This is a genomic window from Candidatus Thiodiazotropha endoloripes (assembly GCF_001708965.1).
GTDB lineage: Bacteria > Pseudomonadota > Gammaproteobacteria > Chromatiales > Chromatiaceae > Thiodiazotropha > Thiodiazotropha endoloripes.
Window position 1 is genome coordinate 1 of sequence record NZ_LVJW01000007.1, and the last position, 115,343, is coordinate 115,343.

General features: G+C 50.4%; 110 protein-coding genes and 2 tRNA genes (1 of these 112 running past the window's edge). 69 read left to right on the forward strand and 43 right to left on the reverse strand.

The genetic code is table 11. The features are described from left to right. Positions 1–59: 59 nt before the first annotated feature. The gene (locus A3193_RS20485; protein WP_139116863.1) at positions 60–305 is read left to right on the forward strand and encodes a hypothetical protein; all 246 of its coding nucleotides are present in this window, start codon (positions 60–62) and stop codon (positions 303–305) included. 329 nt (positions 306–634) lie between these two features. On the opposite strand, the gene A3193_RS18410 is transcribed toward A3193_RS20485, so the two are convergent. The 4 genes from A3193_RS18410 to A3193_RS18425 form a co-directional block, all read right to left on the reverse strand. Continuing rightward, the gene (locus A3193_RS18410) at positions 635–940 is read right to left on the reverse strand and encodes a hypothetical protein (protein ID WP_069015532.1); all 306 of its coding nucleotides are present in this window, start codon (positions 938–940) and stop codon (positions 635–637) included. Positions 941–1,074: 134 nt separating this feature from the next. Next, a complete protein-coding gene (locus A3193_RS18415; RefSeq protein ID WP_069015533.1) occupies positions 1,075–2,130 on the reverse strand; it encodes an FkbM family methyltransferase in 1,056 nt (351 codons plus the stop codon). Between the two features lie 208 nt (positions 2,131–2,338). After that, on the reverse strand, positions 2,339–5,512 hold the full coding sequence (locus A3193_RS18420; RefSeq protein WP_069015534.1) for an efflux RND transporter permease subunit: 3,174 nt from the start codon (positions 5,510–5,512) through the stop codon (positions 2,339–2,341). Between the two features lie 16 nt (positions 5,513–5,528). Next, positions 5,529–6,602: an efflux RND transporter periplasmic adaptor subunit gene (locus tag A3193_RS18425; protein WP_069015535.1), complete on the reverse strand. Its 1,074-nt coding sequence runs from the start codon at positions 6,600–6,602 to the stop codon at positions 5,529–5,531. A 928-nt stretch (positions 6,603–7,530) separates the two neighbouring features. Here A3193_RS18425 and A3193_RS18430 point away from each other — a divergent pair. Next, complete coding sequence (locus tag A3193_RS18430; RefSeq protein WP_162272517.1) at positions 7,531–9,981, forward strand: beta-propeller domain-containing protein; 2,451 nt, start codon at positions 7,531–7,533, stop codon at positions 9,979–9,981. A 221-nt stretch (positions 9,982–10,202) separates the two neighbouring features. On the opposite strand, the gene A3193_RS18435 is transcribed toward A3193_RS18430, so the two are convergent. Then, a complete protein-coding gene (locus tag A3193_RS18435; protein ID WP_083218468.1) occupies positions 10,203–10,958 on the reverse strand; it encodes a slipin family protein in 756 nt (251 codons plus the stop codon). A 2-nt stretch (positions 10,959–10,960) separates the two neighbouring features. Then, on the reverse strand, positions 10,961–12,316 hold the full coding sequence (locus A3193_RS18440) for an NfeD family protein (RefSeq protein WP_235615048.1): 1,356 nt from the start codon (positions 12,314–12,316) through the stop codon (positions 10,961–10,963). 283 nt (positions 12,317–12,599) lie between these two features. Here A3193_RS18440 and A3193_RS18445 point away from each other — a divergent pair, with 283 nt between their 5' ends. Continuing rightward, entirely contained in the window at positions 12,600–13,115 is a 516-nt protein-coding gene (locus A3193_RS18445) for an NUDIX hydrolase (RefSeq protein ID WP_069015537.1), read from the forward strand. Positions 13,116–13,200: 85 nt separating this feature from the next. Here A3193_RS18445 and A3193_RS18450 read toward each other — a convergent pair whose 3' ends face one another. Then, positions 13,201–14,010, reverse strand: a complete 810-nt coding sequence (locus tag A3193_RS18450; RefSeq protein WP_069006505.1) for a pseudouridine synthase family protein — start codon at positions 14,008–14,010, stop codon at positions 13,201–13,203. A gap of 361 nt (positions 14,011–14,371) precedes the next feature. After that, on the reverse strand, positions 14,372–14,665 hold the full coding sequence (locus A3193_RS18455; protein ID WP_069015538.1) for a hypothetical protein: 294 nt from the start codon (positions 14,663–14,665) through the stop codon (positions 14,372–14,374). Between the two features lie 892 nt (positions 14,666–15,557). Between A3193_RS18455 and A3193_RS18460 the strand changes: the two genes are divergently transcribed. Beyond that, positions 15,558–16,394, forward strand: coding sequence for a VPLPA-CTERM sorting domain-containing protein (locus tag A3193_RS18460; protein WP_069015539.1), 837 nt, complete (start codon positions 15,558–15,560; stop codon positions 16,392–16,394). Positions 16,395–16,606: 212 nt separating this feature from the next. On the opposite strand, the gene A3193_RS18465 is transcribed toward A3193_RS18460, so the two are convergent. Then, positions 16,607–16,837, reverse strand: coding sequence for a hypothetical protein (locus tag A3193_RS18465; protein ID WP_069015540.1), 231 nt, complete (start codon positions 16,835–16,837; stop codon positions 16,607–16,609). A gap of 532 nt (positions 16,838–17,369) precedes the next feature. Between A3193_RS18465 and A3193_RS18470 the strand changes: the two genes are divergently transcribed. The 8 genes from A3193_RS18470 to A3193_RS18505 all read left to right on the forward strand — a co-directional run bounded on the left by A3193_RS18470 (position 17,370) and on the right by A3193_RS18505 (position 25,797). Then, positions 17,370–17,642, forward strand: coding sequence for a hypothetical protein (locus A3193_RS18470; RefSeq protein ID WP_069006502.1), 273 nt, complete (start codon positions 17,370–17,372; stop codon positions 17,640–17,642). 214 nt (positions 17,643–17,856) lie between these two features. Then, on the forward strand, positions 17,857–19,611 hold the full coding sequence (locus A3193_RS18475; RefSeq protein ID WP_235615049.1) for a serine hydrolase domain-containing protein: 1,755 nt from the start codon (positions 17,857–17,859) through the stop codon (positions 19,609–19,611). A gap of 289 nt (positions 19,612–19,900) precedes the next feature. Continuing rightward, on the forward strand, positions 19,901–20,491 hold the full coding sequence (locus A3193_RS18480) for a sigma-70 family RNA polymerase sigma factor (RefSeq protein ID WP_069006501.1): 591 nt from the start codon (positions 19,901–19,903) through the stop codon (positions 20,489–20,491). Further along, entirely contained in the window at positions 20,481–21,179 is a 699-nt protein-coding gene (locus A3193_RS18485) for an anti-sigma factor (RefSeq protein ID WP_069006500.1), read from the forward strand. The genes A3193_RS18480 and A3193_RS18485 overlap by 11 nt, the downstream gene beginning before the upstream one ends. Before the next feature lie 463 nt (positions 21,180–21,642). Continuing rightward, a complete protein-coding gene (locus tag A3193_RS18490; RefSeq protein ID WP_069015541.1) occupies positions 21,643–24,189 on the forward strand; it encodes a putative bifunctional diguanylate cyclase/phosphodiesterase in 2,547 nt (848 codons plus the stop codon). A 255-nt stretch (positions 24,190–24,444) separates the two neighbouring features. Then, positions 24,445–24,520 (forward strand) — tRNA-Glu (locus tag A3193_RS18495). A 117-nt stretch (positions 24,521–24,637) separates the two neighbouring features. After that, the gene (locus A3193_RS18500; protein ID WP_069015542.1) at positions 24,638–25,351 is read left to right on the forward strand and encodes a hypothetical protein; all 714 of its coding nucleotides are present in this window, start codon (positions 24,638–24,640) and stop codon (positions 25,349–25,351) included. 62 nt (positions 25,352–25,413) lie between these two features. After that, entirely contained in the window at positions 25,414–25,797 is a 384-nt protein-coding gene (locus A3193_RS18505; RefSeq protein WP_069015543.1) for a hypothetical protein, read from the forward strand. Positions 25,798–26,131: 334 nt separating this feature from the next. Here A3193_RS18505 and A3193_RS18510 read toward each other — a convergent pair whose 3' ends face one another. From A3193_RS18510 to A3193_RS18595, 16 genes are all read right to left on the reverse strand, one after another. Then, entirely contained in the window at positions 26,132–26,443 is a 312-nt protein-coding gene (locus A3193_RS18510) for a hypothetical protein (protein WP_069015544.1), read from the reverse strand. Beyond that, a complete protein-coding gene (locus tag A3193_RS18515) occupies positions 26,440–26,661 on the reverse strand; it encodes a hypothetical protein (RefSeq protein WP_069015545.1) in 222 nt (73 codons plus the stop codon). Before A3193_RS18515 ends, A3193_RS18510 begins: the two co-directional genes overlap by 4 nt. 236 nt (positions 26,662–26,897) lie before the next feature. Then, on the reverse strand, positions 26,898–27,896 hold the full coding sequence (locus tag A3193_RS18520) for a hypothetical protein (protein ID WP_069015546.1): 999 nt from the start codon (positions 27,894–27,896) through the stop codon (positions 26,898–26,900). Between the two features lie 895 nt (positions 27,897–28,791). Next, positions 28,792–29,358 carry a hypothetical protein gene (locus tag A3193_RS18525; protein WP_069015547.1) on the reverse strand — a complete coding sequence of 189 codons (567 nt, stop codon included), beginning with the start codon at positions 29,356–29,358 and terminating at the stop codon, positions 28,792–28,794. A 2-nt stretch (positions 29,359–29,360) separates the two neighbouring features. Beyond that, on the reverse strand, positions 29,361–31,250 hold the full coding sequence (locus tag A3193_RS18530; protein ID WP_069015548.1) for a hypothetical protein: 1,890 nt from the start codon (positions 31,248–31,250) through the stop codon (positions 29,361–29,363). Further along, positions 31,250–32,215, reverse strand: a complete 966-nt coding sequence (locus tag A3193_RS18535; protein ID WP_069015549.1) for a hypothetical protein — start codon at positions 32,213–32,215, stop codon at positions 31,250–31,252. Before A3193_RS18535 ends, A3193_RS18530 begins: the two co-directional genes overlap by 1 nt. Before the next feature lie 13 nt (positions 32,216–32,228). Then, a complete protein-coding gene (locus tag A3193_RS18540) occupies positions 32,229–33,608 on the reverse strand; it encodes a phage terminase large subunit (protein ID WP_069015550.1) in 1,380 nt (459 codons plus the stop codon). Then, entirely contained in the window at positions 33,601–33,870 is a 270-nt protein-coding gene (locus A3193_RS18545; protein WP_069015551.1) for a hypothetical protein, read from the reverse strand. The genes A3193_RS18540 and A3193_RS18545 overlap by 8 nt, the downstream gene beginning before the upstream one ends. 20 nt (positions 33,871–33,890) lie before the next feature. Beyond that, positions 33,891–34,706, reverse strand: coding sequence for a hypothetical protein (locus tag A3193_RS18550; RefSeq protein ID WP_069015552.1), 816 nt, complete (start codon positions 34,704–34,706; stop codon positions 33,891–33,893). A 70-nt stretch (positions 34,707–34,776) separates the two neighbouring features. Continuing rightward, positions 34,777–35,199 carry a hypothetical protein gene (locus tag A3193_RS18555; RefSeq protein WP_069015553.1) on the reverse strand — a complete coding sequence of 141 codons (423 nt, stop codon included), beginning with the start codon at positions 35,197–35,199 and terminating at the stop codon, positions 34,777–34,779. Further along, on the reverse strand, positions 35,196–35,480 hold the full coding sequence (locus A3193_RS18560; RefSeq protein ID WP_141694802.1) for a hypothetical protein: 285 nt from the start codon (positions 35,478–35,480) through the stop codon (positions 35,196–35,198). The genes A3193_RS18555 and A3193_RS18560 overlap by 4 nt, the downstream gene beginning before the upstream one ends. Before the next feature lie 106 nt (positions 35,481–35,586). Next, a complete protein-coding gene (locus A3193_RS18565) occupies positions 35,587–36,045 on the reverse strand; it encodes a hypothetical protein (RefSeq protein WP_069015555.1) in 459 nt (152 codons plus the stop codon). Positions 36,046–36,238: 193 nt separating this feature from the next. After that, positions 36,239–36,577, reverse strand: coding sequence for a hypothetical protein (locus A3193_RS18575; RefSeq protein WP_083218862.1), 339 nt, complete (start codon positions 36,575–36,577; stop codon positions 36,239–36,241). 9 nt (positions 36,578–36,586) lie between these two features. Beyond that, entirely contained in the window at positions 36,587–36,775 is a 189-nt protein-coding gene (locus tag A3193_RS18580; RefSeq protein ID WP_069015557.1) for a helix-turn-helix transcriptional regulator, read from the reverse strand. A 328-nt stretch (positions 36,776–37,103) separates the two neighbouring features. Next, complete coding sequence (locus tag A3193_RS18590; RefSeq protein WP_069015559.1) at positions 37,104–37,634, reverse strand: hypothetical protein; 531 nt, start codon at positions 37,632–37,634, stop codon at positions 37,104–37,106. Beyond that, positions 37,631–38,764, reverse strand: a complete 1,134-nt coding sequence (locus A3193_RS18595) for a tyrosine-type recombinase/integrase (RefSeq protein WP_069015560.1) — start codon at positions 38,762–38,764, stop codon at positions 37,631–37,633. Before A3193_RS18595 ends, A3193_RS18590 begins: the two co-directional genes overlap by 4 nt. Positions 38,765–39,195: 431 nt before the next feature. Between A3193_RS18595 and A3193_RS18600 the strand changes: the two genes are divergently transcribed. From A3193_RS18600 to A3193_RS20855, 9 genes are all read left to right on the forward strand, one after another. Continuing rightward, positions 39,196–39,510, forward strand: a complete 315-nt coding sequence (locus tag A3193_RS18600) for a hypothetical protein (protein ID WP_069006498.1) — start codon at positions 39,196–39,198, stop codon at positions 39,508–39,510. Positions 39,511–39,595: 85 nt separating this feature from the next. Then, on the forward strand, positions 39,596–42,532 hold the full coding sequence (locus A3193_RS18605) for a bifunctional diguanylate cyclase/phosphodiesterase (protein ID WP_069015561.1): 2,937 nt from the start codon (positions 39,596–39,598) through the stop codon (positions 42,530–42,532). Positions 42,533–42,691: 159 nt separating this feature from the next. Beyond that, positions 42,692–43,204 (forward strand): hypothetical protein, encoded by a 513-nt coding sequence (locus A3193_RS18610; protein WP_069006496.1) that lies wholly within the window; start codon positions 42,692–42,694, stop codon positions 43,202–43,204. 487 nt (positions 43,205–43,691) lie between these two features. Next, positions 43,692–44,672, forward strand: coding sequence for an HpcH/HpaI aldolase/citrate lyase family protein (locus A3193_RS18615; protein ID WP_069006495.1), 981 nt, complete (start codon positions 43,692–43,694; stop codon positions 44,670–44,672). Beyond that, complete coding sequence (gene sucC / locus A3193_RS18620; RefSeq protein WP_069006494.1) at positions 44,669–45,841, forward strand: ADP-forming succinate--CoA ligase subunit beta; 1,173 nt, start codon at positions 44,669–44,671, stop codon at positions 45,839–45,841. Before A3193_RS18615 ends, sucC begins: the two co-directional genes overlap by 4 nt. Further along, complete coding sequence (sucD, locus tag A3193_RS18625; protein WP_069006493.1) at positions 45,838–46,725, forward strand: succinate--CoA ligase subunit alpha; 888 nt, start codon at positions 45,838–45,840, stop codon at positions 46,723–46,725. Before sucC ends, sucD begins: the two co-directional genes overlap by 4 nt. A 331-nt stretch (positions 46,726–47,056) precedes the next feature. Next, positions 47,057–47,761, forward strand: coding sequence for a ParA family protein (locus A3193_RS18630; RefSeq protein ID WP_069006492.1), 705 nt, complete (start codon positions 47,057–47,059; stop codon positions 47,759–47,761). 101 nt (positions 47,762–47,862) lie between these two features. Then, entirely contained in the window at positions 47,863–49,044 is a 1,182-nt protein-coding gene (gene purT, locus A3193_RS18635; protein ID WP_069006491.1) for a formate-dependent phosphoribosylglycinamide formyltransferase, read from the forward strand. A 311-nt stretch (positions 49,045–49,355) separates the two neighbouring features. Further along, positions 49,356–50,801: an OmpA family protein gene (locus A3193_RS20855; RefSeq protein WP_069015562.1), complete on the forward strand. Its 1,446-nt coding sequence runs from the start codon at positions 49,356–49,358 to the stop codon at positions 50,799–50,801. Between the two features lie 65 nt (positions 50,802–50,866). Here A3193_RS20855 and A3193_RS20200 read toward each other — a convergent pair whose 3' ends face one another. Beyond that, a complete protein-coding gene (locus A3193_RS20200; RefSeq protein ID WP_071933810.1) occupies positions 50,867–51,010 on the reverse strand; it encodes a helix-turn-helix domain-containing protein in 144 nt (47 codons plus the stop codon). 311 nt (positions 51,011–51,321) lie between these two features. Here A3193_RS20200 and A3193_RS18645 point away from each other — a divergent pair, with 311 nt between their 5' ends. From A3193_RS18645 to A3193_RS18655, 4 genes are all read left to right on the forward strand, one after another. Continuing rightward, complete coding sequence (locus A3193_RS18645) at positions 51,322–51,942, forward strand: Cj0371 family chemotaxis-regulating polar lipoprotein (protein WP_069015563.1); 621 nt, start codon at positions 51,322–51,324, stop codon at positions 51,940–51,942. A gap of 3 nt (positions 51,943–51,945) precedes the next feature. Continuing rightward, positions 51,946–53,160 carry a glutathionylspermidine synthase family protein gene (locus tag A3193_RS18650; RefSeq protein ID WP_069015564.1) on the forward strand — a complete coding sequence of 405 codons (1,215 nt, stop codon included), beginning with the start codon at positions 51,946–51,948 and terminating at the stop codon, positions 53,158–53,160. A gap of 40 nt (positions 53,161–53,200) precedes the next feature. Then, entirely contained in the window at positions 53,201–53,326 is a 126-nt protein-coding gene (locus A3193_RS20940) for a hypothetical protein (protein ID WP_268804483.1), read from the forward strand. Between the two features lie 315 nt (positions 53,327–53,641). Next, the gene (locus A3193_RS18655) at positions 53,642–53,983 is read left to right on the forward strand and encodes a TusE/DsrC/DsvC family sulfur relay protein (RefSeq protein WP_069006487.1); all 342 of its coding nucleotides are present in this window, start codon (positions 53,642–53,644) and stop codon (positions 53,981–53,983) included. Between the two features lie 273 nt (positions 53,984–54,256). Here the strand turns inward: A3193_RS18655 and A3193_RS18660 are convergent, their stop codons facing one another. Next, positions 54,257–55,012 carry an SDR family NAD(P)-dependent oxidoreductase gene (locus tag A3193_RS18660; RefSeq protein WP_069015565.1) on the reverse strand — a complete coding sequence of 252 codons (756 nt, stop codon included), beginning with the start codon at positions 55,010–55,012 and terminating at the stop codon, positions 54,257–54,259. 215 nt (positions 55,013–55,227) lie between these two features. Between A3193_RS18660 and A3193_RS18665 the strand changes: the two genes are divergently transcribed. After that, positions 55,228–56,016 (forward strand): PDZ domain-containing protein, encoded by a 789-nt coding sequence (locus A3193_RS18665; RefSeq protein WP_069015566.1) that lies wholly within the window; start codon positions 55,228–55,230, stop codon positions 56,014–56,016. A gap of 78 nt (positions 56,017–56,094) precedes the next feature. Here the strand turns inward: A3193_RS18665 and A3193_RS18670 are convergent, their stop codons facing one another. Next, positions 56,095–57,954: an ATP-binding protein gene (locus A3193_RS18670; protein ID WP_083218864.1), complete on the reverse strand. Its 1,860-nt coding sequence runs from the start codon at positions 57,952–57,954 to the stop codon at positions 56,095–56,097. Positions 57,955–58,282: 328 nt separating this feature from the next. On the opposite strand from A3193_RS18670, the gene nfsA reads away from it, so the two are divergent. Both nfsA and A3193_RS18680 read left to right on the forward strand, forming a co-directional pair. Then, a complete protein-coding gene (gene nfsA / locus A3193_RS18675) occupies positions 58,283–59,023 on the forward strand; it encodes an oxygen-insensitive NADPH nitroreductase (RefSeq protein WP_069006483.1) in 741 nt (246 codons plus the stop codon). A gap of 509 nt (positions 59,024–59,532) precedes the next feature. After that, complete coding sequence (locus A3193_RS18680; RefSeq protein ID WP_162273757.1) at positions 59,533–60,048, forward strand: DUF2202 domain-containing protein; 516 nt, start codon at positions 59,533–59,535, stop codon at positions 60,046–60,048. 92 nt (positions 60,049–60,140) lie between these two features. On the opposite strand, the gene ettA is transcribed toward A3193_RS18680, so the two are convergent. The 4 genes from ettA to A3193_RS18700 all read right to left on the reverse strand — a co-directional run bounded on the left by ettA (position 60,141) and on the right by A3193_RS18700 (position 67,369). Next, entirely contained in the window at positions 60,141–61,805 is a 1,665-nt protein-coding gene (gene ettA / locus A3193_RS18685; RefSeq protein WP_069015568.1) for an energy-dependent translational throttle protein EttA, read from the reverse strand. A 564-nt stretch (positions 61,806–62,369) separates the two neighbouring features. Further along, a complete protein-coding gene (locus A3193_RS18690; protein ID WP_069015569.1) occupies positions 62,370–62,819 on the reverse strand; it encodes a hypothetical protein in 450 nt (149 codons plus the stop codon). A gap of 230 nt (positions 62,820–63,049) precedes the next feature. Then, positions 63,050–65,263 carry an EAL domain-containing protein gene (locus A3193_RS18695; RefSeq protein WP_069015570.1) on the reverse strand — a complete coding sequence of 738 codons (2,214 nt, stop codon included), beginning with the start codon at positions 65,261–65,263 and terminating at the stop codon, positions 63,050–63,052. A gap of 3 nt (positions 65,264–65,266) precedes the next feature. Beyond that, positions 65,267–67,369 carry an HDOD domain-containing protein gene (locus A3193_RS18700; protein ID WP_141694804.1) on the reverse strand — a complete coding sequence of 701 codons (2,103 nt, stop codon included), beginning with the start codon at positions 67,367–67,369 and terminating at the stop codon, positions 65,267–65,269. Positions 67,370–67,807: 438 nt separating this feature from the next. Between A3193_RS18700 and A3193_RS18710 the strand changes: the two genes are divergently transcribed. The 34 genes from A3193_RS18710 (at position 67,808) to mobB (ending at position 97,910) form a co-directional block, all read left to right on the forward strand. Further along, a complete protein-coding gene (locus A3193_RS18710) occupies positions 67,808–68,314 on the forward strand; it encodes a flagellar basal body-associated FliL family protein (protein ID WP_069006478.1) in 507 nt (168 codons plus the stop codon). Between the two features lie 22 nt (positions 68,315–68,336). Beyond that, the gene (gene fliM / locus A3193_RS18715; RefSeq protein WP_069006477.1) at positions 68,337–69,356 is read left to right on the forward strand and encodes a flagellar motor switch protein FliM; all 1,020 of its coding nucleotides are present in this window, start codon (positions 68,337–68,339) and stop codon (positions 69,354–69,356) included. A gap of 86 nt (positions 69,357–69,442) precedes the next feature. Then, positions 69,443–69,850: a flagellar motor switch protein FliN gene (fliN, locus tag A3193_RS18720; RefSeq protein WP_069006476.1), complete on the forward strand. Its 408-nt coding sequence runs from the start codon at positions 69,443–69,445 to the stop codon at positions 69,848–69,850. Then, a complete protein-coding gene (fliO, locus tag A3193_RS18725; protein ID WP_069006475.1) occupies positions 69,850–70,272 on the forward strand; it encodes a flagellar biosynthetic protein FliO in 423 nt (140 codons plus the stop codon). The genes fliN and fliO overlap by 1 nt, the downstream gene beginning before the upstream one ends. After that, on the forward strand, positions 70,269–71,003 hold the full coding sequence (gene fliP, locus A3193_RS18730) for a flagellar type III secretion system pore protein FliP (protein WP_069006474.1): 735 nt from the start codon (positions 70,269–70,271) through the stop codon (positions 71,001–71,003). Before fliO ends, fliP begins: the two co-directional genes overlap by 4 nt. Before the next feature lie 15 nt (positions 71,004–71,018). After that, a complete protein-coding gene (gene fliQ / locus A3193_RS18735; RefSeq protein ID WP_069006473.1) occupies positions 71,019–71,288 on the forward strand; it encodes a flagellar biosynthesis protein FliQ in 270 nt (89 codons plus the stop codon). Positions 71,289–71,324: 36 nt separating this feature from the next. Further along, positions 71,325–72,104 (forward strand): flagellar biosynthetic protein FliR, encoded by a 780-nt coding sequence (gene fliR, locus A3193_RS18740; RefSeq protein ID WP_069015573.1) that lies wholly within the window; start codon positions 71,325–71,327, stop codon positions 72,102–72,104. A 3-nt stretch (positions 72,105–72,107) separates the two neighbouring features. Then, positions 72,108–73,244: a flagellar biosynthesis protein FlhB gene (gene flhB / locus A3193_RS18745; protein ID WP_069015574.1), complete on the forward strand. Its 1,137-nt coding sequence runs from the start codon at positions 72,108–72,110 to the stop codon at positions 73,242–73,244. A gap of 36 nt (positions 73,245–73,280) precedes the next feature. Then, positions 73,281–75,377, forward strand: a complete 2,097-nt coding sequence (gene flhA, locus A3193_RS18750) for a flagellar biosynthesis protein FlhA (protein ID WP_069015575.1) — start codon at positions 73,281–73,283, stop codon at positions 75,375–75,377. 510 nt (positions 75,378–75,887) lie between these two features. Then, complete coding sequence (locus A3193_RS18755; protein WP_069015576.1) at positions 75,888–76,589, forward strand: hypothetical protein; 702 nt, start codon at positions 75,888–75,890, stop codon at positions 76,587–76,589. Beyond that, positions 76,586–76,924, forward strand: a complete 339-nt coding sequence (locus A3193_RS18760; RefSeq protein ID WP_069015577.1) for a hypothetical protein — start codon at positions 76,586–76,588, stop codon at positions 76,922–76,924. Before A3193_RS18755 ends, A3193_RS18760 begins: the two co-directional genes overlap by 4 nt. A 927-nt stretch (positions 76,925–77,851) precedes the next feature. Further along, positions 77,852–78,595, forward strand: a complete 744-nt coding sequence (locus A3193_RS18765) for a hypothetical protein (RefSeq protein ID WP_069015578.1) — start codon at positions 77,852–77,854, stop codon at positions 78,593–78,595. A gap of 79 nt (positions 78,596–78,674) precedes the next feature. Further along, entirely contained in the window at positions 78,675–79,793 is a 1,119-nt protein-coding gene (locus tag A3193_RS18770; RefSeq protein ID WP_069015579.1) for a PD40 domain-containing protein, read from the forward strand. A 349-nt stretch (positions 79,794–80,142) separates the two neighbouring features. Next, a complete protein-coding gene (locus A3193_RS18775) occupies positions 80,143–80,346 on the forward strand; it encodes a hypothetical protein (protein ID WP_069015580.1) in 204 nt (67 codons plus the stop codon). Positions 80,347–80,421: 75 nt separating this feature from the next. Next, the gene (locus A3193_RS18780) at positions 80,422–81,534 is read left to right on the forward strand and encodes a TolB family protein (protein WP_141694634.1); all 1,113 of its coding nucleotides are present in this window, start codon (positions 80,422–80,424) and stop codon (positions 81,532–81,534) included. A gap of 197 nt (positions 81,535–81,731) precedes the next feature. Next, complete coding sequence (locus A3193_RS18785; RefSeq protein WP_069015582.1) at positions 81,732–82,001, forward strand: hypothetical protein; 270 nt, start codon at positions 81,732–81,734, stop codon at positions 81,999–82,001. A 116-nt stretch (positions 82,002–82,117) separates the two neighbouring features. Beyond that, a complete protein-coding gene (locus A3193_RS18790; protein ID WP_069015583.1) occupies positions 82,118–83,263 on the forward strand; it encodes a TolB-like translocation protein in 1,146 nt (381 codons plus the stop codon). A 240-nt stretch (positions 83,264–83,503) separates the two neighbouring features. After that, positions 83,504–83,881, forward strand: a complete 378-nt coding sequence (locus tag A3193_RS18795) for a hypothetical protein (protein WP_069015584.1) — start codon at positions 83,504–83,506, stop codon at positions 83,879–83,881. A 211-nt stretch (positions 83,882–84,092) separates the two neighbouring features. Further along, positions 84,093–84,608 (forward strand): DsrE family protein, encoded by a 516-nt coding sequence (locus A3193_RS18800; RefSeq protein WP_235615050.1) that lies wholly within the window; start codon positions 84,093–84,095, stop codon positions 84,606–84,608. A 504-nt stretch (positions 84,609–85,112) separates the two neighbouring features. After that, entirely contained in the window at positions 85,113–86,399 is a 1,287-nt protein-coding gene (flhF, locus tag A3193_RS18805; RefSeq protein WP_069015586.1) for a flagellar biosynthesis GTPase FlhF, read from the forward strand. Beyond that, positions 86,386–87,264: a MinD/ParA family protein gene (locus A3193_RS18810; protein ID WP_275531607.1), complete on the forward strand. Its 879-nt coding sequence runs from the start codon at positions 86,386–86,388 to the stop codon at positions 87,262–87,264. The genes flhF and A3193_RS18810 overlap by 14 nt, the downstream gene beginning before the upstream one ends. A 4-nt stretch (positions 87,265–87,268) precedes the next feature. Further along, on the forward strand, positions 87,269–88,015 hold the full coding sequence (locus A3193_RS18815; protein WP_069006521.1) for an RNA polymerase sigma factor FliA: 747 nt from the start codon (positions 87,269–87,271) through the stop codon (positions 88,013–88,015). A 76-nt stretch (positions 88,016–88,091) separates the two neighbouring features. Then, positions 88,092–88,463 (forward strand): chemotaxis response regulator CheY, encoded by a 372-nt coding sequence (cheY, locus tag A3193_RS18820; protein WP_479686389.1) that lies wholly within the window; start codon positions 88,092–88,094, stop codon positions 88,461–88,463. 26 nt (positions 88,464–88,489) lie between these two features. Then, positions 88,490–89,224 (forward strand): protein phosphatase CheZ, encoded by a 735-nt coding sequence (locus tag A3193_RS18825; protein ID WP_069006520.1) that lies wholly within the window; start codon positions 88,490–88,492, stop codon positions 89,222–89,224. A 71-nt stretch (positions 89,225–89,295) separates the two neighbouring features. Next, entirely contained in the window at positions 89,296–91,575 is a 2,280-nt protein-coding gene (locus A3193_RS18830; protein WP_069015587.1) for a chemotaxis protein CheA, read from the forward strand. 91 nt (positions 91,576–91,666) lie between these two features. After that, positions 91,667–92,731, forward strand: a complete 1,065-nt coding sequence (locus A3193_RS18835) for a protein-glutamate methylesterase/protein-glutamine glutaminase (RefSeq protein WP_069006461.1) — start codon at positions 91,667–91,669, stop codon at positions 92,729–92,731. Continuing rightward, positions 92,728–93,474 (forward strand): flagellar motor protein, encoded by a 747-nt coding sequence (locus A3193_RS18840; protein ID WP_069006460.1) that lies wholly within the window; start codon positions 92,728–92,730, stop codon positions 93,472–93,474. Before A3193_RS18835 ends, A3193_RS18840 begins: the two co-directional genes overlap by 4 nt. A gap of 45 nt (positions 93,475–93,519) precedes the next feature. Beyond that, the gene (gene motD, locus A3193_RS18845; protein WP_069006459.1) at positions 93,520–94,377 is read left to right on the forward strand and encodes a flagellar motor protein MotD; all 858 of its coding nucleotides are present in this window, start codon (positions 93,520–93,522) and stop codon (positions 94,375–94,377) included. Then, a complete protein-coding gene (locus tag A3193_RS18850; protein WP_069006458.1) occupies positions 94,374–95,174 on the forward strand; it encodes a ParA family protein in 801 nt (266 codons plus the stop codon). The genes motD and A3193_RS18850 overlap by 4 nt, the downstream gene beginning before the upstream one ends. Then, positions 95,171–95,845 carry a chemotaxis protein CheW gene (locus A3193_RS18855; protein ID WP_069015588.1) on the forward strand — a complete coding sequence of 225 codons (675 nt, stop codon included), beginning with the start codon at positions 95,171–95,173 and terminating at the stop codon, positions 95,843–95,845. The genes A3193_RS18850 and A3193_RS18855 overlap by 4 nt, the downstream gene beginning before the upstream one ends. A gap of 118 nt (positions 95,846–95,963) precedes the next feature. Then, positions 95,964–96,443 (forward strand): chemotaxis protein CheW, encoded by a 480-nt coding sequence (locus A3193_RS18860; RefSeq protein ID WP_069006456.1) that lies wholly within the window; start codon positions 95,964–95,966, stop codon positions 96,441–96,443. A gap of 140 nt (positions 96,444–96,583) precedes the next feature. Then, positions 96,584–96,757: a hypothetical protein gene (locus A3193_RS20615; RefSeq protein WP_155523038.1), complete on the forward strand. Its 174-nt coding sequence runs from the start codon at positions 96,584–96,586 to the stop codon at positions 96,755–96,757. Between the two features lie 215 nt (positions 96,758–96,972). Continuing rightward, on the forward strand, positions 96,973–97,377 hold the full coding sequence (locus A3193_RS18865; RefSeq protein ID WP_083218466.1) for a DUF2802 domain-containing protein: 405 nt from the start codon (positions 96,973–96,975) through the stop codon (positions 97,375–97,377). Then, positions 97,374–97,910 (forward strand): molybdopterin-guanine dinucleotide biosynthesis protein B, encoded by a 537-nt coding sequence (gene mobB / locus A3193_RS18870; protein WP_069015589.1) that lies wholly within the window; start codon positions 97,374–97,376, stop codon positions 97,908–97,910. The genes A3193_RS18865 and mobB overlap by 4 nt, the downstream gene beginning before the upstream one ends. Before the next feature lie 678 nt (positions 97,911–98,588). On the opposite strand, the gene A3193_RS18875 is transcribed toward mobB, so the two are convergent. Further along, positions 98,589–99,458 (reverse strand): class I SAM-dependent methyltransferase, encoded by an 870-nt coding sequence (locus A3193_RS18875; RefSeq protein ID WP_235615051.1) that lies wholly within the window; start codon positions 99,456–99,458, stop codon positions 98,589–98,591. A gap of 125 nt (positions 99,459–99,583) precedes the next feature. Beyond that, entirely contained in the window at positions 99,584–100,519 is a 936-nt protein-coding gene (locus A3193_RS18880; protein WP_069015590.1) for a LysR family transcriptional regulator, read from the reverse strand. 106 nt (positions 100,520–100,625) lie between these two features. Between A3193_RS18880 and A3193_RS18885 the strand changes: the two genes are divergently transcribed. From A3193_RS18885 to A3193_RS18910, 6 genes are all read left to right on the forward strand, one after another. Next, positions 100,626–101,651, forward strand: a complete 1,026-nt coding sequence (locus tag A3193_RS18885) for a zinc-binding alcohol dehydrogenase family protein (protein WP_069015591.1) — start codon at positions 100,626–100,628, stop codon at positions 101,649–101,651. 65 nt (positions 101,652–101,716) lie between these two features. Continuing rightward, entirely contained in the window at positions 101,717–102,019 is a 303-nt protein-coding gene (locus A3193_RS18890) for a DUF1330 domain-containing protein (RefSeq protein WP_069015592.1), read from the forward strand. Between the two features lie 71 nt (positions 102,020–102,090). Then, on the forward strand, positions 102,091–103,059 hold the full coding sequence (locus A3193_RS18895; RefSeq protein ID WP_069015593.1) for an LLM class oxidoreductase: 969 nt from the start codon (positions 102,091–102,093) through the stop codon (positions 103,057–103,059). 44 nt (positions 103,060–103,103) lie between these two features. Beyond that, a complete protein-coding gene (locus tag A3193_RS18900) occupies positions 103,104–103,916 on the forward strand; it encodes an SDR family NAD(P)-dependent oxidoreductase (protein WP_069015594.1) in 813 nt (270 codons plus the stop codon). 229 nt (positions 103,917–104,145) lie between these two features. Then, complete coding sequence (locus tag A3193_RS18905; protein WP_069006449.1) at positions 104,146–104,616, forward strand: aminoacyl-tRNA deacylase; 471 nt, start codon at positions 104,146–104,148, stop codon at positions 104,614–104,616. 204 nt (positions 104,617–104,820) lie between these two features. Then, positions 104,821–104,911: transfer RNA gene (locus A3193_RS18910), tRNA-Ser, on the forward strand. Here the strand turns inward: A3193_RS18910 and A3193_RS20495 are convergent. From A3193_RS20495 to A3193_RS20620, 6 genes are all read right to left on the reverse strand, one after another. Beyond that, the gene (locus tag A3193_RS20495) at positions 104,871–105,470 is read right to left on the reverse strand and encodes a hypothetical protein (protein WP_141694805.1); all 600 of its coding nucleotides are present in this window, start codon (positions 105,468–105,470) and stop codon (positions 104,871–104,873) included. The two genes, A3193_RS18910 and A3193_RS20495, sit on opposite strands and share 41 nt — an antisense overlap. A 636-nt stretch (positions 105,471–106,106) precedes the next feature. Continuing rightward, a complete protein-coding gene (locus tag A3193_RS18915; protein WP_069015595.1) occupies positions 106,107–106,748 on the reverse strand; it encodes a LutC/YkgG family protein in 642 nt (213 codons plus the stop codon). Continuing rightward, on the reverse strand, positions 106,741–108,162 hold the full coding sequence (locus tag A3193_RS18920) for a LutB/LldF family L-lactate oxidation iron-sulfur protein (protein ID WP_069015596.1): 1,422 nt from the start codon (positions 108,160–108,162) through the stop codon (positions 106,741–106,743). Before A3193_RS18920 ends, A3193_RS18915 begins: the two co-directional genes overlap by 8 nt. Next, complete coding sequence (locus tag A3193_RS18925) at positions 108,159–108,905, reverse strand: (Fe-S)-binding protein (RefSeq protein ID WP_069015597.1); 747 nt, start codon at positions 108,903–108,905, stop codon at positions 108,159–108,161. Before A3193_RS18925 ends, A3193_RS18920 begins: the two co-directional genes overlap by 4 nt. A 2-nt stretch (positions 108,906–108,907) precedes the next feature. Beyond that, positions 108,908–109,663, reverse strand: a complete 756-nt coding sequence (locus A3193_RS18930; RefSeq protein ID WP_069015598.1) for a GntR family transcriptional regulator — start codon at positions 109,661–109,663, stop codon at positions 108,908–108,910. A 318-nt stretch (positions 109,664–109,981) separates the two neighbouring features. Beyond that, positions 109,982–110,125 (reverse strand): hypothetical protein, encoded by a 144-nt coding sequence (locus A3193_RS20620; RefSeq protein WP_155523037.1) that lies wholly within the window; start codon positions 110,123–110,125, stop codon positions 109,982–109,984. A gap of 331 nt (positions 110,126–110,456) precedes the next feature. Between A3193_RS20620 and A3193_RS18935 the strand changes: the two genes are divergently transcribed. After that, positions 110,457–111,572: a GGDEF domain-containing protein gene (locus A3193_RS18935; RefSeq protein ID WP_069015599.1), complete on the forward strand. Its 1,116-nt coding sequence runs from the start codon at positions 110,457–110,459 to the stop codon at positions 111,570–111,572. A gap of 67 nt (positions 111,573–111,639) precedes the next feature. Here A3193_RS18935 and A3193_RS18940 read toward each other — a convergent pair whose 3' ends face one another. The 3 genes in view from A3193_RS18940 to A3193_RS18950 are tightly spaced (at most 27 nt apart) and all read right to left on the reverse strand, a layout consistent with a single transcriptional unit that may run on beyond the window. Then, positions 111,640–112,926, reverse strand: a complete 1,287-nt coding sequence (locus A3193_RS18940) for an FCSD flavin-binding domain-containing protein (RefSeq protein WP_069006443.1) — start codon at positions 112,924–112,926, stop codon at positions 111,640–111,642. A 21-nt stretch (positions 112,927–112,947) separates the two neighbouring features. Further along, positions 112,948–113,529 (reverse strand): c-type cytochrome, encoded by a 582-nt coding sequence (locus tag A3193_RS18945; protein WP_069015600.1) that lies wholly within the window; start codon positions 113,527–113,529, stop codon positions 112,948–112,950. Between the two features lie 27 nt (positions 113,530–113,556). Next, on the reverse strand, positions 113,557–115,343 hold the 3' portion of the coding sequence (locus tag A3193_RS18950; protein ID WP_069006441.1) for a cytochrome C. The gene runs 196 nt beyond the window's last position; the window shows 1,787 of its 1,983 coding nt (coding positions 197–1,983); its start codon lies off the right edge, out of view; its stop codon occupies positions 113,557–113,559.

A 115,343-nucleotide genomic window follows, 5' to 3' on the forward strand; every position in this document is an offset into this window, starting at 1 on the left:
GGGCCACATACAGGAATACCTGGCCCAAGCTTTGGTGTAGGTTTAGGAGGGTTGTTTGAGTGATTGCTGCAAATCTAATATTTGTCATTGTTTTTGTTCTTGGGTTTATTTATGTGTTGATGGGGTTGGCAGCATACTCACATACTCTTAAAGAAGACAAATCTGCGAAGTCACTGGCAATTTCTCCATGGTGGGCTGTAAATACATCAATATATGATAATTTTGGCCGAAAATTAGCTTGGTATGGAAAGGTTATACTTGCTGTTAATGGTATTTTGTGTGCTATTTGGTTATATATTAAATAATAGGATGACCTAACAAACAATCGGTCAATTGGAGTGGCTTATAGCCCCTTTTTATAGTCTGCGGAAGAAGTTTTTTGTGGTCAATAGCAGCAGGCAGGTCAGTCCTTTCCTGTTTGAATGGTCAGTTCTTAGTAGCAGGGTGGTCATTTGGGTGCAGCACCTGCAAATGCTGATTCCACCTAAACTGAACACATTCGCTGTTTTAATCTGACCACTGAATCCAGAAAAATCTGACCAATTATGGATGGCTGTCCAATTAAATATTAATTCGGTTAATTCGCATTGGTCTTTGAGTGCCTGCTTGGCTATCTCGAATCGATAACTCTGGTTCAGGGAGTCGCTTGACCAGCGGTTTCCTGCCACAAAGTAAGCCCCAAGATGAAAAAGGCTAGTGCCAGGGCGCCACAAACCACTGTCAATACTATTTGCGACCAGCGTCGTTCGGATTCCATGGAAGACTTTCCTGAAAAGAAAGCACCAGCAGCGGTTACCAGAAATCCAAATTCAGTGATGAACAGGGTCGTCAACAGGGGGAGTCCGCGCTCAGCGGGTTCTGTGAAAACCCCCGAGCTGATCAGGACCATGGCCAGGGTCAGGCCGAGTCCAGCCGATATCCAGGGGAAGTTTGCTTTCATTGCGAGTGTCCGTCGATTTCTGAGTGTCTGTCAATACTAACCCAAAAAAGGAAATAATTGACACCCGGAGTTTGCTGGTAAGAAGTGTTAAACCAGAAATTATGGATGGGTGTCCAACTGCACTGCGAGAAAATTTATGGAGCGCAGTAAAGGACCGTCTCTTCGTTATGTATCGTGTAATGACCGATGTGCAGATGATAGAAAGGGTAGGTATCACGTATATAAGTTATCAACTCAAAGATATCATTTGGTTTATGGTATAGAGAAATGGCCAGCTTTGGTTGAAACTTCTGAATAGACTGGGCAGCACCCAGTAGAACGTCCATTTCATAACCTTCCACATCAAGTTTGATGAAATCCACTTTCTCAATCTCTCCGCTGTCAACCAGAGAGTCTATGGTTCGCAAGGGGGCTGTTATGTTGTTGGGGCTGAATCCGGGGGCATAACCGTTGAGGGTAATAGGCTCTGCATCAACATTTTCATTCGACAGGCCATACGGCATGATAATGACGTTTTTTAACGGAAACTGGTTGATATTATATTGAAGGATATCTAGATGGTCTTTGACGGGATCAAAAGCATAGACTTTCCCTTTTTCACCAACAGCATTTGAAAAGACTGCTGCTGAATCGCCCAGACAGGCGCCACCATCAATGACAACATCATCTGCCTCAGGCTTGATCGACACGCCATCCCGATCATAGAAGTACTGTTTTCTTTGCAGATAATAGGAAAGACCGAGGCAATCAATGACGTAGCTTTTATTGTCATAAACAAAATCAAAGTGCTTCAGTTTTCCGAATGCGCCTGTGAACTCGAGCTCACTCTCGGTAGATACTTCAATTTTATGATATTCAGCAATCGATTCCTCATCGAGGAAATCAACCGGTAGTTTTACTGAGAAATGGCTTGCCAGACGATAAGCGATGATGTGAAGGTAGAGGCTCTTCGATTTGTCATCTTCCAATAGTGAGTAAGCATTGGCCAGATTAACTGCATTCTTATAAAACCAATCAAAGTAGACAACTCGCTCATGAGCCATCCACTCCATGGAGCGATCAACACCATCATAGTTAAACCGCTGCGCATCAAAATTATCATAAAAGGTATTGACCTTGATTGCAGTCAGCGTCTCACCGATGATGTCCTGGTAGAAATCATCCGGTGTGGCCGGTAGTTTCTCAAACATAATGAATGCTCTTTTTTACCTCCTGTAATAGGAGAATATGCAGAATAACCGCTATCGCCCCTGTATATCAAGGCTAAAAAACTGCAGCCGGAGTATGTGTAAATTATCGGTCTTTGCGGCCTTATTCTATTAACTATTTGGCTTATTAATTTAGAACTTCTCTTTGATTGTACAAATTGGACGTCTGGTATCCATGCTGGGTTTCATATCAATCAGGCAGAGGTTTTGGTTGTTTTGAAAACAGTCTGTCTGACACCCTGAATACCAACGCCAGCAGAGCCGGCATAAAGGTCAAAGTCACGATCATGGAGAAGAGCAGTCCAAACAGTACGATGGCGCCGAGTCCCCGGTAGAGCTCGGTGCCGGCCCCAGGGTTGAATACCAGTGGTGATAAACCGGCCACCGTGGTGACTGTCGACATAAGGATTGGTCGCAGTCGGATACGCACCGCTTCCGTCACCGCCTCAACGATGTTCATCCCCTTTTTCTTCAGGTTGGAAGCGGTGAGCTCAACGATCAAAATCGGGTTGTTGACCACGGTGCCGATCAATACCAGAAAGCCGAGCATGGTGATCATGTCGAAAGGTTGGTTGATCGGATTGAGACCAAGCTGATCCAGGTTGGCGCCGGCCAGGTTGATCAGATAGAGACCGGCGATACCGCCGCTGATGCCGACCGGCAGGTTGGTCATGATCAGCAGTGGATATCCCCAATGTGAGAAGACTGCCACCATCAGCAGGTAGGCAATCAGTATCGCCACGATAAAATTGCTGAAAAGGGCTTCCCGTGTTGCGCTCAGTTGATCACTTGCACCACTGATCTCCAGGCGGATATCGGCAGGCAGTTCACCGGAGGCTTTCATCCCTTTGAGGATCTCTTCAGTCACTTTCTCCACCCCGGCTTCCAGCGGAATGTCTCTGGGCGGTATGACGCTCAGGGTGATGGTTCGATCACCGTCGACACGGCGGATGGTCTCGGTATTGACGCTCTCCTCAAGCCGGGCGATTGCACTCAGCGGAACGATCTCCCCCCGCGAGGAGTAGAGCATCAGGGATTCGAGATCCTGAGGCTGTTCGATGTTGCCTTGAGTGGAGTAGAGGAACATGTCGATCTGGTCGTCATCCAGGAAGAACTCGTCCACATAGGCGCCGTCCGAATAGGCCCAGATGGCGTATCCCAGATCCTGGGTGTCGATGCCGAGTTCGGCCGCCCGCTCCCAGTCCGGCTGGACTTCGAGCATGGGTTGCCCCATGGTCAGGTTCGAGGGTTCGGGCCGTACCCGTGGGTTTTCAAAGATCTGCTTCGATTTGAGAAAGACCTTCAGCCCGGCATCAAACAGCGACTGGAGTTCCGGGCCGCTGATGTCGATATTGATACTGCGCGTACCACCGAAATTGCCCGAAAAGATCGACCCCTTGGAGGAGAACGATCGCAAGCCGGGCAGTTCGCCGGCCATGGCGCTGGCGATCTCCATAAACTCATCGGTCTGCTGCCGGTCCGCCACGCCGCGAACCGAGAAGACCCGGGTATTGTTGACGAAACTCACCGAGAAGGTCATCGCCGGTATGTCGGTTTCACCCTTCGCGAACTGTTCGGGATTCGCACCCAGTTGCGGTAGAAATTGCTCTTCCACCGAATGATAGTGCTCCTTCATGGTGTCGATGTTATAGCCGGGTGGGGCGAACATGATGGTGAAGACCTTGGCCTCTTCACCTTCCGGCAGGTACTCGGTTTGCGGCGTCAGGTAGTAGAGGATGGCGCCGGCCCCCGCCAGCACGATCACAATAACCGCCAGTGGGCGTACATAGCCCTGCACCAGCCAGTGGATCAGTGATAACACCCAGCGCGATACACTGGCGCCAAGCCTGTCGAGGGATGAGTTCTTGGACTCTTTATGGATCGAGAGGAAGCGACTGCTGGCTGCCGGCACCAGGGTCACCGCCACCAGCATCGACATCAGGATCGAGGCGGCAATCGCGATGGCGATATCGGAGTAGAGTTGCCCGGCCTCTTCGTGGATGAACAGAATCGGCAGAAATACACAGACCGTGGTCAGAGTCGAGGCCAGTACCGCCGGCCAGACCTCGGTGATGCCGTTGAGGGCGGCCTGCAGGCGATTGGTGCCCTTACTCAGATGTCGGTAGATGTTCTCCGCCACCACAATGTTGTTGTCCAGCGTCATGCCGATGGCGAAGGCGACACCGGAGAGTGAGATGACGTTGATGGTGCGTCCGGCGATCAGCAGTCCGAGAAACGCGGCGATGGCGCAGATCGGAATCGCCATGGCGCCGATCAGGGTGCCCGAAACCGAACGCAGAAACAGGAACAGCACCAGCAGGGCGAGAATCGCACCGATCGCCAGATTGTGCTTCACCACCTCGACCGCATCGGTTACGTAGATCACGTCATCGGAGTTCAATACCAGTTCCAGGCCTTTCTCCTGCAGAACACCGGCATTGAGTTCTGCCACCTTCGTCATCATCGCCTGTTTTATCTCGATTACGTTGGTGCCGATCTGTCGGTTCACCGCGAAGGCCAGCTGGGGTTTTCCGGCACCGTAGGCGTAGTGACGGACTTCGGCGAAGCCAAGCTCTGCATGGCCCAGATCTTTCAATCGAACGAAGGTGCCGTCCCGTTCACTGATGACCAATTCATTCAGCTCCTCGACGGACTGGAAGCGGCCGATGGTGCGCAGCAGATATCGTCGTTTGCCGCTGTCCAGATCACCGCCGGAGACATCCCGGTTTCTGGCTCGAATGGCGTTTCTCACATCCAGCAGGCTGATGTTGCGCTCGGCAAGCTTAAGCGGGTCGACATGGATTTTGATCTGGCGTTCCGCACCGCCCCAGAGGCGCACGCTGGAGACACCGGGTACCCGTTCCATCGGGCGTTTGACATACTCTTCCGCCCAGTCGTAGAGAGCGATGACTTCGTCTTCGGAAAAGTTGCCGCTGACCGGTGTCAGACGGAAATACATGAAGGAGTTGGATGAGAACGACTCGGCGCGGATACTCGGCTGACGGACGTTCTCCGGATAGTTATCGACCTGCGACAGGGCGTTGTTGACGTCCAGTAACGCTTCATCGATAGAGACGGTGTAGGGGAACTCCAGTTCGATCCTGGCGTTGCCGGTGGTTGCTGTGGAGATGACCCGCTCCAGTCCCGGGATGCGGGTCAGGTACTGCTCCTGCTCGATGATGATCTCCTTCTCCACATCCTGTGGCGAGGCACCGGGCCAGGTGGTGCTGACCTTGATCAGGCGGGCATCCAGATCGGGAATCATCTGTACCGGTACGCTGAAGATGGCGAGCAGGCCGAACAGGGTCAGGATCAGGATCGCGACAGTGAGAATGACCGGTTTTTCGATGCAGAAGCGAAACATGGTGAGATGCCAACCCCTATTCGGTTTGTCCGATCTTGACGGTTTGTCCAGGGCGTAAGTTCTCGTTGCCCAGCAATACGATGCGATCACCGGCATTCAGGCTGCTCTCAAGGATCTCCACAAGATTGCCCTGGGTGCGCCCGGTGGTCACGCTGATCTGTTTTACCTTGAATGGACTCTCCGTGCCGGTGACACGCCAGACGATCCGGCTGCCATCCGCCTTGAGAACAATCGCGTCTCTTGGCAGCATGATCGAGGCTTGCTGCTCCCCGCTCAGTTCAATGAATATGCGCGCCGACATGCCGGGTGCAATTCGGCTTTTCGGGTTGTCGAGCAGCAACAGAAGGGGAAAGGTACGGGTGCTTCGGTTACCTGCCGCGACCATGGAAGCGACCTTGCCGGTAAACTCCTCCCCGGGTAAGGAATCGAAGCGGATTCGCGCCTTCAGGTCGGGTTCGATGCGTGAGAAGAATCGCTGCGGTATCGATGCCCGTATGCGGATACGATCCAGCGCTACCAGTTTGACCACACCCGATTCTGCCTTTACCCACTGCCCGGTTTCCACGTTCTTCTCGGCAACGATGCCGGAGAAAGGGGCAGTAAGCAGATGCCGGGACAATAGCTCTTCCAGCCGTCTCACCTCCGCACGCTGCTTGGCGATCGATGCCTGGGCAATCTCTTCATCGGCCACAGCCGAGGCCAACTGACTGGCGGCGACCGCCTTGTTGCGGCGCAGTGACTGATACTCGTTTTTCTGGCGCACCGCCTCCCGGTGGCGGGCGATCGCCTCATCGAGCCCGGCCTTTGCCGATACCACCTCCAGTGTGGCGATAACCGAATCGAGGGAGAGAATTTTTTCGCCGGCTTCGACCCGTTCGCCTTCCTCAACGAAGACCTCATTCACCACCCCTGATAATCGGGGTGAGAGGGGTGATTCCTGGAGCGCCTCCGCCGTGCCGGAGAAGGGGATCTCCTCACGCAGGTTCTGCTCCACGACCTCGGTGACGGTAACCAGACTGGGTTTCTTTGGAGGCGCTGCAACCGCATTGGCTATACACAGAAGACCAATGATCAGTACGCTGAGCTTCATCACGCTCAAACCTCCTTTTCGGGTGTGGTGGACGAGTCATTCTGCGGAATCATTGCTGTCCCATTTTTTTGCAATAAGGCGGTTTGGGTTATGCGCATTCCGAAATCATAAGAGTGCAAACAACTTATTGAATCAAAAGGGATAACCAAGCCATGGCTCATAATATACGGTATTTTCACAACGGCTCAAACTGATTTTGAGTGGTGAATTCGAAAGCCTGGGAAAACAATCTCATCGTGGTTGGGTATTTGCCGCAATGTTTCAAGCTGTTGGTAATTCATGGTTATGATGGTGGGACAGCTATCGTAAGAAAGAGTTTGCGGGATATATTAAGGATTTTATGATGAATTCACTGCTGTAATGTTAACTCACCATTAGCCAAGGAGAGGCATAAAAGCCCCTCTCCCTTGATGGGAGAGGGTGTACGCGAAGCGTTTTGCCTGGCAAAAAAGATAAAAACTCATGGATCCTCTATTTTTTCTGCATTGATCCCTTATGAAGAGAGAGGTGCTCAATCTTCCCCTCTCCCCCGGCCCCTCTCCCGCAAGGGGAGAGGGGAGCTACTCTCTCTGTCTGTTTGGTACACTGATGATTGGTGCTTTTTCTAAGCTTCATCTTTTGCTTGGTTATCATTTTTCAAGTTACGGATCTCGATAGGCTAGAGAAGCCAACTGACAGTAACCCGTTAGTATCCGATCGATCAAAGTTAAGGGCACAGCAGTGTTATGAATTACATTGGATGGTATGTATCGATCGGTTTCGGTTACATGGGTTTGAGCAAATGAAATACCGAAATGAAATGGGTATGTTTCGATATACTTTCTTTAGCTCGTTATAACGGCTCCCAGGTTGTTGATCTTTCAGGTTCTGGAAATAGGAGGTTGGGGGGGTTATGATGGCCCTATTGTTGAAATTCGAGGGATCGATCATGGAAAACAGACTTTCTTCAACGCTGCGCCGCCTTTTATTTTTTGGGCTGGTATTCGCATATTCCCCGTTCATCACAGCTGCCGTTCCCTCCAATCAGCCTTCAGTCACCACCTCGGGTGAGCCGGCCGATGCGACCATGTCATGGTCTCTCTCTACGGCAGATACGGATCAATACACCCCGTTATACGATACCGAGGATGCCATTTCGGTTGAGCTGAGCATCAGTGTGGATGCGGCCTCTGTGGGGGCTGAACGTAATCTCTACCTGGTTGTCCGTGCACAGGATAATTGGCATATGCGGGATAGCGAGGGGCGCTGGTTGAACTGGAACGGCCAGGTTGACGCGTTGGTTCCGTTTACCCGCAAGACACTCTCCGAGACCGAGACCGTCGAGGTGCACAGTGGCGGACCCTTGCCGCCGGCGGAGTTTGCCGTCTATGGTGGTTATGAGGCGGAAGATGGTTCTGTTATCTATAATCAAGATCCCTTAACCTTCATCGTCTTCGATACCGACAATCCCACCCTGCATCGCTTTCGGCACAATGTCATGTTGGAAGGCTATCTGTCCGAAGCGATGATCGCAGCCTATGCAACGGATCGTCCGCTGCCCGATACAAGTGTTGATGATTTCAGCCCGGCGCCGATTAGCAACAGCCCAATCTCTTTGACCAATACGCAGGAGCAGGGGGTGGATGAAGCGGATTTGATCAAATCCGATGGCGTCCACTTCTATCGATTTGGTTACTGTGGCTCAAGCACCAATACCTATTTCCGAAGTTGTCTCTTCACTTATGCCATTGAGGAGCAACCCGCCTCAAATCGGTTGTTGAATGAGGTCGGGATACCCGGTGAGAGCACGGTTGAAGGCATCTATCTGCTCAACCAACTCGGTGAAGGGCTCTCCGATATGGTTGTGACCGTAGGCGGGGATACCATCAATGACTATGTGGCCTTTGGCTTCTTGGGGCCGGTCCCGATCTGGGAGGAGCCCAGATACTGGTCGAATGGCACCAGTGAGGTGAACCTGTTTCGGTTGGACTCTGCGGATGCACCCAGCCATGAACGTACATTGAGCTTTGATGGAGCAATGATCTCCAGTCGTGTCATCGGCAATACACTCTATCTGGTTACCCGTTATACCCCCTATATTGACGGTCTGGATCAATACGCCGATTACACAGGACAATTTCAACACAATCGTACTCTGTTAGAGAATGCTACTTTAAGTCAGTTGACTCCGACCTCTACCTTAGGTGATGAACCGGAACCTCTTATCGACACGGAGAGTTGTTATCTGGCACCAAGCGCTACCGTCGGTATGTTGGATCCGACCATCATCAATATCATCGCCGTTCCACTGGCGGATCCTGACAGCTACCAAACCAGCTGTTTCATCGGCACCTCGGAAGTGCTCTATGCCTCACAAGAGGCGATCTATCTGGTTGCTCAGGGTGCCGGTCAGACCTTGCTTGACAACGGTGAATACACGTCAACAAACGAGGTCCACAAACTGGCGCTGGTTGGAGATTCGCAGAGCGGTATGGCTGCCGAATATCGTGGTTCGGCTCAGGTGGTTGGTCATCTGGGTTATGAACCTGAGTACAAGTCCTACCGCATGGGCGAGTATCAGGGTGTATTCCGTATCGCGACATCCCTTGGCTATCTGGGTTCGGTGAATAGCTCCACCAGCGTGACCCTGTTGCGTGAAGTGGCGGATGGCGGTCGACTGGAAGTGGCCGGTAGGCTCGATGGACTGGGGCGGCCGGGAGAAGTACTCTACGCCAGCCGCTTCATTGGTAACCGGGGCTACCTGATTACGTTCAAAAAAGTTGATCCCCTCTATGTACTGGATCTCTCCGATCCGGAGAATCCCGTATCATTAGGCGAATTGGAGGTGTCGGGTTACTCGGAATATCTCCATCCCGTGGGGGAGAACTATCTTCTCGGTATCGGTAAGGAGGCTGTTGATGCGGTGGACTCGGGTGACCGGGGTGGATTGGGCTTTGCCTGGTACCAGGGGGTGAAGGTCTCCCTGTTCGATGTCTCTGATCCCACCATGCCAACAGAAGTCAACTCACTTATATTGGGCGGAAGAGGAACCCACGCAACGATCCTGAACCAGCCTCACGGATTTGCATCACTGCCCCAGACAGATACGCTGCCGATGCGCTTTTCCATCCCGGTGGATCTGTATGATGAGCCTCCTACCTCAAGTAATCCGCCACCCTATGTCAGCTGGGGATGGACCCATACCGGTCTCTACACTTTCGATATCCAGTTGGGTGATACCCCTGGTGTCGAGCTCGTAGACAGGTTCGTGGTTAGAGATAGTGGTTTGAGTGGTTACTCACATGGTGTTTGGAATGACAGGTCTGTCATCCTGGGGGATAGTGTTCACTATCTGCATGGGGGTTCCCTCTATTCATCGAATCTGCCGGCGCGGGAGTAACAGATCCAACCACCGTGCTTCACTGTTGCACACGGAGGTGCAGCGAGTTCAAGGCGCATTGGCGGATCTATCGGATACCCATCCCAATCCAAGGGCAGAGTGCGATCAATCAGTTTTCTCAGGATCAATAACAGACTCCGGTGGGATTTGTTTAAACTGAGCTGGATGCAATTTCTGCCCTGTAAGTCTGCAAAAGATGACTTTAGTAATTGAATTGCCAATCAATCTCTCTCCTTCCGCTTCAGAAGTGGTTCCAGCAGATCCATTGGCAGAGGAAAGACCAGTGTGTGGCTCTTGTCACCAGCCACCTCGGTGAGGGTCTCCAGGTATCTGAGCTGAATCGCCTGAGGTTGTTCGGAGAGGATTCTTGCCGCCTCGACCAGTTTCTCAGCCGCCTGCTGTTCGCCTTGCGCATGGATCACCTTGGCACGTCTGGCCCGTTCCGCCTCGGCCTGCCGGGCGATTGCACGAATCATGCTGTCATCCAGATCGACATGCTTGATCTCCACATTGGAGACCTTGATTCCCCAGGTGTCGGTCTGTTGATCGAGGATATTCCTTACGTCGTTGTTGAGCCGTTCACGCTCTGCCAGCATCTCATCCAACTCGTGCTGGCCAAGTACGGAGCGCAGGGTAGTCTGGGCAAGCTGACTGGTAGCTGCCATATAGTCCTCAACCTGGATGATGGCCCGCTCCGGATCGAGTACGCGGAAGTAGACCACCGCATTGACCTTGACCGAGACATTATCCCGGGAGATCACATCCTGGGAGGGTACGTCCAAGACGATGGTTCTCAGGTCGACCCTGACGAACTGCTGAATGACCGGAATGATGATGATCAAACCAGGTCCCTTTACCCGCCAGAAGCGACCCAACATGAAGACCACCCCTCGCTCATACTCTCGCAGAATCTTCAGCGCAGAGGCCAGGAAGGCAATCAGCAAAAATAGAATAACCGCATAGAAGTAGAGCGTCATGATCACTTCTCCTTATCAGTCGGCATAACTTTCAGTATCAGTCCCTCTCTGCCGGTAATCTCTACCAGCTGATCTTTTTTCAGGGGTTGTGCAGAATGGGCCTGCCAAATCTCGCCATGGACTCTGATTTCACCTTCACCACTGAAGTCTTCAACCACCACACCTTCACTGGTCAGCATCTCCTCACGACCGCTTACCACCGGGCGGTTGCGTGATTTGATCGCCATGCCGATGACGAAGATCATGATGAAGGCGCTGCTGGCGGCGACGGCCAATATCAGTGGGAGTGATAGGCCATAACCAGCCTGGTCGGTATCGATAAGAATCAGTGAGCCGATGATGAAGGCAGCCACGCCACCAATACCCAGGGCGCCGAAACTGGGTACGAAGGCTTCCGCTGCCATCAGTGAGAGTCCGAGCAGGATCAATGCGACACCGGCATAATTGATCGGCAGCAGATGAAAGCCATAGAGGGCCAACAGCAGGGTGATAGCACCCACGGTACCGGGTACGATGGAACCGGGATTGGCAAATTCATAGATCAGACCATAGATACCCACCAGCATCAGGATATAGGCCAGGTTTGGATTGCTGATAATGCTCAACAACTGGCTTTGCCAATCAGGTAGATGTTTCTCCAGGATAATGTTTTGGGTATTCAGGCTCTTTTTGCCCAGCGGCAGCTGCACCTCTTTGCCATTCAGCTCAGCGAGCAGGGCATTGATGTCTGTCGCAACCAGATCAATCACACCCAGCTTCACGGCTTCCTCTGCCGAGAGACTGGCGGCCTCACGCACCGCCTTTTCCGCCCATTCGGCATTTCTGTTGCGCAGCTTGGCCAGGCTGCGTATGTAGGCGGCGGCATCGTTGATCGCTTTGCTGTTCTTGGCATCCATAGCAGGGGGTGGGGCACTCTCCTGCTCATCCTTTGGTTTGGATTTGTCAGGGCTGGTGTTCGGTGTGCCACCCAGGGTCACCGGTGTGGCGGCTCCCAGGTTGGTTGCCGGTGCCATAGCGGCGATATGGCTGGCGTAGAGTATGTAGGTGCCGGCACTGGCGGCCCGAGCCCCACTGGGGGCCACATAGGTGACCACGGGAACCCGGGAGGCGATAATGCGTTTGATGATGGCGCGCATCGAGGTGTCCAGCCCACCCGGAGTATCCATCTGCAGCAGCACCAGCTCTGTGGCCTCACTTTCCGCCTTGCTCAGTGATCTGTCCAGGTAGTCAGCCGTGGCGGGCCCGATGGTGCCGGAGACCTCAAGCAGGAGGGCCTTTGGGCTTTGGGTTTCAGCATACAGTGGGCCTGCACTACAGAAACAGAGGAAGAGAAACAATGACACAGCGTATTGAGCCACAATCCACTCCATGATGTTTGGAGACCTCTGACTCATCGTTATACCGGCGAATGTGTAATCCATCGACTTGATCAGTCTGGACCCCGATACCTTCAGAGGATGAAGCATGATTAAATCAAAGAGGCCTTTCTTATTATATTTTAGACCCATAGCCGGCTTTGGGTGTTCCCTAACACCGGTCAGCTTTGGACGAATAGATTTATACTTATGTTTATTAACTGTTTTTTTGTGAAGACAAATTCCATGCAGGGATGCAGATGCGTGGTATTGAACAGGTCAGGCTATGAAGCAATTTAATTTTTGTCCTCATTGTGGCAACGAGGGGTTGGATTGGCGTGAGGGAAAACAGTGGTTTTGTAACAATTGTGAGTTTACCTACTACCACAATTCTGCCGCTGCGGTCGGTGCAGTGCTGAGTTGTCAGGATGAGATCCTGTTGACCGTGAGAAAGCATAATCCCTGTCAGGGTAAGCTCGATCTGCCAGGCGGTTTTGTTGACTATCATGAATCTCTGGAAGTGGCCCTGAGTCGGGAGATCCGTGAAGAGTTGAATCTGCTTGTCAGCACCCAGAGTTGGCGTTACTTGTTCTCTTATGGCAATCGCTATCCCTATGCGGATATTCAATACTACACCACAGATTCATTTTTTCATTTGCAACTGGAGGATAAGCCGGAGATTGTTGTTGGTGATGATGTGGCTGAAATAAGATGGATGAAAACCAATCAGATTGCACTGGAGGATATTGGCCTTGACTCGGTACGGAATGCTGTAGAGCACTTTATAAAAACTGACTCTTAGATCAACAGAATGGGGAATTACGGTCCGAAATGGTTTGAATAAAGAGCTGAAATGTCATTGCCCACGAGCAGATGCCAATGGCAAATCAGGCCCGATAGTTTCCAGCCACATTTTCAGCGCTCTCGGGAATCCCCAGATGGACGCAGGTCAATTGCAGATCCTCATCGAAGCTGATATCGCAATAGAGGCGGTCGCCCACTACAGGGTGTCCGATACCGCTCAAATGTCTGCGTATCTGGTGTTTGCGTCCGGTATCAATCTCAATCTGGAGTAGTGAGCGGTCCTGTTGCGGGTTGTATTGAAGCAGTTTTACACGACTTATCGCCGGGCGGCCATCGATCGGTTCCTCGATCAGGCTTCTGTTTTCATCAGCCACGTAGTGTCCCACTACCCAAGCCTGATAACGTTTCACGATTTTTCGTTCACGAAACAGTCGGGCCAGTTCAGTGGCAGTCCGTTTCTTGTGTGCCAGAACCATCAGACCATCTGTAGCCCGATCGAGTCGATGCACCAGATAGACCGGCCGTTCAGGTTTCAGGTGTGTTTGCACCCATCGATCGATGGCACAGTGATCACCCCATTTGGAGCCATGGGAGAGCATCCCTTTGGGTTTGAACCAGACACTGAAGTTACCTTCATCCGCCACCAGTCGGGCCTCGGCCGGTTCTTCGGCCAGCACCTGTTGATTGTGATAAAGGTGTAAGCGGTCACCTTGCTGTAGCCGGCCCTTGGCGCGCCGTATGCGCCGCACACCCCCATCCCGTTCCAACCAGACGGCTCCCTTCCACATGATCTTTTTGATGGATTGACGGGAAAGGCCGCTGGCTTCGGCCAGTAATTCAACCGGACTTGCAGATGGTTGATCTACGCTGATGTGAAATTCGGATACCGACATAGAGTGCGTCCAGTTACCCTGGTGGGGCTTCTGGATGAGCTGATAAGGTAGTTACAGGATCGTTATTCTACGGATTGAGGATTTTAGCATGCCTTAGGCTGGAGATGGTGAGCAATTAAGCGAAATGCCTGAACTCAACTTAAGAGCAATCTCTCTACAGGATATGAGTTGCTATAAGGCTGTGCTTGCTTGAAGAGAATCCGATTGTAGGTGAGTTCGATATTCAATTGCCCGGATTCTCTTTGTAGAAATTGTTGTCTGTAGGTCCGCTAGCCTGTCCGATTGGTTTGGCGTGAGGTTTGGTTGTTGCGAATGTTGAGACTCAATCTCCAGATTGAAACATAGATAGATTGAATGGCGATTAACTGAAGGCCAACTCTGAATTTTCATCGAGCAGGGATCTGAATTCATCCAGGTCCAATGACGATGAACACTCTGTAGTTGACTTCGGCTTGGAATCCAAATGCATGGTCTGTTTGATTTTTAACAGTTCCAGGTTATGTAAGTAGTGACGATCCCTGATCAGCAGGCGTTTATAGATGCGAATCATCTTCTCATCATTCGCGTTTTTGGGCGGTGTATGACTGGCAATTTTCAATTTCAGATCAGCACACTGCTTTAATGTGGAGATTGAGTAGGATTCCAAGTTGCTCATGGTTTCATCCCGTATTGGCTTGGTCGTTAGTTGGCAAACCTAAACAAGCATCAACGATTGTTTCAGGAAGTAGGGTAGTAATAACCGGTTCATGGTAAAAAAAGCAGAAATTATGCCAACTAAATAAAAACAAACAGTTACTACTCAATGGTGTTGAGAATGTAAAAGGATCCGACAAAATCGGATTTATTTTCTGATTGATTGAGTAACGACTTTTTTCGGGTTCGATCAAGTCGCATTCCATCAGGATTGTGGGCGGTCTTACAACGCCATCTCCAACGGCTTGATGCTAAAACACCATCTGAAGAGATGATTCTTAAATAGAGTAACTAGAGCGCGGTTAAGTTAATCGCAGTTGCAGGAGATGAAAAAGATGGATCTGGCTATTTGATCTAAACTGGTTTCGACAGCTGATTCGACATCATGCTGTGTCATTAAGTTGTAATCCAACTTGTTGATTTGGTGTCGGAATATTTTACAGATTTTCAAATGATGTTCAGTAGAAGCCATTTAACTATTTGATCGTTCGAGGATATGTGAGGCGGCATAAGATTTGCTTATGAGTGGGGAGTGATTTGATGCTGTTGAATTAGCAACACTCACTGAATGGATCGTTTGGTTTTTTAATTTTAAATCCTACTATAAGGTTCTATCTTTTTTCCGTAATGGGCTGTCATCGGGCTCAATCCAAGGGATAGTGCCACAAAGCGGCATGCGCCGGTTTGAGAAAGAAGAGGGGTCTGTTTGCCGTTGGTTGTGGCAAGCAACCCTGCCTGTTAGTTATGGAAATTGGCGGATTTCACAGATGCTTCCGCCTGGATGTTTTGGATATAAGTCTATTTACAAAGTTTGTAATTACATGTTTTGGATTCTTACCCATTGGAGATGAGTCATGGAATTGAGATTTGTTGCACCCAGTTTGCTTGCCTTGAGTCTTGTAGCCGGCAGTAGTGCCTATGCCAGCTCAACCTCTTACATTTCAGCCAATATCGATTTTACCCTGAATGGTATCTATTACATCAATGGCGATGGTACGACCGGTAGTGCTGCGGTTGATCTGTTCGACTATGAAGCGGACGGTGCTGCTGGTGGTGGTGTTTACGGCAGTGACAATTTTGCACTTGGCGGTACTGGTACAACATCCGGTTCGGGTTCTGTGTTTCAAGTAGGAAATCCGGCAACCAATCCTGGCGCCTACAATCTAGAGTTTGGTGGTGCGCCCATGCAAATCGGCGACACCATATCGATGTCACTGGAGGCTTCTGCCACGGCGGACAGCGGTTTTGTCGATCGTACTCAAGTAGGTAGTGCTGATTTCAGCTTTTTGAACTATACCGAGGATGGTCAGGGCGGGAGCAATCCGTTGCGCTTTGAGTTTACTCAACAGGGTGAGTATTTCGTCTCGCTGCAAAATGATGTTTTCGGGGATCAGGCGATTGCTGAAATCACAACCAATATCATACTCGATGATAATGGTGATGTAACAACGACCGTTCTGCCTCCTATCGGCGAATATCTGTTTTCCGATGGTTTGTATGAAACACCGGGTGGATTTTCGCAAGCCGTTTTCATTGATCTCTATAGTGCTTACGGTTCATTCAGTATCGATAATATCTTAAGCACACCAACCTACCTTCAGCCTGTACCTGTACCCGCTGCAGTCTGGCTGTTTGGCACAGGTCTTATCGGATTGGTGGGATTCAGTCGTAAAAACAGTGCACGGGTTTAAACGATAAACCTGCTTGGAGTTCTTTTTCGAAGTGGTGGATAGCAGAAGGAATTGCTGTTCATCCGGAGTTGATTTACCCATGGATGGGCAGTCTGTTCAACCTGGAAACTTCAAACCGTGTGAGTGACTGATACACAGCGCTGATCTGTACGAAGCAGGCGTTGTGTCTATCGTCAGAAGCGGGTAATCGCTGGATTGCTGAGGATCAGCTCTTATAAAAACCAGGCGTCAGCCACAAAAAAAGCAATCAACAGGGGGAACAGGATTGAGATGAATATACTACCGATCCCTGAGGCGATTTCCGTACCGGTCAGAAACCAGGGCTGATCGGTCCAGCGCTCCCTGACATAATCCCGGTAATCTTTGTTGAAGAGGAATTTCCAGCCCACCAGGTAATCGATATAGCTGGTGTTGCGATAGGGGCGTACAGCGTTAGAGTTCATGGTCTCGTCTCTCATTTCAGCTGTTGCGACTCAATGTCGGCAGAGGAACAGTGCGGCTGGTTAGTGGCAGGCCTGCGGAGCTGTGAGGCAGGCGGCTTCAACCAGTCGGTTTGATACAACTATATGGTCGCAAATTAATATTGCAGGATTATGACTCTAATGTTACGAAAGGGGGGTATGTGCTTGTATTTCAACACCTTAATCCTACTGCGGATAAGCGGTACAGAATGGATTTATGCTGAAATTTCAGGTTGATATCCGAATATCTTTATTAGCTTAGTTCGATACTGAGGATTGCCTCCGATCGGTTTAAGTTTCACGTCCAGGCCCAGACTGGCTTTTCCCGCTTATTCCATCCTGCAGTTCCGGTTCTGGTGATTGTCATCAGGTTTCTGCCTGAATCATCCCTGTCGGTTCTGAAGGCTGGCTGAAAAAAACTGGAACCAATGTGAATCCAATTGCCGACACCCCCCGTATAGGTTAGTGAAAGCTGAAACAACAGTTCTCAATATTCAAAACGAGGAGATATAAGATGAAAACATTAATCGTCACTGCAGCAATGATTCTTTCAACCAACCTGTATGCCAGTCCCTTTGATGTGACCGGCCAGAACCCCGATCTGTATGACGGCCATGCAAATTCCACCATGCTGCCGACCGCAGTTCAGCCTGGAATCGGCGACTCATATGGCAGCTCCATTCTTTACTCCGGTGGCTATGCCAAGACCAGCCATACTCTTCAGGGTGGTGTTGACGAGGGTTATGGCAGCATTCTGATCGATGTGGGCACTCCGCTGAATTGGTAATGTCTAAGCCTGAGAGCCCTGGGGTACGGCCATTCTGCACCCCAGGGAGAAGTGAGTTGGATGGGCAAAGGATAGAGGTATTGTGTCTGTCATGCGGTGGCGAGTCTGGTGATTCTCGCTGCCAATTGACAGGCAGGATACCCCTTGCTCATGCTGTGGTTTGTGGTGAATCCGGATGTTAAATAGACACCCTGTGTGTTTCGAGAGGTCTATTGTGCAGCCTCAGATACCTGTCTTACTGGTCACACTGACCATCATGTTGTCGTCCTGCGCGGTCGTCGATAACAAGGCATCCAAACAGAATCGTCTTATCCCGGAAGCCAACATGGCCCAGGTGCGATCCGAGACGATGAAGCTGATCGAACGGATGCTCGAGGAGGAGTTTGTTCCCGGGTTGAGTGTTGCCCTGGTCAACCGGGAGGGGGCTGTGTGGCTGGAGGGATTTGGCGAGGCAAACAGTCGTTCAGGGAGTTTGGTAACTGCTGATACGGTATTCAGGGCAGGTTCACTGAGTAAACCGGTAACAGCACTGGGGGTAATGCAGCTGGTGGCGCAGCAGCGCGTCGATCTGGATGCGCCCCTGAGTGAACAGCTTACCCAGTTCTCCATCCAGCGGCATGAGACCTCAGTGATGCCGGTTACCCCGCGTCAACTGCTGAGCCATCGCAGTGGACTGCCCAGTGACCTGCGTAAAGGGATGTATACCGACACCTACTTTACCCAGGTCACAGGACTGCTGAGTAATGAGTACGCCGCTTATCATCCAAACAAAGTCTACAGCTATTCAAATCTCGGTTATGACCTGCTGGGTCATCTGATCGAGATAGAGTCTGGTACACAGTTTGCCGAGCAGATTCAGGAAAATCTGTTGAAACCCATGGGGATCAACCAGAGCGGCTTCCAGCTAACCGCCAACATGCAGCAGCAACTCTCGGCCGGGCATCTGGATGGCCAGGTCAGGCCGTTACCGCCGCTTCGTGACATGCCCGCATTGGGACTCTATTTGTCTGCCCGTGATGCAGGCCAATTGATGTCGGCGCTGCTGCGCCGGGAGGTGCCGGGTGTACCGGCGGACCTGCTGGATCAGATGTGGATACCACAAACGGTCGATGGCCAGATCTCACTGGGCGTCTCTCCAGGGCTGGGCTGGTTTCTTCAGGAGTATCCGAAAACCGGCCGGCAGGTACGTCATGGTGGCAGTACCCTGTTGTTTGGCGCTGAGATGGTGATCCTGCCCAAGCATGATTTGGGGGTGGTCGTGTTGGCCAATGGCGCCGGCAGCAATCGTATGGTACGCGAACTGGCGGCAACCATCCTGGGACTTGCCCTGACTGCCCAGGGCGGAAGTGGTTCTGTAGAGATGACACAGCTGGATGAGCAGAATGCCAACAGCTATGAAACCCCTTCAGGCGGCTATGCGACCGATCTTGGTCTGTTGATGGTTGATCCGGAACGGCCCAGGCTCTGCGCCTGCATTATTGAGCGCATCCTCGACCTGGTTCGATTCGACGATGGCAGCCTTGGGCTGACCCAGCAGAGTATCGACAGTCTTCCGGATGGCTATCAGGTGCTGGGGGATCTACGTTTCAGGTCGCGTCAGATGAATGGCATGGATGTGCTGGTGGCCGATCGGCAGGGGGAAGAGATTCTGCTGGGGAATAAGATTGAATCGGATCCCTGGGAGTCGGTCTGGCGTCAACGTCTTGGAAGTTATCGGACCATCAATCCCGACGGGGACTTTTCCATCCAGGACCTGCAGCTGAGTGAAGAGAGTGGTGTGTTGTGTCTGCACTATCGGGCACCCCACCTGAGTCAGAGTCTGGTGCGCTTGCCACTGCAGCCCGTTTCGGAGAATGAGGCGGTGATTCAGGGCTTTGGAAGGGGGCGAGGAGAGACGGTGCAGATTGTCACAGTGAACGGCAAACAGTGTCTGAAGTTCTCGGGTTTCATGGGAGAGCCGGTTGAATAGCTTGAAGCTGCAAATCGATACAACAAATGGTGATGTGGATATGGATTATTTTCAGATTAATCATATTGTTGTAGTTTTTAGGGGATCCTTGCCGGGGTCTACGAAAGTTGAGGAATGGTGATTCCACCAGAGGCGTCATACTTTTTCGAGGTATGCAGCAAACAACCGATCGAGCAGCCACTGCACAGATTGGTGAAAGGGATTTAGCCTGATGACCCGTTGTTGAGCTTGCTGTGCAGGCTTCTGGTCAGTACCCTTGAGGATTGGTTTCAATCCCTCGGAGGGGGCAATGGCGAATGGGGATATAGATCAACAGGATGCAATTAAGCAGCGCAACCAGGAACTCGAAGCGCTGCTGGCAGCTTGTGCGCTGAACGATCGTAAGGCTTTTGCCCGCTTATATCGGATGACATCGGCGAAACTGTATGGCGTGGTTCTGCGTATATTAGTTAGGGACGAGTGGGCTCAAGACTGTTTACAGGATGCCTACATCAAGATCTGGAACAATGCTGACAGCTATCGTGCTTATCTGGCTGCACCGCTGACCTGGATGTCCACGATTGCGAGAAATCAGGCCCTGGACCTGTTACGCAAACGTAAAAGGGAAGTCATGGAGAGCGACGATAAGGGCTTCCCGGAGCAGGTGGATGATGCACCCTTACCCTTGGATGGGCTGACCAACAGCGATGAAGGCAGGCGGCTGGAAAAGTGTCTGGGTGAGTTGAAGGAGCAGCAGAGGCAGGTGGTTGTTTTGGCCTATTTCAAGGGATTGACCCACGATGAACTGGCGTCCCATACGGATACACCGCTTGGTACGGTTAAGACATGGATACGTCGTGGTTTGAATCAACTTAGGAGGTGTCTGGAAAATGATGCCTGAAAACGAACATTACGATAGCACGACACAGGCCGGTGAATATGTGCTCGGAACCCTTGAGGGTGAAGAGCGGGCAGAGTTCGAGCGCCGGCTGCGTGACGATATCAGGCTCCAGGAAGAGGTCGATGCCTGGCAGCAGCGTTTGGCGCCGATGCTGGAGGGTATTGAGCCGGTCTCGCCGCCGGATGCCGTCTGGCAGGCGGTGGAATCCCGCCTCACTGATCACGGGCAGCCTGACGCTCAGACAACAACCAGAACAAGCTTCTGGGACAGCCTCAGTATCTGGCGCAACATTGGTATGGTGGCGGCCACCCTGGTATTGGCTTTCGGTGTCATGCTGATGACCCAGCAGCCGGAAACCGGCATGAACAATGTGCTGGTGGTGATGAACGACCAGGATCGCACCGGCTGGGTGGTTGCCGCCAAGCCTGATCACGGGTTTGTCAATGTCAGTGCGGTGGAGCCGACCCAATTACCGGCCGGTAAGGCCTGTCAATTGTGGATGGAGGATCAGCATGGGAATCTACATCCTGTCGGCGTGCTGCCCCACGATGGTCGCCATGAAATGCCCCTGCCGATGATGCCGAAATCGGAGAATGTGTTTAAGGTTTCCGTCGAGGAGATGGACGACATGCCTACAGAAAAACCAACCGGTGAAATCGTCTTTGAAGGAAAACTGACTGAGATATAAGCCTTTAACAGATCTTTGTCTCTAGATATGCCAATGCACTGAAACCCGGATTTAAATCCGGGTTTTTTGTTTATCTGTCAATCAATTGCTCAGCGTCAATTGGTTCCCGACCACATCTTGTATACTTCTGCGCTGCTTAGTGGCGCCTGTAATGGGCGTGCCGTTTGCTGCGAGTCGGGTCTTGTTCAGGTTTGATGTGGCAGCTCTGAATGGAACAGACCCCATGATGAGGTGCACTGGATATTACGTCGTACAGGTTTCGTACACCCCTGACAGAGACAAACTCTCAAGTAAGCAGGCTTTAAGTCATGGCTTGAGGAATTGGCAAATTGAGTAGATATCAATTTATCGACTGAATTTTCCTCTCCGTACTTCAGTCAGATTAATTAATGGACAAACCAAACTCCTACGCAGTGTTCTGGGATTAGGTTGCTGGGATTGGTAACAACATGAGTTTTTCTGCATGCGCCTGAACAGAGAGAGGCCCATCTTACCTGGACTTGATTCCTACCGGGGGCGCTATACCTATTTGGCTGTACTGGTTGGCGCTGCGCTGATCGCGTTTGCTTTAGTGGGTTGGAGTCTGGTCAAGTCCTCCACCCAGACCCAGATATCAAATATCACATCCCGTACGCTGGCCTCCGGCGTCCTCGCCGATGCCCAGACGCAACTGAATTTAATTGAAAACCATCTGCAGCGAATTCTGATCGATCCAGTCGAGGAGGAACCGGAGGATATCAATCATGGTTTAACTCAGCTGGAGCAGGTTATTACCGACCTGACGGAGTCATTGAAACGTCTGCCAGCCGGAAACTCCGATGTCGCTCTGGCCCTGCAGACAGACCATCAGCATCTAAAGCGGCAAGTCAAACAGCTGATCAATGTACGGCGGGATGTGCAGGCCTGGTTTCCCGCCATGCAACTGATGCTCGATGAGATGTACCCCTACAATCAGAGGGTGCTGGGTAATCTGCAACTGCTGCAGCATGAAATTCAGTCTGATGAGGAAGCAGGGATGGATCTGAGTATGCAGCTCTCATCGATGCAGCGGCTTTGGTTGGGAATGACTGGAGAATTCCGGTTGGTCATTGCGAATCGTTTTGGCATCTTTCTCGCCAAATCCAACCCGGCGCCTGAAGAGCGGTACGATAAGATTATCAACTACTCTGTACGTTTCAGTGAACGTCTAAAGGTCCTGCAGGACCATTTTCATCAACAGAATAGTGATTTTCTTGTAGTTGAACCCCTGCATGGTATTGAAGTGGATTATCTCGCCTGGATGGCTGACTTCAATCAGGTCAGGGAGGTTATGCGGAAGCCGACCTGGCGCCAGGATCTGAACTTCATGCAGGAGCAGGTCACTCCGGTGTTCAATGAGATGCGGCAGAAATTATCGGTTGTTAATCTGAGCCTGGACACCCAATCCGCAGAGGACATTACCCAGCTTACACAGACGGCAAAACGGCTCTCAATCTCAATTCTGGTGATGGCGGTGATGGGCCTGTTGATGTTGGTGCTTGCCTATCTGTTCATCAAACGCAATCTGTTGCAGCCGATCGCGGATACGGCCCATGCCTTGAAAATGGAAGCCAGCGGTTCACTTGATGCGGCAAGTCATCCAAGTTCCAATCTCAGAGAGACCCGGGATCTGGTGGAGGCATTCAGTGAGATGCGTCGACAGGTACACAACCGGCAGAGTCATCTGGATCATATGGTGCATCATGATGCACTGACACAACTGCCAAATCGGATTCTGTTTCGGGATCGTCTCTCCCATGCCCTTGAGATTGCGCTCAGAGGGGAGTTGATGGTGGGCTTGATGTTCCTTGATCTGGATCGATTCAAGCAGGTCAATGACAGCCTCGGGCATCTGGTCGGGGATGAGTTGTTGAAGGTGGTGGCCGATCGATTGACGTCATTGATGCGCAGTTCCGATACGGTGGCCAGATTGAGTGGTGATGAGTTTGCGATTCTGATTGAAGGTATCAGTTGCCGGGAGGATATGGAGCCTCTGGCGTTGAAAATACTCAACGCCATCAAGCAGCCGATCGATATAGCCGATAATGAGCTTCGTGTCTCGGCTTCCATCGGCATAGCCATTGCACCACACGACGATATCTCTGTTGAGCATCTGTTGAGAGACGCGGATACCGCGATGTATGAGGCAAAACGCCAAGGCCGTTCAGCGTACCGTTTTTTCAGCGGTGAGATGACCAAGCGGGCCTCGGAGAGCCTGTTGCTCGAAAATGAAATCCGTCAGGCGGTGGAATCAGAGCAGTTTATCTACCATTTTCAGCCAATCGTTGAGACCCAGACCGGGCGACTGTTCTGTTTTGAGGCGCTGTTGCGCTGGGATCATCCTGATCGGGGTTTACTGGATCCAGAGGTGTTTCTCGATGTTTTGGATGAGACGGGCATGATCAATACACTGTTTGAACCCATGCTGGCCCATGCAATCACCTTCCAGCAGGAGCAGAGCAAGGAGCGAAATGAGACGGTTGCGGTCTCGATCAACCTCTCCGCACGTCTGCTCAACGACCCAACCTTTTGTCGAGGTCTGCTTGAGAGCCTGGTCTCCGGAGAGGTACCGCTGGGCAGCCTGATCCTGGAAATAACTGAAGATACACTCACCCAAGAGCTGGCGGAAGCCGATGTCTTTCTGCAGCAGGCGAAAGCACTTGGCGCTCGAATCGCACTGGACGATTTTGGTACCGGACAGGCATCCCTGAGTCATCTGCGACAGTTTCCCTTCGATATACTGAAGATCGATCGTGATTTTGTGAAAAATGTTAATGTGGATAACTACGATGCCAGCCTGGTAACTGCCATGATCCAGTTGGCGCATGCATTCCAGATCGATGTGGTGGCTGAGGGTGTGGAGAGTCAAGCTCAGCTGGCGTTTCTGCAACAGCAGGGGTGTGACTATATCCAGGGTTATCTGATTGGCATACCGCAACATGCCGAGGAGCCTTTGGAGTCGATCAGTGACATCCCACTGTTTCAGACCTGAAAGTGGTGGCACGCCTCTGGGGCGGGTCGAGAAAGTATGGGATCTGTTTCTAAGTCGCTGAATATCTGGCAACTTTGATTGGATCACTGTTTTCAGTCGAAGGATTCCATCGACTAGACTGGCCACAGAATGGATTAATTCCTTGTTCAGGTTCAGCTAGCAACAGATAAACCTTGACAGCGTCATCAAAGTGCCGTAGATTTCGCGCTCCACTTTACGAGTGATTGCCCATTTAGGGTGTCTTAGTAAAGACCTGTCCCCATCGTCTAGAGGCCTAGGACACTGGCCTTTCACGCCGGTAACAGGGGTTCGACTCCCCTTGGGGACGCCATAAATATCAATGACTTAGGGTATTTACTGGCTCCTTCTTAGTTTCTTCTGAAGAATTTCTGAACATTTGATTTTGGGTGGTAGTTATTGCTTACCCTCCTTTCAAGATAGGGATTTTATGAAGGCAGATCAATCTATAATCTTATCTCTCATTACCTTCTTTGTCGGTATATTATTCGGAAGCATCTTTCTTACTGGTTATCTTGAAATCACACCAGAAGCATTTTATCCAGCTTTAACAACTCTGGTGGCGGCCTTTTTGGGTGCCTATACAGCCTACTCACTACAAAATGAAAAAGAGAAGAGAAAAGAAGAGAGGCATAATCTCACGCAAGCGAATGAAGTCTTACAGGCTATAAAAGATCATATTGCAATACTCAGTATATTTAATGAACAAAGTATTGCTCCTTTCCGTAAGCATCCCTATAGGTATTTGGCTATATTGCCACTTGGATTCGAATTAAAGCCAAATCTAGAAATAGATGTATCAAAACTAAGTTTTTTATGGCAAAAAGGCGATGTTGTAGCTACAGATAAAGTATGTAGTGCGAAATTTGGTTTTACTATGGCTCTGGATCATATAAACAGGCGATCTCAATTTTATAATAGCGATATTCAGCCAGCTTTCGACTCATCTGATCTCCGTCATGATGGAAAGATAGATGCTACTAAGGCCAAAGAAACCCTAGGTGAACGCAGATACAAAAAAATTGTCGATCATACTAATAACATGATTGATGCTGTTGATACTACTATCCAATCGCTTTTTGATGCTAGAGATGAGCTACGTACAGAAATAAATAAAATGTATCCACATGGAACAGCGCTTTAACAGAATTACAGTGGATTTGTTTTTTGTTATAATTACATCAGTAACAGGGAAGAGGGATTGGAATGTTTAAAGCTATCATTATCGCATCACTCATTTTTCTTTTCGGTTGTACTCCCACTAGTTCTACTGTCGTTATGCTAGATGATTCAGTTATTTATCCAGTATCTGCCAAAACTGAAATTCTCTTCGAACCACCGGATCGTAAATATAAGCAGATAGCCATGATTGAGACTAAAGGAGGAGGCAATACTGACTTACCTACTATTTTGGAAGGTATGAGAAGTGAGGCGATGAAAGTTGGTGCTGATGCTGTGATGCCTACAGAAGATGCTAGTCGAACCACACCAAAATCCGTTATTTATAATCCTTGGCTTGGCGGCTACCAGACATTAGGCGGGATCAATATACCGAAACTCCGAGGAATAGCGATCAAGTATACCGATTAATGGGAAGTACCATGGACCTCAAGAAAGACCTACCCGTAGCCATTTGTACAAGATGTAATGCTGTAACAACAAATATTACTCTTGCTAATCAGCGATGTGGGCAAAGGTATGATGGGAAGCGCTGTAAAGGTGTCTATCAAAGTGCCATATGCGAAAATGATTGGGATGAGTGCCCTATCTGTAATGCAACAGGTCGAGTAAATGGTGAAAAATGTCATCGATGTAATGGAGAGGGATGGATCTTTGTAAGAAAAAGTCCCTGAGTAGATAACATTATATGGGCACATATAAGGCCCCACGAAGGGGCCTATTTTCTCTCAGCAAGGGGTAGGTATTACTCTGAGGTGATCTCGTCTAATTCACCCGTTTTATGGGCCTTCCCGGCCTGTTTCTGGGCCTTCATTAACTTCCTATGAAGCCTTAGTAGTTCCTGAAAAGCCTCATTACACTTATCGGCTTGTTCTCTACATTGGTACATCATTGAATTAAGGCTATTACCATCAAGCTGATCAAGGCTGTCGTCAGTGTTCATGGTCATGGTAAAAAGCAGATCAGCTAGACCGTGAATGAATCCATCAGCGATGCTGAATTGGCCCTCAAGTTCTCTAATTTTGCTGAATTCTTCAGAAATGGCCTGTGTATTCATGACTCCACCTCATCAGTTTCCTTGATATTAATAGCTATCTCTGCGAGCTCCCCTATCTCTTGGGCTAAGCTACTAACAAATTGAGGAGCTAGAAGCTTTTCATTTCCATAGTCAACATTAGTGCTCATTGAAAGCAAGGCACTCATATCTTTGATTGCGAACAGAAGCTGTTCACGTAGATCTGCTGGGCTGGTTTTAATAATGGTTGCAGTGGCCATGATGACCTCCTATCGTTTAGTAGTCGCCACCAGATAAGGGTGACGGGACTCAACTACCGCGATAAGGCGGCTGGACTTATTTCCCGAAGGTCTTGTATTCGGTCCTATCATCCCGTCATAGGAAATCGTAACGCCTGAGAAACAGGCACAAAAAAACCGCAGGTCTGACGGGTGCGGAATCCGCTTATCGTTTAGTAGTACCTCGAATACTACACCATAACTTGGTAAACTGCTATCTAATCTTCACTCAATAACAGCCCCGCAATTGCACCAATTGCTGCTCCCAAATAACCACCAGTCTGACCGCCCATAGCCGCCCCAGCAGACGCTCCAGACATTGCGCCGCCTGCCATGCTTCCTATAGCTGAAGTGGTACCTGTGGTCATGGTTTCAGAATTAGTCCCACCTGGCGCACCCCATACTAGCTGAGCATATCGATTCAGATTGTTCCACGGTTGCTGTGTTTGGTAATTGTAACGGTTGACTGCGTCTTGAATCTCAGTCTGTTGCTCATTCCTATAGAAGTCACCTGCCTCTAGGGGAACACCTGCAAAACCTAATTGAGATTGACCAAATGCCGGAACCTGGCCGAATAGTGAAGAAGCCGTATTCATACGGGAAGCATCCGCAATAGCGCCTTGAGAATAAAGATCCACAGCTTGATCTACACCCTGTGAGGCTCTGTTCTGAGCATTGGTATAGGCCCCTAGATACATATTCGACAGATTGTCTTGTAGCTGAGCATTTGCATTACTTCTTAAAATACCCTCAGCGACACCGTGACGACTTGATCCACTCTGCCCCATTAACGCCGCTGCCTGATCATTTTGCCCAACCTGAGAGTCAACCGACCTGTTGGTTTGATTAATCATGGCTTCTGCTGCCTGATTATACGGCACTAAGTTAACCTCGCCAGATAGTGCTTGTCTGAGGCTATTCGATGGATCTACTGTGGGTGATTGACTATGGGCTGCTTGTAGCCCCGCCATGGTCGCCAGATTATAAACATTCTGCCCCGCCGCATTTGTCATCTGTCCGTATTGATCAGACACATTCATGCGATCTGAAAAGCCCCTGTCATGGAGTGCGTTACTCCTTGCAAAAGTTTCACCAGGATAATAGGGAATGTCTTCCTGTGCTAACGCTTGTGATTGGGCAAATATGTCCTCAATGTAGGGCATTTGTTCGTCATAAGGTTCTGCGCTCTGAATTGTGTTTCTGCCGCCGCTTCCCATGTCTTTCTCCTAATATCCGAAATATGAATCATCAACGCCAGAACCTGGATTGAACCCGGCTTGTCTGCGCGATCTTTGCCAATCACTCAAGTTGTACATCCTTCTTAAGTAAGTATCGTTACCTATGGCATTGAGGAATTGATCAATAGACATTTGTGAAATGTCTGGCGCTCCAGCATCCCCCCAAGGGTTCAACGCCGTTCCTTCCCCTGGTGGTAATGGTAGAAGGCTATTTGATTCACCCTCTGTTGGTGGAACGGCTGGTACTGGCGTAGGTTGCACTAGCTGATCCCTGAGCGGGGTTGGTCCTGATGGAAGACCAGCACCAGAGCCATTCAATCCGCCAAATTCCGCTGACGGTGCCCCGATTGTCATATTAGGATTATGGCTGGTTGTAACCGTACCAGGGGGCCGCCATCTGTTTTGTAGGTCGTCTTCTTCATATGATCCATAGCCGCCACCATGACCACCAATTAATGATGCCAATGCTCCAGTTATTTGCTGAAGTGTTGGCCTGGGCCTTGGTTGTGATAAAGGCCCTTGTGTCCGATTAATGGGAGGGCCAAAATCGTTGTTAGGCGCAGGAATATACCCAGGCTGGACAGTAGCATGGTGGATGCCCTGCGCTCTGCCCGATGTAGAGCTTAATGGCCCTACTGCAGGACTAGGACCAAAGCCCGCATCATGATTTACCTGGATAGTTGGATTATAGGTCGGGTTGTATGTACTCGCCGCAATCCCGTGTTGTGTTGATCCGCCCATAGTTGTTACCTTTAGCTTTTGTCCTTCAGATATACGTATCTTGTTTTTTTAGAGTTAATACTTGGCTTATAAACAAGGATTTTCTCTTCCTTGTTCGCCCGCAATCTCTTAACAATGACACCCACAAGAATCACTAGGCTGCCTGTGATTCGTTTGCTCTGTCTAGTTTGGCCTCAATCAGCGCCTTTTCTCTCTCTGCCTGGCGTTCAATGTCTGTCATGTCAACATCGAATCGTTTGCACCCTTTCACAACTTTATCAATACTGAGCAAGTATTTCTTGAGATTTCTTATGTAATCATTCATAACCTGAGTTTTGACATAAGATTTATGGAATAAAAGCTCATTCTTTTCTTGCTTTCTCATCCGTTCATCATAATCATTCAAGCGCTTAACAGTGTTGGTAGCAAAATGCATGATCTCCTCACTCATTCGAGTGGCATGATCGTACGCTACCCGTGCGTTTTTATGTTGTGCTTCCAGGTTATCGAGTGCCTTTTTTTCTTTGGGATCTGTGAACACACAAGATAGATCCTCTTTATTCCTCTCAATTGCCTGAGAAGCTATGATTTGTTTAGCATTCAAATCCCAGTTTTGCTTCGCTTCTAAGTACTTGTTTATGATGTCCTCGGCATCTGATTCCATCGCTCGGTAATCATATAGCGACTTCATGAGCTCATCTTTGATTACTTGGTCTAACATATTTACTCCACATTCCCGATTAATACGCCAACAGCCGCACCTAGAGCGTTATAAAACTGCTTTTCTCTTGGGCTGATGTCTTTAAGTAGTTTTACTTGCGTCCTCAATTTCATCATGCCTTGAGGATCTGTCATGATTCTGGCGAGGTTTTCCGAGTACTTGCCTAGCTTCATGTCTTGATACCATTCCGCCACCTTAGAGGGGATTCTGTGCGGTGATATTGCATTACTCATCGCAGGAGTTGCCTCACGCCTTAACTCCTTGATCATCTCAGTACGTTGTGCTGTCATGGATTGACCTTTCATTGCTCGGCCTGTGGCTTCAAGTACGTCTGATAGATCCATTAAAGCTTGGTACTGCTGTTTATTTAGGGCGTTCTTCAGCATTCGCTGTTTAGACTGTGTTCCCATCAGTCGCTTACGGAATACACCACCTAAATTGGCGGCTTCACCCACTGAGCTCTCTGCCATTTCCTCTAGTGTGTTTTGAATATGCCCCCTGACGACCCCATTCCATGCCTTGGGGTCGTGAGCTGTAATAATCCTTTTGGCTTGTTTTATAGCAGCCGGGCTTGAACGTCTGCCAAATAGGATCTTGCCTAGATTTGGTGCGGCCTGGCTGCCTTCTCGGATCATGTCACCGACTAAGGAGTTATCCAGTTCATTAATGGGTAAACTGCGCTCCTCGAATATCTGCCTACCTGTTCGATAGGTAGGCGAAGCCTGATCCATTGCGGAAACAAGTTCCTGCTTGAATGCGGTCAATTCCCTTAAACGGGTTTTTCTACCATCTCGTTTTGCCTTAGCTATCAGATCGTCCAAGTCACCCTTTACAGCATCTATCTGCCCAATCAGGTTCTTAGGCTGCTCTCCATTCTTCAAGGCTTTCTCAATCTGGGTTAATGTTTTACCGACCTTAGTACCTGAAAACTTGTTGATCGATACTTTGAGACTGTCTAATACATGACTGATGTCCACCTGATCATTTGCCGCATCCTGATAATAAGGGCTTGAGGCTTTCATTCTTGACTGCTCTAGCGCCTCTCTGGCTCCTTCTGCCGCATTTACGCCCTTCTTGTAGGCAAAGTGCGGGGTCTGTTCAGGAGAGAGCTTTTCTAGATACTGATAGACGCCCCTCTGTACCTGCTTATTTCTCAGTTTCAGGAAATCCTCAACAATGTCGGCACTGTCCGGTAAATCCCTCAAGAGTGCTTGTCGGTTAATGAGTGATCGTAGGTTAGTGATCTCAGCAGGGGTTAGCGTGATTCCAGCCTCATTTGCTTTTCGGCTCAACTGGTTCGCTGCAACTTCATCAAACCTCGATATATCCTTAACCGCTTTCCGGCTTAGTGCTCGACCTAACAATTGACCGGCCCCTTCACCTGCCGCTGCTAATCCGCCCTCAATCGCCATAGACTTGAGGTTTCCTGTTGGGGTTTGAGGTTCATCATAAGCTAGATTGGCGTGTATCTTCCTTGAACTCTCTCCTGAAGCACCACCTAACGCAGCGCCTAACAAGCCACCAACTGGCCCACCTGTAACAGTACCCAGAATTGCACCACCAGCCGATCCAAGCAGACTTTCACCATGCGCAAGCGTACTGGCCCCAAACTGCTTTGCGCCTTGCCAGAATCCGTTAGGTTCCTCTAGATACCATTTGCCATCATTACCTAGATACGCAATGCCCTCAGGAGTCTGTCTGTATCTCTGTGTGCGTTGCTGCTCACTTAAGTTAGGGAAACGGTTTTCAGCGAGAATACGCATTCTCGTACCAGGATCATCAGCTCGGTAAGCTTCTGCTAGGTCAAGAAACTCTGCCCCTCGATCAGAGTCCGATACCGGCTTGATCTGTTGGGGTGCGGTGCCAAGTACCGCTGATGCAAATTTACCCATTACAACCCAAACTCCCTTCTTACCTGCTCTATAGCCCGTCTTTCAGCTTCTTTCGCGCTCATCCCTTGTTTAAGGAATTGAGCCTCTATTTCAGCTCCACGTTTATCAATCAGACCTCCCATGTTGTTCAATGGAATGTTCTGCCACTTCAATCCGTGTGTTTGCGCGTACTGATAGCGCATAGCGGCCTTCCTTAATTCGGAAGTAACCGCTTCGAGTTTTGCCTGAAACTCAGTAGGGGAGTCTCCATCGAATACACCCAAACCAGGGTTAGGCATGGCGGCTGTGAGTCGCTTGCTTTCCTGTTCGGTAACCGTTGCCCCACTGGCCTCCTTGATTGTGGCATTTAGATTAGTAATTGCGTGTGTCTTGAAGGTCGCCATTTCGGAAAGCTCTTTTTGCTCCTGTGGGGTAGTACCAAAACCAGCCTTCTCTTTGGTCGATGTCCAGGCTGCTCCAGCCCTGGTTGAGAACCTCTGAAAATCAGGTTTAAACGCTTGCTCTATGGCGTTTAAACGCTCTAATTGTTCCATGACATTAAACTGTTTTTCCTGTACCTTGTTTCTATTGGTATTGGTCAGTTCCAGGGGCCTACCTTGCGCAAACTGTACCCCACCATCAGGACCGACATTCAATTGCATACCAGCATTAGGATTCCATCTCGGACCCTCTGAAATGGTTACCCATTCCCCTCTGAGCGTGTCCCACTGCTTCATTACTCGCTTGTCGCCCTCAATGAACTCACGTACCAAGGGTTTAGAGGTACTGGGTTGATTCATGCGGTGTTTTGACTCATTAATCTTTGCTTGAGCCAATTGCCGATTAATATCGTTGTTTTGGAATCGTGCTGCCAGATTCAATCCGGTTAGCAGTCCGTCCCGATTGCCTCCTGAACCCAGTAAGCCCATTCCCATCAGGAACATGGGATTTGACAATAGACCATTAATTTTTGAATTGTCTGTCATTATCTGTACTCATTTAACTTAAACCAATACCTGGATATATAAGAGGTTCACTCCAGTTTGTCCGTCTTTTACTCTTGATCAAAGCTCGACCTTCACCGGCACCGACCATGAGATACTGTCCCGCCTCACAGATATGGGAGAACATGCCTTTATCGGGTACATCCCTGTATCGCTCATCCCCTGATACCTGAATGCGTTTATAACAGTAACCACCTGACATCCCCTTGCGGGCATTGATACAACCCGGAGACATCAATAGACCTGGCTTACCATCAACCATGGTAGTCAGTGCCTTAGCAACAGACTCTCGCCTCAATATGAAATCATTGGTCGGGGCTGGCTCTGCTGGAATACCGTTCGCGTTCAATATCTCGAATGGGGTTGTTTCATCGGTTTGCGCTCTCTGATCACCCGCTGGATCACCATATATTCTGAACTCATACCCTTGGTACTTATCTCTTAGTACGCGCCCTAACTCTTCAGAAAACCTCAAGGCCCCCATGTCCTTTGAAACTACTTCTTCTAACCAAATCCAGCGGCCATCACCCAGACGTTGAGCAATCATGGCCGCTGGCGTTAGACCAAAATCAATCCCGATATAAATTGGCTCATCTTCTACCGGACTGAGGTCTTCAGTGGCTATATGAACCTGATCATTGAATTCGGGATAGACTGCCTTACCATCTGAGATAAAGCCGTATTTCCCTTTAACATAGACATCTATCCATTGCTGGTTTTTGCCTTGCATCAATCGGCCATAATAACTGGTTGGGAGGTTTGCAATATTCTCCGCATCCTTGCCGATACCTGATGGTTGTTTGTAGATACTCCAGCCTTTTGGCCGCTCTTCCTCAAAAAGCTTGTACCACCAGTGGTCTACATCAGGTGGGTTTGTATCCAGTATTACTCCCGACCAAGTAGCGCCGCCGTTTTTCATTGCAGGGTATCTGCCTACGCGACCCTGGAGCATGTCTATAACAGCCCTAGGGATCTCCTTAGCCTCATTCACCCAAGCCCCTGTTAACTCCAGCGACAACAGCTTTTTTGCATCTTCAGGGCGGTCTAAGGCTCTAAATAAGAACTCAGCATCCATAGTCCTGGTCTTAATATGAAAGGACATGTTTTGTTGATTCCAGTCACCAATTCTATCGTCTATCCAGTCAAAAAATGTCCTTACAGAAGTATCATTAAGCTCTCTATAGACGTTACGGATAATCGCCCATCGTGTCCTTCTTACACCATCCTCTCCTGGTTTCTGTTCGTTCGCTCTCCTGAATAGCTCACTCACCATCGCTGAGCTCTTGCCACTCCCAATTGGCCCCATAACCCCACGCATGAAGTCATCAGACTTATGGAACTGGCTTAGCGTTGGAGTAGCGATATAGTCAACCATCAAAACCCATCCTGAAGATAAACGGCTCACCACTACCCTGTGACAGTTCCACAGCTTTCTTCTTAGGCTCAATGTATTGCGCTACTTCCTTGTGTGCCTGAAATCTAAGTTCTTTCGGTAGTTTCTCATCATTAGCAATTTCCGCCATAGCTATTACAGGATGATATCCAGGCCACTTACCCTCCAAGGCATCCAATAAGGGCTGCTTGTCCTTATTCGGAGTACCTTTCTGCCTACCACCGGTTTTAACGCCTTTTGCCATCTACTTTATGTACCTTAGATTCAGTTAATGATCTCTCGAATTCGCAAAGCAGCCGCTCGCCGCGAGGTCGGATAGTCTTTCATCCATCTCTTTTCCTCATTTGTATAGTTTACTTTTGGTCCCTGCTTCTTGCGTTTCACCTTGACCTTGTTTGCCTTACTAAGCTTCTGCTCAGCCAACATCGCATCCCTCACCAGTTTGATTTGACGATGATCCAGGGTGCTATCAATCTCACCATCGGTGAAGCCGCTGTCTTTAAGGTACTTGCGCATAGCCCTGGCTTCCTTCTCACGGACCTTGTCATTTCTCCACGCAGGAATGACATTCATGAGTTTGGCTTGTTCATTCTGGATATATTCATTCAACTCCGTTTGCTGCTTTTGCATGGTGCCGTTATTCATTTCACCTGCAATCTGGGAGAGATAGTCTTTCTGTTGTTTCAACTGGCTAAATTGGTCTTTGTACTGCAACCTCAAGGCTGCGAACTCAGCCGGATCATCCTCTCTGAGTTCATTCCAATTGATTTGGTTGTACTGATGTTGAAGTACTGCCTCTGCCCGTAATGCCTGAGACATTGCTGTGTGTAGATCTTCACGAGCAGGCGATTTGCTGTATTCAGGGGCAGAGGAGGATTGATCCCAATCCGGTTCGTCTTCAATGAGTTCTACCTCATGATCCTCACCAGGGATCGAGATAGCCTCACTGATCATTTTTGTAACATCTTCCTTGGACTTTTGCTCAGTATCGAAGGCTTGCACCTGCTCCCGATTTGGTGTGGGATTACTTTCTTCTGCGCTATTTATTGAGTTTTCAATCTGGTCTGCGAGTTCGCCCATGTGTCGTCTCCTGTTTGCCTACAATAATTAGACAACAGGTTTTTTTTAGGCCGCACATGGGATAGCCGTCTTAAGTCACGATCCGTAAGTAAAAACGTTTGCCTTTGGGTAGCTGACCGCCACCGGCCTTTATCGCAGCCGCAATTCGAAGTTCATACTCATCAGCATTTTCATCTACGGCATAACCCTCTAACTTCGTCTTCATGAATTCTTCTATATCGTACATGAGAATAGCGACACGCTCTTGAATTTCATAATGTGGTGATAACATCGCAAACGCATCACGAAGGTATCGATCTCTCAGAGCTAATTGAGCTTTAGTTCGGGCATTCCGGCCTTTTCCACCAGCCAGACCTAATAACTCATCGAGTCTCTCACCTGTCTCTAGATGAACCAGAAACGCATCAGATACCCACTCCTCAACCTCGTCGGGTAATGGGTAACCCGACAGGTTGGCCTCTCTTGCTAGTAGCAGTAGGTCTTCAGGACTCAATGCTTATCCTCCTGAAATTCAGTCTCCAAAAGCCTCTGTCCTTCTATAATTATTGCCTGGCGTACCTTACGTATGCCTGTAATAGCATCCGCGAAATACGCGAGTATTCGCTCAGTCTCCTGTAGCTGGTCTTCAGGGTAATCCCTGCCTGTCTTCTCTATCGCGCCTTCCATCACCCGGTAAACTTGCTCAAGTTGCTGCAAGTGGTGTCCCAGTGGCTGAGTTGTCCAAATGAAACTCTGGGCCAGTTCTTCTTTGCTGTATTCATTAACATCAGACATCTTTAAAAACCTCCTACCTGTGGTAGATATATAAAGCAGTACACATACGGACCTCAAAACAACGAAAAATGGTGCTGATTGGTACTCATACGGGGTAATCATTCAGCTAGCCTGTTGAAATATCCGATAATTGGTACTCATTGGGGGCACATTGGTACTTATTGGGGGTAGCGAATCTGTTTTTCTTCCAGCTATTGAGCGCTGTAACGGTTGGTTGTACGTCTAACTTGCCTTTGCACTCATCAATAGCTCTGAAGGTGATCGCGTAAAGCGAAGGCTTATGTTTACCGCCCTGCCGGGTTAGTACGAGGAATCCTCTTTCAAGAAGACCTTTTATGGCTCTGTAGAGTGTTCCCTTAGACTTCCAGCCCTTGGTTTTCATCATGCTCCACGCAACGCATAGATCACCGTTATTACTGCCGTTGTATTGAACAGTAAGATCTATTAACAGTTTCACTTCATGAGCGGTAAGCACAGCATATGCCGAGGATTCGAGAACCTGTTTTGGTATGGCAACGAACGGACCGCTTTCTTTACGACCCCTTGCCTTTTGGCGTGAAGGCATTAGTAACCCTCACTAGTTTGCCTAACCTCATAGAGGGGACAGGCCGGGGAGGTGCAATTCTCCACCTGTTTTCGCCATGTTCCGGGCTGGTAAGGGTCATATATACACTCAGCACATTTAGCGTTTATTTTGCCACTTAAACCGGCCTTACCGGCCTCTCTGGCAATGACTGCTGAACTGTGGTCTGTTTCCATTAGACACCCCCCAGCATCCGATTAACTTTCGGATGCTCTGAAGTGTCAATCCAGTAACGGCAAACCCGAACAGGTTTTCCCTGATAACCAGGCACCTTTTCAAAAGCCCTGTTGACAATAATGCCTTTGCCCTGAAGGGCGGCGGCGGTCGTGTGCAAACACCAGTCATGGAGTTCGCGAGCCGCTTCAAAACGATTGTATGAGCGCCTCATCAGAGCAATGGCTACTTTGCCTTCTTTCGTCTTATGGGAAAGTTTGCTATCTTTACTCTCGATTGCTGCCACGCAATTTACGCCCTGGATGCCCCGTTGCTCCGGGGCGTTTACTTTTGTATTCATGTGAACCCCCTAAGCCGTCTTATCCATGACAGGCTGACTTTCCAGCCATTTCTGAAGGGTAGACTCCAGCCAGCCAGGACGGCCTAAGATATTTTGTGGGGACGGGAATTCACCAGCGCGTACCTTGCGCCAGATTGTGGTACGGTCTCCGAAACCTTTTTCTTTAAGGTCTGAGTAACGATTAATTGAATCAACCATGTTGCACTCTCTGTTTGTTACGTGATTACGACGATTCGCAACCTTCTGAGAGCTAGTTAATCATCACAGATTTGGATATGAGAGGGTATTTACTAGGGCCTAAAAATCCCCCCTCCCGTTGCCTGAAAGTCTCGGAAAGGGTGGCGATTCTGGATGCGATAGATAAAAAGTCTCTTGGTGACAATCAACACAATGGGTCGGAAAAAATTCCGACCCTCTCTCAAGCCGCTCAAAAAGCCGGATTCGGAAACGAAAAGACAGCCCGCCAAGCCACAAAAGTAGTCCATGAAGGAGCGCCGGAACTCATAGAAGCGGGTAACGATTCTTTCTATAAAATATGACGACCAGTAACTTCTCTGTATTGTGGGATTAATATCTCTAGTTTTTCTTTGGTAGATTCTTTTATCTTCCAAAACGATTTTCTTTTAGAGAATATTTTTCTAACAGTATCTACATCATTGTAGCCATACATATCCGCAACATGCTCATATGCTCCTTTGTCTTTAGTAGAGGATTTATACCTACCTAATTGCAAAAAAGCATACTGAATCTCTAAGCACAATAAGTGCTTCTTGAGTAACTCTTTGTACTTATTCTTTGGCATCAAGTTTTTTATATTAAAGGCTCGATCAATGTCCTTGCCGCCGTGATTCTTTCCGTATGATGATACTATTAATGCTTTACCTATATAACTATTTAAGGGCTCTGGAATTAGTTGTTTATGTTGAAGATAAATAGCTGCTTCAGCCATCAGTACCTTTGCAGCCTCTACGCTCCCATCCTGTGCCAATTCAATCCAATATTGATGGTTTTCAGGACTGGCCTCATCCAGTTCTAAAGAAGTAAATCTAGTAGTCATGATTTAACATTCCCCAATAAAACCCGGTTCATCATCCTGCGACGGTCAGTCGCCATAAACTTGCCATAGTGCTTTTCCAGCATCCTGATACTGGTTCCACAATTCTCTGCGACCACCTGGGCAGGGATTCCGGCCAACAGCGCTTTTGATATGTGGTAGTGCCGGATTGAGTAGAAAACGGTCTCCTTGGGTAGCTTTGCAGCCTTGACGGCCTCTTTCATGGGGCGGTGTTGGTGAGACTTTCCCCATGGCATACCATCATCCCTAACCAATAGATAGGCATCTGGTAATCGTTCTTTACTGATTTTCTTAAGAAAGGCTATAGCTTCATCCGATAGGTAGCTATCCCTTTTTCCTGTCTTACCCACTAGCCGTAGGGTGCCATGGGCTGTGTCAAAGTCGCGAACTTTAACAGAGGCTAACTCCCCGTACCTAGCTCCGGTGAGGATTGCTGCCCTGATCAGGTTGTGGAATCCGTCTTTTGTATGAGTGAGGAGGTTATTTATCTGTTTGTCCGTCAGGAACAGTTTTCGGCTCTCTCCTACATCACGGAAAGATTGGACGATTTTCCATGCCCGGTCAGAATCCACCAACCCGTTTCTATAGGCTAGATTGAAGGCAGCTTTAGCAACAGAAAGGATACGATTTGTATTGTCTTTTGATCGCCTGACATCTTCCTCATCATCGGAAACTCGGACTAGCCCGTCTCTCCACTGCTTGAGCTGGGCCGGAGTGAGTTTGCCCAACTCATATTTCTTGAACTTTGGAATAAGATGCTTGTATAGGCGCTGTTTGACAGACGTAGAAGATTTCTCTCCATTTTCAACTTTCAAATGAGAAACATAATCATCTACGGCTTGCTGGACGGTATAGCTGGTATCTTTGACTAGATTCTTCTTTTTGAACCAAGCAAGGGCTAGTTTGAGCATCTCCTCATATTCTGAGTCGATCTCACCTCCGAGTTTCTCATAGTCCTGGGTGCCAGTAATCGAGATCCGGGCATGCCAGGTTCCACCATTTGGGCCTCGATAGAACCCGATGAACTGACCTTTAACTATCCGCTCCCAGTACGGCCATGTCCTAGGAGCAAGTTTCCTGCGTTTGGTGAGTGTGTCTATTTTGCTAGCCATAAAACTTCAGATCTGAAAAAATTCTGAAAAATCGAACTGAAACCGCCTGTAATATAATGAAACATTATACTACTAAAATAGAATAAAAACAGTTAGTTAATGAAATAGAGTGCAACAGGCTGAAACGGTAAATATTGGCCTTTCACGCCGGTAACAGGGGTTCGACTCCCCTTGGGGACGCCATCTAAAATCGACACTCCGGTTATTTGGTCGTTTCACGATTCTCTCTCAAACAACACTCCAATGGCTTTGGTCGTTGCTGTCAAACCGGTTTGCACTCTTACTACCAACTCTCTCCTAAGCCGTTCCAAATACCCGACTGGCCGGCTCACAAATAGTTTACATTTGAACTATATCTTTAATACGCAAACTGCTTTAAATCCTCTGCTCACTACAAGTAATTATGTTGATTTATTCCGGGTAATCTATCAGTGAAATTGACCGATCCATTCGGCCGTATGGAAAGACGGCATCAGCTGGGCTATGAAATGATGCGCAACGCCCTTCGTGAGGCGGGTGTTGAAACCCCGGATGAGGCGAGGGATGCCATCAGTCAGGTGTGGAAGCGGGGATTTAAAATCATGGGTGTGGGAATGCTGTTACTTTTGGGAGTACTGGCAATCATACCTAATGCAGCACCACTGATTCTGGTATTGGCGATTATCATGGTGGCCTGGGTGGTCAGTTCTAACATCAATGGTCAAAAGTATATCAATCGCTATATTAAAGAGGAGATGAAGCCGTAGTCTGGTCCTCTGCCAGTTAGAGTAGGCCCTCTGTTGGAAGCGACAGGATTGCCCGTGCTGCCTTTAACATCCAAACCCGGAGCCTATGGTGTTGCCATTCAGTAGCCGAGATTTAAAAACGATCCTATTGATCGTGGCAGGTCAATTGCTACTGACTGCTTGGGCACTCTCACTGGTGGTTTCACCTGATGGCATCTCTTTGATGTGGCTGCCTGACGGTTATTTGCTGGGTGTGCTGTTACTACTACCCAGGCGTCTCTGGTTGCCGCTTCTACTGGCCAGCGCTCTGGCTGTATTTACTTTTGAAAGCCTTACTACCGACAGGCCTGCCAGTATGATACTGCTTTTCATGATGGCCAATATCATAGAAAGCTGGGGAGCTGCGTGGCTCTATTCAAGTTTTGCTTCCAACCATCGGAAACTTGAAGAGTTCAGGGATCTGGTGCTTTTTGTACTGGTCTGTGTGGTTATACTGCCGGTTATTAGCGCATCGATCGGTGCCTGGGGAGTAGTGTCACACGGCTACAGTGAAAGTTTCTGGAGTGTCTATCGGATCTGGCTGATGTCAGCCGGGCTTGGAATACTGTTTGTCGCACCGTTGATTTTATATGTCGCTCATTGGTTTAAGCAGTTGAATAGGGAACTGCTTAAAAATCAGGCGCCGCTCTACATCGTGGTCCTGATTGCGGCGATGATTGTCACGGTGCCGGCCTTTGTGTTTGAAGGTCCCCATAACCTGCTTATGCTCTCATTGTTTATTACCATCCCCTTGTTGATCTGGTCGTCACTCTACTATGGCTTATGGGGCGCGTTGCTGTTTTCGTCACTGCTGGTGATAACCACAGTACAACTCAGTGCACTGGGGATCGGGCCATTCTCCGCCACCTCCCAGACCTCTGCTGATGCTGTCCTGAAACTTCAAGGCTATCTTGCCTCAGTGATCGTTGCCTCGATGTTTACCGGACTCTCAACCGAAAAATTACGGTCAATCAGAGAGCGTCTTGAGTTGATTCTGAATACACTACCGTATGGGATTCAGGAGAATACAAACGATGGAAAGGTCACCTATAGCAATCCGGCCCATCATGAGATTCTCGGATACCCGGAAGGTGATCTTATCGGTAAAAGAATCTGGGATAATGAAATCAGTGAAGAGGCAAGCAATAGATTAAAGGGGTATCTCGATTATTTGGTCAAAGAGAGACCGGAACCAGAACCCTATATCACAAAAAACATCAGAAAGGATGGATCTTCTTTATGGATGAAAGTGGTTTGGGATTACCAATTGAACGAGGCCCAAGAGGTACAGGGATTTATATCGGTTATCTCGGACATCAGCGACAGTGTTGCCAAGGAGCAGAGGCTGCAGCAGGCAGCAGAAGTCTTCAAGAGTACCGGTGAGGGTGTGATCATTACCGACAGGGATACTAATATCATCGATGTCAATCAGGCATTTTGCGAAATCACAGGATATGCTGAAGATGAGATCATTGGTAAACAACCAAACTATTTTTCATCGGGGAAACATGATCGTTGGTTTTATGAAGATCTATGGGAAACCATCAAGAGCAAAGGACATTGGCGAGGGGAGATATGGGATCGTCGCAAAAATGGTGAACTGTTCCCGCAATTGATGACGATCAGTGAGATGACCGATGATCAGGGGGAGGTGAGCGGCTATGTGGCAGTTAGCAGAGATATCACCGCATTCAAGGATGTGGAGCAGCGGCTCGAGTTTCTGGCAAATCACGATCCCCTGACGGAACTGCCAAACCGGGTGCTGCTGATCGAGAGACTGCAGCAGAGTATTCTTCATGCTGAACGTAATAACACTTTACTCGCAATATTGTTGATTGACATTGATCGATTAAAGACCGTCAACGACTCTCTGGGACATGCGGTGGGAGATCGGATTCTGAAAGAGTTGTCGGGTCGCTTACTGGAGTCTGTGCGGGCAGACGACACAGTTGCCAGAATCAGTGGTGATGAATATGTGGTAATTCTGCAGGATGTTGGCAGTGTGGAGCACACGATCAATGCAGTCTCCAAAATCATGTCCGTATTCATGCCTGTTTTTAAATATGGTCAGCATGAAATTGGTGTGACGGGGAGTATTGGCATCAGCATGTATCCCAGTGACGGCAAGGATTTCGCCACCCTATTACGTAATGCGGATGTTGCGATGTATCGAGCTAAAGAGGATGGTCGGAATACCTATCAGTTCTACAAGGAAGAGATGACCGCAATAGCTTTTGAACGGCTGTTTCTTGAAAATGCGATCCGCAAAGCGATCCAGAACGAAGAGTTTTTTATCGTCTACCAACCTCAGATTGATATGCCGAGTCGGCGTATTATCGGTATCGAGGCGTTGATTCGGTGGAATCACCCGGAACAGGGCGTTGTCTCTCCCGGTAAGTTCATTCAAGTGGCCGAACAGACCGGGCAGATTCGGGAAATCGGTAGTTGGGTGTTGCGGCAAGCCTGTCAGCAGGCGGCCCAGTGGTTGGAGCAGGGTTTATCCTTCGGTCGTATATCAGTCAATGTGGCCGGCCCACAAATTCAACAGGCACATTTCGAACAACATGTCAGGCAGATTTTACAACAGACTGGTCTGGCGGCTGAGTATCTGGAGCTTGAAGTTACCGAGAGCTTTGTGATGCAGGGTATCCGGCATGGAGTCGGTTATCTACACGCTTTGAGACAGCTGGGTGTCAGGATCTCCATCGATGACTTTGGTACGGGTTACTCTTCACTGAGTTATCTGAAATCGCTGCCGGTCGATAAGATAAAAATTGATCAATCGTTCATTCATGATATACCCCTCGATCCAAATGATATGGCAATTACCCAGGCTATCATTGCACTGTCAGAAGCACTTGAGCTGGAGGTGCTGGCTGAGGGGGTCGAGACCCGGGAACAGGTTGAGTTTTTGACTCGACATGGTTGTGAGCAGGCGCAGGGCTTTCTCTTTAGCCAGCCTGTTGATCAGCATCAAATTACGATGTTGTTGAGTCAGCAGTAACAATTCCTAGTGTTGACTTTACAGATGTCTTCAAACTGTCAGGTTGCGCCAGGCCGGTTAGATCAACAACAGTCGATCGGGATTTCAGATTGCGCGAACAATCCTGCCTTTGTATTGTCTTCTAAAGAATCCACTAACATTCGCTAAGACGCTTTATTAATGACAGTTGAAACATCTGAGAATCAGCCGAAGCGTAATCTGTTGCTTTGGATTACGCTTGGGCTCTTGCTGGCTGCACTTACCCTGGTGGCGATCTATAAAGCCTGGCCGATCCTGTTTCCTCAGATCAGTCAATCCGCCGCCGTAGATCCGAATTGTGACCTGCGAAAGGCCCCCTGTGTCTCTTCGATCACTGGCGAAGTTGAAGTCGGTTTTTCAATCGAACCCCGGGAAATACCCCTGGTGAAACCCCTGAAACTGGCCGTGGAGATCGCTGGGGTGGCGGTGGAGCGGGTGGAGGTGGATTTTGCCGGTGTCGACATGAACATGGGTTACAACCGGGTGGTTCTGCAACCTGTCGCTGAGGGGCAATTCGAGGGAGAGGGGATGATTCCGGTCTGTGTCATGGACTCCATGGAGTGGGAGGCAAAAGTCTTGCTTACAACAAAACAGGGGGTGTTGGCCGCCCCTTATCGTTTTGTCACGGTACGCCCCGGTCTGACACTGCCCTGATTTCCGGATTCCGCCTGGAGGACGGGGGGATATACGGCCGAGGGTTGACGCCCGGCAAGGATTCGCTTTCTGCCTCAATATCTAAAAAACCAATACTATTTATAAAAATAATGAATACTGAATTGAATCGCGTATTCCTTTAATGCTTATGCTGAAACCCAGGCGCCACGCAGACTTGCTCAAAGGTCCATCCGGACCACTTCGTACAACTTCCATGCAACATTCCCTATTACTGATTTTCGTCACTGTCAATTGAGCAACTCCTGTGTTAAATACTTGCCCTGCTTGTGGATATCGAAATTTCCACAGCAAGGCAGAAAGACCTGGAACGCTATTGTTGCGGCGCAATAAAACAATCATGCAACACGACATGATGTGTATAACGCAAGCCGCTATCCAGGATTACAAACAGATAAATTCTGAATGTTGAAACACCGGATTGACCGGTGTTTCGCGTTCAGGGCAGAAAAACACGGAGGAATCCACTATGGCCTTCAAGAATCGCCTTCATAGAAGCGAACTGGCCGTACCGGGCAGTAATATGCGGATGCTTGAAAAAGCCCCGCACTCTGGCGCTGACCTGGTATTCATCGATCTGGAGGATGCGGTTGCACCGTCAGACAAAGAGCAAGCCAGAAGAAATGCCATCCATGCACTGAATGAGTACGACTGGTCGAGCTGTTCAGTTTCCGTTCGCATCAATGGTCTGGACTCCCACTTCTGTTATCGGGACATCGTTGATGTGGTTGAGCAGGCCGGTGACAAGCTGGATACCCTGCTGGTCCCCAAGGTCGGGCAACCATCCGATCTGGAATTTGTTGCGCTGTTGTTGGAACAGATTGAAGCAGCCAAAGGCTACAAGCAGATCAACCTGCACGCGTTGATCGAAACGGCCATGGGAATGGCGAATGTGGAAGCGATTGCGCAGAGCTGTCCCGATCGGCTTGAAGCGCTGGTCTTCGGTGTTGCGGATTATGCTGCTTCCACACAGGCACGGACCGTCAGCATGGGTGGCGTCAACCCGGACTACCATGTGTTGTCTGATGCGGATGCCGAAGGCAACCGTGATGTCTATCTGGGTAACCAGTGGCACTTTGCCATGTCGCGCATGATCGTGGCCTGCCGCGCCTATGGCTTACGTCCGATCGACGGACCGTTTGGTGATTACAGTGATCCTGATGGTTATCTGGCTGTGGCCAAATCATTTGCTGCCCTGGGTGGTGAGGGTAAATGGGCCATCCATCCCGCGCAGATCGAGTTGGCCAATCAGGTCTTCACGCCCAGTGCGAAAGAGGTGGATCGGGCCCGTCGTATCGTCCAGGCGATGGAAGAGGCGGCAGCAGCCGGCCAGGGTGCGGTCAGTCTCGACGGTCGTATGATCGACGCCGCTTCGATTCGCCAGGCCGAAGTGATGCTGTCGAAGGTTGAGCAGATCGAACGCAACTCCAAGCAGGAGGCGGCCGCGTGAATATTCATGAATATCAGACCAAGGATCTGTTTCGTCACTACAAGATCCCAGTACCCGAAGGCCGCATGGCTCACTCCGCTAATCAGGCCCTGACCGCAGCGGAACAACTTGGTGGCGAGGGTTGGGTCGTTAAGGCCCAGATCCACGCCGGTGGACGGGGTAAGGCGGGTGGCGTGCTGCTTGCGAAACAGCTCGATGAAGTACGTGAGCACGCGGAAAAACTGATCGGTAGCCACCTGGTGACCAAGCAGACCGGTGAACAGGGCCGGATGGTCAACCGGGTACTGGTTGAACAGATGCAGGATATCAAGGCGGAGTATTACCTTGGTCTGGTGATCAACCGGGCAAATCAACGGATCACCCTGATCGCATCAGCGGCCGGTGGAATGGATATCGAGGAGGTGGCCGCCAAATCACCCGACAAGGTGATCAATGAGGTGGTTGACCCCGCCGTCGGCCTGCAGGATTTTCAATGCCGTAAGGTGGCAGCCGGTATCGGTCTCAGTGGTAAACAGATCAATATGGCGGCAAGTATCATGAAGCGCCTCTATCGCTGTTTTCGTGATAAGGATGCGCTGATGGCTGAGATCAATCCGCTGGTAACCACCGGAGACGGTCAATTTCTCGCCCTGGATGCGAAGATGTCGTTTGACGGCAATGCACTGTTCCGTCAGCCGGAGATCGCAGACCAGCGTGATTTCGATGAAGAGGATCCCAAAGAGGTCGAAGCCTCGGGGCACGATCTCAACTATATCGCCCTGGATGGCAGCGTCGGTTGCATCGTCAATGGTGCGGGACTGGCGATGGCGACGATGGATGCGATCAGCCTGTATGGGGGACGGCCCGCCAATTTTCTCGATGTGGGTGGTGGTGCTTCACCGGAGAAGATTGCCAACGCTTTCCGCATCGTTCTGGAAGATCCAAACGTGAAGGTACTGATGTTGAATATCTACGCCGGAATCAATCGCTGTGACTGGATCGCAGAAGGGATTGTCAAAGCGGTTTCAGATCTTGAGGTCAATGTGCCCATCGTGGTGCGGCTGGCCGGTACCAACCTGGAGGAGGGGCGGAAGATTCTGGCCGACTCGGGGTTACAGTATATCCATGCCGATCGTTTGAGTGATGCGGCTGAGAAGTCTGTCAAGGCACTGGCGGGAGGTGCGGCATGAGTATTTTGGTCAACAAGGATTCGAAGGTTATCTTTCAAGGTTTTACCGGACAGCATGCCACTTTTCATGCGCAGGAGGCGATTCGCATGGGCACCCAGGTGGTTGGCGGTGTAACTCCTGGTAAGGGTGGTCAAACCCATATCGACAGACCGGTTTTCGATACGGTCAAGGATGCGGTGGAGCAGACCGGTGCCGATGTGAGTGTGGTTTTCGTACCGCCGGCATTCACTGCCGATGCCGTGATGGAGGCGATCGATGGTGGCATCAAGGTGATCGTGGTGATTACCGATGGGGTGCCGGTGCAGGATATGGTGCGGGTGAAGCGTTATCTGATTGGCCATGACACCATCATTGTCGGCCCCAACACCGCCGGTGTGATCACACCGGAAGCGTGTAAGGTGGGAATCATGCCGGCTCATATCTACCGCACAGGACGAATCGGTGTGGTCTCACGTTCCGGTACGCTCAACTATGAAGCGGTGGAACAGATGAGTGAACTGGGTCTGGGTATCTCCACCAGTATCAGCATTGGCGGTGATCCGGTGAATGGTTGTGATTTTCTGACCCTGATGAAGCAGTTTGCCGAGGATGATGAAACCGACGCGGTATTGATGATCGGTGAGATCGGTGGATCACAAGAGGTCGAGGCGGCCACCTGGGCCAGGGATCATATGGATAAACCGCTGATTGGCTTTATCGCTGGCGCAACCGCCCCCCCAGGGCGAACCATGGGGCATGCCGGGGCGATCATCTCCGGTGAGGACGATACCGCCCAGGCAAAGATGAAGCGTCTGGCTGAACTGGATGTGCATGTGGTTCAGAATGCGGCAGAGATTGGACGCACGGTTCAACAGAGCCTGGAACCTCAGGAGTGTGTCGCCTAGTCATTAGGCTTGTCGGTTGGCCTGGCCACAATGCCAACCGGGATGTTGATTGGGTCAGGCTATTTGTGAAGCGCTGCAGGTTTAGGTTTTAATCTGCAAAATCATTATATTAACAACCCCTGATGACCATTGGTGGTGCCTGGCAAGGGATTGGGATGGTTGCATCGCCGGGTAGGGGTTGGATCATGGCAGGCGCTTTGAAGGGTAACGGATTGCGGCTGACAGATGCTGATGAAGCCCTCTAAACTCAGGCTTGGTCAACCAGAACTTGTAATTGGCATAGAATAGGAGGAACATTCCTCAAATTCACCCCTGTCACAGGTTCGGTGTGATGAAAAGGCTTTTGATACTCAACAGCAAGGGAGGCTGTGGGAAGACAACGATCGCGACCAATCTGGCGGGTTACTACGCCTCGGCCGGGACGCCGACTGCATTGTTCGACTATGATCCTCAAGGTTCCAGTCATCGCTGGCTGGAGATGCGTTCCGATGAGCTCTCAAATATTCATGGTGTTTTTGCAGCAAAGCCAACCCAGGGTGCAGTAACCCAGGCGTTTGCTCAGCGGGTGCCTGGAGAGACAGAGCGGATCGTGGTGGATACGCCAGCCTCCATGAAACGCATGGAGATGATGAATATGCTGAGAAATGCAGCGGCAGTCATCGTTCCGGTTCTGCCCTCCGCAATCGATCGTCATGTCACTCTCGATTTCATACAGGAGCTGACAACCCTCTGTCGTCAAATGGGGATCAATATCCCGGTAGGTATCGTGGCCAATCGGGTGCGTTTGAATACCCGCGCCTTCAAACAGCTTCAGGAGACCCTGGAACTTCTGGATATCCCACTGGTGGCCTTTCTGCGGGATACGCAAAACTATGTCCATGCTGCGGAATCCGGTTGCGCGATTGTCGAGTTGAAAACCGCCTCGATGAAAAAAGACCGGCAGCAGTGGCTGGCATTGATCGAGTGGTTGGAGAGTGCTCATACGCCACCGATGACGCCTACCGCCGAAAAACAACAGGCTGGACTGCATAGCTAGCCTCCAGGGTTGATTCGACTTCTGTTAACAGGCCCTGGATTCTGTACCATTCACCCACTCCTCATTAATATTCCTTTTTTAACTCGTATTAGGCGTTGTTTATGACCACCATTGGTACCCCCTTCACCTCCAATGCAACAAAAGTTCTGTTTTGTGGATCCGGTGAGCTGGGTAAAGAGGTGGTTATCGAATTACAGCGTTATGGCTGTGAGGTGATTGCCTGTGATCGCTATGAGAATGCACCGGCCATGCAGGTGGCTGATCGTTCCTATACATTCTCAATGCTTGATGGTGAGGCGCTGAGGGAGGTGATCGAACAGGAGAAGCCGGATTACATCGTGCCGGAGATCGAGGCCATATCCACCGATACCCTGGTCGAACTGGAAGCAGAAGGGTTTCATGTGATTCCGACCGCCAATGCCGCCAGACTGACCATGAACCGGGAGGGTATCCGCCGACTGGCAGCGGAGACGCTGGGCATACCGACCTCCGACTACCGTTTTGTCGACAACCGGCAGGACTTCATGGATGCGGTCTCCGAGATCGGTATCCCCTGTGTGGTCAAGCCGATCATGAGCTCATCGGGTAAAGGTCAGAGTACCATTCAAAGTGATGCGGATATTGAGAACAGCTGGACCTATGCGCAAGAGGGTGGGCGTGCCGGGGCAGGGCGGGTCATCGTCGAGGGTTATGTCGACTTTGACTATGAGATCACTCTGCTGACCATACGCCATATCGATGGGGTCAGTTTCTGCCTGCCGATCGGACATCGTCAGGAGGATGGGGATTATCAGGAGTCATGGCAACCTCAACTGATGAGCGATGCCGCCCTGAGCAAAGCCAAGGAGATTGCTGAAAAGGTGACCTCGGCGTTAGGGGGACGGGGGATTTTCGGTGTGGAGCTGTTTATCAAGGGTGATCATGTCTACTTCAGTGAGGTCTCTCCCAGACCCCATGACACCGGTATGGTGACTATGATCTCTCAGGATCTGTCCCAGTTTGCCCTGCACAGCCGGGCGATTTTAGGTTTGCCGATTCCTAACATCAGACAGCATGGCCCCTCGGCATCTGCCGTGGTGTTGGTTGAGGGTGAATCGGATAACGTCCGTTTCGGCAATCTCGAAGCGGCCGTCGCAGAGGCGGACACTCAACTCAGGCTGTTCGGTAAGCCGGAAGTCAGCGGCAAGCGCCGTATGGGCGTGGCGCTGGCCCGAGGTGAGGATATCTCTCAGGCAAGAGAGAAGGCCACAAAAGCAGCCGCTGCGGTGACCACTGAGCTTTAATCCATTTGGGTTGAAATGAGTCATAGGTCTTCTGTGTAAACACGCGTGCGCCACTTGAAAACTACTGACCTTCAATCGAGTTGTCACTTCCAATAATCTGATTTATCAAGAAAAATCAGATAAAGCTCAACCTTTTTCCAAAGGTGTGATACGCCAGTCGAATCGGGTTCAATGTGAAAATTTGTGCCCAACATCATTGGGATGAATTTTTGTGGAGAAATAATATAGAATATTCGAAATTTTTAATGCACTAACGAAATTGGCCTGCCACCGGCACTTCTGTGGCCAGTCCTCTGACAGGAGTGAATCTGATGTTTCGCAAACGCCCTATTGTGACCATGATGCTTGGCCTGATGATCTCTGCCGCTCCGGCAACCCTTCCGGCTGATGATAAAGCTGGATCAGAATGTCCACCGATGACCGCTTCCGAATCTGTTCAGGTCCCGGATTGGGTTAAGCAGCGCCGTGCTGAAATGGAGAGAATGCATGAGCAATATGCAGCACAGCGGGAGGCCATGATGACGCGTCAAATGGTGCCCATGCAGCCTTATCAACCCGCCGAGATGCCGGATTGGGTGGCCGAACGCCGCAACCGCTTACCAATGGCGCCACAGATGCCGGAGTTCGAGCTGCCCAAAGTACCGGATTGGGTCACTGAAAGTCGTCGTCAGAGAGCTGTCGCAGCCTTCGAAATGCAGCATTACAAGGTGCCGGAGTGGCTGGCTCAGCGTCGCGCCCAACAACCCGTAGTGCCACAAATGCCGGCCTTTCAGCCACCACAGTTTCCCTCCAGACCGATGATCGATCATGCCGCGAACCCGTATCCCCACTCGATGGGATTTGAGCGTCCTGAACTACCGGATTGGGTGAAAGAGCGGCGGGCCCGGATGACGGCGATACCTCATCCGCCAGCACCCAACCACTCTCCGGATGCTGCTCAATACCAGGCACCTGTCGCTCCTGCGAAGGGTCTGCCGGTCTACAGCGCTCCCGTGCCTTTTTACGGTCGTCCCTATCCTCGCCATGGCTGGGGTGGGTCTGATTGGGGGCCGTTTGATGGCATGGGTGACCTGTTTGGTGACATGGATATGAGTTTCAACTTCAAACTGCGTGGCTCAGGATCCGGCTATGGTGACGGTCGGGGGTATCACGGTTATGGCTATGGGCCTCATGCCTGGGCGCCGTTAGCAGCACCGTCCCAGCTTAATGCACCAGCTGTCGCTGCTGTTGAAGCGGAACAACCCGCCGCCCTAGACGATTCAGTGGTGGCTACACCAGAGAACGAGGAGCAGCCGGCAACTGTCGAGGTATCGACTGTGGCTACCGACAGCGACGGCGATGGGGTGCTGGATATCGCAGATATCTGTCCCGATTCTCCGGCCGGTGCGGAGGTTGACGGTCTGGGTTGTGAGCAGACTGCCTCCATTGTATTGCGTGGGGTCAACTTCAAGACCGACTCCGACCAGTTGACCGATACCTCTACCGAGATTCTCGATCGAGTGGCCAATACTCTGATCGCCAATCCAACCGTGGCGGTTGAAATCGCCGGCCACACAGACAGCGATGCGGATGAGGCCTATAACAAGGATCTGTCCCAACGTCGGGCAGAGATGGTTATGAGCTACCTGACAGAGAAAGGAGTGATCGCCGATAACCTGAGTGCCATGGGATACGGTGAAGAGCAGCCGATCGCTTCCAATGAGACGGCTGAAGGCAAAGCGCAGAATCGTCGGGTTGAGCTGGTTCGGAACAACTAAACTGACTTTTACCAATCTTTCAGGGGGCGCATTTTACGCCCCCTGAAAAGATGAATTTTTTGTGGTCAACGGGTCTGATTGATACCGTGTTTTCTCAGTTTTCTGTAGAGGGTGTTACGGCTCATACCCAAAGCTTCCGCTGTCTTGGAGATATTCCGGTTATGTTCTCCAAGGGAGGCAATGATCACCTGCTGTTCGGCTGACTGCAGCGGATCGTCCTCTGACTCATCTTCCGGTCATCAGCAGAACATCGGTTTCAAAACCTACTACAAACAGCAACAAGACAAAAAGCCCCTCTCCCGCAAGGGGAGAGGGGAGTTATAGGACACTAACAGCGTAATGCATTGTGTTTAATCAGAGCGTATTGGTGGGGCAGGGCACAACCCTGCCATTGAGTTCAGGGTGTAGGGTGGGGCTCTGCCCCACCAATGGGTACAGCTGACATCACCAAGGTTTGTCAATTCACAACAACTGGATACAATACGCCCCCACTTTACGAATTGAAGATACAAGGTGATCCATGAGACACATCAGGAAAGTACTCTCTTACTCCATCGCTGGAACAATTGGATTGAGCACGATTGCCAGTCTGAATGGCTGTAGCGACCAGGGTAATCCACCGCAAGGCAGCGGCTTCGGCAACCAATCCGGGATGGAACGGGGGCAGCATGTCTTCATGGTGATCGAGCAGGTTGCTGCAAACCCGGACAGCTATCGCTTGGTAGAGAAACACCCTACTAGTGGCCCGACTCGCGCGATCCTTCGCGATCAGCAGGGAAATGAGCGATTTCTTAGTGAAGATGAACTCAAGCAGATTGCCGAACAGGAAGCCGCGAAGGTCGAAGCGGGCTCATCACGCCTGACGCAGGATCCTTCCATGCACTCTGGCGGACTGTCGCTGGGTGAAACCCTATTGGCTGCCGCCGCAGGCTCCCTGATTGGTGGTATGCTGGCCAACCGATTGGCCGGTAACAACAATTTTCAGCGCACGCAACAGCAGTATGGCGGAGGCCGTCCTACCAGTACAATCTCGCAGCCCTATAACAAGACGGCAAAAAGTCAGCCCAAGAGTGGCTTTTTCGGTGGTAATAAATCAGGCAGCAGCAGTTCCAGCAGCCGATTCAACTCCTTTGGCGGCTGATTCATGGTCGAAACTCTGAAGGTTGAGCCCCTCAGTAAAGGGGTCATGGAAGAGATCGGCATGAGCTGGCATACCGATGCGGATGGCAGTGACTATATCGTCAGTGATCTGGTTCAATTGAGTGAAGCAGAAGCGGAGGCCTACTACCAAGCTGCAAATACTCTTTATGATATGTATGTGGAGGGAGCCCAGTACGTCATAGACAATCAGCTCTACTATGAGTTGGGTATACCCGCTAATCTTGTCGGGCTGATTGAGAACAGCTGGGATCGAGATGACTGGCATCTCTACGGGCGTTTCGATCTGGCCGGGGGACTCGATGGTCAGCCCATCAAATTAATCGAATTCAACGCTGATACCCCAACGAGCCTGTTCGAAACAGCCATTATTCAGTGGGCAATTCTGAAGGCGAATGGCATGGACGAGGCCCGCCAGTTCAACAATTTGCATGAGATGTTGAAAGAGAACTTCCGGCGTCTGATCAGCGGTGACGATGCCGATTTCGATTTTGCATGCCGCTACAATGGGGAAAAGCTGCTCTTTTCCAGTATCAGCGATCTGCCGGAGGATGAGCGTACAACCCGCTATCTTCAGCAGGCAGCACACGAGGCAGGCTTTTTTACCGACTTCTGCTACCTGAATGAAGCGGGCTTTAGCCGTGACGAAGGTGTGTTCAACAAGGATGGCCAGCTGGCTGACTTCTGGTTCAAACTCTTTCCCTGGGAGGATATCGCCGAGCAGGAGCTAGAGCTAACCCGGATGCTTGGGCAGAGTGCAAAGCAGGGGGGAACCCGCATTATCAATCCGCCCTACACACTTCTGTTTCAGAGTAAGGGGATGATGAAGATCCTGTATGATCTCTTTCCCAACTCACCCTACCTGCTGCCCACCGCATTCGAGCCTCTGGCCGGTGTGGCTCAGGTCGAAAAGAAGTTGTTTGGTCGCGAGGGTGCCAACATGCGCATCCTGGATGCCGGCGGGCAACTGATTCAGCAGAGCGGTGGTCCTTACGATTTCCATAAAAACATCTATCAGGAGTGGGTTGATTTCCCCAAGGACCGTGTTGGGCAAAACTATCAGGCCGGTGTTTTCTATGTTTGGGAGGCCTGTGGCCTGGGCTTTCGCCGTGGCGGCAAGATTCTTGACGACATGAGTAAGTTCGTGGGCCATGTGATCATTGAAGAGGAGCCGCTACAGCTTGGTTCTCCTATCTCTTAACCTAAACAAGGCGTGTTAACCGGGATCGAATCTCTCTGTTTTGTCTGTCTGGTTGAGTGTCGAAGCCTATCGCAACCATCCGGCTGTGGCGTTGTCTGCAATGGAGACCAAAGGACTTGCCAAACGTGCCCGGATTCCCACACAACGACCTGTGAAAAAGCCCTAAGCCCGCCACCGACTCTGTCACCTGCAGCCGAAGCGTGGGTTCCTCGCACGCTTCGGTCTGAAACCTGTTGGCGTGTTTAGCCCCCACCTGCACTGTGCTGTGGCTGATTGGTGTGGGGTAGGGGGCTCAGACAGCCGCACCCTCTGCCTTGCTCGCAAGAATCCCCGGCGCTTGATTGCAGAAGCCGTTTTGAGGATTGGTGGGGTATATCAGAAATTATGATATAAAATCATGAATTATCATTTTTCATAAAATGGATTCTCTTCCATACTCCTCTTCAATACTTAACACAACTAGCCGCAGGAGATTGAGATCATGGTTCAGACAGCCGTAGATCAATCCGCCAACGTACAACCACTGATCCGCTTTGATGAGGATGGTTTCCTGATCGATCACCAGCTCTGGAACGAGGAGCTGGCTCGTGATCTGGCCCATCAGGAGGGTGTGGATCACCTGGGTGAGCAGCATTGGCACATCATTCATCACATCCGTGAACGTTACCTGAGCCTCGGGGCACTACCGAATATGCGTCTGGTCTGCCGGGCAACCGGGATACCCAGGCATAAGGTCCACCATCTGTTTGGCAGTTGCCTGAGCATCTGGCGAATCGCCGGTCTGCCCGATCCGGGTGAAGAGGCGAAAAGCTATTTCAGTTGAGTATTATTAAGTACACGAATCAATGCAGTCCGGAAGCTGAAATAGTAATCCGGTGTTTTTCAGAGCTGCTGTAATAGGGTAACTATCGATAACGCTGCTGATCCGTTTACTCTGAAAAAGCAAATTTCAATGTCCCTCTCCTACAAGGGGAGAGGGGAGCCACGCTCTGTTCCTGTATGGCACTCTGAAGGTTTGTGCTTTTATCTGTCCTTCAAACCAGCCTGATAACATTTACGTTTATTAGCGTTCATTTGCGGTCTTGATTTTAATACCTCAGGTCCTGTTACGTGCATTGATCAGGGTTTCGTACTCATCCGGGGCGAGGATCTGTCGCAGATCGATATAGCTGCCACTTTCAAATCCCTTGATCTCTGGCAGGGCCTTCAGGATTCTCTCTGCGGCCGCCGTAGGTGTGAGAGTTTTTCCCTCCTCACGAGCCTGTCTGATCCGTTGCAGGGCAGGGTAGGCATGACTGTCTGCTTCGTTACACAGATAGTCCATCATGGTCGATTCGATCAGTCCCGGCGCAATGGCGGTAATGTGGGTTTCACCTAACTCGTGGGCATAGAGACGTCCAAGCATATTCAATCCGCTCTTCGAAAGGGCATAACCGCCCCATCCCTTATTGCCCAGTACGGCAGCACCGGATGACATGAGGAGAATCTGATCGATATTCAGTTCTGATTTCAGCAACCAATCCAGGATGACCTTGTTCGGCCAAAGGTTGATCTCCATGATCTGTCTCAGTTCATCCAGTGACGTGTCACTGATGTTTTTGATCTCTCCCAGAATACCCGCGTTGAGTATCACCAGATCCAGTCTGTTAACACCGTTTAAAAGTTGTTCAAGGTTGTCGGGAATTGTCTCCGACCGGGTCAGATCGCAATGTTGATCCACGATATCCCCCTGCAGATTGCAGCCACGTCGGCTGCACCCATATACCCGATAATCATGGTTTAACAAAACCTGGCTGAGTCCCTTGCCGAGACCGCTGCTGTTACCTGTGATGAATGCTGTTTTTTTATTCATATCGGCGAATCAAAAATGGTGATCTATAGTCATACAATCGTTGTAATGTATCAGTGGGCTAATTTAGCAGTGTTTTATGTTTTTCTGATAACGCTATTTCCAATCTGTGATGGTAAGTCAGTCAAATAACAGCTTGGAATATTGAGACACGGCTCGCACCTCGACATATAGCAAATTCCTATACTATCGCGAAATTGCTGAACTGGAGATTGTGTATGGAAACCTTCAATCGGGAAGGAAATGTAGCGACTCTTCTGACCACGCTCTTTGCCCTGGACATGGCAGAGACAAAGAGAAAATCACTACAGGCGACAGCAGAACTTCAGGCCCAGGTAAAGATTGCATTGGAGCTTGCACAGTCACCTTCAACAAATCAAAAACTGCCGGAGAAACCCATCGAGGGTGAGTGGTTGGCAGATTTGAATGAGATGGGTGTTAGTCTGGTTGAGGCACTCACGGTCAAGGAGTTATACCATATACAGGGATTGTTACAGCCCGCCACTCTACGACAGGTGGAAATATTGAAACATTTCAAAATGCCTGGTGCTGTGAAGATGAACAAAACAATGGCTAATTACTATATCAGGCGTCTCTTCTCGGAGCGTGAAAATGTCGATGCCTGGCAGCGACGCCCCCCCACCTCCCGGGTGATGCAGGGTCTGCTCTACATAAACGGCAGTTTTACCCGTGGCATGACCCAGCATCAGGCACAGCGTAGACTCAGGAAGTCCGGGATTCAGAGCCCATCGAAATATCGTGAATGGAAACACATCGAAACACTCTTTCTCGGGGTTAATGATCTGGTGATCCGGCAACGAAACGCCACCCGAAAGATCACATGGAAGCGTTTTTATCACTACTATGATGAATTAAAAAGCAATGGCGTGCCCAGCGATGAAATCTCGGTGGAGATGATGCTTGCCCGGATAGCCTATCATCAGCGTGGCAAACTCCGATCGACTCATTTTGGCGGCGATGAAAGTGCCCTGTTGGCTGCGATATAAAAACTTTGGTGATCGGCTGATTTTGAGCGGATGCAAAACAGATTGGTTCTGACCCTGTGACACACCGCGACTGCCAACTCAAGCCTCCTCTCTGGTCACCGGTAGACGAATGATAAACGTGGTGCCAACACCCTGTTCTGTTTCAAACAACAGTTCACCCTGATGCTTACCCACGATGATGTCCTGGGCGATCGCCAGGCCCTGGCCGGTACCTCGTCCCACATCCTTGGTAGTGAAAAATGGATTGAAGACATACTCCTGGGCCTCTTCGGGTATGCCGGTTCCGGTGTCACTGACACGGATTTCCACCTGCTCATCTTTTAATGCAGAGGTGATGGTGATGGTGCCTTTCTCTTCCCGCTTGGCGGCTTCAATGGCATGCGCTGCATTGACGATGATATTCAGTACAACCTGAGATACCTCTCCCGCAAGGCACCTCACGTCTGGCAGGTTGTCACTCAGCTCCAGCTTAGTGTCCGCAACATATTTCCACTCATTCTTACATACCGCCACCGCATTACTGACAATACGGTTCAGGTCGGCTAAGGCCATATCCTTACCACCTGGATGTGCAAACTCTTTCATTGCCAATACAATTCTGGCCACCTGTGATGCGCCGGATATGGATTGATCGATGGCATTGGTGGTTTCTTCAGTGAGATACTCCAAGTCGATCTCTTCAATGGTCTTATCGATTTTTTCCAGTTCGTCTTGCAGTTCAGGTTGCTGTTTCGCTTTACTTGAAAGTTCCGCATATTGCTGTAACAAGCTTTGCATATCCTGCTGTGACTCTTGAATGAACTTCAGATTGTCACCAATGTACTGTATCGGGGTGTTGATCTCATGGGCGATGCCACCGGCCAATTGTCCGACCGCTTCCATTTTGTGGGTCTGGTTCAACTGGCGTTCCAGATCGATGCGTTCTCTATCAGCACGTTTGCGTTCCGAGATGTCACTGAATGTCAACACTACCTGTTTGTCATTTTCATTCTGCAGCATGGGCGATACTGAAAAAACGATATCAATCTCATGCCCGGCTTTGTGGCAAAAGAGATCATCATTGTCAGCGCGGATAACACCGTCCTTCAATGTATCCATGACTGTCGTTTCGACAGTTTTGTCTTTGTCCGGTTTTTTCTCCGCATAGACAATCTGACTGAACTGCTTGTCCAGCATGTCATTTTCAGTCCATCCAATCAGCCTCGCACTTTCTGGATTGGTATATTTGACGACGCCATCGTTGTCCAGCACCACGAAACCTTCACTCATACTGTTGGTGACGTCACTCAGAAATTGTTCTTTATCCTTTAGGTTCTGTTGTGTCAGTTTCAGTTTCAACCAGTGTTTTCTCAATTGACTCATTAGAAAATTACTGGTGACTGAGATCATCAGAAAGCCGATGAAGTGTAGCAGTGTCATGATCTGCTTGGCTTCGTCCTGGGCGGCAATAATGGGTTCCGCGAAGACTTTTACACTGATGCCACCACGTACATCGCCAACTCTTTTACCCTCATAGCCATGGCATTTAAGGCACTGTTCCTGCATATACACCGGACCGATGTATCTGAAGTAGGCTGGTTCCTGGTTCAGAAACGGTTCGAATTTAAACTCTGTGCCTTGCTGGAACTGACTCAGAGCCTGGCTCTCCCAGGTATCGGAGATGTTCTCCGGATTCATGGGTTTCGATGAAACGGCTCGATACTGAATATCCTTAACGTTCTGCTTTTTGAAGAGGGTGGGGTCATTCGCCATCAACACGGGATTGATTTTTGTCAGTCTGACCATCTCATACATGATTTGACCGCGCTCAAAGGCAATTTTTTCGACAGAGTTGTCGATAACACTGAGATTCCATATCAAAGAGACCAGGGTCAATGCCAACCAGAAGATGGTTGGGAACATCCAGTAGTATGTGGATTGTAATAGTCGAATCAACATGGCAACATCCGTTTGATTATTCGGTCAATTCTCAGCAATCGACCCGTTTTTTCACTGCACAACTACACATGGCAGCAGGATGTTGCGGAATGGGATCAGCCCCTGGGCACTAAATCTGAACTGCCTGTTCCATCTGTGAACCTGCTAGCGATATAGAGCGCTTATAAAAATATAGCGTTCGAATTGATTATTACTTGAGGATCTAACTTCTGTTTTAATCACATCTTCATCAGTCTATAAAGCTGATTGATTACCCTTGTGGCTGTTACTTATCTGATAATAAGTAACTTGCACATGTTTTCTGGATTCTTATGAGGGCCGACCTGCCATGGCACTGACAGCAACACAGCAATTACAGATCAATCACCGCTCAGTGAGGCGGTTTCTCGATAAGCCTATGGAACCAGGGCAGTTGGAAGCGTTGATCCGTTGTGGACAGAGTGCGGCGACATCCAGTTTTATCCAGGCCTATTCCGTCATTCGGGTGACAAGCCCAGAAGCGAGGCGGGCGATCGCCGTTGCGGCAGGTGGTCAGGTGTGGATTGAGAAGGCGACCGAGTTTCTGGTTTTTTGTGCTGACCTAAGACGCATCAATCAGGTGTGTGAAGCCGTAGGCAAGGGTGGATTGGAAGGATATAGCGAACATGGGCTGGCCGCTGTAATCGATGTGGCATTGATGGGCCAGAATGTGATTCTGGCTGCTGAATCCCAGGGCTTGGGTGGTGTCTTTATCGGCGGTATTCGTAATCAGCCTGAGGTGGTGGTGGAGCAGCTCGAACTACCCCACAGAGTCGTGCCACTGTTTGGGATGTGCCTGGGCTGGCCGGATGCGAATACCGAGGTGAAACCCAGAATGCCGGTTGAGTGCATTCTGCATCAGGATCGATATCAGGAGATGGATCCACACAGCGTGGCTGAATATGATGAGACGATGTCAAAATACTATGCCAGCCGCGGCTCCAATGTGAAACTGACCGATTGGTCGAATGCCACCGCGCAAGCCATGCAGGGAAAGAAGCGGGAACATATGCTTGATTTTCTGCGCTCAAGGGGCTTCTTCGTCTGTTAATGCTCCATATTAGTGCAGAGAATTGAAACGATTGTCTTACTGTTTGGGTGGCCTTTGTCAGCTCGGTTATTTACCCGATGACCGGGATTGGCGAACAGACATCTGCGAGAAGTGAATCGCCAGATCTGTGTCACCATTCATAATCCACTCACTTGATGCCGCTTGACAGCCAGTAGCGCTAACTTCAGGACAGCAACACTCTGTGTCACGGTTCACAGGCGCCATTGCATGTACTCTTCAAGCTGAGTGATATCACACAGAAAGCCAGTGATATCTCGGTTGTTTCACTGGTCGGCTCGATCGAATCAACCATAACCATTTGAATTTAAGTACAAAGGTCAAATGGCCTGATTTCTGCCATGTGCGGGTACCTGTTTAAATGGAGATTCTTTCAGATGGTTCGAAATATAAGTTTACTCGTTGTGTTGTCGGTTTTAACACTCTCCTAGGTCCAGGCCGGCTGGGGAAACGGTGGCGGTCAGGGGCAGATTGCGGAGAGCCTCACAACAGTGGAGGCTGAACATTTACAGTGGTTGAGAGAAGAGGAGAAAGTGTCACGGGATGTCTATGATCTGCTCTATCAGCATTGGGGGCTCTATGTGTTCAGTAATATTGCTGCGGCAGAGCAACGTCATATGGACTCTGTGCTGATGCAGTTGCAACGTTACGGTCTGGTCGATCCTGCTTTGCAAGCGGGTCTGTTCAGCAACCAGGAGTTGCAAGCGCTTTACGAAAGCCTGATCCTGCAGGGTACAACCTCAGAAATGGATGCGCTTCATACCGGCGCTTTGATTGAAGAGGTGGATATGCAGGATCTTCACGAGATGATCGCCTCCACAGACAACAGTGGATTGATCAGTCTCTATGAGAAACTGCTGTGTGGATCGAGAAATCATCTGCGGGCGTTTGTCAGTCAGATCGAGAGCCGGGGCATGGTTTATCAGGCACAGGTGATGGATCAGGAAGCGGTCGATCTGATTGTGGACAGCCCCATGGAGCGTCGCTGTGGACGTCGCTACAGATGATGTCAGGCATAGGGCCTATTGGATTAGTGTTAACAGGCCCTGGCACCTTGGATCAGCAAATGCGTCGCCCCCTGAAGAGGGGGCGATTCTGATCAACTCAAACGTTTGTATTTGATGCGGTGTGGCTGATCGGCTTCTGCGCCGAGGCGGCGTTTCCGGTCAGCCTCATAATCTGCGTAATTACCTTCAAACCATACCACTCCGGAGTCACCCTCAAAGGCCAGGATGTGGGTGGCGATTCGATCGAGAAACCAGCGGTCATGGCTGATAACCACGGCGCAGCCCGGAAATGAGAGCAACGCTTCCTCCAGTGCTCTCAAGGTCTCCACATCCAGGTCGTTGGTCGGCTCATCGAGTAACAACAGATTGCCACCACTTTTCAGCAGCTTCGCCAGATGAACCCGATTGCGTTCACCACCGGAGAGATCGCCAATGCGTTTCTGTTGGTCTGAACCTTTGAAGTTAAAGTGGCTGACATAAGCCCGCGAAGGCATCTGAAAGCGGTCGACCGTAATGATGTCCTGACTGTCAGAGATCTCTTCCCAGACGGTTTTGTCTCCGTTCAGTGTATCCCGACTCTGATCCACATAGGCGACCTGTACGGTCTCACCGATACGCATTTCACCCCCATCAGGCTTCTCCTGTCCGGTGATGATGCGAAACAGGGTGGTCTTGCCCGCGCCATTCGGGCCGATGATGCCCACAATACCGCCTTTGGGCAGATTGAAGGTGATGTCATCGTAGAGTACCCGGTCACCAAAGGCTTTCTTCAGCGATTCGGCTTCGATCACCAGGTCGCCCAGTCTTGGGCCGGGCGGTATGTAGAGCTCATTGGTCTCATTGCGCTTCTGGAACTCCTGGGACTGCAGCTCTTCAAAGCGTTGCAAGCGGGCTTTGCTTTTGGCGTGTCGGCCTTTCGGATTGGAGCGTACCCATTCCAGCTCCGCTTTCATGGATTTGATATGGGCGGCCTCCTCACGGGACTCCTGTTCCAGGCGCTGCTCTTTCTGTTCCAGCCAGGAGGAGTAGTTGCCCTCCCAGGGAATGCCGTAGCCCCGATCCAGCTCGAGTATCCAGCCGGCCACATTGTCGAGAAAATAGCGGTCATGGGTAACCGCTACCACGGTGCCGGTGTACTCATGGAGAAAACGCTCCAACCAGGCGACAGACTCCGCATCCAGATGGTTGGTCGGTTCGTCGAGCAACAACATATCCGGTTTTTCCAGCAGTAACCGGCAGAGTGCGACCCGGCGTCGTTCGCCACCGGAGAGGGTTTTTACATCCGCGTCCCAGGGCGGCAGTCGCAGGGCATCAGCAGCAATTTCCAATTGCCTCTCGAGGTTGTGTCCGTCACAAGTCTGGATAATGTCTTCAAGTTGAGCCTGTTCTTTGGCCAGGGCGTCAAAATCGGCATCCGCTTCCGCATAGGCGGCATACACCTCTTCGAGACGACTGAGGGCCTGTTTCACCTCGGCCAGTGCCCCCTCCACATTGCCCCGAACATCCAGGGTCTCATCGAGTTGGGGTTCCTGGGGCAGGTAGCCCACCCGGATACCGGCCTGGGGACGGGCTTCACCTTCGATGTCGGTATCCACACCGGCCATGATACGCAACAGAGTCGACTTACCGGCGCCGTTGAGGCCGAGAACGCCGATCTTCGCGCCAGGAAAGAATGAGAGTGAGATATCCCGCAGAATCTGCTTTTTCGGGGGGACGACTTTGCCCACCCGATTCATTGTATAGATGTATTGGGCCATGGAACCTGTATCGTAGATTGAACTGTTGTGGTGTGGCCTTCGAATCACACGCTGACACTAACCTGGGTGCGATTCTGCTGACCAGTTTTCGGCGCTTATCCTACCATGAGACTATGCCTGCAGGTAGATTTACCTTAGGACCTTCTAACACTAATCCAATCTGCCCAGTTGCGTCTGAAAAAGTGCCTCTCAAAGAGCGATGAGCGTAGATTGGTTGCTCCAAATGAGCGACGAGCAGCGGTTCATGGTGTTTTTAAAGTGTAACCCCCAGGTTGATATCTAAGGAAGGGGCTGAGGCTGTTTTTGCGCCCAGCGGCGTTATTATTCGCTCATTTAGCATAATTACACCGCGCTCATTCTGCCTTACTGAGCAGAAAAACAGACCTGGCAGGAGGTATTGGATTCGTGTTACTGGCAATAGCACTCGCTAGATTCAGCCAGGTCACTACTTGCAAGCCACCCGGCAGGTTGCGTTCGGGCAGATTAAGAACGGATCAGACAGGTTTCAAAATCGATGTCCGTCGAGCCATCTAGCTCAAAACCAAATCTAAGTACTTCAAGGATTCATACCTCAGAGAAACACAAGCGGTCTTGGTTGATCGTGAAAAAGGCATCGATAGGATACTTTTCTCCATCAAAGTTGAATTCGATGATGAGGCTCCTGCCGATGATGCCCACCTGCAGCATCGTCTCTCCAAGGTCCTGATAGGTGTCTGGTTGGTGGCGGTGTATTGGTACAGGATCGTTCGTTTGAGGGCGCGGCCGTGTACAGTCTGAGTCATAGTATGCTTTGGGTTCAATATAGATGGCGCCAAAACTTGTAAACTCATAACTTACTTTTGCCCGGATTTGACTCGAATTCGATGCTTCATGTTCAACGTGCTCACAAGACTCTGTCACCCATAGACCAGCCAGTGGTGATTGCTCAGTACGGTTTTCAGAGTTGTTGTCATCGTTGCATCCATTGAGAAGAGCAGAAGTAAAGACCATCGAAAACAACAGTGATTTTTGCATGATATCCCTATCCAATTTTTTTCAACATTGTATTGAAGACTTGATTCAATCATTCCGTCCGTCAATGAGGCGATTGTGTTTCAATTAAGTTCATGGCAGGGGTGAAGATTTGTCACTCTTACCGGATGGCAATTGACTGAAGCAGGGTGATTAACACGCTTTAAAAGGATCTCTGTAAATCAGTTCTGCAAGCGTGTCGGGTGGAGCGATGCTGCAGCAGATGGGTGTTTTCAGTTGATCGAGTTCGGCTGGGACTTGACCATCTTCAGAAACTCATCTTCCGGCAGGGGACGGCTGTAGAAAAAGCCCTGTGCCAGATGACAGCCGGCACTGTTCAGCTGATCGACCTGTGTCTGACTTTCAACCCCTTCGGCGATCAGATCCAGATTGAGTCCTCGGGCCATTGAGATGATTGCGGTGACGATGGAGTTGTCTCCCTTGGACTTGATGCCCTCGACAAAGGAGCGGTCCATTTTCAGGGTATTGATCGGCAGGGATTGCAGATAACCCAGGGAGGAGTAACCGGTACCGAAGTCGTCGATGGCGATCCGTATGCCTCGATGGGATAACCGGGAGAGGGTGTCGATGGCCTTTTCCATATCCTGCATGATGGCATGTTCGGTAATCTCAAGTTCCAGTACATTTCTATCCAGGTTATGACGCTTGATGATTGCCAGGGTTTTATTGACGAATTGGTCCATCTCCAATTGCTGCACTGATATATTCACCGACAGGCTCAGGCTGATGTTCTCCTCGGTCTGCCAGCGCTGCATATCCTGACAGGCTTTGCGCATTACCCACTCGCCCAGTGGTACGATCAGCCCTGACTCTTCAGCAACATTGATGAACTCATTGGGTTGTATGATGCCCTTATCCGGATGCTGCCATCTCACCAGTGCCTCCACACCCACGATCTTCTCCTCCATGGTGTTGTATTGAGGCTGATAGTAGATACAGAGTTCATCCGTGGAGATGGCTTTGCGCAGGCCGTTTTCGATGTCCAGGGAGGCGGCAAAATGGCTTTTCATCCTGTCCGAATAGAAGGCATAGCCGTTCTTACCTGAGTTTTTCACCTTGTACATGGCGATGTCGGCGTGTTTGATCAGGGAGTCTTTGGTGTCACCATCTGTTGGATAGACCGAGATACCGATACTGAAGCTGATAAAGATCTCTTCGTTTTTGATCAGAAAAGGTTCGGCGGTGAGGCGCAATATTTTCTCGGCCAGATTCCGCGCATCCTGAATGTCGTTGATCTCGGGTATCAACAGATTGAATTCGTCACCACCGACGCGTGCCAGGGTATCCGCTTCCCGCAGTTCACTGCGCAGACGCTGGCCCACCAGTTTCAGCAGTTCATCACCCACATAGTGGCCAAGCGAGTCGTTGATGATCTTGAAGCGATCCATATCCAGGTACATGACAACCAGCTTTTTACCGGTACGCTTGGAGTGGGCCATGGCCATGTTGAGGCGATCGCGGAACAGGGTTCGGTTGGGTAGATTGGTCAGCAGGTCATGGTGCAGCTGATACTTGATCAGCTCTTCCGCCTGTTTGCGCTCGGTGATGTCTCTGGCTACCCCATAGGTGCCGATAAAGGATTTCTGATTATCCTCATCGACCGAATAGATGCCGATCGAACTCAATTCGATGGGTACGGTTCTGGACTCAAAGTAGCGGGGACCATCGTTGATTTTACAGTTCAGTCTGAGTTCGGTACTGCGGGTGGCCCGATCACCGGTGCGCCGCTCGTTGAATGTGTAGTTGGCCTGATTGATATCCTCCTCAAAGATCAGTTTTGAGAAGTGTTGTCCAATAATCTCCTTGGCATCATATCCCAGCAATCCCTCCACCCGGTCGTTGATGAAGGCGAAGCGACCCTCCTGATCCAGCAGGTAGATCATGTCGGGTGAGTTGTTGACAATGAACTTATGCAGCGACTCCGATTCATTGAGGCGCTGACTGATCTGCTTATTCTCAATTTTGAGACGGCGATGATCGAGGGTGTTGTCAATGGTGCGCAACAACTCTTCAGGCTGGTAGGGTTTGCGCAGAAAATCCTTTGCCCCGTTGCGCAATGCCAAAGAGGCGTGATCAAAGGTGGCTTCACCACTGATGACCACAATATCGCAATCGATCGTGTACTGATCGATATGTTCCATCACCTTATGGCCATTCAGATCAGGCATGTTGAGATCGAGCAATATCAGGTCGAAGTTGTTGCTGTTGAGAAGCTCGATCGCCTCCCGCCCACTCTCTGCCAGGGTGATCTCATGTCCGGTAAATCTCAGAAGCTCCTTGAGACTGGCTCTGGCTCTGGGTTCGTCATCCGCTATCAGGATACGCGCATGCAGTTGCTGCTTGCGTCGCTCGCTGTTGGCGCTATTGGGTATGGTGGATAAATCACCCTCAATTCCCCGCCAAGGTGTTGGATAGTATGGATGCATTGTCTACTCTCGAGTCGAACGCGGTAAAAACAGCTGAAATCGGGTGCCGGAGCTGCTGTTGGAGGTGCAGTTCACCACCCCTGATAGTTCATCCATCAGGCTCTTGATTATGGCCAGTCCCAATCCTGAGTGACTGTTGTCCTTGGTACTTTTTCCTGGCAAAAACAGCTGATCCATAATCTCGGCATCGATTCCAGGGCCCGAGTCGACCACTTGGATTTCTATATGTGCCTTACCATTAAGATAGGCATTGTCCCTAGTGGCAATACTCAGTTTCCCTCCCTCTGGCATGGCTTCGACTGCATTTTTGATGAGATTGGTCAGTATCTGCTTGATATGGCCTCGCCGTGAAGTGATTAACGGGATATCGGGATCGAGATCCACCTCGGTATTGATGTTGTGAGTGGCAAACAGAGATGACTGAAAAAGCTTGTGAAGATCGTTGATTAGGGTATTGATATCCAAGCCTTTTTCCTGTTGTTCCAGCTCTTCTGGAATGTCACGCATACGCAGCAGGATCTTGCCCACCCGATTGATCTCATCCTTGATGATGTCCAACTCTTCCTGCGCCTCGTGATTTTCACCCAGTTTCATGCCGAGGATGTGCAGATAGTTGTTGATGATCCCCAGGGGATTGTTCGCCTCATGGACCACCTTGCGTGCCTCCAGGTGGAAGGTGGCGCGTTCATCCTCCAGAAGTTGCTGTTGGGATTTGCGCGTCTCCTGCTGACGCAGCAGTGTCTCACAAGCTTGCCGGGTGAACAGATGCAGCATGGGCAGCTGGGTTTCAAACAGCGGAAACTGATCTCTCTCCAGGCCGATCGCCAAAATTCCCAGCTTCTGTTGCTGTGCTGTCAGTGGCAGGTAGCAGAGGGCTTCACTGTCGATGAATCCCATCAACTGTTGGTCTGCGACAGTCAAGTTTGCTTGATGGGTCTCATCGTCTGTTGTGATCCGTATCTGCTTGTTAAAGGCCAGGGCAGCCAGGCTGCGATCCGTCTCTGTGCCGAAGCTCAGCTCTTCAAGCTGCTGCTGTCTGCCGCGTGAGGCGGGAGAGTAGGGGAGTAACAGGGCTTGTTCATCGGCTTTTAGCAGAAAACAGGCCCGTTTCAGTCCAAACAGCAGTTCAAGATCCCGATGAATCTGCTGCAGAGTGGTATGGCGGTCTGCTTTGTCTGGCGGTGGAGTGAGGCTGCCGCCAAACAGTGCGGCCTGTTCTACCCGCTCTGCAAGTGCAATCTTATGTGCGGCTGAATTTGCCTCATCGTCATCATCCAGCTCCACTTTCAGAAAAGGAATACCCAGGCTGCCTGCGCTCTCGGTCGCCTGCTTGAAGGAGTCGGTGGTCAGTTTCTCGATGACCGACTGATTTAAGCCGAACAGATTGTCGGCCTGGGCCAGTACGGCTTCTTCCGGCTTTGTCTCTCCCAGGGCGAGCTGACAACCAAGGTTGACCAGTTTCACCAGTGGGGCGCTATCCAAGATCCGATCCGCCGGCTCATACTGATAACGAAGCGCATCGGCCAGAAAACTGTGGAGTTGCCATTGATCGATCATCTGCGAGCCAATCATTGGATAGCTCACCCCGTATTGCTTCAATTCCTGTTTGAGCTGTTTTTCAATCTCTGAACTGGCATCGACCAGTTTTTGATATCCCTGAGCATCTTTCTGCAACAGGGCGAGCTGTCCCAAACGATGCAGCAGGCCGGCCAGGTAGGCCTCTTCAGGCATTTTGTAGGCAGTCAGGTCCGCCAGTGAGCGACACACAAATGCGCAGAACAGGGATCTGGACCAGATCAGATCAAGGCTCTGTCCAATGGTATCGCTCAGTTTGGAGAAATATTGTTGTACGGCGCTGTTGATGGCAATGGTTCTGACGCTGTTGATTCCCAGCACCACCAACATGTGATGCAGGCTGGTGAACTCGTTCCACTGCCGATAGAAAGGGGAGTTTGCCGCAGCCATAACCTGGGAGGTGATCGCTGCATCCTGCTGAATGATGGCACTCAACGATTCAAAACTGACATTGGGGTCATTACAGCTATCGATCAACTGAATGAGTATGGCTGGAGGGGATGGTAGATCGTAGAATTTTTCGTCGATCATCTTGTCTTGGTTCTGTGTGGTCACGTAAATACCAAGTTTATTATGGGGTTACGCCAGTATCTTGTGGTAATTAATAGCACTTAATCGAGTTGAATGAAAGCGTTTTCAAAGCATTGCATGATCTGAGTGTTGTTGTGGAGTTCCCATCGCCATCAATTCTGCGTCCATATCCTTAACATAATAGTGTCAGAATCCACTTCGGTCAGGTTCCTGATCTACATGGGAAGCAGGAATGCCTCTCCCCCACTCAGGCAGAAACAGGTTCCTAAAAAAAGAGCTGACGGAAAATTGCCTGGATGGATTCCCCTTGAGAGTCAAGAAATTGTCCTTTTCAATATGAGTAATTTTAACCAATTGAATTTAAAGGTAAAAATGTCTTCTATATGTGTGGCACTTTATTTGCATTCCATATTGAGTAGTCTCATTGAGGAATAAAAAATGGCAAATGAAGAAGCATCAGAAGAGCTGGATCTTGGCGAAGAGAAAAGCGGAAAATCCAAACTGATTATCATTATAGCCATTGTGGCGGTGTTGCTGATCGGTGGTGGTCTGGCAGCCTTTTTTCTGCTCGGTGGCGAAGAAGAGGCTACGGAAGAGGCCGCTGCCGAAGAGCAGGTGGAAGAGGAAAAGGGACCGGCACAATATCTCGATTTCAAACCTCCGTTCGTGGTCAACATGCCCGGACGCCCGAGTCTGCTGCAGATTGGCGTCAGTATCCGGGTCTATTCCGAGCCGATGGCCGAGTTCATCCGGCACAACGATCCGATGATCCGCCACCATCTGCTGGACCTGCTCTCCACCAAAGATGGCAAATCCCTGAAGACACGTGAAGCCAAAGAGGCACTGCAGGCAGAGATGCTTGAAGCACTCAACAAGGTCGTCAAAGAGTTGGAGGGTCCTGGCGAAGTGGATGGGATCTTTTTTACAAGTTTCGTGATGCAGTAATTCAACCCGATAGGAATACAAGATGAGTGCCAATGACCTGCTATCACAAGAAGAGATCGATGCCCTGTTGCACGGCGTTGACAGTGGCGATGTCGCCACAGAGTCCGATGTGTCGGAAGAGGGTGGCACCGTTTCTTACGATTTCACCAGTCAGGATCGAATCGTAAGAGGACGTCTGCCAACCCTTGAGATGATCAACGAGCGTTTTGCCAGGCTGTTCAGAACCAGTTTGTTCAACATGCTGAGAAGGACCGCCGATCTCTCCGTGTCCGGTATCCAGATGCAGAAGTTTTCAGAATTCGTACACAGTCTGTTTGTACCGACCAGTCTGAATATGATCAAAGTACCTCCATTAAGAGGCAAAGGCCTGTTTGTTTTGGATCCCAAGCTGGTGTTCAGCGTGGTAGACAACTATTTTGGCGGTTCAGGCCGTTTCCATACCAAGATCGAAGGTCGTGATTTCACGCCAACGGAAAACCGGGTAATTCAGCTGTTGCTGAGCAGCGCCTTCGAGGACCTCAAAGCGGCCTGGAAACCGGTATTCCAGGTCGATTTTGAATACAGCGGTTCAGAGGTCAATCCCCAGTTCGCCAATATCGTCAGCCCATCGGAAGTGGTTGTCGTCACCTCCTTTCATGTGGATCTGGAAAATGGTGGCGGTGACTTTCATATCTGTATGCCCTATTCGATGCTGGAACCGATCAGAGAGCTGCTGGATGCCGGTGTACAGAGTGACCGGGGTGAGCGGGATGAGCGCTGGGAGCGCTCTTTGAAAGAGGAGATTCTGGCCGCCAAGGTTGAGCTCTGCAGCAGCCTTACCGAGGTGCAGATGAGCCTCCAGCAACTCGCCGAATTACAGGCGGGGGATGTGATTCCAATTGAGATGCCTGAAGAGGTTGAAGTGGAAGCGGCGGATGTTCCGGTGTTTCGCGCCAAGCTGGGTGTTTCCGATGGCAATTACGCCTTGAAGATCAGTGAGTGGATAGTCAGCAATCAACGCAAAGGGTTGCATGATTATCTGGATATGGAGCAAGAGGCCTGAGCGGTCTGCCGGCAGCGTGGCCGGTACAGCGCAGCAGTCAGACTGCTTTCAATGGCTTAGGTTGAATCCCCAAAGAGGGTAAAAAGATGAGTGATGAGAAAAGTGTAGATCCCAATGAAGCATTAGCGGATGAATGGGCTGCTGCTCTCGAAGATCAGGCGGATGGTGAACAATCAACTGGAACTGAAGCGGCCAGCTTTGATGAGTTGACCGATGAAGCTGTCTCTACGGGCAGTGTCAATATGGACGCCATTCTGGATGTGCCGGTAACCATCTCAATGGAGATCGGACGGACCAAGATCAACATTCGGAATCTACTGCAGCTTAATCAGGGCTCGGTGGTTGAGCTGGATCGGCTGGCTGGTGAACCGATGGATGTGTTGGTCAACGGTACCCTGATTGCACAGGGCGAAGTGGTGGTGGTGAATGAGAAGTTCGGTTTACGCCTGACTGACATCATCAGTCCTTCCGAGCGGGTCAAGAGGTTAAGTTGATGTGCCGTTGGCTGCTCATTGGTCTCTTTTTCAGCAATGCCTTGATGGCAGCGGAAGAGGGCAACAAGCAGATTGGCGTCAATGTTTCGTCAATTGGTGCTGAAGGTCTGTTGAATACATTCAGTGGCCTGTTGGTGGTATTGGCCGTGATCGTCGGCGCCGCCTGGCTGTTCAAACGCTATGGGCAGCTTTCGATGGGTGGCAAGGGCATGGTCAGAGTGCTTGGTGGTGCTTCGGTCGGCAGCCGTGAACGCGTGGTGGTGGTTGAGGTTGAAGATACCCGGGTGTTGCTCGGCGTGGCGCCAGGGCAGGTTCGGATGCTGCATCTGCTGAGTGATGACTCCCCCAGTTTCCGTGAGCAGTTGCAAGGGTTGGAGCAGCAGGAGCCTGCCGACAACCAGCAGAGCGAGCCGTCACAATGAAAGTTTGGATACTCTTCATCGGTTTGCTGATCACTGGTCTGGTCGAGGCCGCACCTGGTGTGGATGCCTTCAGCGTCGCGCCCGATGGGGAGGGTGGGCAGACCTATACCCTGACCATTCAGGTACTGCTCTTCATGACCGCCCTGACCCTGCTACCCGGGGCATTGATGATGATGACCTCGTTTGCCAGGATCATCATCGTACTGGCAATCCTGAGACAGGCGCTGGGTACTCAAAGTACTCCGTCTAATCAGATTCTCATCGGGCTGGCGCTGTTTTTGACTCTGTTCATCATGATGCCGGTCTTCAATGAGGTGAATCAGACCGCACTGCAACCCTATCTGTCTGAAGAGATGAATACCATGCAGGCACTAGAGGCGGCGGCGGAACCGGTCAAGTCTTTCATGCTGGCGCAGACAAGAGAAGATGACCTGGCGCTGTTTGCCAGAATCGGAAATTTTGGTGAATTCAATGGACCGGAAGAGGTGCCATTCAGTCTGCTGCTGCCATCCTTTGCCACCAGCGAATTGAAAACCGGATTTCAGATCGGTTTCCTGCTGTTCATTCCTTTCCTGGTGATCGATCTGGTGGTGGCCAGTATTCTGATGTCGATGGGCATGATGATGCTGTCACCGATGATTATCTCTTTACCGTTCAAGATTATGTTGTTTGTACTGATCGATGGCTGGGCCCTGGTGTTCGGTACCCTGGCATCGAGTTTTCAGATATAGGCAGGAGGTAGACCCATGAGTCCTGACATCGTAATGGCCATCGGACAGAACAGCCTCGAGATCATCGGTCTGCTTTCAGGCATGGTGCTGCTGCCCGCACTCGCTGTTGGTTTGATCATCGCCATGTTTCAGGCGGCAACCCAGATCAATGAGATGACCCTGACATTCATCCCCAAGCTGGTGGTTTCCGGACTGGTGCTGATGTGGGCGGGGAACTGGATGTTACAGCTGCTGATGAATTTCTCAATCAACCTGATTGAGAGTATTCCCGAATTGATTCTTTAGGCAGAGAGGGATACGCCGGGAGCTTGGTGAAAAATCATGATCTTCAGTGAAGCTCAACTCAATGCCTTGATCGCCACCTATTTCTGGCCGATGGTGCGTATCAGCGCCATGCTGCTCGCCGCTCCCCTGTTCAGCTCACGCCAGGTTCCGGCACGCCTGAGACTGGTGCTGATGATGATGATCGCTTTTCTGGTTGCCCCGACTCTGCCTGAGATGCCGCCGGCGGATGTGCTCAGCCACAGTGGCTTGATCATCATGCTTCAGCAGTTGTTGATCGGCATCATGATGGGTTTCATTCTGCAGATGGTTTTTGGCGCACTGGTGTTTGGCGGGCAGGTGATTGCCTACAGCATGGGGCTGGGTTTTGCCTCCATGGTCGATCCGGCCAATGGTGTGCAGGTGCCTGTGGTCTCCCAGTTCTACCTGATTCTGGCTACCTTGTTGTTTCTCATCTTCAACGGACATCTGCACGCCATCGAACTGGTGGCGGACAGTTTTATCACCATGCCGGTGGCGATGGACGGCATCTCACGCAACAACTTGCTTGATCTGGTTGCCTGGGGCAGTCGACTTTTTGCCGGTGGCCTGATCATCGCGCTGCCGATTGTCGGCGCCATGCTGATGGTCAACATGGGCATGGGTGTGGTGATGCGTGCCGCACCTCAGCTGAATATCTTTTCAGTCGGTTTTCCCATCACCATGTTACTGGGTTTCGCGTTGATTTGGGTGAGTCTGCCCAACGCGATGTCTGTCTTCACCGATCTGCAGGATGAGGCTTTCCAGCATCTGATGCAGACACTGCGGATTGCGAGGTGAAGCATGGCTGAAAATGAGAATGGCCAGGAAAAAACAGAACAACCCTCGGCGAAAAAACTTGCGGACGCAAAACGCAAAGGTCAGGTACCCCGCTCCCGTGAACTGAACAGCATGGCCGTGACCATGGCCGGTGTTATCAGCCTGGTGGTGATGAGTGGTTCTGTGGGTGATTCGGTATCCGAGATGATGAGTCAAAGTTTCGTCATTACCCGGGAGCAGATGTTCGATATCGGCTCCATGACCACTCGCCTGGGTGAGGGGATAGGCCAGGCCTTTTTTGCTTTGATCCCGTTTTTCCTGATGGTGATTCTGGCTGCCATCTTCAGTTCCATTGCTTTAGGCGGTTTCTCAATCAGCGGGGAATCCATGACCCCGAAATTGAGTAAACTGAGTCCGTTAAAAGGATTGAAGCGGGTGTTTTCCGCCAAAGGCCTGGTGGAGATGTTCAAGGCGATGGCGAAGTTTGTGCTGATCGGCGGTACCACCGTGTTTCTGTTATATACCTCCCTGGAACAGTTTCTGGCGTTACACAACATGGAAATATCACCGGCGCTGCAACATCTCAACTCGCTCATCGGCTGGTCGGTTATTTTGATGAGTACCACGATGATTCTGATTGCGGCAATCGATGTGCCATTTCAGCTCTGGGATCACAAGCGTCAACTGAAGATGACACGCCAGGAAGTCCGGGATGAGATGAAGGAGACCGAAGGTCGGCCGGAAGTGAAAGGCCGGATTCGTCAACTGCAGCGTGAGATGGCGCAGCGACGGATGATGCAGGAAGTACCGCAGGCGGATGTGATCGTCACCAACCCGACTCACTATGCGGTGGCTTTGAAGTATGATCCGGAGACCATGCATGCGCCGAAACTGGTTGCCAAGGGTGTCGACCTGATCGCGCAGAACATCCGAAAGGTTGGCGGTGAGGCCAATGTGCCGGTTGTTGAATCACCGCTGTTGGCCAGAGCAATCTATTTCCATACAGAATTGGATACCTTCATCCCGGCCGGTCTCTATATGGCGGTGGCCAGGCTGTTGGCTTATGTATTCCAACTCAAAGCCTACAGCACAGAAGGTGGCATCTATCCTGAGATGCCTGACGATATCGATGTGCCGGAAGAGTACCGGCACAGTGAGTGAGATTAACCAGAGTGTCGCATAAAGCGGAACAGATAGATGGATAACACAACAATCTTAGACAACGTCAAACAGTTTGGGGCCCGAGGCCTGGGTGCGCCATTGGTCCTGCTGATGTTGTTGGCGATGTTGGTTATCCCATTGCCACCGATAGCCCTGGATCTGTTTTTCACCTTCAACATCACCCTCTCCCTGGTGGTGATGCTGGTTGTCGTCTACACAAAACGCCCGCTGGAGTTTTCAGTTTTTCCCAGCATGTTGTTGATCGCCACACTGTTGCGCCTGGCATTGAATGTGGCGTCGACCCGGGTGGTGCTGCTGGAGGGGCATACTGGTGGTGATGCGGCGGGTAAGGTGATCGAGGCATTCGGCGCATTTGTTATCGGTGGTAACTATGCGGTCGGTCTGGTGGTGTTCCTGATCCTGGTGATCATCAACTTCGTGGTGGTCACCAAGGGTGCGGGCCGGGTATCGGAAGTCAGTGCGCGGTTTACCCTGGATGCGATGCCCGGTAAGCAGATGGCCATCGATGCGGATCTCAACTCGGGTCTGATCGATCAGGATGAAGCCCGCACACGTCGTGAGGATGTGGCGCGGGAAGCCGACTTTTACGGGGCGATGGATGGTGCCAGTAAGTTCGTTCGTGGTGATGCCATCGCCGGTATTCTGATCCTCTTCATCAACATCATCGGCGGCCTCTCGATCGGTATGGCTCAGCACGATCTGGCCTTCTCCACAGCACTGCAGAACTATGTGCTGCTGACCATCGGTGACGGCCTGGTTGCGCAGATCCCCTCGCTGCTGCTCTCTACCTCTGCGGCGATCATCGTTACCCGGGTGGCGAGTACCCAGGATGTGGGTGGGCAGATTATCAGTCAGCTGTTCACCAGCCCCAAGGCGCTGGCGGTCGCTGCAACCGTCTTGCTGTTGATGGGTGTGATTCCCGGTATGCCCAATTTTGCTTTTCTTACCCTTGCTGCTGCGGCGGGCGGTGCCGCCTGGCTGATCTGGCAGCGTCAACAGGAGCCGGAAGAGGAGATGTTGATCGAAGAGCCGGTTGAGCAACCTGAGCAGCGGGATCTGAGTTGGGAGGATGTGCAGCCGGTCGACCTGGTGGGGCTCGAAGTTGGCTATCGTCTGATACCTCTGGTTGACCGTAACCAGGGCGGTCAGCTGATGAACCGTATCAAAGGGGTTCGCCGGAAACTCTCCCAGGAGCTCGGTTTCCTGATACCTTCTGTGCACATACGGGATAACCTGGATCTGTCGCCAAACAGCTATCGGATTTCGCTCAACGGTGTGGTAGTCGCTGAAGTGGAGATCTTTCCGGATCGTGAACTGGCAATCAATCCGGGACAGGTATTCGGTCAACTGCCGGGAACGCCCACCAAGGATCCCACCTTCGGTCTGGATGCGGTATGGGTCGATCCGGAGCAGAAGGATCATGCACAGACACTGGGCTATACCGTGGTGGATGCAAGTACCGTGGTGGCAACCCATTTGAGTGAAATCCTCCAGTCCCAGGCGAATGAACTGCTCGGTCATGAAGAGACCCAGCAGTTACTCGATATGCTGGCCCGTACTACCCCGAAACTGGTTGAGGACCTGGTGCCGAAGACCCTGTCATTGAGCGTTGTCACCAAGATCCTACAGAATCTGTTGTCGGAGCATGTGCCGATTCGGGATTTCCGCACCATTGCCGAGACACTGGCTGAGCAATCCACCAGAACCCAGGATCCCGGCGCATTGACAGCGGCTGTACGAGTGGCCTTGTCCAGGGGCATAGTACAGAAGCTGATCGGTACCACCGATGAGATTCCAGTTGCGGTGCTGGATCCAGGTCTGGAGCAGTTGTTACAACGTACATTGCAATCCTCGGAAGAGGGGCAGGCCGGTTTCGAGCCTGGCCTGGCAGAAAGGCTGCAGACCGCATTGGCGGAGACTCACGCCTCAATGGAGGCGCAAGGTCAGCAGAGTGTTCTGCTGGTGGCCGCGCCCATCCGTGCCTGGATGGCCCGTTTTGCCAAGCATACGGCGCCGGGAATGCATATTCTCTCGTATAACGAAGTGCCGGATAATCGGCAGATCAAAGTGATTTCAACCATAGGAAATGGTGAAGCTACGGTAAGTGCTTAGTGTCATGTGAATTTTAAACTGGTATCAGACTATGCCGTTTTCTGATGTTATTGAATTTTAATTTGGGCTTTTGCACACATCATTGATGTGCGATTCTCCAATGCGTTCATTAGGAATCATTACCAAGCCGATCAACGCAAGAGACTTCAAAATTGCCGAGATTATAGTGCCTTAAGGTGTGCCGAGATCCGTTGGAAATTAGCTGCCATCTTTCATATGCCCTGCCTAGATCTATTGCCTGAATTTCAAGAAATCCATCAGAATATGCCCCTAGCGACTACATGTCGTACACCATAAGGCTCTTGTTGATCATAAGTTTAAAATCTGATTGACCGGCTATCAAATGACAAGCAGAAATTATAAAAACTTTATGTATCGATAGCTGGTTGCTATTTGGAAGCCTGCAAACCCGCAAGAAGCGGCTAGGGTAATTCCCTATATCCAGGTGCGAGCGTTTATCAATAGTATTAGACAAGCTATCAATCTTATGTTCGTTCCAAGGAGGGAAGAATGTCACTCGCAGCCAATAGTTTAAATACACTAGCCGGACATGTGGCGGCCTCCCTGCCTCAATCGAGTTCAGCTGCCGCGCAAAACCCAGGTATGAAACTTTTTGTGAGAGCCTTAAACAGTTCTCAAAAAGAGACGCTGGTAAAACGGCAGTTCGATCAGACCACCTCTAACCAACGTTCAGAATTGGCGGATGGGTTCGTCAGTGCGGCTGGGGAAGAGGGCATCAATCAATTTGCCGAGAGCATAGATGGGCAATATGCATTGAAAACAGTATACGGCCATGCTGGAAAAGAGAGTCGTAGCTTTATGGAAGCGGTGTATGAGCGGCAAGGTAGTACTGCTGTTAACTACACTCATAATGAAACTGCAGAGCAGGCGGTAGGAGACAGGATACTACCCATAGCTGGAACCGTTAACACCTTTAGTAGTGGAGCTGGGGCTGCATTGCTGACTTCTTCAGTAAAGCTAGTTGATAGCATAGAAAACTATGATGGGTATCTTAAGCAATACGAAGACCTAAGAAATCACAAAGCTGCACCGGTAACGATTGCAAAAAAAGAACAGGAATTGGCCCGGGCTTTCGATGAAATGAGTGGCGCACTGAAGGACAAGAAACAACCGCTGCTTGAAAGAAATAGCTTTGGTACAAAAAGAACATCAACCAAAACGGTCGGGTTGTCAGGGAATCAGTTCCGGTGAGTAACTGCGATGATGCTCAAAAATTGATGAAGTTTGCTAAATTAGGGAGAATAGCAGGCCCTGCATTAATTGTGATAGATGGTGTTTTTCGTGCGAAGAGTGTCATAGAAAATTACAATTCTAATGATCCATCTTGGAAGCGTGAGGCAGTGGTTCAGTCAGTCGGTTTTACAGCCGGTATGGCGGCAGGTGTGGTGATAGGAGCGGCGATTGCTTTTTCACCTATTGGACTTGTTGCAGGCGTGGTTGTTGGCGGTGCCGCAGCAATTGGTGCCGACATTGGTGTTAAAGTAGTTGCTGAAAAAATTTACGATTGGTTTAAAACACGTAGTTAAATGTGGGAATTATATTATTCATTTTTTGGTGTTGGAAATGTGGCGTTAATAATTTTAAGTCTTGTTGTTTCTCGAGTAACATTGTATCGGCATGCATGTAAGCTTCTAAAAGACCACCCGCTCGGTAGAATCCATAAATGTACCAGTATTGGCTTTTCTCGCACTATTCGACTTATTCTTTCATGCGTGCTTCCTAACCACATCCAGGATCCGATATATAACAGTGAATTTAAAATCTCACAATATGCTACCTATCTCGAAAAACTAATTGCCTACACTTTCGTTATTAGTATGTCAGTGTTTTATGTGTGTGTTATTTTTTATTTGTTAACGAAGTGGCTAGATCTACTGGAATGGACGGTATGAGACAGTCTTCTCCACAAAATATTAAAAAATGTAATAAAAATACACTGATTTTTTATCGAGGCTTACGTATATAATAACTTCCTTTGGCAACATGATAAAGCTGAACGTGAGCTTCATCACATCTATGGAGCGAAGCTATAAACTGTTCTGGTTCTATATCTTAATAGAGGGGTGTTTAGTTAATGCTAAAGAAGGTACTGTAATCAATAATTCATTGAAGATTAGGGCTACTAATAATTAAACGCTGGCTGTAAACTATTGCTTTTATTTATATATCCTAGAAGCGTTGCAGGAAGCTAATTCTTGTTCAATCTGACTAATCAACATATAATCGGTCTCTTCATAAAACCTAGAGAGGTTCAAAGGATTGATCAATCAACCACGGATAGGTGCTAACCCTAGCTAGGGCAATTCCGGATTTCCCAACACCTCCGTTAGGCATACAGTAAAGTCGTCATCTAAATAAACTGGGTGACGATCGAAAAGGATGCAGGCATGGAAGCTGATTCGATGCCGCTGATTAAAAATATTTAAATATTTGTAATTATTAGGAGAAAGGATATGGGTTTTCTCAGTTCAGTTGGTGGAATGGTCGGTGGCGTTGTTGGGGGTATGTTTGGTGGCCCCATTGGTGCGCAGATTGGAAAAATGCTTGGTGGAATGATTGGACAACAACTTGAGCAGTTGATGAGCCAGTTTGGTCAGCAAAATGTTGCTGGAGGATTAGCGAACTGTATACAGCAGGATGCAGCTAATGTAGCTAACCAACATGTCGAGAACTGTGGATTACCAAAGTTTATACAAGATGAGATGAAGCAGTTTATCCAGGATTGGATGAAAGATAATATGCAGGATGTTCCATCAGAATGTCAACAGGGATGTAACGGAGTATATGATCAGGCGACTTCTCAATCACAGCAGTCTGGTTATGATAATTGTACGAGAACACAAGGTGCTGGACATACAAATGCCGCTTATAGTTGTGCTGAAAATGAACAAGATGAAGAAAAGAATGGCAGTGATGGTAATTGGTTAGTAGCTCTTGCTGGCTCGCTTGCTAAAGTTCAACAGAAATTCTTGACTGCTGCAATGAAGAACATGGATACCATGAAAGAGAATGGTAGTGCGGCAGTATCTGGTGGAGATAAATCAGCAGAACAACAAGAAGCTCAACGAAATCAATTTTTAGAAGCTCAATCGCAATACCAGGCTAATATGCAGATGTTTAATATGGTAGCAAATATGACTGCTACATCACTTAAATCACTTGGTGAAGGTTTAACTTCAATAGCCCGTAAGCAATAATAGCTTATTAGATAGATTAAATGCTAGAGAGCTAGACGCTCTCTGGCATTTTACTATCCATAACATTGAACATGATTTTATGAGTATAAATTTTGTTAAGTATGTTGTTATCGCTTTGCTTCTAATGCTGCTATCTTCGTGTGGTGGTGGATCAGGTGGGGATGCTGAAAATTCTGAACAGTCAAATGATCAAAGTGTCAATAATAATTTAACAGGGTATTTGTTTTCTGAAGAGTCTGGGGATAAGGCATACTTAGTAGATTTGTCGACAGGAATTGCATCCATAATCCCAAATACAGACTGGGAAAATCAAGATGAAAGATTTCCTTACGGTATTGCGAGATATTACAAGTACTCAGTACAAAACAGTAATTCTCAGTTTGTAGGGTTGGCGGTAAATTGCAAAGGAGAAAATCCAGATCCTCTAGCTACTAGTATGTCTTGCATTTTCTTCCAAGATTATTCGGGTAATTATTTGGGCCAGATTGATTTGTTATATGATGTCTCAAATGTAGAGCTTTCACCAGATGGTCAATACTTGGCATTATTTAGAAATTTTAATCCTGGTGTATCAGGCCAAGAATGGTTTGAAGTTTTTACTATAGATGGAAGATTCCTTAGTGATAGAAGGTTACGAGCAAGGAATATTCAATGGCTTTTTAGTGGGGGTATTGTCTATGGTGATGGGAGACGTTTCGTATTTACCAAACCATATTCGACGGATACTGACTACAGCTTAATATTACCAGATAGCATCGGCGATGGGTGGATATCAGATTTTGATACTAGTAGCGATCAGTCTCAAATTGTTTTTACTTATGCATCAGAGAGTACGGCATTTACATCAGTTGAGGCAAAACTCTATATAATGAATACTGATGGCACAAATGTTAGATTACTCGCGGATGTTCCTGCGAATGAGACAGCTAACATTACTGATCCAACTTGGTCGCCAAATGGAAATTGGATTATTTTAGAAGAAGGAAATATTGAGGGGCAAGATCAAAATGTTCCAGGAACCGCAGGGTATATATATATTGTACCTTCAGAAAATCTAGGTAAGGTTTTTATACTAAGTGTTGATGATAGTAAAAGATCACAGGAAGTAATTCAGGTATGGCATGATCAAGATGGTGCGGGACCTAGTGAGACCCTCTCACTAAGATCATCTGGTCGGAGGTATGAATGGATACCTTGACCAAAATGTTAATAGACAATCAATAAAAAATAACATATGCGCATGTCACCTTAGCTTGCTTTCAAGATCACGTGCAAAATAAAAATACCGCTTTGTGTCACTATTATAGAGTATAAGGATTTGGTGTGCATAATCTCCTGTACTGTAAAATAATAAATCTTATTATTAGTCTGTTTGTTTAGTCTGGATCCTGTTGAATTAAAGTGGTCAAAGCCATTTATCAAAAAAAGTTTTGAAAAAGTGTGTTAACCCCATTAATTGCAAATGCAGCTTTCTAGAATGCAGAAAATGAATGTGATGATAATAGAGAAGGTGGAGGGATCGAAGGGAATTGGTTGGTTGCACTAGCGTGTACTTTAGCAAAAGTGGAGCAACTCAAGGTGGTAATGACTCACAATCAGCTGAGGATAAAGAGAAGCAAAGAAATGAATTTCTTGAAGATAAGTCTCAGTACCAAGCAAACATGCAGATGTTTAATATGGTTGCAAATATGACTGCGACATATCTTAAGTCATTGGGCGAGGGTCTTACTTTAATAGCACGTAAGCAATAATAAAAATATCGATCCTTACTTGGCACACCAGAGGCTATACCAGCCTCTGGTTTTATTTTGTTAAAGGAAAATATGATGTTATATAAACGGTATTTTTTACTAAATTGTGTGGCTTTAGTGTTTATAACTTCATGTGGTGGGGGTAGTGGAAGTGGTGATGATGCTGGGTCACCGAATTCTAATTCATCTAATGATGAGTTGTCAGGTTACTTGTTTTCACAAGATACAGGGAATTACGCCTATTTAATTGACGCATTATCAGGAACAGCAAGAGTAATTGCTAATACAGATTGGTCCAACCAAAAAAGCCGATTTCCAGGTGGACTTGTTAAATTTAGAAAGAGGGCAATACAAAACGATCACAATTATTTTCTCGTAAATGCGATACATTGTAAGAAAGAAAATGAAGATGCATTGTCGAGGGATATGTCTTGTATATATCTGCAGGATTATAATGGTAACTTTATAGATGGATTTGATTTGCTACATGATGTATATGAATTACAAATGTCATACGATTATCAATATATAGCACTTTTTAGAGATTTTAATCCTGGATCAACTGATCAAGAGTGGTTTGAAATTTATACGATAAATGGAGATCTTCTCAGTTATAGAAGAATGGAGAGTAGAAAGATAAGATGGTTTAGAGATGGGCGAATTATGTACCTTGATGGTACAAGGTTTGTAATAACTAAGCCATACTCTACCGAAGGCGATCAAACAATGACATTGCCAGATAATATTAGTAATGGTGGATGGTTAAGTGATTTTGATATAAGTAACGATGAAATGAAAATAGTATTTACTATTGCTTCAGATTCAACGGCTTTCACGTCAATAGTGGCAAAAGCTTATGTAATGGATATAGATGGAACAAATATTAGATTACTGGCTGATGTTCCTGAGGGTGATCCTAAAATAACATCTCCATCTTGGTCGCCTGATGGGCGCTGGATACTACTTGAAGAGGGATATGTTACAGGACAAGATCGTGATGTGTTAGGTGCTTCAGGAAATCTTTATGTTGTTCCTGCTGAAAATCAAGGAAAAGTATATATGCTGTCTACAGTACCTGGAGAGAGAAACAAAGAGGTAATACCATTTATGCATGATATTGATGGGCCCGGTTCATCAACGGTTTTTGATACAAAATCCTATGGTGAAGCGTTTGAATGGATACCATAAAAGGCTTTGACACTTTTAATCATTTAACCCCTTTAATCACTTTAATCATACAAACTCATCTTGATATTGGATTGAATATTCCAATATCAAACTGGAATAATTGTAGATGAAATACAAGTGTATGTGTCATCTAATTCTGTCAGTGTTACCCCTAGTGATATGAAAGGCATTATTTCTTTATAGTTGATTCAATAGTGATGGGTGTCTGGGTTATTGTAGGCAATCATTTGCAAAAGATGATGCAAGCTCAGGATAAAATGGAAAAATCGTCGGTTTCAGATGCAGACCTTAAAGGAAAGTCTGATGATGAAAAAGCGCAAATAAAGCAGGAAAAAGGTAAAGATTTCACTAAGGCGCAAGCAGAATTTCAAGCTGAGGCGAAGTTATTCGCAATGTGCTCAGAAGCAACTTCAACTGTATTGAAATCTGTAGGTGAAGGTCTTTCCTCAATGGCAAGAAAACAGTAAGTTTTATCACTATATACGTATCAAATATCAGGCACCTGAAAGGGTGTCTGGTATTTTTTGGTTTTTGATGATAGGAATTTTAACCACCTCCTGAATTTTACGATTGGAATATACCAATGCCTAAAATGAAGATTATAAAATATTTATTAATATTGATTATCTCCCATTCGTTAGTTGGATGTGGGGGTGGTGGTAGTAGTGGTGACGTTGGAGACGACAGCAATCCTGGTGATGGAAACGTAAATGGAGGACTGGCCGGGAAAATATTTACACAAGATGGGTGGATCATTGATATACCAACCGGCAAAGGTAAAAGAGTGCCAGGTATTTTATGGGATAGCTATTGCCTAGACTTTGATGTTGTGGGTGATGATTTTTATTGCACCGATCCTGTAAATACTTACGGAAGACATCCAAATTACAATGCATTCCCAAGTAGTACTGGTGATAAATATATAGTAGCTATAAATGATTGTGTTGAAGGATATAGCCTTGACTGCATTGAAATGTACAATACAAACACTGGTGAAATGATTGGAGAAAGGTATGAGCTATATCAGTCTGTTGATATTGCTAAGTTTTCAAAAAATGGAAATTATTATGCATACACATTTAGTGATGAGGCATATACCGATTCGCCAACATTATTAATTATTAATAATGTAAACAATGAAGAAATATCATTTACAGTTATGCCTGATGATGGTCCTATTTCCTTTGAATGGACCAATGATAACAGATTGGTTTATGCGTATAACGGCGGAATATATGTAACATCACCTTACAGTACTGAAGGGACAAGTATATTTTTTATGAGAGATTACCCTGAACTTTCTGATTATATCGGAATTGGCGGGGCTGTAAGGGTAAGCCCAGACGGAGAAAGAATTGCATTTAATTTGTTCAAGTCACATTTAACTGGTTCATACACACCCCAAACACCATGGGTAATCAATATCGATGGAACCGATTTTCATAGGTTTGCAAACAGAGAAAGCGAAAATGGAGATGGCGCTGAAGTATTTGGGTCATTAGCTTGGTCACCTGATGGTAGATATATCCTACTTATTGAAGGCTATATCCCAAGTGGATTATTTGATAGTTGGCCAGGGAGTTTGTATGCGGTTCCATCAGATAGCAGGAACGTTAAGATAAATGATGAAGGTAAAGATGGTATAATACGATTAAAAACAAACTATAAAAACGATTCAAAGGATTTGAGGTATCGTTTTGATGACGCTGTTTTTATGTGGATTCAATAATGTATTACTGATCTAGCTAGACACCCATTCTTGATTAAAGGGGGCAAAGCCCTTTATGACTACTGTTAAGCAAAATGGCTTTGACAACACAAAGAATGATCAAACCTACTTAGAGTAACTGCAATATTACATGTCCGTGTTTCATCGTAGGCTTGAGTAGTGATGATCTGATCTTTTTATCAACAATCAATCACCAATAAAAAATACATACTGCAACTCTCAACGGGTGTCCGATCGGTTATGGAGTGGATCCTGTGGTTATTGAATTTGATTCGCAATGCAAAACGAATTTATAAATATTTAATTCAGGGAACAAACAAGATGAAGGATATTCGTAGAATTCATAAGCTGGTTACACTGTTTCAAATGTCGGTCGTCCTGCTCTCATGCATGCTCTCCCTGATCGGGGTAGTGGTTAGTCATCTGCTTCTCCATTATGCCGAATATGCAGTGCTGGCAGGATTGGTTTCAATCCCGCTCACCTCATTGGTCATGGCGGTCGCGATTTTGTTCTTCCATAACTCACCATCAGATTCCGTGAATGAAATGACTGGGCAGGGGATGAGCCGATCTTCCTGGAGGTGTCAACTTCAGCAGATGCGTTGGCTGATCGGTTAACAGAGTCTTGCAATATCCAAACCCTGCCGTAAGAAGCCGGCCTATTGAGCATGGCGTCGGTAAGCATAGGGGATTCAAGCCGTCACGGCAGTAACTGATCAGTAGGAACGACTTTGTGAAATTAAGTTCTTTATGAGGTAAGAGGGGTTGACCGAAATGAACATTCATTTTATGTTTATGCATCTTTTAAACTAACTGCTTGGTGGCTGAATTGATCTCTCTTCAAAATCGCGCCCTCGCTTGGGCTGGAATGGTGTTTGCCTCACTACTATTAATCGCCGGAATAGCTCAGGCAGAGCTGACAATTGATGACTCAGCCGCACTCAATGGCGAGAAAGCGACTAAAAGTGTGTTTCTCATCGACTTTACCAACCCACGTAAGACGGAGTTCTATCTCGATATCATCCGTGGTACCCATGAAGGCCTTGTAAAACAAGGCGTTACACCGAATATGGTGCTGGTGTTCATCGGTGAGACGGTGCGCTATCTCTCCACCAAGCCTGACGACACCCTGGAGATGGAGTTCGGCGACGACCTCAAATCCATTGCTGAAACCGCCAAAATCCTTAAACAGAAGGGGGTGCGCATGGAAGTGTGCGCCATTGCGAACCGTGTCTTCAAGGTTGAGAATGAGACTGTCTTACCTCAGATGGAGGTGGTGGGGGACGGATTTATCTCCCTCATCGGCTGGCAGACACAAGGGCACAAACTGGTGCCAATCTTCTGATTGGCCGCCTTACCGGATTTTTCATCCGCCTGTTACCGGCCAGTTCCACTCTGGCCGGTAACAGGCGCTCGTCGTTGTTCGAATCATCAATCTCTTTGTGATTGGTATCCGCATCGAAACCCGCTTGTTCCACTTCCATTTCTGTTGAGTATCGGTGCTGATTGCAGACTCCCTGTTCGACGGAATTCTCTCTGCCGAAACCTTGGCGCTGCCCTCTGTAAGGAGTCAATACCCTGGCGTGCCGGGGCCTTGACTGACCCGTTGGCAAATCAGGTCATTTCTTCCAACTCATTGTAAAACCGAAAATATTCCAGATCTCAAAACTCCCTGTCACGATTGGAATGGTTGTTGCATATGATCATTAGGAGCCGTGTGTGGGGAGAGTTTGACGGGTTATTGCCGGCTCTATTTTAGCTAACCCGGAACTAATTGCTGCGATGTTTTTAGCTAAGCAGATTAACAGGCACAAGCCCGAAGACGGGTGACTGCCGGAGATTACGGATTATGAAAATAAGACGTTTTTTCGCCTCTGACATGAGACAGGCCTTACGTCAGGTTCGAGAAGCTTTGGGCGCTGATGCAGTGATCCTCTCAAACAAAGGTGTGGAAGGGGGGGTCGAACTGGTGGCTGCGGTGGATTACGATGAATCCGCCTTCAACAGTACCCAGCCAACCGCTATCGAGACCGAAGAATCCATCACCCAATCCCAGCCTGCTGTAAGCAGAAACTTTGCAACCGCCGCTTACACGGATATCGAAGAGAAAATCAAACCTGAGACCGATCGAGTCAAGCAAAAGGCTGACTACGATCCGGAGCCTGCCCTGGAGAGACCTCGGGTTGAGTGGAGTCAGGATCCGGTATTGCGGGAGATGCGTCAGGAGATGCAGGCGCTGCGGCGAATGATGGAGAACGAGCTTTCCGAGTTGACCTGGCGTGATCTCGGCCATCGTCGCCCCCAGACTCAGGAGTTGATCCGACAGTTGATGGGCCTGGGTCTGGATGCGGCCCATTGTCGTGAACTCGCCTATCGGGCCGAAGATGCCGAATCTCCTGAACAAGCCTGGCATCAGGCACTGAATCACCTGCGCCGTGAGTTGTCGGTGGAGAGCAATGACCTGCTGAATGCGGGTGGGGTATTGGCCCTGGTCGGCCCCACTGGTGTGGGCAAAACCACCACCATCGCCAAGCTGGCCGCCAAATTCTGCCTGCGTCACGGTAATCGTCACCTCGCCTTGATCTCAGCCGACAGCTATCGAATCGGCGCCCAGGAACAACTACAGAATTATGGTCAGATTCTCGATGTGCCGGTTCGCAGTGCGGCTACAGCCGAAGAGCTGAGCAGTGCACTGCATGCTTTTTCCGAAAAGCGGCTGGTGTTGATCGACACCGCCGGCATGGGGCAACGGGATCTGAAACTGACAGAGCGACTCGGCCTGCTGAAGCAGGGCAATCATCCGGTCAAGGCGCTGCTAACCCTCTCGGCAACCACCCAGCGGAGAGCGTTGAGCCATGCAATACGTTCATTTGGTGCGATTGCCCCGATTGGCGCGATTCTGACCAAAATGGATGAAGCCGCTTCACTGGGTGGCGTGGTCTCCGCACTATTGGAGTCCCGGTTGCCTCTGGCATTCACCACAAACGGTCAGCGGGTGCCTGAAGATATTCAGGTCGCCCGGGCAGAGCAATTAATTCGGCAGGCTGTTGAAATGACGCAACAGACAGAGCATCAACCCGATGAGGAGTATCTGGCTATGGCCTTCGGAGGAACGAGTGAACATGCAAATGTCTGAACAGATCGAAGATCAGGCTACCGGACTGCGCAGAATGGTGAATCCAGAACCCGTCAGAGTGATCGCTGTCACCGGAGGTAAAGGTGGGGTAGGCAAAACCAATATCTCCGCCAATCTCGGTGTGGCCTTGCAAGAACTCGGGCGAAGGGTCATGCTACTGGATGCGGATATGGGTCTCGCCAATCTGGATGTGGTACTCGGATTACATGCTGAACACAATCTCTCCCACGTGATGCGGGGGGAGTCTTCACTGGAAGATATCATTGTTACCGGACCGAAAGGCATGAAAGTCGTGCCCGGGGCGTCCGGTATGCAGCATATGGCTGAAATGTCGCGTGCTGAAAACGCCGGGTTGATCCATGCGTTCAGCGAGGTGGCCAACGATGTGGATGTGCTGCTGATCGATACGGCAGCCGGCATCTCCGATCTGGTGATCAGCTTCAGCCGGGCTGCTCAGGAGCAGATTGTGGTGGTGTGTGACGAACCGGCCTCGATCACCGATGCCTATGCGATTATCAAGTTGTTAAATCGTGAGCATGGCATCAGTCGATTTCGTATACTGGCGAATATGGTGAAGAGCGTCCAGGAGGGCAGGGACCTATACAATAAGATGTGTCGGGTCACCGATCAGTACCTTGATGTTATGCTCAGTTACATGGGGAGTATTCCTTTTGATGAGCAGCTCAGAAAGGCGGTAAAGAGCCAAAAACCGGTTGTCGAGGCTTTTCCTCGCTCCAGAGTAGCGCAGGCGTTCAAGAATTTAGCTAAAAAGGCCGATAACTGGCCTGTACCAACCGGAGTCAGTGGGGATCTGCAGTTTTTTGTCGAACGCCTGATCCAATTTTCAAGCCAAAATGGGGAGTAAGACGGTGAACGGTTTAGCGACATACACCGCCGTGCAAAAACAGCAAAGCTACAATGATCTGGTTGATCAGCATGCAGGACTGGTGAAGAGGATTGCTTATCATCTGATGAATCGGCTACCACCCAATGTGCAGTCTGATGATCTGATACAGGCCGGCATGTTGGGCCTGCTTGAGGCGAGTAAGAATTATGATCCCACTCAGGGTGCCAGCTTCGAAACCTATGCGGGTATCCGCATTCGTGGCGCCATGCTGGATGAGATCAGACGCAGCGACTGGACACCACGATCCGTGCATCGAAAGGCACGCATGGTGGCGGAAGCGATGCGTGAGATCGAAAACAACGAAGGCCGGGATGCCCGGGATGTTGAAGTGGCGAAAGCGCTGGATATGAGTCTGGAGGATTATCACCAGATTCTCCAGGATTCGACCGGCTGCCGGATCTTCAGTTTGGATGAACTGACCGCTGTCAGTGACGGTTTTCCGGCTACCCGGGAAGGCCCGATGGACAGTCCGTTCGATGGCTTGCAGAAGGATGCGTTCAAGAAGGCGCTTGCGGAGGCGATTGCAAGCCTGCCGGAGCGGGAGCGATTGGTAATCGCGATGTATTACGATGATGAAATGAACCTTCGTGAAATCGGCCATGTGCTGGGTGTCAGTGAATCCAGAGTCTGTCAGATACACAGTCAGGCAACTCTGCGTCTCCGTTCACGTTTGACGGACTGGCTCTCACTGGTACGTGACGAAGAGTAGTAATTGGTTGGCCTGTGTGTGCCGAGTTTGGAAATCACCGGTGATATGCAGGAGGGAGTGAGCATTGGATAAAAACATGAAGATCCTGATTGTGGACGATTTCTCCACCATGAGGCGTATTATCAAAAACTTGCTACGTGATCTGGGTTTCAACAATACCCAGGAAGCAGATGACGGTCTGACGGCGCTGCCGATGCTGCAGAGCGGTAATTTCGATTTTCTGGTCTCCGACTGGAATATGCCCGGTATGACCGGTATCGATCTGTTGAAAGCCGTGCGGGCAGACGAAAAGCTTGCCGGTCTGCCGGTTTTAATGGTCACTGCCGAATCAAAACGTGAGCAGATCATCGAAGCGGCTCAAGCCGGCGTCAACGGTTACGTCGTCAAACCCTTCACCGCTACGACCCTGGAAGAGAAGATCAACAAGATCTTTGAACGTGTGGGTTGAGCTTCCATCGCCTGGAGTTTATCAATATGGGGCAAAATCAGGATAACCAGCAGCGGTTAGAGACGGCAAGAGCATTGGTAGCCAGCTTGGAATCGGGCGATCACAAAGAGTCTGAGAGACTGATTGCATCTTTAACAACCCCCGCAAGTAACGATCAGTTGTTCCTCGAAGTCGGTCGTTTGACCCGTGAACTGCATGATGCAATCAACGGTTTTTTACTTGATGCCAAAATCAGTGACATGACCACTGTGGAAATACCGGATGCCAAGGAGCGGTTGACCTATGTCATAACCATGACCGAGCAGTCAGCGGATCGTACCCTCACGGCAGTGGAGAAGAGCATGCCGTTGATCGAGGGAATCGAAAAACAGTCCACTGAGCTTTCGGAGCAGTGGGAGCGACTGCGTTCCCGCATGTTGGATAAAGAAGAATTCGTGGATCTGAGTCGCGACCTGTCTCAGTATCTGCTCAAGTCAAAGGAGGATGCGGCAGAGTTGCACAAAAACCTGTCCGATGTGCTGATGGCACAGGATTTTCAGGACCTTACCGGTCAGATTATCCGCAAGGTAATCACCCTGGTACATGATGTGGAAGAGAAGTTGGTCATGTTGGTCCGCATTACCGGCAACAAGCTTGAAGACGATTCTGGCAAGAAAGAGAAGGAAGAATTGGCTGGCCCGGCAATTCCTGGACTCGATCAAGGCGATCAGGTGACCAGTCAGGATGACGTGGATGACCTGCTCTCAAGTCTTGGATTTTAGTTATTCGAGTTCAGACCGATATATCAGTCAATAAGAATGGCAATATTCGGCAGTGTTACCGGGAGTTATAGATGAGCATCGATGTCAACGACGAAATCCTTCAGGATTTTCTGGTTGAAGCGGGTGAAATTCTCGAATTGCTCAGTGAGCAATTGGTCGATCTGGAGCAACAGCCGGATGATTTTGATCTGCTCAATGCAGTATTTCGTGGTTTCCATACCATCAAAGGTGGCGCCGGATTTCTGACCATAGAACCTCTGGTAGAGGTATGCCATCGCGCCGAGGATGTGTTCAATGTGCTGCGCCAAGGGCAGCGCAGCGTCGGCCCCGATCTGATGGATTCGGTGCTGGAGGTGCTCGACGTCGTCAATGTCATGTTCGATGAGGTCCGTCAGGGCATCATGCCGGATCATGCCGATCCAAACCTGATTCAGAGACTCAATCAATACGCGGTTCCGGAAGGAGAGGAAGAGGAAGCCGAGGAGCCGCAGGAAGAGGTTGTCGAAGAGAAGGAACCGGAAGTTGCCGTCAGCACTGAGGATAGTGCCAAATCCCAGGATGAGTTGAGCGAGAATGAGTTTGAAGAGCTGCTGGATGCGATTCAGGAGCCTGAACCCAAAGCCGCGGCCAGTGATGAAATCACCGAAGACGAGTTTGAATCACTGCTGGATGAGTTGCACGGCAAAGGCCAGTTTTCCGGCAAGCCTGCTCAGGAGCAGGAGACACCGAAAGCGACGAAAGCCACTTCCGATGATATTTCGGAAGAGGAGTTCGAGGATCTACTCGACCAGATCCATGGCAAAGGACAATTCGATCCGGGCAAACTGCCTGAAAAACCTGCCGAGGCGAAACAGAAGCCGGCTTCCCCCAAAAAATCCAGTGCCCCGGCCAGTGATGAGATCACTGAGGATGAGTTCGAGGATCTGCTCGATCAGATCCACGGTCAAGGAAAATTCGATCCGAACAAGCTGAGTCAGGAGGGTGCCGACAAGCCGAAGGCGGATACGGCGAAAAAACCGGCTAGCAAGAAGAAAGCCGTCGCCAAGAAGAAGGCGGCGCCAGCGAAAAAGGCAGCGCCAGCGAAAAAGGCGAAAGCTGAACCAGCGGCCAAACCCGCCGCGAAACCGGCCAAACCAGCTGCCAAGGGGGGCAAGCCTGCTGCTGCAAACAAGCCTCCGGCCGAGACTAGCGTTCGAGTCGATACCCAGCGCCTGGACGATATCATGAATATGGTGGGTGAACTGGTGCTGGTGAGAAATCGCCTGGCAACACTGAAGGCAACCCTGAATGATGAAGATGTTTCGAATGCGGTTGGAAATCTGGATGTTGTAACCTCCGATCTGCAGCTTGCAGTGATGAAGACCCGCATGCAACCGATCAAAAAGGTTTTCGGTCGTTTTCCAAGAGTGGTGCGTGATCTGGCCCGCAGCCTGAAAAAAGAGATCGATCTCGAGATGCAGGGCGAGGATACGGATCTGGATAAAAACCTTGTCGAGGCACTTGCCGATCCACTGGTCCATCTGGTGCGCAATTCTGTCGATCACGGCATCGAGCAGCCGGAGGAGCGGGAAAAGAAAGGCAAGCCGAGACGTGGCACCGTGGTCCTTTCAGCGGCCCAGGAGGGCGATCATATCCTGCTCTCGATCGCCGATGACGGTAAAGGCATGGATCCCGATGTACTCCGCCAGAAAGCCGTGGAGAAGGGCATGATGGATGCCGAAGCAGCGGCCAGACTCGATGATAAAGAGTGTTTCAATCTGATCTTTGCGCCGGGATTCTCAACCAAAACCGAGATCTCCGATGTCTCCGGTCGCGGCGTCGGCATGGATGTTGTGAAAACCCGTATCTCCCAGATGAACGGTTCGGTGGAGATCGATTCCGAATGGGGGCAGGGCAGTATCATCATCATCAAGCTGCCACTGACTTTGGCGATTCTGCCTACCCTGATGGTGCTGTTGAATGATCAACCCTTTGCCCTGCCTCTGGCCAGTGTGGTGGAGATCTTCAATCTGGATCTGAAGCGGACCAATGTGGTGGATGGGCAGTTGACGATCATGGTGCGTGAACGTGCCCTGCCGCTGTTCTATCTGCGCAACTGGCTGAGACCGAATAACCCATTGGTCGATGAGGAGAAGGGCAACGGTCATGTGGTGATCGTGAACGTGGGTAATATTCAAGTAGGTTTGGTGGTCGATCATCTGATCGGTCAGGAAGAGGTGGTGATCAAACCCTTGGGGGCACTGTTGCAAGGCCTGGAAGGTATGGCGGGTGCCACCATTACCGGCGACGGTAAGATCGCTCTGATCATGGATGTACCTGGTCTGATGCGAAAGTATGTCAAGAAGTTTTAACGAACAGGTCATTGACGGTCTGGTGCACTATTTCGGCAAGGCTTGGCTTGCAGTCCGTCTCTAAGACAAAGGTCAACTTTGAAGAGGGACTATGGGCGCCAAAGTGCGAGTACTGATTGTCGATGACTCAGCCTTTTTTCGTAATCGTGTAGCGGCTGCACTGCAATCCGCACAGGATATGGAAATCATTGGCTTTGCAGCCAATGGTGATGAGGCGATCCGGCAAACAAAAAGCCTCAAGCCCGACGTTGTGACCATGGATGTGGAGATGCCGGTGATCGATGGGATCACCGCCGTTCGCAGAATCATGGCTGAGACACCAACCAGAATCCTGATGTTTTCAGCAGTGACCACCGAGGGTGCCAAAGAGACCCTCGATGCACTGGATGCGGGGGCGATGGACTTTCTGCCCAAAGAGATGAGCAATCCGGTAGCCGGGGCCGAAGAGACTTCCAAGGCGCTGCTGGAGCGGGTTCGGAATCTGGCAAAATCTCCCCTGACCCTGTCTCGAGCCAGTGTCAAAGAGTACCTGACTCCATCACCCTCACGCGTTGCCAGCGTGGGTCAGACGGCGCCGACATTCTCAAGCAGTCCGGAAATGGTGGCGATTGGCGCGTCCACCGGTGGACCGGTGGCACTGCGACAGGTATTGAGTGCCTTACCGAGAAACTATCCTCTGCCAGTGGTCGCCGCAGTGCATATGCCGGGCAGTTTCACCCGGGCCTATGCGGAGCGTCTCGATGGCTCCTGTGCAATCAAGGTCAAAGAGGCGATGGATCGCGAAATGTTACAACCGGGTGTGGCACTGATCGCACCTGGTGGAAAGCAGACGACTGTGGTTCGTGGTGCTGGTGGTTATCAGGTACGGATCTCCAACCCGCTGCCGGGAGAGATCTACCACCCGAGTGTCGATCAGATGCTGGCGTCGGTGGCGGAAAGCTACCGGGGTAAAGCGCTTGCGCTGATCCTGACCGGTATGGGCTCAGATGGTCTGGAGGGGGCGAAAAAGTTAAAGAAATACGGTTCCTCCCTGTGGAGTCAGGATCAGAAGAGCTGTGTGGTTTATGGTATGCCACAGGCAGTTGAGAAGGCGGGTCTTTCTGACAAGGTTTTGAGTATCGATGAGATTGGGCCACTTATGGCGAGAGTGAAATGAGAGTCGACTTTCTGAGCTTTATCGGTATCGTCGTCGCTTTTCTGGCGATTCTGGGCGGCAATTGGCTGGAGGGGGGACATATGGACTCCCTGGTCAATGGCCCGGCTATGGTAATCGTCATTGGCGGCACCATCGGTGCCATTCTGTTGCAGACTCCGGTGCCGGTCTTCTGGCATGCCCTGCGTCTCTCCGGGCGGGTGTTTCTGCCTGCCAGACTCGATATGCCAACCACCATCGAAAAACTGGTGCAGTGGAGCAATATTGCCAGAAAAGAGGGTCTGCTCGGCCTGGAGACCATCGCAGACGAAGAGCCGGATCCGTTTATCCGCAAGGGGATGCAGCTGCTGGTCGACGGCAGTGAGCCGGATGCTTTGCGTTCGATCCTGGAGATGGAGGTGGATGCCAGTGAACAGTATGACATTCAGGCCTCCAAGGTATTCGAAGGGATGGGCGGATACTCGCCTACAATTGGTATTATCGGCGCGGTCATGGGATTGATTCACGTGATGCAGAACCTGGCCGATCCCAGCAAGCTCGGCAGTGGTATCGCAACCGCCTTTGTCGCCACGATCTATGGTGTCGGCCTGGCCAATCTGTTTCTGCTGCCGATCGCCGCCAAGCTCAAGACCCAATCGGAACACATCTCCAAATTTCGGGAGATGGTTATCGAAGGTGTTATCGGTATTGCGGAAGGTGACAATCCCCGCAGTATTGAAACCAAGCTTAAGGGATTTCTGCAATGATCCCGTTAGACTTTGAAAGGTGCGACGATCACCTCAGAGACCACTATGGCTAGAAGACGCAAACGTCAGGAAGAGCCTGCGAATCATGAGCGTTGGATTGTCTCCTACGCCGATTTCGTGACCCTGCTGTTTGCCTTTTTTGTGGTTATGTATTCTGTTTCTTCGGTCAACGAGGGTAAATACCGGGTGTTGTCCCAGACCCTGACCCACGCCTTCCAGGAGTCTCAGCGCAGTCTCGAACCGATCCAGGTCGGTGAGCTCTCCCGCAGTCGGGGAGATACCCCCGGTCTGGGAGATGAGAGCGCCTTGATCCAGGGAGAGTTGCGCCAGGGGCCAGGTATCGAGAATGAACTGGGGATGGATTCGGCTGTTGGCAAACAGGTGATCCCCGATCTGCCTAGCAATGAGACACAGAGGCTCAGTTTTCTGGCTGCCACCATCGAGGATATGCTGAGTGACTATGTCGACAGGGATCTGGTCGATGTGAGTTTCAGTGAGGATCGGGTGGTGGTGAACATGAAGGATAAAATGCTGTTTCCCAGTGCCAGCGCGCATCTCTCCAGAGCCGCAGTGAAAGCGCTTGGCGAAATCAGTCGGGTGCTGAAGACAGTGCCCAATCAGGTGCAGGTGGAAGGCAATACCGACAATCGTCCGATCAATACGGAAGAGTTTCCCTCCAACTGGGAGTTGTCTGCCGCACGGGCTGCCAGTGTGGTGCATCTGATGACCCGCACCGGTATCGATCCTGGGCGTATGTCCGCTGTCGGTTACGCGGAACATCGACCAGTGGCGGATAACAACACCCTGGAAGGACGTGCGAAAAACCGTCGCGTCTCGTTGATTATCCTGGGTATGAACAAGCAGGCAGACCGGGTCATCGACCTGCCGGGAAGTGGTCAGTGAAAGTCTGGACGGTAGCCAATCAGAAAGGCGGTGTTGGCAAGACCACTACCACCGTATCCCTGGGCGGTCTGTTGGCACAGTGGGGACTGCGTACCCTGCTGGTCGATATCGATCCCCACGCCTCACTGACCAGCTATTTCCGTTACGATCCGGATGGGCTCGAAGAGAGCGTCTACAGCCTGTTCAAGGGCGTGGCGCAAAAACAGGCGGTTGACCCCCTGGGGCTGATACACCCAACCGGTACTGAAGGCCTCGATCTGATGCCGGCGGAAATGGCTCTGGCAACACTGGATCGTCAGGCCGGCAAGCTGGATGGCATGGGGCTGGTCATCAAACAGGCGATGGGGCAACTGCAGAATCGATATGATCATGTGATCCTCGATTGTCCGCCGATACTGGGTGTTTTGATGATCAATGCACTGGCTGCCTGTGATCATCTGATCATTCCGGTACAGACCGAGTTTCTTTCATTGAAAGGGCTTGAGCGTATGCTGCATACCCTCGATATGGTCACCAAATCGAGACGGGTACCCCTGCCATACCATATTGTGCCGACCATGTACGATCAACGTACCCGCGCCTCCATAGACAGTCTCAAAGTGATGCGCGAGAGCTATCCGGATCATGTATGGCACAGTCTGATTCCGGTCGATACTCAATTTCGAGAGGCGAGTAAAGCCGGTATACCTCCGGCATTCTTCGCACCTCAGAGTCATGGCACCTTGGCCTATGGCAAACTGGTTGAAGAGCTGTTGAATGATCATGAGACACTACCCCAGGCAGGAGCAGGTGGATGAGCTTGGGAAATGACAAAACCCGCATCAAATCGGTAAGCGAAAAGGTAGAGGAACCGGATCATGCGTTGAAAAGCTATCTGGATACTCTGCTGCTCGAGATCGAGACCATCCCGAGGGAAAGCGTGGCAGTTAAAGAGCCACCTCCGGTGGCCGATATCAAGGTGGAAGAGACCCAGAATTCCGAGCCAAAACTCGAGCAATCAACACAAACCCAACAGCAACAGGATTCTGCGCTTCCGGAGTGGGTGGAGAATGAGTTTCAGGTGCTGTTGTTCAAGGTGAACGGTATTACCATGGGGATTCCGCTGAATGCCATGAAAGGGATCCTCAACTACAGTGGTGAAGCGAGTCAGTTGCCTGGACAACCGGCCTGGTCCCTGGGAGTGATTGTCAACCGGGATGAAAAGGTGGTGGTAATCGACAGTGCACGATTACTGATGCCGGAAAGATTGACCTCCGATACACAGATCAAACCGCAACAACTGCTATTGATCGGTGAAGGGGACCGCGCGCTGGCGGTGGACACCATTTGCAATACGATGAGTGTGGTAAAGGAAGATGTGCGTTGGCGTAATGGTATACACAATAAACCCTGGTATGCGGGCATCATTATCGAAGAGCTGAGTGTGTTGCTCGACGTAGATGGGGTGTTGCAACTGCTGGCGGCTTAAGTTGATAGGCTAGGGTTTGGATGATGTTCGATCATCGAATAAACGACAGTTGTGAAGCAGTCATCTGCTGCGCGCTAAAACCAATAGATAAAGCCTGCAAGCGATAGAGGTGTAGATAATGAGTGTAGATGATGACGAAAGTGGCGGTGGTCCACTGATTCAATTTGTAACTTTCATCCTGATGGATGAGGTTTATGGCATCAACGTCATGCAGGTACAGGAAGTCTTGAGAGTGACTGAGATTGCACCTGTACCCGGGGCACCGAGTTATGTCCTGGGTATCGTCAATCTGCGCGGCAATGTGGTGACGGTAATCGATACCCGAAAGCGGTTCGGGCTCCCTTCGGTGGAAGTCAGTGATCACAGCCGTATTGTTGTGATTGAATCTGAAAAGCAGGTTGTCGGCATACTGGTTGATGCCGTTGCCGAAGTCGTTGAACTGCGTGAAGATGAGATCGATGCAGCACCCAATGTGGGTACCGAAGAGAGTTCCCGTTATATCCAGGGTGTGGCGACACAGGAAGGACGGTTACTGATACTGGTGGATCTGAACAAACTGCTGACGGATGAGGAGTGGCAGGAAATCAGCATGTACTGATCAACCTGAGACTGCGGTTGGTCAGTTTGCAGCCGCACTCAGCATCCCGGGATCCACAGGTCATGCGTCGAGCTGAAAATTAACTAAACTATATGGAACAGTAGTGAATTAATTTACTAGGTTCACACAGGGCAACTGATATGCCTGAAATTGGAGATCAAAACCCGCTCACCCCGCTCTATCCGGTTAAGCCGAGTAAGCCTCCCATGCGTCGGGAACGCCCCAAACGAAAGGATGAGCAGACGAATCAGGAACGGAAGAAGCCTGATCAGGAAAAAGACAATGGAAAGCCGCACATCGATGAGTATGCTTGAGGAACCTCTGAACAACACATGGGCCTGCATTTCACCACCAAGCTACCCTGTTTGTATGAAGTGATACTTGATAAATGTGGGCTATTACGTGCAATCCTCGCCCTGAATCGGTACATTTTCATCGACATAGAACTATTCAGAGGATCTTTCATGGTCAATCCACTTCCCTCGATCCACCCTGGTATTGAATGCAGCGTAAAACGCCAGGGTAGACTATGACCGGTAGCTCAAATCTCTTTTGGTTGGTTCTGCTTCCTCTGGCTCTGTTGCTGGCGGCGTTTCTCGGTTATCTGTTCTTCATCGAGCGCAAGCGAAAGGAACTGCAGGCGCAACAGAGCAGAGAGATTCAGACCCTGAAACAGACCGTGGCTGCACTCTGTTCGAGCGCGGTCGGGGTGGACAGGCGGGTCAATCGTCTGGAGCGGCAGGGACGGGATCTGGAAGAGCGTCAGGAGAATATCGAACAGTCCAACCTGCAGGGTGATCCTCCCTATAGCGACGCCATCAGCATGGTGCGGGCCGGTGCCGGTCCTGATGAACTGATTCAGGAGTTGGGCATCAGTCGGGATGCGGCGGATCTGATCATAATGATTCACGGTGCAAAGCGTGAAGATGCATGAGACAGTTCAGTAGTACGCCACTGATCGGATTTGCCGCCTACAGTGGTACCGGTAAGACGACCCTCCTGAGGCAGTTGATACCGCTGTTACGGGAATCCTCCATCAACCTGGGGGTGATCAAACATGCGCATCATGAAGTGGATGTTGATCAACCCGGTAAGGACAGCTACGAACTGCGCAAGGCCGGGGCAGGGCGGGTTCTGCTGGCAACCTCAAAACATTGGGCGTTGATGGTGGATGAGGCGGAAGCGAAAGAGCCGGAGCTGCCTGAGCTGCTGGAGCGATTGGATTGCAGCAGCCTCGATCTGGTGTTGGTGGAAGGTTTCAGGCACCTGCAGTTTCCCAAGATAGAGCTGCACCGTCCGGCACTTGGTAAACCGTTACTGTTTACCGGCGATTCTTCGGTGATCGCGATTGCCAGTGACGCACCCATCGATCAGCCGTGTAATCTACCCCAGCTCGATCTGAATAATCCGCAAGAGATCGCACAATTTGTCAAAGATTATTGTGAAGCGATACCTAGAGCTGATTGAACTCGTGTTAGGACATGTTCATACGAATCCAATAGGTCCTGTGGTGCCTGAAAAAGCTTCAATTTAGGCGTGTGGCGCGTAGTTTAGTTGGACCTAATGAGCGATGAGCAAGGGTTTGTGGTGCTTATTCAGGCACAACTCCCCATATTGATTTAATAAAGAGGGGATGGGTCCATATATCTCCCGTAAATTTTCAATCTTCCCAGCGGCAAGATTATAAAAGCCACTCTTCCTTTATGGGAGAGGGTGTATGCGAAGCGTTTCACCTGGCTAAAAAATAGAGCAAAACTCGCTAACTATTCATCTTTATCACGTTGATTTCTCATAAAGGCTAAGGTGCTCATTCGCCCCCTCTCCCCCGGCCCCTCTCCCGCAAGGGGAGAGGGGGAGTTGATATCCGACATTCTGACAATAATTCTGGCCTTGTCCATCTACTGATCTGTGCTTTCTCATCTCTCAATCAGCAATGAAAACCAACGAACGATAAGTCAGTTAACACCATAGTGTACGGAGTTTCTGGGGCAGCAGTGGCTGGGTTTGTTTTACGCCCAGCGGCGTTAACATTCACTTATGTAGAATAACTCCACCACACTCATTCTGCCTTGTTGGGCACAATTCGGCCCCAGTAGGACATATTGGATCAGTGTTAACAGACCCGAGCGTCTCATCTACACCCGATCAACTTTTCTCCGCCGTCATATAACAGATCCACCCGGCATCGGCTTCCCCCTCTTCAACGGGAAGAAAGATACCGTCGGGTTCACCATCATCATCGAATCCCTGCCAATAAAATGTGATCTTCTCAAATCCTACCTCGGACAGCAGTTCACGGACTTCAGGCAGACTCCACAGGCGCCAGTCATAACTGAAGGCCTTCTCGTAGCGTGAGCCATCCTCGAAATCGAAATGGATATGGCAGATCAAGGTGCCACTGATCGGGTCGTATTTCTCCTGCTCCCAGATATAGGTGAAGGTGGCGTCACCATCCTCGATGTCACGCTCCTCCTCGATCTCCTTATAGGAGTCATAGCCACCATAGGCATCCATGAAAAGTACGCCATCATCGGAGAGCTGCTCATAGACCCGTTGAAAGTAGCATTTCAACTGGTCACGCTCCTTGAACAGCCAATAACTGAAGTTCATGGCTGAGATGATCTCCATCGGCTCAGTCTCGACATTCAGTACATTCTCCTCCAGCAGGGTGACACGTTTACGCTGTGAGGATTTCAGCTTTGCAAGCTGATTCGCTTCACCCCATTGCAGAACCTCGGTATCGAGATCGACACCGATCGCCTGGTTGCTCTTGCGTCTTTTTACCCATTCACAGCAGACATTGGCGGTGCCGCAGAAATCCTCTCGCAACCGTTTGGCGCGACGCCCCTTGAGCTTTTTGAAAGTGTCATCGACGAAATCGATTTCGGCTTCGGAGCATTGCACCGAAAGTTCGTAGAGATGGTGTCGATCTGCTGTATCGGCTATGGATTGCGATTTCTTTTTTCGTTTGCCCATTGCTGTTTTTTTATCAATGCGGTTGGAGTGGTCAGTCATTCAAAGAGTGAATGCTACCCCATCAAGCGCTGCATCGCTACGCTAAAAAATCAGCTTTGATGTTAGCAAAAGATGGAACTGCATGGAGAGTGTGAAGAGAGTCTAACGTGTTACCTATTGAATCATCATAGAGTGTCTTGTTCATCAATCAACGCCTCTTCAACCAGTTTGTTCAACACTCGACTGCACTTCGCTTTGAGGTGATCTCTCAACAGTCGCACAGCGGGTGTGATCAGTTGCCGGTTGGGACAGATCAGCCAGAGTTCGGTAGCCGGAGGCTTGTACTCCGGTAGCAGGTTGACCACTCTGCCGGAGAGCAGATCATTCGACATATCGAGGCAGGACTTGACTGCCACGCCTTTTCCGGCAACACACCAGCGCCTGACCAGATCCCCATCATTGGAGGCTCGGTTGCCACTCATTTTGATTTTGTATTCGGTGCCATCCCGGGTGAAGCTCCAGAGATCGTGAATGATGTCATAGAGCTGATAGAAGAGTCCGTTATGTGCGGGCAGATCGTGTGGATGTTGTGGGGTTCCATGCTGTTGCAGATAGTCGGGGGTTGCACAGAGCAGTCCCGGAACCTTGCAGATTTTGAAGCCATAGAGATTGGCGTCATCGGGTGAACCGTAGCGTAGTGCGATATCCACCGCATCCCGATAGAAGTCGATATTGCTGTCACTGATATAGGTTTTCAGACTCACCTTCGGATAGTTCTCCATGAACTCATCCAGCCAGGGGGTGACCAGGTTACGCCCCAGGTCCGACGAAAGGGTGATGCGCAGCTCTCCGTCTACGATATCCAGATCATCCCGTACATTCTGCGTGGCCTGCTCCAGCAGCAGCAGGGCCTGCTCACACTGGGGGATATAGCGCTCACCGGCAGAGGAGAGTCTGAGCCGTCTGGTGGTGCGGATAAACAGGTCCATACCCAGCTGACGTTCCACCCGTTTGAGTGCGGCGCTGGCGGTGGCGGTGCGCATGTCCAACTGGGCTGCAGCGCCTGTAATACTGCGCAGTTCAGCGACTTTAAGGACCACTTGCAGATCTTCGAGCAGCATATTATCAAAAAATATTTGAAAATGTTTCTTTAATTATGCTGTTTATACAGGATTATTCAACACCTACACTTCATGTCATTCGTTAAACCTGAGATGGAGCAACCCCATGAAAGCCATTGGTTACAGTAAATCCCTGCCGATTGAGACCCCTGAAGCGCTGCTTGATATCGAGCTCCCCCAGCCGATCGCCACAGGCCGGGATCTGCTGGTGAAGATCGATGCAATCGCGGTCAATCCGGTGGATTACAAGATTCGTCAGAATATGGCCCCCAGCGATGGGGCATGGCGGGTACTTGGCTGGGATGCGGTGGGTAAGGTTGTGGCGACCGGGGAAGCGGTCACAACATTCAAACCCGGAGACAAAGTCTTCTATGCCGGTGATCTCAACCGACAGGGTAGCAACGCGGAGTACCAACTGGTGGATGAGCGTCTGGTCGGCCACAAACCGAAAAGCCTGACGGATGAAGAGGCGGCCGCATTACCGTTGACCGCGATAACCGCCTGGGAGCTGCTGTTCGAACACCTCGCCATCACTCAGGTATCGCCCGAGGCAAAGGAGAAATCCGATGAGGTCATCCTGGTGGTCGGTGCCGCCGGTGGGGTTGGCTCCATTCTGCTGCAACTGGCCAGCACCATTACCGGTGCCACCACCATCGCCACAGCATCGCGTGAACGTTCACAGGCCTGGGTGAAACAATTGGGTGCGAATCATGTGATCGACCACAGCAAACCGCTGCAGCCCCAGATCGAGGCACTGGGCATTGGCCAGGTGACCCACATCGCCAGTCTCAACAGCACCGTCGACTACTTTGAGGCTTACACGGAACTGTTGGCACCCTTCGGCAAGATCGCCATGATCGATGATCCCGAGTCGCTGGATGTGATGAAACTGAAGCCGAAGAGTCAGTCACTGCATATCGAGTTTATGTTTGCCCGTTCGATGTTCAATGCGGCGGATATGCAGGCACAGAGTGATCTGTTGAACCGGGTGGCCGATCTGATCGATCAGGGGTATATCAGAACCACCGTCGGTAAAAAACTGGGTGTGATCAATGCCGATAATCTGAAGCAAGCCCATCAGCAGCTGGAGTCGGGTCGTTCGATCGGTAAGATTGTTCTGCAGGGTTTTTGAATACCACAACCTGTGTTGTACAGCGAGCAGGATAGACTCATCAAAACTCAGACGAGGATTTAACCATGTCATATTATTCAGTTTTGGATGTAACACCGACCCGTGAGGATTGGATTCCAGACTACATCGAGCCAGCCAACAGGCTGGTCGCTCAACATGGTGGAAAGTATCTGGCGCGTACCACCAGCCACAATCAGCTTGAAGGTGAACTGAAAGAGGCAGCATTGCGCATCATCATAGAGTGGCCATCCAGACAGGCTGCCGAGGCGTTCATGGCAGACCCCCTATATCAGCCTCATTTGCAGACGAGGGCGGCCGGGTCGGTCAGTCATCACTATCTGGTTGAAGGTAAGGACGATCTGGGTTGAGTGGATCAACATGGATTGGATGGCTGCCAGCTTCGGCTTGCGCCAATCCGCTCTCCTGATGAGGCAATATTATGAATGCAGCTATTGAAGAGACAGCCTTTGAAACGATCAATCCAGGCTACAACACGACATTTCAACCGGGTCGCTTGAGCCTCGGACTGGTGGCGCCCCTGGAACAGTACAGCTCGGGGCCTGTTGCCTCGATGACGCGCCATATGGAACGGGTCGAGTTGGCAGAAGCGTTGGGCTTCTCTGCGGTCTGGCTGAGGGATGTACCGTTCAATGTCCCATCCTTCGGTGATGCCGGACAGCTGTTCGATCCGTTTGTCTATCTGGGGATGCTGGCCGCGAAAACCGAACGTATCGCTCTGGGTGTTGCCAGCATCGTACTACCCTTGCGTCATCCGGCACACATTGCCAAGGCGGCAGCCAGTGTCGACCAGTTATCCGGCGGACGGCTGATCCTTGGTGTGGCCTCGGGTGACCGGCCGGAAGAGTATCCGGCGCTCAATCTCAGTTTTGAAGGTCGTGGTGAGCGCTTTCGCCAGAGTTTTGACTACATTCGTCGTATGTGGGAGGAGCGAGCGGCATTTCAGAGTGATTATGGCAATCCCCATGGTGGTATGGATATGTTGCCGAAACCTGCCTTTGGCAAGCTGCCGATGCTGATCACCGGTGGCAGTCAACAGGATCCGGATTGGATCGCCAGGCATGGAGAGGGATGGATTACCTATCCCCGCACTGTATCTGCACAGGCACGACTGGTCAGTGACTGGCGCGCCAATGTTAAAGCTGTGGGTGGGCTTGCCAAGCCTGCAGTGCAATCCCTCTATATCGACTTGACTGAGAACCCGGAGACAGAACCGCAACCGATCCATCTGGGATTCAGGTTGGGTGCTGATCATCTTCGCAACTATTTGAAGTCACTGGAACAGATAGGCATCAACCATGTGGCGCTCAATCTGCGATTCAATCAGCGGGATATCGAGACTACACTGAAACAGCTGTCAGCAGAGATCCTGCCTGAATTTCAGAACTAATAACACGGCATACTGAGTCGCCAGGTTAATATGGGAGTGAACAAATGCAGAAAACCATCATGATCACCGGGGCTACAGATGGTATTGGTCTGGCTGCCGCAAAAAAACTGGTTGGTATGGGGCATCATCTATTACTGCATGGACGCAATCCCACAAAGCTCTCTGTGGTTGAAAAAGAGCTTTCGAGCCTGGCTGACAGTGTACCTGTGGAAAGTTATGTTGCCGACCTCTCCGTGCTCAGTGAGGTGCAACAGCTGATCGATCAGGTGGCGGAACGGCATCAACATATCGATGTGTTGATCAACAATGCGGGCATCTTCAAAACATCCGAACCGCTTACCACAGAGGGTCTGGATGTGCGTTTTGTGGTCAACACCATTGCCCCCTATCTGCTGACAAAAAAAGCGCTGCCCTTGATGGGGCCGAGTGGTCGGGTCATCAATCTATCCTCTGCTGCCCAGTCGCCGGTGGATCTGCAGGCACTGATGGGACGCCAGCGAATCGATAACGATTTTGAAGCCTATGCACAAAGCAAACTGGCGATCACTGCCTGGTCCCGCAGCCTGGCGGAGATTCATAAGCCGCAGGGTCCGAAAATCATCTCAGTCAATCCGGGTTCGATGCTCGGCAGCAAGATGGTCAAGCAGGCATTCGGCGTGGCCGGCAAGGACATCAACATCGGTGCGGATATTCTCATACGGGCAGCGCTGTCGGAAGAATTTGAGTCGGCCAACGGTCGATATTTCGATAACGACTCCGGAAGCTTTGCCTCACCTCATGCCGATGCGCTCAACCCAAAGATCTCCGACTCAATCATTGAATCGATTGAGTCGGTACTGGATGAATATTCGAATTAGGTGGCAGCTCGTTTGAAATGGCAATATCCCGCAGTGTGATGGAGATCTATGCTGTGTATGGGGCACTGAACTGGATCGGTTCAGGTAGATTAAAAATAACAATCCCAGTGTAATCAGCAACAGTTTTCGTTTATGGAATAGAATATCTGATTGATCTTCACTTTCCACAGGAGATGAAAACTCGAACTATAATCTTTTTATCAGGACGAGAGAGAGAAGAGGTGGTGTTATGGCAATTGCGATTTCACTCCAGCAGTTTTTGCAGAATCACGCATTAGATTACGAGATCATCGATCACAGACGCACCAGTTCCACGCTGCACAGTGCGGAAGCTGCGCACATTCCCGGAGACAGGATGGCCAAGTCGGTACTATTGGGAGATGACGAGAGCTACATGTTAGCGGTTATTCCGGCAACCCATCACATCGATTTCGATGATCTGACCCAACTTACCGGACGCAATCTCTTTCTGATATCAGAAGAAGAGCTACAGCAGGCCTTTGCCGATTGTGAGACGGGTGCAGTGCCACCGGTTGGCGATCCCTATGGGATTGAGACCCTGGTGGATGTGGCCCTGTTACAACAACCTGATCTCTATTTCGAGAGTGGTGATCACGGCAAGTTGCTGCATCTCAGTACAGATTCCTTCCGGGAATTGGAAGAGAATGCGATTATGGGAGAGTTCAGTTACCACATATAAACCTCTGATGAGCTTGGTTGGCCATTGGGGCCATTGGGGCCATTTGTTGGCCAGGACGAAATCAGCTGAAAAATGGTGATTTGAGAGGGAGATACCGTTTTACAGCTGATTTCTCCATGGAGATCCCACTTCCTATCGACCTGGTAACTGCTTAGCCATTTGATTCCAGGTACAAACTAGTTTAATCTTGCGCTCCTTAAATCTGGAGAGATGTCCGAGTGGCTGAAGGAGCACGCCTGGAAAGTGTGTATACGTTAATAGCGTATCGAGGGTTCGAATCCCTCTCTCTCCGCCAATAAAAAAGGGGCCCCAATCGGGGCCCCTTTTTTATTGGCGGAGAGAGAGGATTTGATTCGAACCCTTCGTTCGAAAGGAACGCAGTGACGCCGACGCCGCAGCGCAGCGTAGGCGCCCCGTAGGGGTGAGCGAAGCGAATCAATCCCGACCTTCAGCCCACACTCAAGCGGAGACCCACTGGCCCCTTTTTTATTGGCGGAGAGAGAGGATTTGATTCGAACCCTTCGTTCGAAAGGAACGCAGTGACGCCGACGCCGCAGCGCAGCGTAGGCGCCCCGTAGGGGTGAGCGAAGCGAATCAATCCCGACCTTCAGCCCACACTCAAGCGGAGACCCACTGGCCCCTTTTTTATTGGCGGAGAGAGAGGATTTGATTCGAACCCTTTGTTCGAAAGGAACGCAGTGACGCCGACGCCGCAGCGCAGCGTAGGCGCCCCGCAGGGGTGAGCGAAGCGAATCACCAGGAGTGGTCCGACGCAGGACGCCATAGCGAAGCGCAGGCGCCCCGCAGGGGTGAACGAAGCGAATCACCAGAAGTGGTGCGACGCAAGACGCCACAGCGAAGCGCAGGCGCCCCGCAGGGGTGAACGAAGCGAATCACCAGGAGCGAAGCGACACAGGACGCTGCAGTGAAACGTAGGCGCCCCGAAGGGGTGAGCCGAAGGCGAATCACCAGGAGCGAAGCGACGCAGGACGCTGCAGTGAAACGTAGGCGCCCCGAAGGGGTGAGCCGAAGGCGAATCAATCCCAACCCTCCGCCCACACCCAAGCCAAGGAGACCCTCAAACCCTTTATTTATGGCGGAGAGAGAGGTTTTGATTCGAACCCTTCGTTCGTAAGGAACGCAGTGACGCTGATGATTGGAAAATGGCCGAACAGCAATTTTTATTGAAATGAGTACTCAAAGGTATATCCCTATTTACCGCTTAGGCCGGTTATCATGTCCCTGGGTATGTTGTTCAGTTAATGGATGGGTATAGCGTATGTTTCTGTTTACTCTAAGTGCAAATAGTTCAGCCGTAAACAAATACAAATCACCGCAAAAGCTTGCGCATCCTGTTGTTGAATATCTCAACAAGTCAGCCTATTAGCAGAAGTCTCTCTGGATCAGGTGAATCCGCTCAGCAGGCTTTTCAGCCAGTCACGGCATACTCTATACAGCTCTAGCATAAACAGGACCTATTGAAATCCCCATTACACTAAAAGCAGTGTAATAAGTTGCTTAGGCCCATGAATCCCATAAGCCAATGTCTGCTCAATATCCGCCGTTTTTGAGGGGCCTGATATCAACAGTACATTGGTTGGCAGACCATCGGCCCACTGCTCTTTCTCAATCACTTCAGCAAACGATTGATAGAGTTTTGTTGCATCCAGCAAAGCGATATGCACCGGCGGTACCAAGGACATCAAGCGTGGCTCGTCCCGGTCTGGCATGAGCACCAGGGTGCCGGTCTCGGCAATCCCACAGCGGCTGCCGGTGATGGCTGCATCAATCTGTGAGAAGAGCTCGGGCTTCCAGGATTCGATGGGTTGATCGTATTGATGAAATAGGGTGCTTTCAATGTTACTCATGCTCAATTGATTACCGGTGTCTCCTGTACCGGTCAGGACTTGATGCAGGCCCCGCTTGGGTAGCTCTTCCGCTAACCAGTCGATCCATTGGGCGGCGGGCAGGGTGTGGACTTCACCGTGTACGGACTTTTGGCTCTCGATAAACCGGGTGATGCGTTGTTCGACGCTCCAGGCTTCCAGGGAGGGAGTACTTGGCTCTGGCTGCTCCAGCTCGACCTGATTGTCACGCAGGCGCTGCAGGATGTTGTCTCTGGTACTACTCATCGTCATATCCCTGCTGGCGGGCCAGTTCGCTGAGTGACTTGGAGGAGGGGGTCGGGATGGGGCGATAACGTGTCCAGCCCTTCGAGAGAGGCGGCTTGATGCGACGTAATCGGGTTGCCAGATATTTGAAGGCACGGTAGATCCTGGGTCTTGCGTAGATATGCTGCCAGAGTTTCCAGATCAGGGCTTCACTTCGGCTGCGCAGAGCCCCTGTTCCAGGTACGCCGTTTTCGCTCGGTTTTGCCTCCACTGCTTCGGCACGCAGACGGTTGATCAGTTTAGGCAGCGGGATGCGCACCGGGCAGACCTCACCGCAGGCTCCGCACAGGGTGCAGGCGGAGGTCAGGCTGCCGACCTTGTCGATGCCCAGACGTTGCGGTTCCAGCAGGATGCCGATCGGGCCAGGGTAGGTTGTGCCGTAGGCGTGTCCCCCCACATGTACATAGACCGGGCAGTGGTTCATACAGGAGCCGCAGCGGATGCAGCGCAGGGTGTCGACCAGCTCCTCGTTACGGCGGATGCGAGATCTTCCATTGTCCAGCAGCACCAGATGGACCTGCTCCGGACCATCCTTCTCGCCGGGCTGGCGGGGGCGGCTGATCATGTTGAAATAGGTGGTGATCGGCTGGCCGGTGGCGGACTTGGTGAGAATCTCCAACAGCGGAGGTACGTCAGAGAGTTTCTCCACCACCTTTTCGATACCGGTGATGGCGATGTGGATCCGGGGCGCTGTGGTGCTGAGTCGGCCGTTACCCTCATTCTCCACCAGGCAGAGGGTACCGGTCTCCGCGACGGCGAAGTTGACACCGGAGATGCCGGCGTCCGCATAGGCGAACTTCTTGCGCAGCACCTGGCGGGCGCAACCGGTCAGCTCGTCAACATCGTCGGTGTAGGGCTGTTCCGGATGAAACTTCTGAAACAGTTCCGCCACTTCGAAGCGGTTCTTGTGGATCGCCGGAACAATGATATGGGAGGGGGGCTCCTGGGCCATCTGCAGGATGTACTCACCCAGGTCGGACTCGATCACTTCGATGCCCCGTTGCTCCAGGTAGTGGTTGAGATCGGTCTCCTCCGAGACCATCGACTTCCCCTTGACCACAAAAGTTGCCTGCTCTGCCTCGAGGATCTCATGGATCAAGGCGTTGGCCTGCAGCGGGGTCTCCGCCCAGTGTACCTGGATACCGTTCTCGGTGAGTTTGGCTTCGAGCTGCTCAAGCAGCTCGGCCTGGCGGCTGAGGGATCGGTTGCGGATCCCTTTCGCCCGATAACGCAGTGCCTGGAGTTGCCGATCATCCGGGAACTGGGCCAATCGACGTTCACGGATGCCATCCATGGCACTGCGGAAGTTACGCCGCAACTGGTCGTTGTGCAGTGCCTTGTCGATGCGTTGGTAGAAGGCCTGGTATTGGTTCATTCAGCTTCTCCGCTGGTTCTATCCAGGAGAAACTCCGCCACATGCTGGGTTGGCAGCTCACGTTGCTGATGCTCCAGTGAACCGCTTATGTTCATCAGACAACCACAATCCTGGCTGATCACCATCTGGGCACCGCTGGCCAGCAGGGCATCACACTTGGCCTCCACCATGGCGCCGGAGATGTCCGGTTGCTTGACGGAGAAGGTGCCGCCGAATCCGCAACACTCGGTTTTATGGGCTTGCTCCATGACCTGCACGTTACTGAGCTGGGCGATGAGCGAGTCGATCCGGTCTGCAACCCCCATCTCCCGTCGTGCGGAACACGAGGTGTGGATGGCGATTCTGGTCGGTTGGCCCAGATCTTTCAGCTGCAGCGCCAGCACATCGACCAGAAACTCAGTCAGTTCATAGGTGCGCTGTGCGGCGTTGATCGCCTGGGACTCGTCCGGTTGGCCGGCGAACAGCTCCGGCCAGTGGTGTTTGACCATCCCCGCACAGGAGCCGGAGGGCACCACGATGGGATAGTCTTCAGGAAAACAGTTCAACTGGGCACGAGCCACCGCCAGCGCCTCCTGGCGATAGCCGGAGTTGAAGGCGGGTTGACCGCAACAGCCCTGGTAGGCGGGATAGATGACTTTCACACCCTGTCGTTTGATCAGCGCCATGCCGGCCAGGCCCGCATTCGGGTAGAGCAGGTCGATCAGACAGGTGCCGAAGAAGTAGACCTGGTCCGGTTGGCTCATCGCTACTCCTCACTGAACATGGAGGCGTACAGCTCTGAGTTACGTGACAGCCTGGCCTGGCTCTTGAACTCATGGAATGCCTGAAAGGCAAACTCCAGATGAAAGCGTGCCTTGTCCCGCGCCTGTTCCGGGTCCCGGTCCATGATGGCGGTGACTATGGCTTTATGTTGCATACACAGCTTTTCCACGAACGTGGGTTCTGCATAGAACATGTCCAGGTATTCACTGACGGTGTTTTTCAATACGTCGTGTATGGCGTTGGTGAAGTGCACCAGCACTACATTGTGGGCCGCTTCGGTGATCGATTGGTGGAAGGCCGCGTCCGCCTGCAGCTTTTCGATACTGGAGGCCTCGGCGCGGTGAATCTCAACCATCTCGTTGAATCGGCTCCAGATCCGTTGACGGTCGCTCTCCGTGGCGCGGGTTGCCGCATTGAAAGCGGCCACGCCCTCGAGCTCTTTACGCACCTCCAGGGTATCGAACTCCGCATCCGGTTGGTCCTGAAGCAGAGCCATCAACGGGTCGGTAAAGCTGTGTGCCAGGGATTCGGTGACATAGTTGCCGCCGCCCTGATGGGTGTGCAGCAGCCCTTTGCTGGAGAGTTTCTGGATCGCCTCCCGTAGAGAGGGGCGTGAGATTCCCAATCTTTCCGCCAGCTGTCTCTCGGCGGGCAGACGCTCTCCGGGCTTGAGGGTGCCGTCGGCAATCATGCCCTCCAGTTGTTCTGCGATCTGATCCGAGAGTTTTCTACGCTGCATTATCTGTCTTTATGGTCTTACCAATTACCATTTTGGGCAGTTTAGACTGCATTCAATGGAACCACAAGAGCAGATTCAGAATAATGATTTCATTCGTCGGGAGTCTATATGACAAGTCAAAAACAGCTAATAACCAGTAAATAATGGCATTATTGACAGATTTTAAAGGGTGGCTGAGGGTCTATGCCGGGTTGACAGAAGAATTTTCCTTATCCTCATAAATTGGACAGACCAATAAACCGAATGGTTGGATTTAGCCAATAGGTGGCATTTGTGATCACCTTCCCTATCGGAGAATAACCCATGAAATAAAACGTTCTAGATCCTGGCGAGTGCAGCACTGCTGTCACTGTCGATGGTTGCCACCCCCACCTTTGCTGCCAAGAAAGTCCTGCTCAGGGTGCCGGTCTGGTTTGTACCCACCTGACCGGTCTCGACTCGCCCCCCCCAAATGGCTCGCAATACAGGTCAACACCGCTTCCGGCGGTTCGGTTAAGATCTAAATCTATGAGCCTGGAAAACTGTTACCGGCCAAGGGGATTCTGGCGTCGGTCTCAAAAGGTCAGGTGAACGCCGGCTGGACCACCCCAGGTTACAACGCCGGCCTGCTGGGACAGAAAGGGGCATCTTCACCGCCGTGCCTTTTGCAGCTGGGAATTCTGGTCAGTACCGCGATATCATCCGGATTGATTAATCGCATTGTTTTACAAAAAATGAAATAAATTACTTAATCCCTTGGTTTTTCAGTGAGTTAAATCATGCGATCGATGGCTCGATGTACTATGCTTAGGGGATGAGGTCCCTATTCAGTCAACCCCGCCAGGCCTTGAATGATTTCAACTCAATCGAGGCTGAACGGCGGCGTATTCAATATCATCTGATCTTCCTGATTGGTGCATTTTTTCTCGCTGCCTTTGCCATGGCCAGCTATATCAATCTGCGTTACGAGGTCGCCTACTTCCTCTCCGGCTCGCTACTGGCAGCCATCGGCATCAACCTGTTTGTTCTGAAGACCGAAAACCACAAGATCGCGGCCTGGCTCTACAGTACGGTCATGCTGGTGCAGGTAGTCTATCTGATCATCAGTGGGGGGGTAGAGGCAACCGGTCCCCTTTGGACCTATCCTATCGTGGTTATCATCATCTCCCTGTTGGGCCACTTGCACGGCTATTTTTTATCCCTGTTTGTAATCGCGCTGCTCTCTGTGCTGTTGGGTTTCGGAGATGACTATGGATTAACCCCGCAATATTCGGAGACCTTCAAAATCCGCTTCATCGCCACCCTGTTTGCATTGAGTTGGTTGGTCTGGAGTCTGGAATATTCCCGCGCCAAGGCAGCTGCTCTGTTGAACGGGCTTAACAAACAGATCCTGGATATCAGCCGTAGGGATCAATTGACCGGCCTGCTGAACCGACGTGGCCTGGAAGAGAATTTCAACAGCGAAGTGAACCGCTCACTACGGGTCAATCAGTCCTTCTCCCTTGCACTGCTGGATATTGACGATTTCAAAGCGATGAATGATCGCTACGGGCATCTGCTCGGGGATGAGATTCTCAAACAGATCGCCAATCTGGTGCAGTCCCAGATCCGAAACATCGATACCCTGGCTCGCTGGGGGGGAGAGGAGTTTGCCATTCTGCTCGATAAATCGTCCCTGGCAGACGCGGTCTACATTGCGGACAAGATCAGAAAAGCCATCCAGGATTTAGACCGGGAGCAGTCACTGATCAGTGAAAGGATAACCATCAGTATCGGCGTCGCGGAGTATCAACCGGGACAGAGCATGCTGGAGTTGTTCGATGCTGCGGACAATGCGCTCTATCTTGCGAAAAGGTGCGGTAAAAACTGTGTCAGAACAACGGAGGATGTTGCCCGGGAGAATGGCCGGCCCGATCTCTCTTTGGTTTGAATCGGATTGAAACAAGCGACTCTATAGCGTCAACAGAAGGCCGCAAAGCGGCCTTCTGATCTATTGGCTACATCATCATGTCGTCGATCAGATTGGCAAACCAGCTGTGTGCATAGCTGACTTCACGCTTGCGTTGCTGATCCGAGGCGTCCATCGGGGAGAGGCCGCCGGCGCCTTTGACCGGCAGGATGGTATTGCTGCTCTTGTCCAGGGTATAGACCGCCGCCACGGAGATACCGTGCTCTTCGCCGAGGATGCTGTAGCAGGTGTTGACGAAGGTGGGATCCGGTGGTTCGATGCCATTGAAACGCGAGACAATGGCAGCCGCGGCAACCTTGGCCTGGGAGTTGGCGGCGTAGGCCGATTTCGGCATCTTCGCGGCGCTTGAGGCATCACCCAGAACGTAGACGTTTTTATGCTTGCTGGACTCGAAGGTCAATTTATTGACCGGACACCAGTCCCCATCCGTCAGATCGGAGGCAAAGGCAACCTTGCCCGCTTTCTGCGGTGGAATGATGTTGATCACATCACCCTGGAACTCCTCGATCTCCGCCTGCAGTGTCATGGTGGAAGGGTCGAGCTCCTCAACCGTGCCACCACCGGCAGCGCCAACCCACTCGATCATGCTGTTCTCAGTACCGAAGCCATAGAGCTTGCTCCAGCCCTGGGTAAACAGACCCTGCTTGGAGAATTTGTCCTTTGGATCGAGGATCAGGATTTTCGCCTTCGGCTTGTGGTGCTTGCAGTACATGGCGATCTGTGCAGCCCGCTCATAAGGGCCGGGTGGGCACTTGTAAGGGTTGGGTGGCGCGACGATGATCACCTTGCCACCTTCCGGCATGGCCAGAATCTGATTGCGCAGGGTGGTTGTCTGAGGGCCGGCAAACCAGGCGTGAGGCACCACTTCCGCGACCTTCTCGTCGTAACCCTCAATCGCATCCCACTTGAAGTCCACACCCGGTGAGACGATGCATGCATCGTAGGCGAAAGTTTCGCCGCCCTGGGTAACCACCTGCTTTTTGTCAGGCTCGATGGCGTCAACCCGGTCGATCACCACTTTCACCCCATGGCGCTTCAATCCTTCATAGTCGAAGGTGATGGAATCCAGAGTGCGGTCACCACTGAGTACTTCGTTACTCATAAAACAGGATTGGTAGACCTTCTTTGTCTCAATCAGGGTGACATCAACCTGCGGGTGCAGCTTGCGCAGATATTTGGCGGCTGTACAGCCACCGACGCCGCCACCAACCACCACCACTTTTGGATTGGCAGCCAGTGCAAGTTGGGGAAAGCCAAGGGATGCCCCGGCAACAGTGGCGAATCGAATAAAATCTCGACGGTTAATCTCTGTCATGCTCTTTTCCTGTCCCGGGAATCAGTGTTGGCTGCCGTAGTAATGAATCAGAGCCGGAATGGCCCGATCACCTTCGGCCTCGATGGCGGCATCGACTTTGCGTTTCATCTTCCTCGGGTATTCCCGGCGGCCATCGATGAAATCATCCATGGTGTAGTGCAGATAGGGCATCCATTGACCTGCCAGGGTGCCGGCATCACCCGGTTTACCACCATCCTCATGGCACTTTTCACAATGCTCATCGTGCAGTCTGGCGCCGAGTTTGGCCATTGCCGTATCATGCTTCTGTGGCATCAGTTTTAGTGGTTGTTTGGCGAAAAACCAGGCCATACTTTTAATCTGCTCCTCGCTATAGCCTTTTGCAATACGGTTCATGATGGTGGAGTTGCGCTCATCGAACTTGTAACCCTGCATGGCATCGATAAACACTTCCGGATCCATGCCCGCGATGGATGGGCTCGAGGGACCGACACTTGAGCCGTCTGTACCATGACAGCCGGCGCAGGTGAAAGCCAACGCCTGGCCAGTGGGCGCCGCCGGAGCGGTGGCTGGAAACAATACTGCTAGTCCCAGCAGGAGATAGTGCATTTTCTTTTTCATCATTTTCTCTCTCTGCAGTTTCCCTGCCTATCAATTCGGTGAGGTTACCAGGCCGATCAGTACCAGGGTGAGCAAAGCCAGGCCTGCCATGATCAACACCGTAGTGATAAAAGAGGCGGCCAGATCTGCTCGGCGAGAGGGTTTTCTGACCAGGTAGTTGTTGATCTCGCCAGTGGCGGCCAGTCGCTCGTACTCTTCGCGATGGTCGTGGCGGAACTCCTCGAATGGAATGGCGCCGGTGAAGATGGTGGTACTCATCGGGAAGCGCTCAGGCCGGAAGTGCACATTGAAGAAGTGCACCGAGTTGAGGAATATGGCTGCCAGCAGTGCCTCTTCAGCGTGAATCAGGGTCGCGATGTTGAACATCCAGCCAGGCAGAATGAGGGCTGTCTTCTCCGGTGCAAACAGCATGATGCCGGATGTGCCGATTACTGCGGCACCCCAGAATGGGGCCCAGTAGTCGAACTTCTGCCAATAGGTCCAGTGGGAGAATTCCGGACGTTCACCTTTACCGATGAACCATCTGAACATGCCCTTCAGATCACTCCAATCCTTCCAATTAGGCAACATGGAAGTGCTGCCGAACCATTTGAAGTCTTTACCCTCGCGAATGATGTTGGTTACGGCGATCATCAGATGGACCAGGAATATTCCCAACCAGATTACTGCAGCCGTACGGTGGATGATACCCTCCATTTCGGTTCCACCGAGGAATACCACCACTGCCTTGGCCCAACCGGTATGGGCGAACAGCAGCGTGGTGCCGGTGAGGATCAGGGTCATGGTTGAGATGGCGAAGAGGCCGTGAATCCAGCGCCAGACGACTGGGAAGCGGCGGAAATAGACGATGTCCGGTTTATCCAGATCCTCGATGAAGCCTTTGCCTTGGAGTCGGTCCATGACCTCACGGTAGAGCCACAACAGTACGTGTACCCAGAAGAAGGCCATGACTGCGAAAATCAGTGTCTGCATGAACAGCTTGAAGAACCAGAGGCCAGGATAGTTCTCCCGGTCATCCGCATCGCCATGGGGCCAGAATGTCAGGAAGTTCTCATTCGCGTCTTCGTGGCAGACCCGGCAGTTCTCCAGGCGGTTGTTGGCGTGGATCTCTGAAGTGGGATCATCCTCGCCTTTGATCTTATGGCTGCCGTGACAGTCATGACATTTGGCGGTGTTGGTATAACCGAGGCGGTGCACCTGACCGTGATAGGAGTCGAAGTAGGTACGTTGGGCCTCTTCATGGCAGTCGCCACAGTTTTTAGTGATCGCCAGTTTGGCCTTGTCTGTGTCCGGTGAGTCGATCTGGTGGGTGGTGTGACAGTCGGAGCATACGGCCGACTCACTGTCATTCTGTTCCAGCAGTGCGACACCATGAACCGAGGTGCGGTAATCCTCCAGTTGCTGCTCATGGCATTTGCCGCAGACTTCAGGATTCTTGAGGCGCTTTTCGGCGCGCTGAATACTACCCAGTTCACCCACATTATGTGCTTCATGGCAGTCGTAACAGGTGGCATTGGTGCGGGATTGATCCAGTGAATTGGGCTGGGCGTGGACCGATAGCATGTAGCTGTCGATCGACTCGTTGACGACTTTGAGCCGCTCGTGCTTGCCGTCCGGATCGTTCTTCACCTCTTCCCAGGTCTCCCGGTGACAATCGAGACAGCCGACGATGACTGCCGGTGCCTTGCGGTGGGGGACCCGGTCGATGGTGATGTGGCAGCTGTTACAGTTCAGTTCACCATGCACACTCTCCCGAATCTGCTTGCTGTGGACGAAGATCTTCACTTCGCTGCCATCGTCGCGAACATCGGTCTTCA

What these genes read in the sequence shown, in the direction of transcription:
- A3193_RS18530 (WP_069015548.1), bottom strand. Translation starts at nt 31,250, where the DNA reads ATGGGTAAATTTGCATCAGCGGTACTTGGCACCGCACCCCAACAGATC.
- flhF (WP_069015586.1), top strand. Translation starts at nt 85,113, where the DNA reads ATGAAAATAAGACGTTTTTTCGCCTCTGACATGAGACAGGCCTTACGT.
- A3193_RS18655 (WP_069006487.1), top strand. Translation starts at nt 53,642, where the DNA reads ATGGTTCAGACAGCCGTAGATCAATCCGCCAACGTACAACCACTGATC.
- A3193_RS18520 (WP_069015546.1), bottom strand. Translation starts at nt 27,896, where the DNA reads ATGGGAAGCGGCGGCAGAAACACAATTCAGAGCGCAGAACCTTATGAC.
- A3193_RS18595 (WP_069015560.1), bottom strand. Translation starts at nt 38,764, where the DNA reads ATGGCTAGCAAAATAGACACACTCACCAAACGCAGGAAACTTGCTCCT.
- A3193_RS18540 (WP_069015550.1), bottom strand. Translation starts at nt 33,608, where the DNA reads ATGGTTGACTATATCGCTACTCCAACGCTAAGCCAGTTCCATAAGTCT.
- A3193_RS18935 (WP_069015599.1), top strand. Translation starts at nt 110,457, where the DNA reads ATGAGGTCCCTATTCAGTCAACCCCGCCAGGCCTTGAATGATTTCAAC.
- A3193_RS18455 (WP_069015538.1), bottom strand. Translation starts at nt 14,665, where the DNA reads ATGAGCAACTTGGAATCCTACTCAATCTCCACATTAAAGCAGTGTGCT.
- A3193_RS18700 (WP_141694804.1), bottom strand. Translation starts at nt 67,369, where the DNA reads ATGATCGACGAAAAATTCTACGATCTACCATCCCCTCCAGCCATACTC.
- A3193_RS18710 (WP_069006478.1), top strand. Translation starts at nt 67,808, where the DNA reads ATGGCAAATGAAGAAGCATCAGAAGAGCTGGATCTTGGCGAAGAGAAA.
- A3193_RS20615 (WP_155523038.1), top strand. Translation starts at nt 96,584, where the DNA reads ATGCCTGAAATTGGAGATCAAAACCCGCTCACCCCGCTCTATCCGGTT.
- A3193_RS18510 (WP_069015544.1), bottom strand. Translation starts at nt 26,443, where the DNA reads ATGAATACACAGGCCATTTCTGAAGAATTCAGCAAAATTAGAGAACTT.
- cheY (WP_479686389.1), top strand. Translation starts at nt 88,092, where the DNA reads ATGAAGATCCTGATTGTGGACGATTTCTCCACCATGAGGCGTATTATC.
- fliQ (WP_069006473.1), top strand. Translation starts at nt 71,019, where the DNA reads ATGAGTCCTGACATCGTAATGGCCATCGGACAGAACAGCCTCGAGATC.
- A3193_RS18525 (WP_069015547.1), bottom strand. Translation starts at nt 29,358, where the DNA reads ATGTTAGACCAAGTAATCAAAGATGAGCTCATGAAGTCGCTATATGAT.
- A3193_RS18480 (WP_069006501.1), top strand. Translation starts at nt 19,901, where the DNA reads ATGGCGAATGGGGATATAGATCAACAGGATGCAATTAAGCAGCGCAAC.
- fliN (WP_069006476.1), top strand. Translation starts at nt 69,443, where the DNA reads ATGAGTGATGAGAAAAGTGTAGATCCCAATGAAGCATTAGCGGATGAA.
- A3193_RS18580 (WP_069015557.1), bottom strand. Translation starts at nt 36,775, where the DNA reads ATGGTTGATTCAATTAATCGTTACTCAGACCTTAAAGAAAAAGGTTTC.
- A3193_RS18545 (WP_069015551.1), bottom strand. Translation starts at nt 33,870, where the DNA reads ATGGCAAAAGGCGTTAAAACCGGTGGTAGGCAGAAAGGTACTCCGAAT.
- motD (WP_069006459.1), top strand. Translation starts at nt 93,520, where the DNA reads ATGGCTAGAAGACGCAAACGTCAGGAAGAGCCTGCGAATCATGAGCGT.
- A3193_RS18695 (WP_069015570.1), bottom strand. Translation starts at nt 65,263, where the DNA reads ATGCATCCATACTATCCAACACCTTGGCGGGGAATTGAGGGTGATTTA.
- fliO (WP_069006475.1), top strand. Translation starts at nt 69,850, where the DNA reads ATGTGCCGTTGGCTGCTCATTGGTCTCTTTTTCAGCAATGCCTTGATG.
- A3193_RS18660 (WP_069015565.1), bottom strand. Translation starts at nt 55,012, where the DNA reads ATGAATAAAAAAACAGCATTCATCACAGGTAACAGCAGCGGTCTCGGC.
- A3193_RS18830 (WP_069015587.1), top strand. Translation starts at nt 89,296, where the DNA reads ATGAGCATCGATGTCAACGACGAAATCCTTCAGGATTTTCTGGTTGAA.
- A3193_RS18460 (WP_069015539.1), top strand. Translation starts at nt 15,558, where the DNA reads ATGGAATTGAGATTTGTTGCACCCAGTTTGCTTGCCTTGAGTCTTGTA.
- A3193_RS18940 (WP_069006443.1), bottom strand. Translation starts at nt 112,926, where the DNA reads ATGACAGAGATTAACCGTCGAGATTTTATTCGATTCGCCACTGTTGCC.
- A3193_RS18565 (WP_069015555.1), bottom strand. Translation starts at nt 36,045, where the DNA reads ATGCCTTCACGCCAAAAGGCAAGGGGTCGTAAAGAAAGCGGTCCGTTC.
- flhB (WP_069015574.1), top strand. Translation starts at nt 72,108, where the DNA reads ATGGCTGAAAATGAGAATGGCCAGGAAAAAACAGAACAACCCTCGGCG.
- A3193_RS18900 (WP_069015594.1), top strand. Translation starts at nt 103,104, where the DNA reads ATGCAGAAAACCATCATGATCACCGGGGCTACAGATGGTATTGGTCTG.
- A3193_RS18915 (WP_069015595.1), bottom strand. Translation starts at nt 106,748, where the DNA reads ATGAGTAGTACCAGAGACAACATCCTGCAGCGCCTGCGTGACAATCAG.
- A3193_RS18855 (WP_069015588.1), top strand. Translation starts at nt 95,171, where the DNA reads ATGAGCTTGGGAAATGACAAAACCCGCATCAAATCGGTAAGCGAAAAG.
- A3193_RS18435 (WP_083218468.1), bottom strand. Translation starts at nt 10,958, where the DNA reads ATGACGCTCTACTTCTATGCGGTTATTCTATTTTTGCTGATTGCCTTC.
- A3193_RS20855 (WP_069015562.1), top strand. Translation starts at nt 49,356, where the DNA reads ATGTTTCGCAAACGCCCTATTGTGACCATGATGCTTGGCCTGATGATC.
- purT (WP_069006491.1), top strand. Translation starts at nt 47,863, where the DNA reads ATGACCACCATTGGTACCCCCTTCACCTCCAATGCAACAAAAGTTCTG.
- A3193_RS18560 (WP_141694802.1), bottom strand. Translation starts at nt 35,480, where the DNA reads ATGTCTGATGTTAATGAATACAGCAAAGAAGAACTGGCCCAGAGTTTC.
- A3193_RS18515 (WP_069015545.1), bottom strand. Translation starts at nt 26,661, where the DNA reads ATGGCCACTGCAACCATTATTAAAACCAGCCCAGCAGATCTACGTGAA.
- A3193_RS18905 (WP_069006449.1), top strand. Translation starts at nt 104,146, where the DNA reads ATGGCAATTGCGATTTCACTCCAGCAGTTTTTGCAGAATCACGCATTA.
- A3193_RS18665 (WP_069015566.1), top strand. Translation starts at nt 55,228, where the DNA reads ATGGAAACCTTCAATCGGGAAGGAAATGTAGCGACTCTTCTGACCACG.
- A3193_RS18865 (WP_083218466.1), top strand. Translation starts at nt 96,973, where the DNA reads ATGACCGGTAGCTCAAATCTCTTTTGGTTGGTTCTGCTTCCTCTGGCT.
- A3193_RS18605 (WP_069015561.1), top strand. Translation starts at nt 39,596, where the DNA reads ATGGTGTTGCCATTCAGTAGCCGAGATTTAAAAACGATCCTATTGATC.
- A3193_RS18840 (WP_069006460.1), top strand. Translation starts at nt 92,728, where the DNA reads ATGAGAGTCGACTTTCTGAGCTTTATCGGTATCGTCGTCGCTTTTCTG.
- A3193_RS18420 (WP_069015534.1), bottom strand. Translation starts at nt 5,512, where the DNA reads ATGTTTCGCTTCTGCATCGAAAAACCGGTCATTCTCACTGTCGCGATC.
- A3193_RS18550 (WP_069015552.1), bottom strand. Translation starts at nt 34,706, where the DNA reads ATGGGCGAACTCGCAGACCAGATTGAAAACTCAATAAATAGCGCAGAA.
- A3193_RS18765 (WP_069015578.1), top strand. Translation starts at nt 77,852, where the DNA reads ATGGGTTTTCTCAGTTCAGTTGGTGGAATGGTCGGTGGCGTTGTTGGG.
- A3193_RS18490 (WP_069015541.1), top strand. Translation starts at nt 21,643, where the DNA reads ATGCGCCTGAACAGAGAGAGGCCCATCTTACCTGGACTTGATTCCTAC.
- A3193_RS18790 (WP_069015583.1), top strand. Translation starts at nt 82,118, where the DNA reads ATGCCTAAAATGAAGATTATAAAATATTTATTAATATTGATTATCTCC.
- A3193_RS18690 (WP_069015569.1), bottom strand. Translation starts at nt 62,819, where the DNA reads ATGCAAAAATCACTGTTGTTTTCGATGGTCTTTACTTCTGCTCTTCTC.
- A3193_RS18825 (WP_069006520.1), top strand. Translation starts at nt 88,490, where the DNA reads ATGGGGCAAAATCAGGATAACCAGCAGCGGTTAGAGACGGCAAGAGCA.
- A3193_RS18450 (WP_069006505.1), bottom strand. Translation starts at nt 14,010, where the DNA reads ATGTCGGTATCCGAATTTCACATCAGCGTAGATCAACCATCTGCAAGT.
- A3193_RS18880 (WP_069015590.1), bottom strand. Translation starts at nt 100,519, where the DNA reads ATGCTGCTCGAAGATCTGCAAGTGGTCCTTAAAGTCGCTGAACTGCGC.
- A3193_RS18470 (WP_069006502.1), top strand. Translation starts at nt 17,370, where the DNA reads ATGAAAACATTAATCGTCACTGCAGCAATGATTCTTTCAACCAACCTG.
- A3193_RS18465 (WP_069015540.1), bottom strand. Translation starts at nt 16,837, where the DNA reads ATGAACTCTAACGCTGTACGCCCCTATCGCAACACCAGCTATATCGAT.
- A3193_RS18860 (WP_069006456.1), top strand. Translation starts at nt 95,964, where the DNA reads ATGAGTGTAGATGATGACGAAAGTGGCGGTGGTCCACTGATTCAATTT.
- A3193_RS18785 (WP_069015582.1), top strand. Translation starts at nt 81,732, where the DNA reads ATGGGTGTCTGGGTTATTGTAGGCAATCATTTGCAAAAGATGATGCAA.
- A3193_RS18425 (WP_069015535.1), bottom strand. Translation starts at nt 6,602, where the DNA reads ATGAAGCTCAGCGTACTGATCATTGGTCTTCTGTGTATAGCCAATGCG.
- A3193_RS18895 (WP_069015593.1), top strand. Translation starts at nt 102,091, where the DNA reads ATGAATGCAGCTATTGAAGAGACAGCCTTTGAAACGATCAATCCAGGC.
- A3193_RS18920 (WP_069015596.1), bottom strand. Translation starts at nt 108,162, where the DNA reads ATGAACCAATACCAGGCCTTCTACCAACGCATCGACAAGGCACTGCAC.
- A3193_RS18770 (WP_069015579.1), top strand. Translation starts at nt 78,675, where the DNA reads ATGAGTATAAATTTTGTTAAGTATGTTGTTATCGCTTTGCTTCTAATG.
- mobB (WP_069015589.1), top strand. Translation starts at nt 97,374, where the DNA reads ATGAGACAGTTCAGTAGTACGCCACTGATCGGATTTGCCGCCTACAGT.
- sucD (WP_069006493.1), top strand. Translation starts at nt 45,838, where the DNA reads ATGAGTATTTTGGTCAACAAGGATTCGAAGGTTATCTTTCAAGGTTTT.
- A3193_RS18945 (WP_069015600.1), bottom strand. Translation starts at nt 113,529, where the DNA reads ATGATGAAAAAGAAAATGCACTATCTCCTGCTGGGACTAGCAGTATTG.
- A3193_RS18500 (WP_069015542.1), top strand. Translation starts at nt 24,638, where the DNA reads ATGAAGGCAGATCAATCTATAATCTTATCTCTCATTACCTTCTTTGTC.
- A3193_RS18485 (WP_069006500.1), top strand. Translation starts at nt 20,481, where the DNA reads ATGATGCCTGAAAACGAACATTACGATAGCACGACACAGGCCGGTGAA.
- A3193_RS18575 (WP_083218862.1), bottom strand. Translation starts at nt 36,577, where the DNA reads ATGAATACAAAAGTAAACGCCCCGGAGCAACGGGGCATCCAGGGCGTA.
- A3193_RS18810 (WP_275531607.1), top strand. Translation starts at nt 86,386, where the DNA reads ATGCAAATGTCTGAACAGATCGAAGATCAGGCTACCGGACTGCGCAGA.
- A3193_RS18505 (WP_069015543.1), top strand. Translation starts at nt 25,414, where the DNA reads ATGTTTAAAGCTATCATTATCGCATCACTCATTTTTCTTTTCGGTTGT.
- A3193_RS18430 (WP_162272517.1), top strand. Translation starts at nt 7,531, where the DNA reads ATGGAAAACAGACTTTCTTCAACGCTGCGCCGCCTTTTATTTTTTGGG.
- A3193_RS18670 (WP_083218864.1), bottom strand. Translation starts at nt 57,954, where the DNA reads ATGTTGATTCGACTATTACAATCCACATACTACTGGATGTTCCCAACC.
- A3193_RS18885 (WP_069015591.1), top strand. Translation starts at nt 100,626, where the DNA reads ATGAAAGCCATTGGTTACAGTAAATCCCTGCCGATTGAGACCCCTGAA.
- fliM (WP_069006477.1), top strand. Translation starts at nt 68,337, where the DNA reads ATGAGTGCCAATGACCTGCTATCACAAGAAGAGATCGATGCCCTGTTG.
- fliR (WP_069015573.1), top strand. Translation starts at nt 71,325, where the DNA reads ATGATCTTCAGTGAAGCTCAACTCAATGCCTTGATCGCCACCTATTTC.
- A3193_RS18630 (WP_069006492.1), top strand. Translation starts at nt 47,057, where the DNA reads ATGAAAAGGCTTTTGATACTCAACAGCAAGGGAGGCTGTGGGAAGACA.
- flhA (WP_069015575.1), top strand. Translation starts at nt 73,281, where the DNA reads ATGGATAACACAACAATCTTAGACAACGTCAAACAGTTTGGGGCCCGA.
- A3193_RS18930 (WP_069015598.1), bottom strand. Translation starts at nt 109,663, where the DNA reads ATGCAGCGTAGAAAACTCTCGGATCAGATCGCAGAACAACTGGAGGGC.
- A3193_RS18925 (WP_069015597.1), bottom strand. Translation starts at nt 108,905, where the DNA reads ATGAGCCAACCGGACCAGGTCTACTTCTTCGGCACCTGTCTGATCGAC.
- A3193_RS18410 (WP_069015532.1), bottom strand. Translation starts at nt 940, where the DNA reads ATGAAAGCAAACTTCCCCTGGATATCGGCTGGACTCGGCCTGACCCTG.
- A3193_RS18615 (WP_069006495.1), top strand. Translation starts at nt 43,692, where the DNA reads ATGGCCTTCAAGAATCGCCTTCATAGAAGCGAACTGGCCGTACCGGGC.
- ettA (WP_069015568.1), bottom strand. Translation starts at nt 61,805, where the DNA reads ATGGCCCAATACATCTATACAATGAATCGGGTGGGCAAAGTCGTCCCC.
- A3193_RS18610 (WP_069006496.1), top strand. Translation starts at nt 42,692, where the DNA reads ATGACAGTTGAAACATCTGAGAATCAGCCGAAGCGTAATCTGTTGCTT.
- A3193_RS18780 (WP_141694634.1), top strand. Translation starts at nt 80,422, where the DNA reads ATGTTATATAAACGGTATTTTTTACTAAATTGTGTGGCTTTAGTGTTT.
- A3193_RS18590 (WP_069015559.1), bottom strand. Translation starts at nt 37,634, where the DNA reads ATGACTACTAGATTTACTTCTTTAGAACTGGATGAGGCCAGTCCTGAA.
- A3193_RS18650 (WP_069015564.1), top strand. Translation starts at nt 51,946, where the DNA reads ATGGTCGAAACTCTGAAGGTTGAGCCCCTCAGTAAAGGGGTCATGGAA.
- A3193_RS18795 (WP_069015584.1), top strand. Translation starts at nt 83,504, where the DNA reads ATGGAGTGGATCCTGTGGTTATTGAATTTGATTCGCAATGCAAAACGA.
- A3193_RS18755 (WP_069015576.1), top strand. Translation starts at nt 75,888, where the DNA reads ATGTCACTCGCAGCCAATAGTTTAAATACACTAGCCGGACATGTGGCG.
- A3193_RS18535 (WP_069015549.1), bottom strand. Translation starts at nt 32,215, where the DNA reads ATGACAGACAATTCAAAAATTAATGGTCTATTGTCAAATCCCATGTTC.
- A3193_RS18645 (WP_069015563.1), top strand. Translation starts at nt 51,322, where the DNA reads ATGAGACACATCAGGAAAGTACTCTCTTACTCCATCGCTGGAACAATT.
- A3193_RS18835 (WP_069006461.1), top strand. Translation starts at nt 91,667, where the DNA reads ATGGGCGCCAAAGTGCGAGTACTGATTGTCGATGACTCAGCCTTTTTT.
- A3193_RS18445 (WP_069015537.1), top strand. Translation starts at nt 12,600, where the DNA reads ATGAAGCAATTTAATTTTTGTCCTCATTGTGGCAACGAGGGGTTGGAT.
- fliP (WP_069006474.1), top strand. Translation starts at nt 70,269, where the DNA reads ATGAAAGTTTGGATACTCTTCATCGGTTTGCTGATCACTGGTCTGGTC.
- A3193_RS18875 (WP_235615051.1), bottom strand. Translation starts at nt 99,458, where the DNA reads ATGACTGACCACTCCAACCGCATTGATAAAAAAACAGCAATGGGCAAA.
- A3193_RS18890 (WP_069015592.1), top strand. Translation starts at nt 101,717, where the DNA reads ATGTCATATTATTCAGTTTTGGATGTAACACCGACCCGTGAGGATTGG.
- A3193_RS18415 (WP_069015533.1), bottom strand. Translation starts at nt 2,130, where the DNA reads ATGTTTGAGAAACTACCGGCCACACCGGATGATTTCTACCAGGACATC.
- nfsA (WP_069006483.1), top strand. Translation starts at nt 58,283, where the DNA reads ATGGCACTGACAGCAACACAGCAATTACAGATCAATCACCGCTCAGTG.